Below are 108,813 nucleotides of genomic sequence, written 5' to 3' on the forward strand. Positions count from 1 at the left end.
CGACATCGACCAAGGTCACCTATGACACTTCGACCTCGCTCTCCGTCTTCGTGGCACACAGAACAGCTCGGGATCCTCCTCGACGCAGGTGGCGCCCCGCCGCCAGTGCGGATCGGGATCGGCACCGTCGCGTTCGATGGCTGCGGACATGATGCCCCTCCGAACGGTTGTGCGGTCATGGGTCACGGCCCGGATCATCGCGGCATCCCACCGGGGTTCGCGGCCTGGCGCAGCCGCTCGCGGGCCAGCCGTTCCACGAGCTCCGGCAGCGCAGGCACCGGCGACCCGGCGAGCTCTCCGCGGGCCCCCACCACCGTCCGCGTGATCAGGGCATGCCGGAACCGTCCGGCGAACTCTGTCGTGAGCCGGGCGATGGCCGACGTGACGGCGGGATCCGGGTGCGGGGGCATCGGCTCTCGATCGGCAATGGCGACGTGCAGAGTCATACCGGGCTCCATGCTGGTCGGGTGCCGGACGGGCCTGCTCCGGGAGGAGCGCCGACGATGTCTGCCACCGGGTCCCACCCGGTAGGGCCGAAAGTCCATCGGTCGAACGGGCCCAGGGCGGTGTCCGAGAGCTCGGGAGGGAACGGATGCGCCGGTCAGGGCGTTCGGGCCGGAACGACGAGCACGGGACGGTGGCGGCGGCGCAGGAGGCCGCGGGAGACCGATCCGCCGATGAGGCGGTCGATGACGGCCCCCGGTCCCTCGCCGTGGCTCCCCACGATGATCATCAGGGCGTCGTGTTCATCGGCGACGCCATCGATCGCAGCGACCGGGTCACCGCGCCCCGTGTGGTAGGTCCACCTGCCGGCGTACCCGGCGAGTGCCGCCTCGACGCGGTCGTGCTGCTCGTCGAGGACGCGGACGGCCGCCTGCTCCCAATCCGCCGCATCGGGGTCGACGGGGTAGTCCAGCAGGGTGATGCCGTGCACCACGTGCAGGTGGGCGTGCAGCCGCCGGCCCAGGTCCACCGCGACGCCCAGTGCGGCGGCGCCTGCGGGACCGCGGTCGTGGCCCACCACCAGCGCACAGGCGGCCGCGCTCCCCGCCGCAGCGCCCCCGGTCATGGTGGCCTCCTGCTCCGCCGTCGGTTCGTCCACGCGAGCATGGCCCCGGGCGACGGACTCGCGGCAGGGCCGAACGGTAGCCGGTGCCGGCCCCGATGGAGCGTCGATCAGGGCCGATCGGCCCGCCGGTCACCGGCACCCGCGCCCCGCACCCGGGCCCTCCGACCCGGGTGCGGGGCCGGTGCCGGAGCCAGACTCGAGGCGATCAGTCAACTGCGACATCGACAGCGACATCCGAGGAGACCCCATGAGCGGACCCGTGCGTGACGGCCGCAACCGCGAGATCGACCTCAACGGCCCGGTGCACTACGTCGCCTTCGGCGGCCGGCCCGGTACGACCGTCGTGCTCGTGCACGGGTTGGGTGGGTCGCACCTGAACTGGGAGCTGATCGCACCGCTGCTCACCCCGTTCGCGACCGTGCTCGCCATCGACCTGCCCGGATTCGGGCTGAGCGAGCCGGGGCACCGCAACGCCACCGTTCCCGCCAACACCGGGGTCCTCGAGCGCTTCGTGCGCGAGGTCGCCGGAGAGCCGGTGGTGCTGGTCGGCAACTCGATGGGCGGGATGATCTCCATCCTGCTCGCCGAGCGCGCGCCCGAGCTGGTGCGCGGCCTGGTGCTGGTGGATCCAGCCATGCCGCCGCAGGTCCGCCGGCCACGTCAGCTCGCCACCGCGAGCCTGCTCACGCCCATGCTGGTGCCGGGCGTCGGCGAGCAGGTGATGCGGGCCCGCCGCAACCGCGTCGGGGCGCGTGCCATCGTGAACGGGACGCTGCGGCTGTGCGGGATGGATCCCGCACAGGTCCCACCGGACCTGCTCGACCGCTCGGTCGCGCTGGTCGCGAACCACAGGGACGTCGCCGGCATGGACCGGGCCTTCCTGACCGCGATCCGCTCGCTGGCCTGGGTGCTGGCGCAGTCCGGTCGGTACTGGCGGGCGATGGCGGCGCTGAGGATTCCGGTGTTGCTGGTCCACGGCGACCGGGACCGCCTCGTCCCCGTCGCCGCCGCGCGGGAGGCCGCGCGGCGCAACCCGTCGTGGCGCTACGTCGAGCTCGCCGGGGTCGGACACGTGCCGCAGCTGCAGATTCCCGTGGCGCTGGCCGCGCACATCCTCGGCTGGATGCGCACCGAGGTGGAGGCGGCCGGATGAGCGCTGCGAGCCGATCACCGGCCGGCCGCCACCGCGCAACGGCGGCGTCGGTCCTGCGGGTACGGGCCGAACGCCCCTGCACATGACCGGGGGCACCACGGATCGTCGGGTGCACCCGATGGAGGAGCAGCAGCCATGGACGAGCAGCCGGTCGACGGCCACAGCAAGATCATCCATTTGGACGAACCGGTTCACTACGTGGACTTCGGGGGGCGGCCCGACGGGCCCGTCATGGTGCTCGTGCACGGGCTCGGCGGATCGCACCTCAACTGGAACCTGCTGGCGCCCGAGCTCACCCCGCACGGCAGGGTCTTCGCCGTGGATCTGCCCGGCTTCGGCCTGAGCGAGTCCGGTGGGCACCGCACGACGGTGCCGGCCGACGTCGAGGTGCTCGCCAGGTTCATCAGAACGGTCTGCGCCGGCCCCGTCGTGCTGGTCGGCAACTCGATGGGCGGCATGGTCTCCATGCTGCTCGCGGCTCGCTCGCCCGCACTGGTCCGGGGGCTCGTCCTGCTCGACCCGGCACTGCCCGCCCCCACCAGCATCCTGCGATCGCCCGCCACCACCGCGCTGCTGCTCGCGCATGCGGTCCCCGGGGTGGGCGAGCGGCTGCTGCGCTCCCGGCGGGAGCGCCTGGGCGCGCGCGGCACTGTCGCGGCCACGCTCGACTTGTGCGGGATCGATCCCGCGACGCTGCCCGCATCGCTTCTCGAGCGGTTCGTGGCGCTCGCCGAGCACCGGGCCGGCGTCAGCGGCGTCGACCGGGCCTTCCTGTCGACCTCACGGTCGCTGGCCTGGGTGCTCGCCCGCAGGCGCCGCTACCGATCGGCGATGGCCGCGATCGGCGTACCCGTACTGCTGGTGCACGGTGACCGGGACCCGCTCGTCCCGGTCACCGCAGCGCGTGCCACGATCCGCCACCGCCCCGCCTGGCGCTACATCGAGATGCACGGCGTCGGCCACATGCCGCAGCTGCAGGTGCCCGGTGAGCTCGCGATGCACATCCGGCACTGGCTGCGGACCCTGCCCGCGACGGGGGTCCACCCGGCCCCGCAGACACGGCCCAACGGCCCTGCCGGCGGACACCGCCACCCCGCACCATCGCTACATGGCAGCTGATCGGCGATCGCATCACGACCACCCGCGCGCGGCGGTAGGTTCCGCCCCCCGTCAGGCGACGCCGGGTCCCGGGGGCCCCGGCAAGCCCGAGCCCGCGGTTCACGGCAAGCCCGTCGTCGTGGACGTCACGCCCGGCGTTCCGTCCGACGAAGCCGTCGGCTGGGCCGCTCACGAGGCGGCCCGGCGCGGTGTGGACCTACACGTCGTCCTCCCCGACGACCCGCACCGCTCGCTGGCCTGCCACTCCGCGTTCGCCGCAGTGCGCACCCGCGCGCGCCGGATCGCGCCGGGGGTCCGCGTGACGGCTCAGGTGGCGACCGAGTCGCCTGCCCGCGCCGCAGCCCTCGCCTCGGTGGATGCGTGCCTGCTGGTCGTCGGCGAGGCCACGACGGAAACGGACGAGCTCATCCGCACCGCATACTGCCCGGTCGTCGTCGTGCCCCAGCGCCCCGAGCGCCCCGAGCGCCCCTCGACCGTTCCGGCCGGGACGCCGCACCACCCCGCCGACACCGCTCCCGTCGTCGTCGGCGTCGGTCCGGACACGGGCGACGAGGTGCTCGCCTTCGCCTTCGCCGAGGCGGCGTCCCGCCACGCCGGGCTGCTGGTGGTGCGTGCCTGGACCGACCCGCTCATCGATCTGGGCGCGCTGCTGCCCGGGCGCATCGCCCGGTGGGACGCCGCCGACGAGCACGTGCGCCACGCGCTGCACGAGCAGCTGTCGAGGTTCGTCGCGGCCTACCCCGAGGTGCACGTGGACACGGTCGTGGCGAACGATCGGTGCGCCGCGCTGCTGCACGCGCTCGCGCATCGGGCCCGCCTGATGGTGCTCGGACACCCGTCGCACGGAACCGTCCTCAACGGGATCGCTCCGTCCCCGGCGCTCGCGCTCGCCCACCACCTGCCGTGCCCGGTGATCGTGGTTCCCCCGCCGGACCCCGTGCGGCGCACCTGGCTGCCCAGCCGCCCGATCAGCCTGGCGGATCTGCGTGACTGACCAGGAAGTGACCCGCACGTGCCGCACGCGCCGGCTCACCATGATCATCATGGCGGGCGGGGCCTGCGACCCGCATCGGCTCGCCGACGAGATCGTGCGACTCGCCTACGCCAACGGGCTGCCGCTGGCCGCGACCTTCTCCGGCGTCACCGGCTACCGCCTGACGACCGGAATCGAGGAGTACTGCACGACACCCCCGCTGGGCGGAGCACCAGCGATGGTCGTCATCGCCGGGGACGCGGAGGCGATCGACGACTTCGTCACCGGTGTCGCAAGGGCCGTTCCGGACGCGCTCATCCTGCTCGACGACGTCACCGAGATCGTCCGGACCGTCCCGGATCTCGCACACTGATCAGCGACAGAGATCAACGTCGTTGCGGATGGTCATCCGGAACGGTCGGACCGGACCACCGCGACCGGGCAGCCGGCACGGTGCACCAGGACATTGGCCACGGATCCGAGCAGCAACCCCGTCAGGTCGCCGTGCCCGCGCGACCCCACCACCACGAGCTGCGCCGATTCGGAGAGGGCCAGCAGCTTGCGCGCGGGCCGGCTGTGGGTCACGACCCGTTCGACATGGACGTCGGGGTACTTCTCGTTCCATCCGGCCAGGCGCTCGGCGAGCAACTCCTTCGCATCAGCGGCCACGACGTCCCAGTAGACGGCGGTCCTGGCATCGGCGGGCGGGTCTCCCCAGGTGTGGACGGCGACGAGCGGAGCGTGCCGGGCCGAGGCGGCCTCGAACGCGAACGCGATCGCCGCCTCGCTGACCGGCGAGCCGTCCACACCGACCACGACCGGCGCGCGGGCGGCGGTGGCCGGTGTGACGTCCCGCACCACCACGACCGGGCACTTCGCGTGGGTGGCCAACCCGACGGCGACCGAGCCGGTCATCGCCGCCACGATCCGGCTGAGCCCGCGATCCCCCACCACCAGCAGTCGCGCGTGCCGGGACTCCGCCGCGAGCGTCCCGATGGGGAAGCCCACGACGAGCGCGGTCTCGACCTCGACATCGGGCTCGAGCTCGGCGGCGAACGTCGCAGCCGCGCTCAAGGCCTCCTCGGCCTGCTCGAGCAGGATGTCGCGGTACCGCGACCCCACTCCCGGCAGACCGACGAGCCGATCGTCGGCCTGGTCGAAGGCGGTCACCAGGCGCAGCGGTGCGCCGCGACGTGCCGCCTCCGCCGTGGCCCAGCGCACAGCGTCCAACGATCCGGGCGAGCCGTCGACACCGACGACCACGCTCCGACGATTCCCATCCGCACTCATCACGGTTCCCTCCATCGGCAGAGTTCCAGGCTGACCGGTCGGACAGCCGCGGCGCGAGTGGCACACGACCCCTCTCGACCGGGCCATTGGACGTGCGCGGCCCGAGGCGAGCGGCCGCCGCCCGCCTCGGGCGGCAAGCGGGCCGAGTGCCGCCGTCACCCCTGCCGGTCGGCCCTGGTCCGCCCCGTTCCGCGGCGGCACTCTCGGGGGTACCGACCAACGATGGGGAGTTCGTGATGAGAGCCCGTGATGTGATGAGCCGTCCCGTGATGTCGGTCCGACCGCACCAGGCGGTGGCCGCCGCTGCTGAGCTGCTGACGGGCAACGGGTTCGAGGTCGCGCCCGTGGTCACGGCCGAGGGTGCGGTGCTCGGCATCGTGACGCGGGCCGACCTGGCCTCGACACACTCGGCGGACGCAACGGTCGCCGGGGTCATGGTGCCCACTCCGAGCACGCTGGGTCCCGACGCCGACCTGGCCGACGTGGCGGTGTTGCTGTCCGAGGACGGCGGGCGCCCCGTCATGATCGTCGACAACGGTCATCTGGTCGGCATCGTCAGCACCGACGACCTGGGCCACCCCCGGACGTTGACCCGGGCGCTGGCCGGCGCGACCCCCGTCCTGCACCACGGCTGAGTTCCAGCGCCCGCGACGAGGAGTGCGAACCATGCCCGGTGCCAGAACCGTCGAGAACGCACCTACGGTGATCAACAGGCTCTGTTGATCACCGTAGGTGCGTTCTCGACGGATAGGTCCGGCCAAGGGCGTCCGGCCTAGGGGTACGTCACGCCGGCGCCACCTCCTCGCTGCGCACCACCGCGACCGGGCACTCGGCACCGTGCAGGACGGCGTGGCTCACCGAGCCAAGCACGAGGCCGGAAACCCCACCGCGGCCGCGCGAGCCGACCACCAGCAACTGCGCACCCGCTGACTGCTCGACCAGTACGGAGGCCGGCCGATCCCGGGCGATGATCTTGCGGATCTCCACGTCCGGGTACTTGTGTCCCCAGCCGGCAAGACGGCCGTCGAGGATGTCGTGCTGGTGCTGCTCGACGCGCTCCCACTCCCAGGACTGGGCGGTGGCCGGGTGCAGGATCGTGTCGACCCACACGTGGACGGCTACCAGCGCTACGCCTCGGGACCCGGCCTCCTCGAAGGCGAACGCCAACGCCGCCTCGCTCACCGGTGACCCGTCGACACCGACGACGACCGGCCCGCCCGGAGGCACCTCGCCCCTGACCACGACGACCGGGCACGTCGCCCGCGCCGCGAGTCCGAAGGCGACCGAGCCGAGCAGGAGCCCGGTGATCCCGCCGAGGCCCCGGTCGCCGATGACGACGAGCGTGGCCGACCCGGCCTGCTCGAGCAGGCAGCTCACCGGGTTCCCGTCGAGCACGACGTCCTCGACAGCGGTCGCCGCAGCCTCCTCGGCCACGACCGCACGTGCCTCGGTGAGACGGTCGTGCGCGTAGCCCCACATCGACTGCCGGTACTCCGCGCCGAGTCCCGGCTCGCCGACCGGCGTCGGACGGACGGCGCTGACCAGGCGCAACGGCACGTGCCGGCGACCGGCCTCCGCGGCCGCCCAGCGCACGGCCGCCACCGCCGATCCCGACCCGTCCACTCCGACCACGATCGGCCGTCCAGCCTGCTCACCGTTCATGTCAGCTCCTCCTCAGGGTTACCAGCCTCCGAACTCTGACGAGGCCCGGCGGACGGCGGCAGTCCCGCTGGACCCGTCGGCCCGGGACGTTGGGCCCGGATGTGCGCATCCGCGGGGCCCCGGGTCCAACGGACCGGACGTCCCGGCGACGGTGCTCGGCACAACCGCGGCTACCTGACCGGCCGCCCCGCTCCCCCACCGCGCCGACCACGTGGCCACCGCGCCCACGTTTCGGCATCGGCGCGGTGGCCATTGCGTTGGCGCGGCCGGGGACGTCAGACCGGCAGTGTCCGCAGCCACGGGTCGGTGACCCGCGCCGGCTCGAGACGGATCCGCAGATCCACCGCGACGGCGCCCTCGGGCCCGACGACCAAGGGGTTGATCTCGGCCTCCGCCACCTCCGGCAGCTGATCGGCCAGCCAGCCCAACCGTGCTGCCGCATCGCGCAGCGAAGCGCGCAGTGCCGAGCCGTGATCACCGCCGAGCAACCGGGGTGCCGCCCGCAGGCCGTCCACGAGCTCGTCGAGATCGGCGTCGGTCGCCGGGACCAGGCAGTGGCTGCGATCGTCGACGAGGTCTGTCGTGGTGCCACCGAGCCCGACGGTCAGCAGCGGTCCGCAGAGCGCGTCCCCGGTGACACCGACCAGCAGCTCGACCCCGGCCGAGGCCATCGGTTGCACCACGATCCCACGCAGCCGGGCGCCGAACAGGGTGCGGAACCCGCGGACGGCCTCGGCGATCTGCTGCCGAGAGTCGAGCCCGGTGCGGACCGCCCCCTCCCGGCTCTTGTGCAGCACCCCCGGCACGTCGGCCTTCAACGCCACCGGACCGCCGTGGTCGCGCCAGCACCGCAGGGCGGCAGCGACGCTGTGCACCACGGTCGTGGCCGCCAGCGGAAGGCCCGCGGCGGCGGCCAGCTCGGCAGCCTGCTCCGGTTCGAGCCAGCCGCCCTGCGGGGAGGCGACCAGCGCGGTGTCGACCACCTCGCGCGCCCGCGTCGCGTCGACCCGCCGCGGCGGGCGGGACAGTCCGGGTGGGCGGCGCAGCCAGGTGGCGCGTCGAACGGCGCCGTTCAGCGCGCGGGCCGCGGCTGCCGGATCGGCGAACGCCGGCACCGGGACGTCGGTGGCGGCACCGAGGACGGTGAGCCGCTCCACGGTGGCGGCCTGGCCGAGCCGGACTGCCACCACCGGTTTGCCCGGACGGCCGTCGGTAACGGGCACGATGCCCGCCAGTGGGTCCCCGGCGCCCGTCGGCACCGAGATCACGAGCACCGCGTCGACGTCCGGGTCGGCGAGCACGCGCTCGACCACCCGCCCGTAGGCCGCCGCGCTCACCGTCGCGGTCACATCGACCGGGTTGGTGACCACCGCCGTGTCCGGCAGCAGCGCGGCCAGCCCCTCCCGGGTCGCCGGGGACAGGGGTTGCACCACGAGCCCGTAGCGGGCGCACGCGTCCGCGGCCAGCACTCCGGCCCCACCGGCGTTGCTGAGCACGGCCACCCGTGGCCCGGCCGGCAGCGGCTGCCACGACAGCACTGCCAGCACCCCGGAGAGCTCGCCCAGCTCGTCGACGGCCAGCACTCCGGCCTGCGCGAACAGCGCATCCCGCACGACCCGCGGGGTGGCGGTGCCTGCGGTGTGGGACGCGGCGGCCTTGCGGCCGGCGTCGGAGCTGCCCGACCGCAGGGTGAGCACGGGCATGCGCCCGGCCAGCCGCCGGGCGAGGCGAGCGAACTGGCGGGGTCGGCGCAGCGACTCGAGGTAGAGCACGGCGGCCTCGGTGCGCCCGTCCTGTGCCCACCACAGGAGCAGGTCGTCGCCGTTGACATCGACGCTGTCCCCCGTCGACACCGCCGTCGAGACGCCCAGCCCGAGCCGGTCCAGCTCGGCGGTCAGCGCGATGGCCACTCCCCCGGACTGCGCGGCGAGCCCGACCGTTCCCGCACGGGCGGGCCCGCCGAACGTCGCCTGCAACCGCACGGCCGGATCGGTGTTGATCAGGCCGACGCAGTTCGGGCCGACCATGCGCATCCCGTACCGGTCCAGGACCGCCGCCAGCCGGGCAGCGATGTCAGGATCGGTCGTCACACCCGCGGTGATCACCAGCAGTGCCCGGACGCCCTGGCGGCCGCACTGCTCGGCGACGTCCGGAACGGCCGCCGCCGGCACGCACAGCACGGCCGTGTCGATGCCGTGAGGAAGGTCGGCGACGGCTCGACGGCACGGGACGCCTCCGACCGCGGCGGCATGCGGGTTGACGACGTGGACCGGGCCGGTGAACCCGCCCTCGACGATCTGGCGCAGCACGAGCCTGCCGACCGAGTCGGGGCGCCGCCCGGCACCGATCACCACCACCGATCGGGGAGCCATGACGGGTCGCAGGCTCTCCAGGTCGGCGTGGGCGGCCCGGTCCAGCACTGCGTCGGCGTACTCCTCCGACCGCAACCCCGAGCCGGTGATCGGCGGGAGGTACAGCACCATGTGGCGCACGTCGTGCTCGGTGGTGGAGCTGAGCGGGAGACCGCTGTCGCGCAGGACGCGGATCATGGTGTGGTTGGTCGTGAGGACCTCGGCACTCAGGCGCTGCACGCCCGCGTCGCGGGCCGCCGCCACGAGGTGTTCCAGGAGCAGCGATGCGACACCGTGGTGTTGGTCGCCGTGCGCGACCGCGACGGCGACCTCGGGGTCGGTGCCGGCCGGGGCGAGGCGGTAGTGCGCCACACCCAGCAGCCGCCCGTCCCGGAACGCGCCGAACGCCACCACGCCCTCGGCCGCGAACATGGCGGCAAGCGCCTCCGAGCTCATCCTCGACGCGGTGAAGAACCGCAGGTAGTTGTCCGGTGCCGGCAGGTCCCGATGCAGTGCGGCCACGACCGGTCCGTCGTCGGGGCGCAGGCGCCGGACGTGGACGACGGTCCCGTCCGCGAGCAGTGCGCGGCGGCCGGTGGGGGCGGGATCCGTTGTCGGTGCGCTCATGGTCTCAGTCCATCGCCTGCGGCGGCGGGCCGTCAGGGCCGTGGGTCCCGGTCCTCCGGTACCGACGACCCCCCGTTCCCGTCGGCCCCCGTTCCCGTCGGCCCCCGTTCCCGTCGGCTCAGTTCCCCGTCGGCTCAGCGGTGCCAGGTGACCACCGCGGTGACGCCCCTCGCCACCGCGAGCAGCAGCACGGCCACCAGCGCCCATGCCGACATCAGGACCGCGAGCAGCAGCCCGATGACGGCGGTGGCCACCGCCCCGAACTCGGTCACGACGTGGCCCCGGCGACATCGGCACCGGACACGACGACCAGCGATTCCGGGTCCGCTCGCGTGACCACGATCGGGCAGGGCGCGAACTCGACCAGCGCCTGGCTGGTGGATCCCAACAGCATCCCGGCCGGAGGCCGATGCCCGCGCTGGCCGACGACGATCATGCGCGCTCTCCGGGCCGCGGTGAGCAGTGCTCGCAGCGGGGTGTCGCCGACGACGTGGCGCTCAACAGGCAGATCCGGATGCGCCGCGAGCACCGGGGCCAGCTCGGCGATCAGCGTCGCCGACGCCGCGGCTGCCAGCGCCGGAGCGTCCGCGACGCAGCGGCGAGCCGCGCCGTCGGGTCCGGCGACGACGTCCGACCAGGTGTGCACGGCGACCAGGCCGGCTCCGAGGGAGGACGCCAGGTCCGCGGCGAGCGCCAGCGCGGCCCGGCCGGACGGGGATCCGTCGACACCGACGACGACCGGACCGTTGCGGGGTGGTGCGAGCTGCGGCGCGGTACCGCGGACGACGGCGACCGGACACGTGGCCCGGCCCACCAGTGCGAGCGCGACGGAGCCGGCCAGCATGCCCGACCACGCCCCGTCCCCGTAGCTGCCGAGCACCAGCAGCCGGGCCCCACGCGCCCGCTGGGACAGCAGCTCGACGGTGCTGCCCGGCACGACCTCGGGGAGATCGGGATCGGCTCCCGCCCGCCGGGTGGCGACCCGCAACTCGCTCAGCCAGGACGGGATCGGGGTCAGCGGTGCCTCGTCGGAGGCACCCGGCACGACGTTCACCAGGTGCAGGGGTGCTCCCCAGATCGAGCTGATGTCAGCTGCCCACTCCGCCGCCTCGCGCGCAGAGTCCGAGTGGTCGACCCCGACCACGACCGGACGCCGGTCCTTGCTGCTGCCGTTCATCTCGCCGCCTCCGTCCGGGCCGCCAGCCGGCCCTCGGCCCAGGGTCGCCACCCGGCGGCGGCACCGGCAGTGCCTGCGGTCAGCTGTCGAGGGGGTCCAACGGCCTCTCCTGGCCGCATCGGGCCGCCCCGAGGCGCACGGCAGGGCGTCCTGGGGCCCTTCGGCCGTACCGGGCGCGCAGCCGACGCGGCACAGTCACATCCTGTTCGGCCATTCGTGTCGGGCTACCGACCGATGGAGGTGTGTTTGCGTGATGGACAGGATTCCGGCGACCTTCGGCCTCGACGCCGAACAGACAGCAGGCCTGCTCACGACGGCCGCACGAGCCCCGTCGCTGCACAACACGCAGCCCTGGCGCTTCCGCGTGACGCCGACCGTCATCGAGCTGTACTCCGATCCCGACCGGCGGTTACCCGTTGTGGATCCCGACGGGCGCGAGATGCGGATCGCCTGCGGTGCCGCCCTGCTCAACCTGCGGCTCGCGCTGCAGGGCCACGGCATCCGGCCGCTCGTGACGGTGCTCCCCGACGCGGATCGGCCCGATCTGATCGCGACAGTGCGCCACGGCGGCCGGAAGATACCGACCCCTGCCGTGCTGCAGCTGCTGCGTGCAGTCCCACTGCGCCGCACGAACCGCCGTCCCTTCACCGACGTCCCGGTCGAGGCGCAGGACCAGTACGCGCTCAAGAAGGCCGCCCTCGACGAGGGTGCCTGGCTCCAGGTCGTCGAGAACGTCGCCGATCGCTCCCGGCTGCAGCAGCTGGCCGTACAAGCCCACCAGGTCCAGATCGCCGATCCGGCCTTCACCGAGGAGCTGCGCCGCTGGACCGCCGTCTCGCCCGATCGCCGCGACGGGGTGCCGGCCGGCGCAGGCGGCCCCCGGCCCGCCGCGCAGGATCGGTGGACGATGCGGGACTTCGCCGGCGACAGCGCCCCCGCTCGATTGCCGGGAAAGGACTTCGAGAGCGATCCGCTCATCGCGGTGCTCACCTCGCACCTCAGCGGGGAGCGCGCCGAGATCCAGGTGGGGATGGCACTGCAGCGCGTCCTGCTCACGGCGACCGCCCGTGGCCTCGCCGTTTCGTTCCTGTCCCAGGTCGTGGAGGTCACCGGGTTCCGGGAGCAGCTCCGCCGCCTGATCGGCGGGACGCGACCACCCCAGGCGGTGCTGCGCATCGGACGCGGGTGGCCCGTCGCCGCCACACCGCGCCGGGCCGTGGCCGACCTGCTGATGCCGGAGCCCGCCGTGTCGTCGTGACGGGGTCGGTCGGCGCGCGGCTGCGGGTCCTTCGGCCCGGGACACCGCGGCGGTGGTGACTCCACCCTCGACCGGACGGAATCGCACCGGACGGCCCCGTGGAGGAACCGTGACCGAGCCAGCCCCAAAACCACCCCCAGCGAGCCCACCCGCGCCATCGCCCGCACCGGTACGCCGGATGTACCGCAGCAGGCGCGACCGGATGCTCGGCGGGGTGTGCGGCGGCATCGCGCGCTATCTCAACGTCGATCCCGTCCTGCTGCGCATCGCGGCCGTGGCGCTCGCGCTGTCGGGCGGCGTCGGCATCGTGGCCTACATCGTGGCCTGGGTGGTGATCCCCGAGGCCGGCGAGACCGAACCGGAGCGGACGGCCACCGCCGCGAACCGACATTCGGTGGCGATCGCCGTCGGGGCATCACTTGTCGGTCTCGGCGCGCTGCTGCTGATGCACGAGTGGATGCCCTGGTTCGGCGCCGACATCTTCTGGCCGCTCGTCGTGGTGGCGGCAGGCGCACTCCTGCTGATCTCGGCGAAGCGGTGAGCGCGATGACGACCACACCTGCCGTGCCCGATCAGCAACAGCGAGGGGACCGGCCGCCGCCACGGCCCGAGGTCCGATGGAACCGGGTCGTGGTCGGCGTGCTGATCGCGGCGGCCGGGATCGGTCTCCTGCTCGAGCGGACCGGCACAGCCGTGCCGTGGAACCTCGCGCCGTCGGCCGCAGCGATCGTCATCGGGGTGGCGCTGATCGCGAGCCTTGCCGGCGGTGGCGGACGCGGGATGCTGGTCGTGCTCGGCGTCGCGATGCTGATCATCGCCACGGCGATCGGCGTCGGTGCGAGCCGGTTCGCCGGACCGGCCGGTGACGTCGTGGTGACGCCGGGTCCCCGCGAATGGCCCAGCTCCACACGGCTGTCCGCCGGTGAGGTGACGGTCGACCTGACCCGGACGCAGCTGCCGACATCGGGCCGGCTCGACGTCGAGCTGGGAGCAGGCAATGTGGTGGTTCGGGTGCCCAGCGAGGCCGCTGTGCACGTCGCGGCCACCGTCGTGATGGGCACCCTCACCGTCGACGGCGTCGCCGTGCGGCAGGGCGTGGACATCGACTGGGCCGACACGTCGACCGCGCCGGTGTCGGTGGTGCTCGACGTGGGCGCCGGCGACGTGGAGGTGTTCCATGCCCGCACCTGAACATCCCGCGCCCGTGTTGGGCGCCGGCCTCGCCATCTTGCTCGGCGGCGTGGCGCTCCTGCTGCAGGAGCTCGACCTGCTGACGCTGCGCTGGTCGCTCGTCCTGCCGGTGATCCTCGTCGTCGTCGGGCTGGTGGTCGCGCTCGCCGGTGTCGCCGGGACGGCCCGGGGCCGGTGACCATGGCGGCGCCGCGCCACGACCCCGCCCGGCTTCGGCAGGCCCGGTCTCAGCAGGGCAGGAGCTCGACGGTCTCGTCTAGCGGGCGGCGCGGGGTCGCCGGCAGCGACGTGCGATCGACGGCCCAGCCGATCCGCAGCACCAGCTGCGGTGACAGCGTCCCGCCGAGCACCTCGTCCCGCAGGATCATCCGGGTGGCGTCGACCTCGAGCGGCTGGCTGAGCGGGCAGGTCGCCAGCCCCAGCTCGGTGGCATGCAGCAGCACCGCGCTGAGCGCCTCCCCGGCCCGCAGCTGCGACAGCCGATCGTCCGAGGCGGTACCGAGCACGAAGAGGCTCGCGCCATCGGCGCGCGCCCAGCGCTGCTCGATCAGACCCTCGGTGAACTCGCGCGCGGTGCCGTCGCCGGTGCCGGCGGCGTCGCGCAGCAGGTTCGTTGCCGGGATGCCGTCGGCACAGGCGGAGCGCCCGGTCCACAGTGCGGTCTCGGCCCGGTAGCCAGGTGTCGCATCCTGCTCGGCGGCGGCGGCGGCCAGCGCGGCGACGACGACATCGCGGGACCGGCCGTCGCCGATGGGCCGCAGGACCGCACCCTGGGCGGCGGCCCTCGTGACGAGGTTCTCCACGAACCCGGTCGGCACCGGCCAGTCCCCGTAAAGGCGCCGATCTGTTCGCCGCGCCGTGATGGCCGAGGCCAGGCTGAGGTCGGCGTCGGCCGGGATACCGGTGCGCAGCTCGAGGGACGCGATGTGGTATTCCTCGCCAGGGTTGGGCAGCCGGTGCACCCTGGCCGTCACCCCGGACGCGGCCAGCGCCACCCGCAGGTGGTGCAGTGCCGCACCGCAGCTGATGACGAGATCGCGGCCTTCGCTGTCCGTCGCGGGCAGCCAGCGGCGCAGGTCGGCGTAGAGGTGCGCGGTGTGCGGGCCGATCAGCCACCGCCACGGCTGGCTGTTGTGCAGCGACGGCGCGTGGCAGGCCAGCTCGATCGCGCTGCGCAGGGTTCGGCGGTCCACGGTGTGTTCGACGATCATGGCTGACTCCTCGTGATGGCGGGCCGGGTTGGCCTGCGCTCCGGTCCGGTCCTGCCCACCGTCGCCGCTCGGGCGCGCGCAGACCAGCGGCACTGGTCCCGAGCACCACGGGTCCCTCGGCCCCACCGGGGCACCCCGTCGGACCGGTGCGCCCACCGCTCGGGTGCGCGACGGTCGACCCACACCATCCAGGAAATCCATCCGCCGAGAACGGGGACCCGTCATGGACGAGACCAAGCGCTGGACCGTGCAGATCGTCATCGACGAGCACGACGGCAGCACCCGCGCCGTCGCCCAGCTGCACACCCGCGACGGGGCGAGCCTCCGGAGCACCGGGCGGGCCCGGCTCAACCCGACGGATCGGGACGTGCCCGAGATCGGGGACGAGCTCGCCGTGGCACGCGCGCTCTCGGAGCTGAGCCACATGCTGCTGGACGCCACCGCCGATGACATCGCTGCGATCGCCGGGCGGCGCTCCGAGACCCCCTCCCCGACCCCTTCCGAGACACGGACGTGACGCCGTGGACGTGAGCCGCGACGACCTCCTGCGGGCTGTCGCGTACGCCGTGCGGGCTCCGTCGGTGCACAACACACAGCCCTGGCGATGGCTGCTGGGTCCCGATGTCGTCGAGCTCTACGCCGACCGCGACCGGCGGCTGCCGATCACCGATCCGGACGGCCGGGACCTGCTGTTGAGCTGCGGCGCCGCGCTGCACCACCTGGTCGTCACCCTTGCCGGGCACGGGATCGGCGCGACCGTGCACCGGCTGCCCGACCCGGACGACAGCAGCCACCTCGCCACGATCCGGACCGCGGCCCACCACGGCGACGGGATCGACGCGTCACTCGCCGCCATGATCGGACGGCGGCGGACCGACCGGCGGCCGATGAGTCCGGATCCGGTCGGTCCCGGAGTCCTGCACGCACTCGCCTATCAAGCTGCCCGCAAGGGCGCCACGCTGGTGCTGATGCGCGACGAGGCCCAGGTCCGCCGGCTGCTGGGCAACCTCGCCGAGGCGGCCGACCGGCAGCGCCACGAGCCGGGCTACGCGGCCGAGCTGCGCCAATGGACGCACCGGTACCACGCCGCGCGCGACGGGATCCCGGCCGCCAGCATCGCCGTGCCGTCCGGCGCCGGGCCGCTGCGCCGGTTCCCGTCCGCCCAGCAGGACCGTGCGCCGCGGACCCGGTACGCGCTCGACGCCCAGGACGGCGCCGCGCTCACCGTGATCACGACGAAAGGCGACACACCGGTCGACCGCCTGCAGGCCGGGGAGGCCGCCAGTGCCGTGCTGCTCGCCGCCACCCGGTTCGGGCTGGCCACCACGCCGCTCAGCCAGGCCCTGGAGGTCGAGTCCGCCCGCAGGAGCCTGGCCCGGGACGTGCTGCGGGTGCCCGAGGTCCCGCAGCTCGTCATCCGGGTGGGCTGGCCCGTCGCGGGTGCCGCCGAGCTGCCGCCGACACCGCGGCGCGCCCTGCACGACGTGGTCATGCCGAACTTGCAGCACCGAACAGCCTGAATCGGAGACAGCCATGTCCAACCCGCCCCAACCGACCTCGGCGAGCACCCGCGTCCTCGTGGCCTTCGCGACCAGGATGGGAGGTACCGAGGGCATCGCCACGATGATCGGCGACGAGCTGCGGTCCCGGGGCCTGCAGGTCGACGTCCGACCCGCAGGCGAGGTCCGCGATGTCGACCCGTACCAGGTCGTGGTGCTGGGCAGCGCCCTGTATGCGCGCCGCTGGCGGCGCGATGCCGTGCGGTTCCTGCGCCGGCATCGCGGTGCGCTGCAGGGCCGCACCGTGCGGCTGTTCCAGTCCGGCCCGTGCGGGAAGGACGCCGCCCAACCGGATCAGCCGGAGCCGGCGGTCGTGCGCCGCCTGCGCACCACGATCGACGCCGACCCCCCGGTCACCTTCGGCGGCGTGCTCGATCCCGCCACCGCCCGCGGGTTCGTCGCGAAGCGGATGGCGCAGGGAGAGCTCGCAGGCGACTTCCGCGACCCGGCCCGGATCCGGCGCTGGGCCGCGGACCTCGCGTCGACGTGCACGTCGGCCGCACGGACCTGAGCCGGGACATCGGAACCGGCAGGTGGCCCCCGTCCGATCCGGAAGGGGGCCACCTGGCCGAGCGGGGCGGTCAGCAGGGCTGGCGGCTCACCACCGTGCACCGCGTGACACCGATGACCGACTCGGCCACCCGCATCGCCACCCCACGGTCGGCCGGGTCATCGTGGTCGTCGGTGAGCGTCACCGCTCCGTCCCGCACGGTCACGCCCCATTGCCCGATGCCGCCGAAGATGTCGAGGCGCCGCCGGACGTCGGCCTCGATCAGGACGTCGTCACGGGCGAGCGCCCGCACGAGATCGCGGTAGGTGACAACACCGACGACGACGTCGTTCTCGACGACGGGCACCGACCGCACGTCGGCCGACCGCAGGACGGCGACGAGATCGGCGACGGACTCCTGCGGGTCGGCGACGAACACGTGGCGCTGCATCACGTCCGAAACGGCGTCCGCGACGGGACGCGCCGGCCGCTCCAGGATCGGCGTCCTGGGGTCGGGCGGGAACCGGTCGGCCAGCAGGTCCTGCTCGTTCACGACGCCGACGAGGTGTCCGGCGCCGTCCACGACGGGCGCTCCGGTGAAGCCGTGCAGCGCCAGCACCGCTGCTGCTCGCTTCACCGCCAGCTCCGGGGCGAGGACGACGGCCGGGCTGGTCATGATCTCTCGAACCCGCACGGGTTCCTCCTCTGGCTGATCGCTCGCGGTCGTCGTCCTCGGGTCGGGCGACGTGGTGGGTCCCAGCGAACGCCGGAGCACCCGGCCGTCACCAGGGCCCAATGTCCCCTCCCGGCCGGCGAGTGACTCCCGGGCACACCGGCCCCCCAGGTCGGGGCCACCGGCCCTGCCGGGACGGGCGCTCGACACGCGACGCTGATCGGGTCACAGCGAGGAGAGGAACCCGACGTGAACACCAACAGCACCGCGCCTGCCGGGACCGTCGTGGTCGGCACCGACGGCACGGCAACGGCGCTGCACGCCGTCGAGTGGGCGGTGGTGGAGGCCGGGGCCCGTGGGGTGCCGCTGCGGATCGTGCACGCCGCGCCCTACGCGACGGACGCTCCGGGACGGCGGCGGGCCGCCACCCTGCTCGCCAGGGCGTTCACCGTCGCCCACCGCCGCGCACCCGCTGTCGAGACGCACACCGAGTTGATCGTTGATGAGCCGGTCGTCGGACTCGTGCGGGCATCCGAGAACGCCGGGCTGCTGGTGATCGGCATCATCGGTGAGCGAACCGGGGACGTCGTACTGGGTTCGGTCGCGCCCGCTGTCACGGGCGCGGCGCACTGCCCGGTCACCGTGGTGCGCCGCGGCCACCGCACGGACGGCGCTCATGCCATCGTCGTGGTGGGCGTGGAAAGCGCGCCCGCCGACGCTGCCGCGCTGCGGGTCGCCTTCGCCGAGGCCGATGTGCACGACGCCCGTCTGGTCGTCCTGCACACCCGGCCGTTCCCGTCGCCGAGCGGAGCCGATCCGGCCCCGGTCGATCTCGCCGCCCTCGCTCCCTGGAGCTCCCGCCATCCGGGCGTACCCGTCGAGGTCCGCGTCGTGCATGGCACCCCGGCAGAACAGCTCCTGCACGCCGCCCACGAGGCGCAGATGGTCGTGGTCGCACACCGGGGTCGCAGCGCAGCGGCCCGCGCCGTGGCGGGATCGGTCGGCCGCGGCCTGCTGCGCTCCAGTGCCTGCCCGGTCACGGTGGTGCACCGCGATCTCGTGCCGGCCGCCTCGTCGGCTCACCACTCGGCGGACTACGTCGACCCTCATGATCGGACCCAGTTGTGGTGACTCCCCCCGCCGAGGTCCACGAGACCCACATCGGCACCGTGTTCCTCGTGGGTGATCGTGCCTACAAGATGAAGAAGCCCGTCCGCACTGCCTTCCTCGACTTCTCCACCCCGGCGCTGCGGCTGGCCGCCTGCCGTCGCGAGATCGAGCTCAACCGCAGGCTCGCGCCCGATGTCTACCTCGGAACCAGCGATCTGATGCCCGGCTCCGGCGATGTCGGACCCGTCGAGCACTTCGTGGTGATGCGCAGGATGCCCGCGCAGCGCTGCCTGGCGGCGCTGATCGGCGCGGGCGAGCCCGTCGGCGACGCCCTGCGCGCCCTGGCCCGCCAGCTGGCTGTCTTCCACGCCGCGGCCGACCGCGGCCCGGCCGTCGCCGCCGACGGCACGGCCGCCGCGCTGCGCCGCCGCTGGGTGGCCAACCTGGCTGAGCTCGCTCCGTTCGCCGGCACCGTCCTCGACGCGGCGGTCCTGCACGCAATCGAGGTGGCGGCACTGCGCTTCGTCGACGGTCGGGGTCCGCTCCTCGCCGATCGCCTGGCCAGGAGCCGCATCGTCGACGGCCACGGCGACCTCGTCGCCGCCGACGTCTTCTGCCTCGACGACGGTCCGCGGGCGCTTGACTGCCTGGAGTTCGACGACCACCTGCGCCACGTGGACGGCCTCGACGACGTCGCGTTCCTGGCCATGGACCTCGAGCACCTCGGCCGCGCCGACCTCGCCACGCAGTTCCTCGACGACTACGTCGAGTTCTCCGGCGACGACGCGCCGACGGCGCTGCGCCACCACTTCATCGCCTACCGCGCGGTCGTGCGGGCGAAGGTGGCCTGCCTGCGCCACGCACAGGGCGACGCCGGGGCCGCCGAGACCGCCGTCGCGTACGCGGGGCTGGCCCTGCGGCACCTGCAGTGCGGCGCCGTGCGCCTCGCGCTGGTCGGCGGGCTGCCCGGCACCGGCAAGACCACGCTCGGTGGCGCGCTGGCGGACCGGTTCGGTGCGGTGCTGATCTCCAGCGACCGGCTCCGCAAGGAGGTCGCCGGTATCGACCCCGACACCCCGGCGACAGCGGCCTACGGCGAGGGCCTCTACGCGCCGGAGCGGATCGACGCGACCTACGCCGAACTGCTCGACCGCGCTGCGCTGCTGCTCGGCCGCGGCGAGTCCGTCGTGCTCGACGCCTCGTGGACCGCGCAACGCCACCGTGACGCCGCAGTGGAACTCGCCCATCGCACCCACAGCGACCTCGCCCGCCTGCACTGCCGGGCAACCGCGGAGACCGCGGGCCGGCGGATCGCGATGCGCGGTCACACCGCGTCGGATGCCACCACGCCGATCGCACTGGCGATGGCGGAGGTGGCCCAGGCATGGCCGGAGGCCGTCACCGTTCCGACGCGCGGGACGATCACCGAGTCGGTCGAGCTCGCCTCCGCGGTCTGGCGCGCCGCACCGGCCGCCGCACGCCGATGACCGGCTTGCGAATTCGGGACCTTCGACCCTGATCATCGCGGCGGCGACTGCGCATGCTGGCGTGAACAGTCGCGGATGCCGAGGTGAACCCATGCAGTCCAATGAGCTCGTCATGCTCGACAGGGAGCAGTGCATCGCGCTGCTCGGCTCGGCCGTCATCGGCCGCGTGGTCTTCACCGACGGCGCGCTCCCGTCGGCCCAGCCGGTCAACTTCGTGCTCGATGGCGAGGAGGTCGTCTTCCGCACGAGCAACGGGAGCAAGCTGGCCGCCGCCACCCGACACGCCGTCGTCGCGTTCGAGGTCGACGACATCGACCATGCGACCCGCACCGGGTGGAGCGTGCTGGGCGTCGGTCAGGCCTACGAGGTCGTCGAGCCCGCCCGGCTGGCCGAGCTCGCCGAACTCCAGCCCGACCCCTGGGCCCCGGACCGCACAGCACACACCATCTCCATTCCGCTGCAGATGCTCAGCGGCCGCAGGCTCGTCCTGACCGAGCCGGCACTCCTCCCGGTCCCGGGAGCGACGCCCGATGGTCGTGACCTCGCCGATCCACGGGCGGCCGGGAACGACGGCGGTCCGGCAATAGGAAGGGCCTGCCAGACCCCCCCGGCCCGGCCCTCAGCCGGTTCCCATCGGCCGTAGGGGACGCCCGCACCCGCACGCTCTCGGCCGCCGCGCACCGTGTCGGCGACGACGGATCGGCTACACGGCCATGAGGGGACGAGATGACCGTCGGAATCGGGATCAACGGGATGGGCCGGATCGGCCGCGCGGTGGTGCGCAGCATCGTCGAGCGCCCCGGCTCGGGCATCGAGGTCTTGGCGGTCAACGACGTGGCGCCGAACGCCACGCTGGCGCACCTGCTGCAGAACGACTCGACCCATGGACGGTGGTCGGTCGACGTGGCGGCCGGCGACCGGCACATGACCGTGGGCGGCCGGTCCGTTCGCGTCTTCGACGAGGCGACGCCGGCAAAGGTGGACTGGCGCGGGGCCGGCGTCGACATCGTGATCGAGGCGACGGGACGGTTCTGCACCCGCGAACGCGCCGCCGTGCACATCAGGCGCGGCAGTGCCCGCAAGGTCGTGATTGCGGCTCCCGCGACGGACGCCGATGCCACGATCGTGATGGGCTGCAACGAGAGCACCTACGACCCCGCCCGCCACGACATCGTCTCGGGCGCCTGCGGCACCACGCACTGTGCCGTTCCGATGGTCCAGGTGCTCAACGAGTCCTTCGGTCTCACCCGCGGGCTGCTCACCACCGTGCACAGCTACACCGCCGACCAGCGCCTGCTCGACGGGCCGCACCAGGACCTGCGGCTGGCCCGCTCCGCTGCCGCGAACATGGTCCCGACCAGCACGGGCGCGGTACTGGCGGTCCCGCTGGTCCTCCCGGAGCTGGCGGGGCGCATCGGAGGCGCCGCGGTCCGCGTGCCCGTCGAGGACGTGTCGCTGGTGGATCTGACCGCGCAGCTCACCTCCGACGTCTCGGTCGACGAGGTCAACCAGGCCTTCGCCACCGCCGCCGATGGCCGGCTCAAAGCCATCCTCCGGTACACGGACGCGCCGGTCGTCTCCCGCGACGTGCTCGGCGAGCGGAGTTCGTGCGTCCTCGACAGCGGCCTCACCCTCGCGACAGGCAACCTCGTCAAGGTGTTCGGCTGGTTCGACAACGAGTGGGGATATGCGCAGCGAACGATGGAGCTGGCCGAGCTGATCGCCGGCAGCCTTCCGCCGCGCTGACCCTAGAGCCTGTTGACACAGGATGGTCGATGGCCACGCTCCGGGCCGGTGTACGGGACGTACCTGGACGGGCGGCAGCACCGAGGCGCTGCTCGCAGGCTTCGCATCGGCGCCGCCAGGGACGATCTGGGCGCGCGGCCGCGATCAGGACCTTGTCAACGGCGGCCACCTAGCGGTCGCGGGTCACGACCACCGAGTCGTCGGTCAGCGCGGTCCCGCGTCCGAGCCCGGCCCGGGGCAGGTGCAGCTGCTCGCGCACCATCCGCTCGACCAGCACCCCGATGAACGCGTGCACGCTCGCGCCGTTCAGCTCTGCGAGCGCCGCATCGATCGCGCCGTCCACGGCGGCAGCGTCGGTGGCGGTCGCCGCAGCGTCTCCGAGCAGGCTGGCGCGCACGTCGGCGATCTGGGCGGCGACGGACGTGATCGTCTCGATCGACGCGCGGGCGTTCCCGCGATCCCGCACCGCGACCGCGTCGCAGGTGTGCTCGAGCCGGCTCACGATCGCTCCCGCCGGGCTGCCCGCGACCGGAGGACGGCCCGGTAGACCTCGTCGATCCCCCACACGAGCACCGGCATCGGCAGCAGGAGCGCCAGCACCGATCCCGGCAGGGCGGCGGTGCCGAAGAGCGCCTGCAGCGGCGGCAGGTAGATCAGCGCCGCGGCGAACAGCAGCTCGAAGGCGATGCCGCCCAGCAGCAGCGGGTTGGTGAACAGGCCGATGCTGCGCAGCGAGCTGCGCTGGGTCCGGGCGGCGAACGCGGTGCCGATCTGGCAGGCCACGATCGCGGCGAAGCTGGCCGTCGTGGCCTGCAGGTAGGCGAGGTGCAGCGGGGTCCCGGCACCGGTCGGTGCGCCGGGCGTCCACCCCGCACCGAGCAGCACGAGCAGGAACAGCCCCATCGTCAGTGCCGCGGACACCACCCCCATCAGTCCCCACGCCCGCAGCAGCATCGACCGGTCGATCACGTTCTGGCCGGCCCGGCGCGGCCGCCGGGCCATCAAGCCCGGCTCGGCGGGCTCGCGGCCCAGCGCCAGCGCGGGCAGCGTCTCGGTGCCCAGGTCGATCGCGAGGATCTGCAGGACCGTCAGCGGCAGCGGGATCAGGCCACCCGAGAGCGCGAACACCAGGAAGGGAACGACCTCGGGCACGGCGTGGGCGAAGATGTAGAGCACGAACTTGCGCACGTTGTCATAGACCCGCCTGCCCTCCTCCACACCCGCCACCACGGTGGCGAAGTTGTCGTCGGTCAGCACGACGGTGGCCGCCTCACGCGCCACCTCGGTACCGCTGAGCCCCATGGCCACCCCGATGTCGGCGTGGTGCAGCGCCGGAGCGTCGTTGACGCCGTCCCCCGTCATCGCGACGACGTGGCCACGGGAGCGCAGCGCGTCGGCGATGCGTAGCTTCGCCTCCGGCGCCGCGCGCGAGAAGATGATCTCCTCGTCGCTAGCGAGCAGCGTGTCCAGCTCGCTGTCGGGCATGGCGTCGAGCGCGGTACCGTCGACGACGCGGTCGGCACGGATACCCACCTGGCGCGCGATCTCGGTGGCCGTGCGCCCGTTGTCGCCGGTGACGACGTGCACCCGGATGCCCGACGCGTGGCAGTCGGCGACGGCGACGGCCACCTCCGGCCGGGGTGGGTCGAGCAGCCCGACCAGCCCGAGCAGCTCCAGACCGGGCCCCTCGGCGGCGTCGCGGTCCGGAGGCGACGTCGATGTCCAGTCCCGCTGCGCGATCGCCAGCACGCGCAAGGCCCGCGAGGTCATCGCCTCGATGGCCGTCGCGAGCTCCGCGCGCTGTCCGGGGGCCAGCGTGCAGCGGGGCAGCAGCTCCTCGGGCGCGCCCTTCACATGCACACGCTGACCCGATCCGACCCGGTCCAGCGTGGCCATCCGCTTGCGGCGTGGATCGAACCGGTACAGCACCAGCCGGTCCGCGTCGCGGCCTCCCGCAGCCACGTCGACGCCTGCCGCGGCGGCCATGTCGAGTAGCGCCAGCTCGGTCGGGTCACCCGTGCGCGCCGCGGCGTCCGCGGTGGAGCAGCGCGCGACGGCCGCTGCCAGATCCGCACCCGGCACGTTCAGCACGGCACCGCGCCCGTCCCGGATCTCGACGACGTGCATGACCCCCGCGGTGAGCGTGCCGGTCTTGTCGGTGCAGATCACCGTCGTCGAGCCGAGCGTCTCGACCGCGGAGAGCCGCTTGACCAGCGCGCCGCGGCGGGCCATCGCCCGCACACCACCGGCGAGCGCGAGGGTGATCGTGGGGAGCAGCCCTTCCGGGACGTTGGCCACGAGCAGGCCGACGGCGAACACGAACGCCTCCGGCCAGCTCAGCCCGGCGGCGACGCCGAGCGGCAGGAACGCGATCCCGACTGCGACCGCCACCCCGGCGATGAGGTAGGCGACCCGGCGGACCTGGCGCTCCAGCGGGCTGTCCCCCGCCCGGCGCGGCCCGGTCAACGCCGCGATCCGGCCGATCTCGGTGTGGGCGCCGGTGGCGTGCACGACCGCCTCCGCGGTGCCGGCCACGCACCCGGTACCGCTCCAGACGAGCACGGGCGAGTCGAGCCGGCGCGTGGCGTCGTCCACCGCAGTGGCCGAGCGGTCCACGGCTGCGGACTCCCCGCTCAGCGCCGAGGCGTCGATCTCGAGGTCTCCGACCAGCAGGCGGGCGTCGGCGGGGATCCGGTCGCCCTCGGCGAGGACGAGCACGTCTCCCGGCACGAGGTCGGAAGCCGCCACGGAGCCCACGATGCCGTCCCGGCGGACGGAAGCGTGGGGCGGCAGGTACCGGCCGAGCGCCTCGACGGCCCGTCCGGCCTGGTGCTCCTGCACGAACGCGAACACGGCGTTGAGCACGACCACCGCGAGGATCGCCCAGGCCAGCGCGGGCGTGCCGGCAACCACCGCGAGCACCGCGGCCAGCAGCAGCAGCAGCGCCAGCGGGTGGGTGAACTGGCGGGCCAGCGCCCGCGGCCAGGTCCGGCCGCCGCGCACCCGCAGCGTGTTGGGGCCGTAGCGCTCCAACCTCCGGGCCGCTTCCCGGGCGGAGAGCCCGTCCGGAGCGGAGCGCAGATCACGCAGCAGCCGAGCGATCGGCTCGCGCGGATCCGGCGGCTGCGTGGCTGCTGGCTCGGGCGCGAGCGGGCGGATGGTCGGTGCGGACACGGTTCCTCCAGGGCGGGTGCACTCCCGCCCCACCCTGCGCAGGGCCCGATCCCCCCGGCCAGAGCCGAAGGTCCGCGGTGCCCGGGACCCTGGCCGCCGGGCCGTGAGCGACATCGGCTCGTTGCGTTGGTCCCGGTCACGTGGGACCACCGGCCCTTCCGGGTCGCGCCCCGGCTGCCGGACCCTGCCGGTAGCTGATCGACGCCTGCGGAGGAGCCATGGACACCGACATCGCGCCTCGCCGCAGTGGGGCGGGAACCGTGCCGGCGGCGGTCGTCGTCGAGACCGCGGCGCCGCCGGACTGGGTGCCGCGGTGGTGCCGCGCCACCGGACGCTCGTTGTGGGTCCGATCCCAGCAGCTCGCTCCCGTCCACGCGCTGGCGCTGGCCCGCGCCGAGCCCCTCCACGCCCGGTCGCCGCTGGTCGTGGCCGGGTTGCTGGGCGTCGATGACGACCTGCTGAGCGTCGCCGCCGAGGTCGCGACGCAGCTCGGCGGGCCGCTCGTGCTGGCGCACGGCGTCCCGCGCTCGTTCGGGGAGCGCAGCGTCGGCATCGACACCGCACTCGAGCAGGGGGAGAGGTTGCTGGCCACGGCACGGCGGCGGCTGCAGCTGCGGCATCCCGGGCTGCCCGTCGAGACCCGGCTGCTGCGGATGTGGCCGCACGAGCTGGTGGGCGGCGGGATCGACGCCGATCTCCTCGTGCTGGGCCGATCCCCTTCCAGCCCGCCCGACCGGTTCGGGCTGGTCATCAGCAACGCGCTGCACCATGCTCCGGCCTCGGTGCTGCTCGTGCCCGCGGCCGAGCGCGCACTGGTTCGGGTTGGATCATGAGCCAGTGGGCGGTCGGCGGCCTCGGCCGCGGCGTCAGCGCCGCAGGCGCAGCGCCAGCGTCGGGCAGGCCGCGACGGCGGCGCGCGCGTCGGCCCGCGAGGCCCGCGGCACCGCGGTCTCGCTGATGATCGGGTAACCCCACTCGTCGAGCTCGACGATCTCGGGCAGGAGCTCGGCGCACAGCCCGTGGCCGCGACAGGCGATCGGGTCGACCGACAGCTGGTGCCGTTCGTGCCCGCTCACCACCGCCGCCGTTGCGGGGGCACGGCGGACGACCGCGGTGCTGCCGCCGGGCCCGCCCAGCGGCAGGGGCGACCGGCGGCGTGCTCTGCGGCATCGGCGGCGAAGACGTCCAGGGCGCTCGCCGTCATCCGTACGGAACCGTCGGGATGGGCGCACGCACCCCGGCCGGGGATCACCGCCAGTCGCCGGTGCAGCCGGTCCAGCAGCCCGGTCTGCGGGGTCGCTGCGACGGCGAGCCGAGCCATGTCGTCGGCGACCGCGGGCAGGCCGAACATGCACGGGCCGCACTGGCGCGCCGACGCCTCGGCGAGCCGGCGCAGGATGCGGGCGGATTCGACGATGCCGCAGGCCCGCTCGGGCAGGGCCCCGACCACCGCCACCCCGAACGAGGCACCGGCCGCTCGGCAGTCCTCGTGGGTGAGCGGCAGGTCGGCAGCGTCGTCCGCGGGCAACCAGCTGCCGCTCAGCCCGCCGATGAGCACCGCCTGCAACGGATCGCTGGGGCCGGCGGCGCGCGCCAGCACCTGCCCGATCGTGGTGCCCAGCGCGATCTCGTAGACGCCCGGATCGGTCACCGCCCCACCCAGCGTGATGAGCGTGGTGCCGGGTGAGGCAGCCGTGCCCGCGGTGCGGAACCAGCCGGCGCCGAAGCGGGCGATCAGCGCGAGGTGGGCGAGGGTCTCGACGTTGTCCACGAGTGTCGGACCGCCGCGCACGCCGCGCTGAGCCGGGCGCGGCGGGGTCACGGTGGGCCGCGCGTCGCCGGTGTTGAGGAAGTTCACGAGCGCGGACTCCTCGCTCGCGACGTAGTGCCCCGGCACCGGTACGACGGTGATCCCGACCGGGTCCCCGTCCCGCTCGCGCACCGCGGCAGACAGCCGCTGCGCACCGGCGCCGCCGTGCACGCAGAGGACGGCGTCGGTCGCGCCGACGGCGTGCGCGGCGAGGACGATCCCGTCCAGCACGAGATGCGGCGCCAGCTCGAGCAGGACCTGGTCCTTCGTGCTGGACGGATCGCCCTCGCAGCCGTTGGCCACGACCGTGCGCCGGCCCCGCCCCGTGGCCACGGCAACGAGCTTGCGCGCGGTCGCGAAGCCGCCCCCGCCGCGACCGCGGAGCCCGGCGGCGGCAACCGTCTCGATCAGCCGGTCGGCCCCGGCCGCACCGCGGAAAGCGGTCAGCGGCACCGGCCCGTAGCGGGCCAGATGCGCACGGGCTCCCGCGCTGGAGCCGGTGTCGGCCCAACCGGCGAGCAACCGCAGCTCGGTGCCGGGTGGGGACGGCCGGTCGACACCGCGCGCGGTGTCGGCCGTGGTCATCTGTGCACCTGCTCCGCCGGCCGTCGCGCCTCCCGGTCGGGGTCGCGGACGAACAACCGCCGCGCGACCGCGACGCCGACGGCCAGCACGCAGGCCGCGTCGAACGCCAGCACCCAGCCCAGCCCGCTGTCGGAGCCACCGATCCCGAAGCCGTGCGCCACGGCGACCGGCCACAGCGCGTAGGTCGCCAGGTGCACCGCCCGCCACGCCCGCAACCCGATCCGGCCACGCACCATGCTGGTGACGACGACCGCGACCAGCAGATCCAGCGCCACCGCCCCGAGTCCCAGCCAGAACGGGTGATAGCCGGAGCCGAACGGCACCACGGCGTCGAGCCACGCGATCCCGGCGTAGGGATCGATGATCGCCGTGCTGACGTGGACGCCGACGAACGCGACCGTCAGCAGGGCGATGTTGCGGTGCACGGCGTGCAGGGCGAAGCGGGGCCAGGCATCCGAGCTCGCCCGGCCCGAGTGCACCGCGCCGAGCACGACGGTGCTCGTGAGCAGCAGCAGCGACACCAGCCCTGTCGCCCGGCTGGTGAACCACAGCGCCTGGTCCACGTCAGGCCTCCCCACCTGAGCCGGGCCAGCCTGCAGTGGTCACGACCTGCCCGTCGTCGCCGACGAGCCGCGCCGGCAACCGGCACTGCTGCAGCCACTGCGGGGCGTGCGCACCCATCACGATGCACGCCGTGCTCGCGGTGTTCGCATCGACGCAGCTGGCCGCCGCGACGCTGACGGTCCGCCAGCACGGCTGCGCGACGTCGCCGGTGCGCGGGTCGACGATGTGGTGCACCGGCCGCCCGTCGCGACGCCATGCCCGGCGGGCCGTCCCCGAGGTCGCCAGCCCACCGGAGGTGATCGACACGGTCACGTCGGGCTCGGTCAGCGCCTCCTCGTGGTCGTCGCCGACCCCGAGCCGCCAGCCGCCCTCCGGTGGCGTGCCGGCGACCCGGACGTCACCGCCGAGGCTCACCAGCACCCCGCACCCGGCACGGGCCGCGGCCCCGACCGCGATCCGATCGGCGGCCATCGCCTTCGCCGTTGCGCCGAGATCGAGCATGATCCCGCGTGGCAGCAGCACCTCGCTCACCGCCGGATCCCAGGCGATCCGCCACCAGCCGGGCGCGGGGACCGCCGCCGGGACGGGTCCCGGCGCATCGGCCGGGACCTCGGCGAAGTCACGGTCGTAGCCCAGCGCTCGCACCGCATGCCCGACGGTCGGATCGACCATGCCGTTGGTCAGCGCGGCCGTGCGCAGTGCCAGCCCGATCGCCTCGGCGAGCAGGGGCCCGACGACAACCGGCTCGCCGGCCTTGTGGTGCAGCTGGGAGATCTCGGAATCGGACCGGAAGCGGCTGCATGCTGCGTCGACCGCCGCGAGCTCGGTCCGCAGGACCTGCTCGGCGGGTGCGAGGCCGTCGGGGTCGGTGACCGCGAGGAAGGCCGTGGTGCCCAGTGCGGGCAGCACGACACGGTGCGTGGTGTCGGTCACGATGCCCCCGACGAGCCGTGCGCGTGCCCGCGCGCGGCGCGCGGCGCCTGCACCGGAGGTGCGAGCTGCTGCGGAACCGGCGTGAGTTGCTGTGGGGCGGGCGCGGCCGGCTCGGCGCGGCTGTGACGGGGCGATGGGACGGCGGGTGCCGGGTCGACGAGCATCGGTCCGGCGTCCGGGGCCGCGGCGGCCGCCCCGCTCCCCTGCAGCTGCTGAGGTGATGGTGCCGGCTGCTCGGCCGCCGCGGGAGCCGCCGCCGACTGGGCGAACACCAGCCCGACGGCGACGGCGAGTGCCGACGCGCCCGCCGCGGTCCACGACGTGGCCAGGCCGACCCGGCGCCGGGCGGTCGCCCGCCTGCGCACCTGCTGGCGCCGGATCCGCACGGCCGAGGATGGATCTTCTCCACGGGTGAACACATCGCCCAGTCTCGGAGCGCGGTCTTGGTGAATCCTCAGAACCGCGCCGCGTTCAGGATCCCCACAGGATCATCGCGCAGGATGGGTCGATGACCACGGCCGGAGTCGTCTCCCCCCGGGTGCTCATCGTCGAGGACGATCCCGAACTGCGAGCCATGCTCACCGCGCTGTTGCAGGAGGACGGGTACGACGTCGAGTCCGCCGCGGACGGGCATCGTGGCCTGCACCTGGGTCTCACCCACCACTACGACGTCCTGCTGCTGGATCGGCGGCTGCCCGCGGTGGACGGCATCGACCTGCTCGGCAGGCTCCGCGGCCGCGGTGTCGTCACGCCGGTGCTCATGCTGTCGGCACTTGCCAACCCGGCCGATCGGGTCCGGGGCCTCGATGCGGGCGCGGAGGACTATCTGGGCAAGCCGTTCGACGTCGAGGAGCTGCTGGCCCGGCTGCGGGCGCTGCGCCGTCGCCACCTCGACACCGCCCGTAGCCTGCCCGTCGGTTCCGCCCGCCTGGACACCGAGGCCAGGCAGGTGATGGGCGACGGCGAGCCCGTGGCGCTGTCGGATCGGGAGTGTTCCCTGCTCGCCACCCTGGCCGCACGCCCGAACCAGGTCTACAGCCGGGCCGATCTGCTGGCCATCGTGTTCCCGGACGCCGGAAGCGAGATCGTGGTGGACACCTACGTCCACTACCTGCGGCGCAAGCTCGGCAGGCGCATCGTCACGACCGTGCGCGGGCGGGGCTTCCGGCTGGGTGCGATGTGAGGATGCGGCGGCCGCGGTCGGGCGCGCCCGTCGGTTCCGACGCCGCGCTCGTCCGGCGGGCCGTGATCCGCCTGGGCCTGCAGGCAGCCGCCGGCACGGCGATCGTGGTGGCGGTACTGGCCGGCGTGATCGCGTTGGTGCTCGTCGGGATGCAGAACGCGGCCGACGACACCATGCTCACCGTCGCGGTCGATCGCGCCGATGACGTCGACGATCCGCCCGCCAACATGTGGCTCGCCATCCGCGCCGGCACCACCCTCCGCACGACCGCCGCCATGCCCGCCGGCCTACCGCTCGTCGCGGTGCTCGACCGGGTCGCCGGTGGTGCCGGTCCGGACGTACGCGCGGCCACCGTCGACGGGCGCGACTTCGTGGTCCGCACCGCGCTGCGCACCCGCCCGGACGGCACCACGGTCGTCGTCCAAGCGGCACTCGACCGCACCAGCGGGCGCAACCAGCTCGCCGGGTTGCTGTGCGCGGTCCTGATCGTGGGGATCGTGGGACTCGTGCTGGCCACGGTCGTCGGCGGCTGGCTCGCCCGGCGGGCCGTCGCCCCGCTGGAGGCGGCGCTGGCCCTGCAGCGCCGCTTCGTCGCGGATGCCAGCCACGAGCTGCGCACCCCGCTCACGCTGCTGAGCACGAGAGCCCAGATGCTGCGCAGGAGGGTGCTGCGCAGCACCGCTGCCCCGGACGTCCGCACGGACGTCGACGGGCTCGTCGACGACGCCGGACGGCTCACCGCGATCCTCGACGACCTGCTGCTCGCCGCCGACCCCCGCGAACCGGCGGCCGCCGAGACCGTCGACGTGACAAGGATCGCCGAGGACGTCGCTGCCGCCGCGATGGGCTCCGCCGCCGCGGCAGGCGTCACGCTCCGCACCGCATCCGATCCCGGACCTGCCCCGGTCATCGGCTCGCCTGCCGCACTGCGCCGAGCCGTCACCGCGCTGGCCGACAACGCCGTCCGCCACGCGACGTCCGAGGTGACGATCACCGCGCGGGTGGTCCATGGCCGGGTCGTGGTCGACGTCACGGACGACGGCCCCGGGATCGACCCGCAGGTGCTGCCGCGGCTGTTCGAGCGGTTCGCCTCCACCGGTGACGGCAGCGGGGTCGGCCCTCGCCGCTACGGGCTCGGGCTGGCGCTGGTCAGCGACGTCGCGACCCGCCACCGGGGCACCGTCACCGCCGTCGCCGGGCCGGCGGCCGGCGGCACCACGCTGCGGCTGGAGCTGCCATGGGCGCCGGACTGACCGGCAGTTCCAAGAAAGCTCCCAGGATCGGTCGAGAGGCTGTGCCCAAACCGGCAGGTGACGCCTGCGGCGCGATCAAGGAGCCCGATGCCGACGTTCATCAACGACCTGCCCCTGCACGTCCTCGTGGTCCACGCGGTGGTGGTGCTGGTCCCGCTGGCCGTGCTGGGTGCGGTCACGGTGGCGGTGTGGCCCGCGGCCCGGCGACGCTACGGCTGGCTGGTGGTCGCGGTCACCGCGGTAGCCACCGTCGCCATCCCCGTGGCGACCTCCAGCGGCGAAGGGCTCGAGCACCGGCTTCCCCGCACCGCCCTGCTCGAGGCGCACACCCGGCTCGGCGATGACCTGCTGGTCTTCGTCGCCGGCCTGCTGGTGGCGCTGACCGCGTTCGTCGTGCTGCACCATCGAGCCACCGTCGTCGGCCGCCGGATCCAGCCGGCCGACCACGGTGGACCCGGCACCGCCGCACGGACCGCCGCGGGGCCGCCCCGCGTGCTCGCCGGTGTGCTCGCCGCGGTGACCGTCGCGCTCGCGGTCGTCGCGGCCGTGCAGGTCTACCGGATCGGTGACTCGGGCGCCCGCGCGGCGTGGGCCGACACCCACTACGTCACCACTGGAACGGGTCGCAGCAGCGGCTGACCGCCAGCGCGTAGCGGGTCATCCGACGACGAGCCACAGCCCGTAGCCGACGATCGCGGCGACGCCGAGCAGGCAGCTCGCCGCCACCGCGGTTCCCACCGCGGGGCTCAGGGCTCCCGACGTCGCGGTGGCGCTCGGCCCACGGGTCCGGGCCGACCATCCCACCAGTGCCAGCCCGGCCAGCACCACGACCGTGACGGCCGCTGCCAGCGACGCCGCTGCCGAGATCAGCAGCGCGCCCCAGTTGTAGGTCATGTCGTGTCTCCCTCGGTCGGGCGTGGTCGGGCATGGTCGGGATCAGGCGGCGAGCCGGGACGGCGACACCGGCTGCCCGGTGTGCGTAGCCCCGATCGGGTTGCGCCGCGACAGGGCGTAGATGCCGGCCGCGAGTCCGGCGCCGACCACGGCGACCAACACGGTGCCGACGAGTCCGGTCGCGGCGAGCCATGACGCGGCCGCTCCCACGATCGCGGCAGCCGGCAGCGTCACCGCCCAGGCCAGCGCCATCCGCTCGGCCATGCTCCAGCGGACGGACGCCAGCTGCCGGCCGGCGCCCGCGCCGAAGATGCCGCCGGTGCAGACCTGCGTCGTCGACAGCGGCAGGCCGAGGTGGGTGGAGGCGAGGATCACGGCGGTGCTGGTCGTCTCGGCCGCGAAGCCCTGGATCGGCTCGATCTGGCTCACGCGCGTGCCGAGCGTCCGGATGATCCGCCAGCCGCCCATGTAGGTGCCTGCCGCGATCGCCAGTCCGGCGAGCAGCACCACCCAGAACGGCGGCGCCGAGCCCGGCGCCAACGCACCCGCCGCGATGAGCGCCAGGGTGATCACACCCATGGTCTTCTGCGCGTCGTTCGTGCCGTGGGCGAGCGCGACCATCGACGCGGAGACCACCTGACCGGCCCGGAACCCGCGTCGCACGGCCCGGCGATCCCCGCGGACCGTCACCTTGTAGCCGAGGTAGGTCGCCGTCAGTGCGACGACACCGGCCAGCACGGGAGAGATCAACGCGGGCAGCACCACCTTGCCGACCACCGCCCCGAAGCGCACGGCATCGGCACCGGCCGCCACCCAGACGGCGCCGATGAGGCCACCGAACAGCGCGTGCGACGAGCTCGACGGCATGCCCAGCAGCCACGTCAGCAGGTTCCACACGATGGCCCCGACCAGCCCGGCGAAGATGACCACCGGCGTGATCCGGGCATCGTCGACGAGCCCTCCGGAGATCGTCCTCGCGACCTGGACGGACAGGAAGGCCCCGGCGAGGTTGAGCACGGCCGCGATGCCGACGGCCACCTTCGGCCGCAGCGCGCCCGTGGCGATGGAGGTGGCCATGGCGTTCGCGGTGTCGTGGAAGCCGTTGGTGAAGTCGAAGATCAGTGCCGTCATCACGACGACCACCACGATCACGGACGGGTCCATGGGTGCCTCCCGGTCAGCCGATGGGTTCGCTCGAGTGCGGGCACGCGGCTGGATCAGCTGCACCTCCGCTCGTTGGACCCAGGATGGAGCCGCCAGGCCGGCAGTCCGCAGGGTCATGGGTCCCCCCCGGCCCGGTCGAGGGTCCCGAGTACCGATCCGCGCCGCGGTTCGGGACCTTCGCCCCTGCACCAGGGCCTGGGCCCGCTCCTACCGTCAGCGCATGACCACCGACACCCCCATCGAGATCGCCGACCCGCCCAAGCTCCTGCGCCTGGGCAGCATGATCAAGCAGACACTCGACGAGATCCACGCGATGCCGCTCGACGACCGTGGCAGGCTCCGGCTGGCGGGTCTCTACGACCGCGCGGTCAGCGAGCTCGAGTCCGCTCTCCCCGCATCGCTGCGCACCGAGTTCATGGCGATCGCACCCAGCCTGCACACCGGCGCAGCGGTGTCCGATGCGGAGCTGCGCATCGCGCAGGCCCAGCTCGTCGGCTGGCTGGAGGGCCTCTTCCAGGGCGTGCAGTTCGCCCGGGCGATCCACGAGGGCAGCCTGCGCCCACCGATCGCCCCGTAGCACGCGACGAACCCGACGAGATCGCGGATCGTCGTCGGCCTCGACGCGTCCCGCGGTGGCCGCGCGGCCTCGTCGTTCGCGCTGCGGGACGGTCGAACCGCCTCGGAGGGCGGCTGATCTCGTGCAGCGGAGTACACCCGAAGTCCCCTCCACAGGTGCCGTTCGACCCTGCAACCCGCGTTGCCGCGCTCCTAACGTCGCGGATGTGACCACCTCCGACGCCGGACCCGTTCGTCCCGGAACCGATGCCTACCTGCTGTGGATCGCCGACCGCGCAACCGGGCTCGCCGCGGCGGCCCGCGCACTGCCGCCCGGCGCCGCCGGTCGACAGCGGCTCGAAGGCATCGTCGCCGAGGAGCTCGCCCTGCTCCGGGCCGGGCTTCCGGATCCGGTCTGCGTGACCTGCATCGGCTTGGCCCCGCACGTCCGGCTCGACCGCGACCTCAGCGAGGACACGTTCTGCTACGCCGCGATCCGGACCAGGGAATGGCTCGAAACGGTGCGGCAGCACATCCTGATGGTCGTCGGCGTGCGGAACTCCACCCGGCCGCGTGCGATGCGCGGGATCCCGACGGCCTGACACAGGTGGCCACCACCGATGCGGTGAGCCGGTCGGACTGCCTTCCGACCGGCGCCCGGCGGTCCCTGCCGGTCAGATCGGTGCCGGTTTTCCTCGTGATCGGGAGGTTCTGATGCAGGCGAGTGCACCGGACGGGCAGCGGCACTGGTCCCCGCACGCGCTCGGGCGGTGGATCCCAGGACGCGAGGCGTTGCTGCTGGTCCTGACCGCGGTGGCGCTGGGCACCGGGCTGATCGCTGCGGCCGCCGGTGCTGTGGCGCTCGCGCACGTGGCATGGGCGGCGGGTGCCGTCGCGGCGCTGGTGCCGAGCGTGGCCTGGGTGGTGAGCGGGCTGCGCTCCGGTCGGGCCGGCGTCGATCTGCTCGCGGTGCTGGCGCTCGTGGGCACGCTGCTCGTCGGGGAGTACGTCGCCGGCGCCTTGATCGCTGTCATGGTGGCGACCGGGAGAACGCTGGAGCAGGCGGCACAGCGCCGAGCCTCGCGAGACCTGCGTGCGCTGCTCGAACACGCGCCCCGCTCGGCGCGCCGCCGGACCGGCGACCACGTCGAGAGCGTGCCGGTCGCAGCGATCGGGCAGGCGGACCTGCTGGTCATCGGCCCCGGAGAGGTGGTGCCGGTCGACGGGCGGGTGGTGGACGGGCTTGCCGTCCTGGACGAAGCCGTGTTGACGGGTGAGTCGCAGCTGGTCGAGCGCGCGGTCGGGGACCCGGTGCGCAGTGGCGTGGTCAACGCCGGTTCGGCGTTCGAGCTGCGGGCCGAGGCCACTGCGGAGCAGAGCACCTATGCGGGGATCGTGCGGCTGGCGCAGGAGGCGGGCGCGGCGACCGCGCCGGTGGTGCGGCTCGCCGACCGGTACGCGACATGGTTCCTCCCACTCGCGCTCCTGATGGCCGCAGGAGCATGGGCGCTCAGCGGGTCGGCGGTGCGCGCCGTCGCGGTGCTCGTCGTCGCCACCCCGTGTCCCCTGCTGCTGGCAGCGCCGGTGGCGATCGTGTCCGGTCTCTCCCGGGCCTCCCGGCTCGGGGTGGTGATCCGCAGCGGCGGTGCGCTGGAGAACCTGGGTCGGGCCCGCACGCTGGTGATGGACAAGACGGGCACGCTGACCACCGGCAGGCCGGCGATGGTGGAGATGGTCACCGCACCCGACCGCCGTGCGGCTGACGTGCTCGCGCTGGCAGCATCCGCCGACCTGTACTCGCCCCACGTGCTGGCCGCGTCCATCGTCACGGCGGCCCGACGGCAGGGCCTCCCGTTGGTGCTGCCCCGTGACGTCGTCGAGCAGCCCGGTTACGGGGTCACCGCACGGGTCGGTGAGCGTCTCGTCGAGGTCGGGCGCCGGGCCGGTCCACCCCCGCAGGCCGCCTGGGCCCGGACCGTGCACAACCGGGCCGCACTCGACGGCGCCGCCATCGCCTGGGTGACGGTCGACGGGCAGGTCTGCGGCGCCGCGCTGCTGCGCGACCCACCGCGCCGGGACGCGGCGCGCACCCTGCGCCGGCTGCGGGCTGCGGGCCTGCATCGGTTGGTGCTGCTGACCGGGGACCGGCCCGAGCCGGCCCGCCAGATCGCGACGATGCTGGGCCTCGACGACGTCCGAGCCGAGCAGTCACCGGCGGACAAGGTCGCTGCGGTGCGCGCCGAGCGGGAGCGGGACATCACCGTCATGGTCGGCGACGGGGTCAACGACGCGCCGGCACTGGCGGCCGCCACCGTAGGGGTCGCCATGGGTGCGCGCGGGGCGACAGCGGCGTCGGAGTCCGCCGACATCGTGCTCACCGTCGACCGGCTCGATGCACTCGCCGACGCCATGGAGATCGCCCGCCGGGCCCGGCGGATCGCGGTGCAGAGCGCCGCGGCCGGGATGGGGCTGTCGCTGATCGCCATGGCGTTCGCGGTTGCGGGCCTGCTGCCACCGGCCATGGGTGCGCTGCTGCAGGAGGGCATCGACGTCGCGGTCATCCTCAACGCGCTCCGTTCGCTCGGCGCCGGGCGGGCGGGAGCCCGGAGGGTGAACCCGGCGACCGAGTTCCTGCTGCGGCGCTTCTCCGCCGAGCACGAGACGCTCTCGGCCGCCCTCCCACTGCTGCGCGACACGGCCGACCTGATCGCGTCCCGGGCCACGCCGGCGGCGATCGAGCCGCTGCGCCGGGTCCACCGGCTCCTCACCGACGAGGTCCTCCCCCACGAGCACGCCGAGGAGGCACAGCTCTACCCGGCGCTGGCGGCACCACTGGGCGGACCGGGGGCCACTGCGACGATGAGCCGCACGCACGCGGAGATCGATCGGCTCGCCGCCCGGTTGGGCGTGCACCTTCGGCTCGCCGATGCCGCCGGGAAGATCGACGACGACCAGGTCGAGGACGTGCTGGCCACCCTCTACGGCCTCCATGCCGTCCTGCGGCTGCACTTCGCACAGGAAGAGGAGAACTACTTCACCCTCGCCCGTGACGGCGCCCCGGTGGAGCCCCCGGACGCTGTTCGCGAGTCGGGCTGACCGCCCGCGGCAGACGTCCGCCCCGGCCCACTGTGGCCGGGGCGGACGTGAGCAGTCCCGCAGCTGCTGTGGCGGATCGATCACACGGGCTGCGGTGCCGGGACCTGCGCCCCGGCCTCCTCGGCGACTGCCTCACCGACGCCACCCCGCCGGACGACGGTGACCGCGCACGGGGCGTGCAGCACGCAGTGCAGCCCCACCGAGCCGAGCAGCACGCTGGTGACCGCGGCCCGGTCGCGGTGCCCGACGATCAGCATCGCCGCGCCGCGGGCCGCGTCGACCAGAACGGGCCCGGCCCGGCCCGGCACCGCCGCCACATCGAACGAGACGCCCGAGAGCACCCCGTCGCGCTCGGCGATCACACCCTGGACGAGCTCCCGGGTGGCTCCCTCGATGCGGGCGGTCATCTCGGCGAGCGTGGGAACGGCGGTTCCCCAGGCGTCCACCTCCGATGCGGTCGGGGTGCGGAACGCCCGCACGACCGCCAGCCGCGCGTGTCGTCGCACCGCATCCTCCAGCGCGAACCTCAGCACGCCCTTCGACTCCGCGGAGCCGTCGATCCCCACCACGATCCGTTGGCTTTCCTGCATGTCCTGACCTTCCTGTGTGCCCGAGCGGGTTGTCCGGTGCGCTGGTTCAGGCGTGTGCGGCCGTGGCCTCGGGGACCTCGTGGGACGCCGCGCCGGGCGCGGGTCGCACGACGGTGACCGGGCACGCCGCGTGCAGTACGCAGGCCAGGCCGACCGAGCCCAGCACGGTGCTGGCCACCGCGCCGCGGCCACGATGACCGACCACGAGCACGTCCGCCTTCGCGGACTCCTCGACGAGCAGGTCGCCCGGGTGGCCCGGGCGCACGGCGACCTCGACGGGCACACCGGTGGCTGCGAGGTCCGTGCGGGCCTGCCGAACCTCGTCGAGCATCCGCTCGACCTCGCCTCGCACATCGGCCGCGATCTCCTCGCGAGTCGGCATCGCGATCATGGCGTAGTTGCCCCATCCGTACGCCGGTGCGTAGTACTCGGGCGGGCGGAATCCGGCGACGACACGCAGTCGAGCATGCCGCCGACCGGCCTCGGCCCACGCGTACTCGAGCGCTGCCCGCGACTCGGGCGAGCCGTCGACCCCCACCAGAACCATGCCGGTGTCAGCCATGTCGTCCTCTCCAGCCCTCGATCGATACCGGCGTTCACTGCCGCTGCCGTCGAGCCTGCGGGCGCCGGCCCCGCCCCCGCGACAGGACGAAGTCCCGTTGCGGGGGACCGGTGGTCCCGACCTCGGCGACGGCGGTGCCCCTCATGCGTGCGACAGTGCAGCCGGCCCGATCACAGCGACCGGGCAGCGCGCCCGACGGGTGAGCGCCTTGCTGACCGATCCCGCCACGACCCCGGCGAGCGCGCCGCACCCACGGCTGCCCACCACGATCAGCTGGGCGTCCCCCGACAGCTCCAGCAGCTCCTGCACCGGCCGGTCCGGGCTGCTGATCCGCTGCAGTTCCACGCCCGGGTACCGCTCCGTCCATCGAGCGAACCGATCGTTCGCCGGCGCGTGTCCGGCGCGCGTGCGGACGGCGCCGAAGCGTCGACCGTGCGCCTGCACACCGATCAGGGAAGCCCCCCGCACAGCAGCCGCCTCGAAAGCGAACGCGATCGCGGCATCACCGTCGGGGCCGCCGTCGACACCGACCACGACGGGCGCGGTCTCGGCCCCGGCACGGTCGGCACCGTGCCACACCACGACCGGACAGCGCGCGTGCGTCACCACCGAGCGGATCGAGGCGGGGGCCGCGACCACCACCAACCGCGCGCGGCGCGATTCGGAGACAAGTGCCGCGGCCAGGGTGCCCACAGCGAGGTGCTGTTCGACCTCGAGATCCGGTGCGCTGCACCGCGCTGCCGCCGTGGCCACGTCCAGGAGCGCCCGGGCCCGCCGCATCAGCACATCCCGGGTCGCCGCGCCGGGCTTGGGACGGGCGACGACGTGGCTACCCGGCCAGTCGAAGGCCGACACCAACCGCAGCGGGATCCGGTGATGCACCGCCTCGGCGGCCGCCCACCGCACGGCCGCCGGTGCTTCGGGCGATCCGTCGACACCGACCACCACCCTGCACCCGTCGCCTTGTGCCCGCATCGGAACCCTCCTCCTCATCGGTAGCGGGAGTGTGACCGTCGCGCTGCCGGCCCGACAGCGGCCCTGGTCCCCCTCCTCCTGGGCCGATGGGCACGGCGCAACTCGCTGCCCGCGCCGGCGGCGAGCAGGACCTTCGGCCTGGGCGCACGCGCCGTCCCGCCCTGTCGGTCAGCACCGCCGACCGGCAGCGTGGGTGCCGTCATCCGCCGTCCGCGGCAGGCAGCGCAGTCGCTGCCGATGACCCACGAGACGAGAGAAGAGATCGCCATGGACGCAGGAGTTCTGGTCGAGCAGATCGAGGACGCCCTCCGGATCAACAAGGTGTTCGGTGAGCCGGTGACCGTCGACGGAACGACGCTGATCCCCGCCGCGCGGGTGGGCGGTGGTGCCGGTGGTGGTGGCGGGCGGGACCAGGCCAAGGGCGGGGACGGGCTCGGGGGCGGCCTGGGCTGGACCGGGCGGCCCTACGGCGCGTTCGTGCTGCGCGACGGCGCCGTGCGCTGGCAGCCGGCCGTCGACGTCAACCGGCTGATCACGGCCGTCGCCGCGGTGGCCGTCTGCGCCCTGCTCACCGGCCGGACGATCGTGAAGGTCCAGGCGGCCTCCCGGGCCCGCGGGGCGCGGTCATGACCGCGCCGACGCGGCCGGCGACGGGCTCGTTCGCCCTGCGCTACGCGGCCCCGCTCCGCCCGCTGATGGTGGGACTCGGCATGGGACCCGCGCACTCGGCGGTCGACGTCTCGCCCGAACAGCTCCGGGTGCGCATGGGCTGGGCGTTCCGCGCCACCATCCCGCTGGGGCAGGTTCGGCACGCCGAGCACTGCGTGCGGCCGCTCGTCCTCGGTTGGGGCGTGCACGGCTGGGGCGGGCGGTGGCTGGTCAACGCCTCCTCGGAGGGGATCGTGCGGATCGACCTCGATCCGCCGGTCCGGGTGGTCGCGGCCGGTGTGCCGGTCCGGCTGACCACCCTGCTGGTGGGGCTCGCCGACCCCGATGCGTTCCTGGCCACCCTCGGTGAGGCCCGCGCCGCGGGCCACGGCTGAGCCCCGACGACCGACCGGATGAGGACCACCACGATGAGGAACACCATGGCCCCGAAACGGGCGGCGCGCGGGGGTCCATGGTGTCTCCTCGCCGTGATGTTCACGGCGCTGGTCGCGTGCAGCAACCCGCAGCCGAGCGCACCGTCGGGCGCGCCACCCGCGAGCCCGGCACCGACGACCGCGGCAACCACGAGCACGGCAACCACGAGCACGGCACCCCCGAGCGCGGCACCGGCGCCGTCGAGCGGCACGCCGGCCACTCCCGCAGCGCCCGCGCCCGCCACCTGTGCCGAGACGCGTGGCTGGACGACCGCCGCGGACGCTGCGCCCGGCTCGACGACCGACGAGCTCTACGCCGTCCGCGTCGGCAGGCACGCCTGCTACGACCGCGTCGTCTTCGACATCAACGGACCCGCTCCGGTCGGGTTCGACGTCCGCTACGTCCCGGTCGTGTCGAGCGATCCGAAGGGTGATCCGTTGCCCGTCGCAGGCGGGGCAACGCTGCAGGTCGTGGTGCGGGCGCCGGAGCAGGGCGCGGGCGGCGGTGGCCACCAGCCCGGGCGGGTGCTCGCCGGCACCGGTGACGACGTCTTCACCGCATCCCGACTGGCGGGCTGGCCGAGCCTGCGCGAGGTGCGCTTCGCCGGGTTCTTCGAGGGCCAGTGCACCTTCGCCATCGGCGTGCGGGCCGCGCTCCCGTTCCGTGCCTTCACCCTGCTGGGCCCGGACGACCAGGTCCGCCGGGTCGTCGTCGACGTCGCCCGCGGCTGACGGCGATGTCGCATCACGAGGTGGCACCGCATGCCGCCGCCGGCACCGTGCGGTTCCCGCACGTCGACAACCTCCGGACCGTGCTGGTGGCCTGGGTCATCGGAGGGCACGCGTTGCTGGGGTACTCGGCCGCCGGTGGCTGGTCCTACGACGAGATCCACGAGGTGACCTTCACCCCGGGCTCGGAGCTCCTCCTGACCGCGGTCGTGGGACCGACCGGCTTGTTCGTGATCGGGCTGTTCTTCTTCCTCTCCGGTCTGCTGACCGAGCACGCGATCGACCATCACGGCCCGCGCGACTATGTCCAGGACCGGACGCTGCGCCTGGGACTTCCCTGGCTCGCGTCCGCGCTGCTCGTCTGGCCCGTCTCGCTCTGGCTGGCCTACCGTGCCGCCGGTCGTGACGTCTCGCCGTGGTGGGTGTTCACCCACCGCGATCCCCTTCTGGACTCCGGATCGCTGTGGTTCGCGCTGGTGCTGCTGATCTTCTCGGTGACCTTCGCGCTGTGGCGGTCACGGGCCGGTGCTGTATCCGGTGACCGGAACCGCCCGCCGCTGACCGGCGTGCATCTCGCGATCGCGGTGGTCGCGGTCGCGCTGGTCTCCTTCGTCGTCCGACTGTGGTTCCCGGCCCGCAGCGCCCAGGTGGGTGACCTGCACCTGTGGCAGTGGCCGCAGTGCGCCGGGATGTTCGCGCTGGGCGTGATCGCCGCCCGCCGCGGCTGGACGCGCCACGTCCCGGACCGGATCCGCCGCAGCTGCGGCATCGCCGCGATCACCACGCTCCTGCTGCTCCCGGTACTCGCATTCGCCAGCGGGCTGCGTGACGTGGTCCACGGCATCGCGCCCTACCTCGGCGGGTGGCACTGGGAAGCGCTGGCAACGGCAACGGCAGAGGGCATCCTCGTGGTCGCCGGCTCCGTGTGGCTGCTCGGTGTCGCCGAGCACCGGCTGACCGGGGCCGGGCCGCGCGCGTCGCGCTGGGCGCGCAGCGCCTTCGCCGCGTTCGTCCTGCAGGGTCCGGTCCTGCTCGGCCTTTCCGTCGCGGTCCGATCCATCGACCTGCCGGCCGAGGTCAAGGCCCCTGCCGTCGGGGTGGCGGCGATCATGGCCTGTTTCTGGCTCGGCCGTCACGTCCCGTTCCTCGGCGCCGCCGCGTGGCCGGGACGGCCGCACCAGCACGGTGCCGCCGGGCGGCACCGTGCCGGATCCTGAGGTGGTAGGCCACCGCGGCGGCGCCCCGGTGGCAGGTCAGTAGAGCGGCCCGACCGATGCGTCGGCCACCCGCTCGTCCACCCTCCAGCGCAGGTGGTCGATGACGGCGATGACGCCTTCGACCTGCTCCGTGAGCCGGGCGGCAAGGACCGCGTCGGCGTGGGTGTCGAGCTCGCCGGTCAGGGTGACGACGCCGTCGGCGACCTCGACCAGCACCCCCGCGGGGTCCGCGAGCACGGACCGGCGCAGCACGTCCTCGACGATCTCGGCGCGGATCGCGTCGTCCTCGCGGAAGAACACCAGCAGCAGGTCCGAGCGCCCGAGCACCCCGAGCACCCGGCGACGGGCGTCGACGACCGGCAGCCAGCTCAGCCCGTTCACCCGCATCAGGGCGGCCGCCTTGGCCACCGTCGCGTCCGGCCCGATCGTGACCACGTCGGTCGTCATCAGCTCGCGAGCCGTCGTGGCCCCGGCCTTCCCGGTCGGTGCGGTGCGGTGCGTGTGGCGCGGCCGGTACCGCCACCGGCGCGTCGCCGCGCCGGAGGGATCGGCCCGTTCCGCCGTCCTGAGGACATCAGCCTCGGAGATGACGCCGAGCAGCGTGCGGTCGGTGTCGACGACGGGCAACGCCCGTACCGACGCGATGTAGAGCGTGTCCGCGATGTCGATGAACCCGGCGTTCTCGTCGACCGACAGCACCGTCTTCGTCATGACATCGGCAACCTTCGTGTGTCGCATCGATGAAGTCCCTTCAGCCCGGGCCGGCGTGGTGCCGGCGCTCGATTCGCGATGTGCGTCCACCCGAGTCGGTGGTGGTCAGGTGGTCCAGACACCGATCGCGTCCCCGCCGGGGTGCGGCCACCGCTGCGCCGGTTCGATGCGGGCGTCCGACGGCGGCAGCACGATCGAGTCCTCGTCGTCGCCGAGCCACCGCACCAGCAGGTAGAACCGCCCGCCTGCGCGCTCGGAGCCGGTGATACGCCCCCAGCGCCACTGGTGCTGGGTGGGTGGGGACGGGACCACGAGCCAGTCCCCGATCCTCGCCTTCTCCGGGTCGGTCTCGGTGATCTGCTCCGTTGCCGGGTCGGACATGTCGGCACCTCCGTCGTGGTCGTCTCGCACCACTCTCGGCCGCTCGCTCCCGCTGCGGTACCGAGCACCGGACCCGGATCGAGGGGCCGTGCGACCCCTTCGTCGCGGGACCAGTGCCGGCCTTGCGGAGCGCCGGCCGGTTCCGGCCATCCGACCCCGTCGCACGGGCCCAACGACCCTGCACGTCGCGGCGCACCCGCGGCACCGTCGAGGTGCCGCTGACACCGGTGGCACCACCCAAGCAAGGAGCGCACCATGAGCACACTGGCTCGCCGTGACCGCGGAGCCGACCTCGTGAGCCGGTTCGGCCGGATGGACCGCATCTTCGACGAATGGATGCGCTCGCTGCCGATGCGCAGGCCGTTCGGGCTCGGCTGGGACTGGCCGGGCGAGGACCTCATCCGGGTCGACGAGTACCGCGACGGCGCGACCGAGGTCATCCGGGCGGAGCTGCCCGGGATCGACCCCGACGAGGATGTCGAGCTGAGCGTGACCGACGGTGTCCTGCGCATCACCGCGGAGCGCCGGATCGAGGACAAGACCGAGGACAAGGGGTACCTGCGCCACGAGCTGCGCTACGGCAGCCTCACCCGCAGCCTGCCGCTCCCCGAGGGGGTGTCGGACTCCGACATCAGCGCGACCTACAAGGACGGCATCCTCGAGATCCGCATCCCGATCCCGGAGCAGACCGGGGCCGCCGAGCCGACGAAGATCGCCATCACGAAGGGCTGACCGCTACGTAGGGCCGGGGCAGCACCATCAGCCGGGCCGGCATCTCGCCGGCCCGGCGGCGCTGCGCGGTTCCGGTGCCGGCCCGGTTCAGGTGACCAGCACGGCCGCACCGGTGATCCGGTCCGCGGCCAGGTCCTCGAGTGCACGGTCGGCCTCCGCGAGCGGCCTGGCCGAGGTGGTCGGGCGGACCCGCAACGCCGCGGCGAGCCGGAGGAACTCCTCGCCGTCGGCGCGGGTGTTCGCGGTGACGCTGCGCACCTGCTTCTCCCGGAACAGCTCGTCGGCGTAGACGATCCGCGGCACGTCGCTGAGGTGGATACCGGCCACGGCAAGGGTTCCGCCCTGATCGAGCGCCCGCATCGCGACCGGCACCAGCTCACCCGCCGGAGCGAACAGCACCGCCGAGTCCAGCGGCTCCGGCGGCAGCCCGTCGGCAGGCCCGGCCGACGCCGCACCCAGCGCCAGCGCCAGCTCACGGGCCTCCGGCGAGCGGGTCAAGACGTGCACGACGGCACCCTGCGCGATCGCCACCTGCGCGACGACGTGCGCGGACGCCCCGAACCCGTAGATGCCCAGCCGGCCACCGGGCGGCAGCTCGGACCGCCGCAGCGCGCGGTAGCCGACGATGCCGGCGCACAGCAACGGCGCCGCCTCGACATCGCTCAGGGCCGCGGGCAACCGGTAGGCGTAGGCCTCGCCGACGACGGCCAGCGGCGCGTACCCGCCGTCGGCGTCCCACCCGGTGAAGGCCGCCTCCGGGCAGAGGTTCTCGCGGCCGCTGCGACACCATCGACAGCGCCCGCAGGTCGCGCGCAGCCACGCGATGCCGATCCGGTCCCCCACCGCGAACCGCGACGCCCCGGGCCCGAGCCCGTCGACGGTGCCCACCACCTCGTGGCCCGGAACCGTCGCGCCGCGGCGGGGGGCGAGATCGCCTTCGGCGAGGTGCAGGTCGGTGCGGCAGACGCCGCAGGCGCTGACGCGGATCCGGACCTCCCCGGTGCCGGGTTCCGGGTCCGGTAGGTCGACGCAGCTCAGCGGCCCGTCGGTGATCGGTCCCGGCTTCTCGACAACCCACGCTCGCATGCGCTCCAGCGTGCGCATCGGGCCCCCCGACCGCCAGTGCCGTTGGACCCGGCCGCGCCAGGGTGTCGACCGTGGCAGCGCCGGCCGCCCAGTCCGCGGCGACCTCAGCGGCCCAACCGGTCGCCGCGCGCGCCGAGTCCGACGAGGCGACCGCCCATCGCGGGGCTCACCCCCCGTCCGAAGTCGCCGGTCGGATCACGGCGACCGGGCAGGCGGCGCGGTGCACCAGCACGTTGCTGACCGAACCGAGTACGATCCCGGCGAACTCGGCATGGCCGCGGGAACCGACCACGACGAGCTGCGCCGACGCCGAGAGGTCCAGCAGCCTCCGGACGGCTCCGGAGCGGCTGACGACCCGGTCGACGTGGACGTCGGGGTACTTCTCCGACCAGCCGGCGAGCCGCTCGGCCAGCAGCTCCTCATGTTCCTCCGCCATGGCGTCCCAGTCGACGATCGCGGCGTACTCCACGTCGGCGATGACGCCCGACCAGGCGTGCACCGCGATCAGCGGCACGCCCCGTGCGGACGCGGCGGCGAAGGCGAAGGGGATGGCCGCCTCGCTCGCCGGGGTCCCGTCGACGCCCACGACCACCGGCATCGTGGCGAGCGCAGGTGACTCGGCGCCGCGCACCACCACCACCGGGCACGACGCGTGCGCGGCCATCGCGACGGCCACCGAACCGGCCACCAGCGACCCGATCCGGCTCAGCCCGCGGTCGCCGACCACGAGCAGCCGGGCGTGGCGGGACTCGTCCACCAGCACCCCGATGGGGTGGCCGAGGACCAGGTCCGGCTCCACTGTCAGACCCGGGTGGCGCTGCGTGGCCAGCTCGGCGGCCGCCTCGAGACCGGCGCGGGCCTGGCGCAGCAGGATCTCGCGGTAGTGATCGCCCAGGCCTTGATGGCCCGCGACGACCTCGTCGGTCCAGCCGAACACCCGTACCAGGCGCAGCGGCACGCACAGCCGAGCCGCCTCCACACCCGCCCACCGGACGGCCTGCATCGACTCCTGCGAACCGTCGACGCCGACGACGACCCGATCGCTGCGTGGTGCGTTCATCACGATCCTTCCTCCGGACGGGAGGCGAACGCTCCAGGACGGTGCCCCTGACCGGAAGCGGCACAAGGCCCGGACGAGCCGGGTCCTTGGTCTCCACGGCCGCGATCCGCGCGGCAGCTCCCTCGGGCCCGACACGGTGGTGCGCACGGCAGCCAGGTGGCCGGACGGCCCTGTCGCAGCACGGGCGAACGGCCCTCCCCGACACCCGGGACCGCGGGCACCGTCGACAGCGACATCCGCCGTTTCGTCCCGCCCGAGAGGATCCATGATGCCGACCCGCCCCGATCTCACCGAGCTCGGCCTCACCACCGGCAAGAAGGCCCGGCTGCACCGCATCCTGCATCAGCACGGGCTGCGCAACGGCACGGGCCTGTTCCTGCCCTACGACCAGGGTCTCGAGCACGGGCCGCGGGACTTCCGCGCCAACCCGGCCGCGAGCGATCCCCGCTACATCACGCAGCTCGCGGTCGAGGGCAACTTCAACGGCGTCGTCGTGCAGGTCGGCCTTGCCGAGAAGTTCTTCTGGGAGTTTGCCGGTGAGGTCCCGCTCGTGCTCAAGCTCAACGGGAAGACCGACATCCCCTCCGACTCCGAGGCGTTCTCCCCGCTGCACGCCTCGGTCGCGGACGCGGTCCGGCTGGGTGCCGACGCGGTCGGGTACACCCTCTACGTCGGATCGCCTGCGCAGGCAGCGGACTTCGACCAGTACCGGCAGGTCCGCTCCGACGCCCACCTGCTGGGCATGCCGCTGATCGTGTGGGCCTACCCGCGCGGCGCCGCGATCATCGCGAAGGGCGGCACCGACAGCTTCTACGCCGTGGACTACGCCGCCCGGGTGGCCAGCGAGCTCGGCGCCGACATCGTCAAGGTCAACTTCCCGCATCCGGAGAAGCGCTCCGGAGTCCCCGCCGCCTACGACGCCGAGTACACGAGCCAGGAGGCCATCGACGCGGTCGTCCGCTCGGCGAACCGCACCCTGCTGCTCGTCTCCGGCGGCGGGTGGGCCGATGACGCGGCCATGCTGGAGAAGGCCCGCGAATCCATGGAAGCGGGCGCCACCGGCCTGATCTTCGGCCGCAACGTGTGGCAGCGCGAGCACGCCGAGTCGCTGCGGTTCGTTGCGCAGCTGCAGGACATCCTCGTGAAGCACCCCAGCTCGTGAGGCGGTTGCTGCCACTCGGGGTGCTGCTCGCCGCTGCCGTGCTGCTGGCGGCCTGCGCCGCCGGCCCCGACCCGCTGGTCGGCGCGGCGGGACCGGGCGTCGCTGGGTTCTGGCCGGGGCTGTGGCACGGAGTCATCAGCCCGATCACGCTCATCGTGTCACTGTTCGATCCGGACGTCGGGATCTACGAGGTGCGCAACAGCGGCGGCTGGTACGACGCCGGGTTCATGATCGGTATCAGCATGGTGTTCTCCGGGCCGCTGTCGGCGCGGCGGGCGGTCAGGCGGCGCGGGCGCGCCGCCTGACCGGGCTCATGCCTGCACACCATCGCGCAGGGCGCTCAGCTCGAGCGCCGCCGCGACACCGCCGATCGTGACGGTCGCGACCGTGCTCCGGCCGTCGACCACGACGGCCAACAGGTCCCCGCCCGCCAGCGGCACCAGGCCCAGCACCCGTTCGAGCGGATCGTCCGGGCCGACGACCCGATCGGCGGGCAGCGGCGACCCGACGTCGGCAACCCGCTTCTCGGTGCGCGTTCCGGGAGCGAGCCGGGACAGGACGCTCAGTGCCAGCACCCCAACAGGGTCGCCGTCCCAGCCGACGACCACGAAGCTCCGGTCGATGGCCGCCGCTCCGCGCCGCACCACCTGATCGGCGAAGGCGGCAGCCGTCCACCAGGCCGGCGCGACCGTGTCGATCGGGCGCATGGCGTCCTTGATCTGCAGCCCCTGCACCCGTGCCGCCGTGGCGGCCACGGCGCGCTCCGCCGCGGCGGAGGACATGACGAACCAACCGATCAGCATCAGCCACAGACCGTCCCAGTATCCGGTCCACAGCAGCACCACCCCCAGCACAGCCAGGGCAGCGCCGATCAGCTGACCGCTCAGCACCGCCGCCCGCCTGCCCTTCGCCCGGTCCGCGGTGGCGGCCCACACGAGGCCGTACAGCACCCGGCCGCCGTCCAGCGGGGCGCCCGGCAGCAGGTTGAACGCGCCGAGCAGCAGGTTCATGGTGGCGAGCCAGCCGATCGCCACGGTCAGCAGCGCGGGCCAGCCGCCCACCGTGCCGACGGCCGCGACGGCGAGCAGCGCACCGCCGGTCAGCAGGCTCAGCAACGGCCCGACGGCAGCGACGACGACCTGCCGCCAGGGTCGGTCCGGCTCGGTGACCAGCTCCGAGGCACCCCCGACGAGCCAGAGCCGGACGCGGCGGACCTCGATGCCGTAATGTCGGGCAACGGCGACGTGGGCCAGCTCGTGCGCCGCCACGGAGGCGACGAGCAGGACCCCGACGACCAGCGCGACAGACCAGTACGCGCCGCCGGGGAGGCCGGGTGCCCCGCCGGGCAGTACCGTCATCGCGAGCACGTTCGCGACCAGCGCCACGATGACCAGCACCGACCAGTGGATCTCGATGGGTACCCCGTCGAACCGACCGATGCGTGTTGCGCCCCGGCTCGCGCTGGTGCGCTCCGAGACGTTCCCGGGACCTGTCATGTCGACCTCGCCTCGTCGTGGTCCCGGCCGGCCGGGCCCGTCTCATCCGACATCGCGGTGCCGGATCCCGCTCAGACCGGCCGCGATCGCCACCAACGCCACCAGCGCCATCCAGACCAGCGGCGTCGCGGTGAAGTCCGGCCCCGGCAGCCTCGGCGTGTGCGTGAACGGGGACAGGTCCATCAGCCACTGTGGTGCCCGCAGGACCGGGCCCAGCTCCCCGATCAGCAGGAACGCGCCGAACATCACCCAGGCTCCGGCGACGGCACGCGGAATGACGCCGAACAGCACCATGACCACGCCCACGAGCACCCAGATCGCCGGCAGCTGGACCAGCGCGGCGCCCGCCAGCCGCAACGCATCGTGGCCCGCCGACCCGGCCGGCAGCCCGCTCGCCCACCCGGCCGCGGCTCCCGCCACGGCCATGAGCGCGGTCGTCCCGGCACCGACCACCACCAGGTGCCCCGCGGCCCAGCGGATCCGTCCCACCGGACCGGCCAGCACCGCCTCGGCGCGCAGCGCCCGCTCCTCGCCGTGCAGCCGCAGCGTCGCCTGCACGGCGTAGGCCGCGGCCAGCATGCCCATCACACCCAGGTCGACCGCGAGGAAGGCATCGGTGAGCGCCTGCTGCCCGCCGAGCGCCACGATGATCTCCCGCAGTTGCGGGTCGTCCAGCAGCCCGCCTGCTCCGGTGGCGACGTTGCCGAGCACGAACCCGAACAGCAGGAAACCGACGGCCCATCCGGCCAGCACGCCGCGCTGCAGCCGCCAGGCCAGCGCGAGCGCGGAACCCAGCCCGCTCGCCGTCGCGGGACCGGCGCGGTCGGGCAGCATCCCGGCGTCGACGTCGCGGCGGCTGTCGAGCAGGTGCGCGGCCGCGGCCAACACGACCGCGAGCCCGACCGGCAGCAGGAGCACCCACCACCGCTCGCCCTGGAACGCCCGGACGAGCTGCACCCAGCCGAACGGGGAGAGCCAGGTCAGCCAGCCCGGACCGGTCGAGTCCCCGACCGCGCGCAGGCCGAACGCGACGACGATCGCCGCGATGCCCAGCCCCCTGGCCGCCCGGGCGCTGCGGGTCAGCTGCGCCACGAGGCCACCGATCGCCGCGAACACCAGGCCGCACCCGGTCCAGGCCGCGCCGAACGCGACGGCCCCGGCGACACCGAGCCCGGTCGGGAGCAGCGCCGCGGCGGTCAGCAGCCCGAGGACCACCGCGGTACCGGCGGCGATGCACAGTGCCGCGGTGAGCTCGGCGCCGCGACCGACGACCGTGGCACCCAGCAGCTCCTGCCGCCCGGACTCCTCCTCGGCGCGGGTGTGCCGGACGACGGTGAACAGGGCGAGCAGCCCGACGATCACCGCCCCCGATCCGGCCGGCTTCCACATCGCCAGCGCGCCGAGGGAGGTGGGGTCGTAGAGCGGCCCGTACAGCGCCAGCAGCGAGGGTGTGGCGTTGAGCGCGGTGGCGGTCTGGGCGAGCGCCCCGGCGGTCGGGTACAGGGCGACGACGGACGCGGCCGAGCCCGCCGCGACCGCGACGAGCGCGGCGATCCACAGCGGCAGCAGGACCCGGTCGCGCCGCAGGCCCAGCCGGATCAGCGCCCCGGTTCCGGTCAGGGAGGCACGAGACGTCCACCCGGTCATCGCGACACCGCCGGCTCGGGCGTGCGCGCGTAGTGCTGCAGGAACAGCTCCTCCAGCGTCGGCGGCCTGCTGATCAGCCCCGTGATGCCGCTGCCGGCCAGCGCGGTGACCACGGCGTCGAGCGCGCCCGCGTCGACGTCGCAGCGGACGTGGCGACCGTGGACGTCCAGGTTGTGCACGCCCGCCAGCCCGGCCAGGTCCGGCGCTGCGGTGGCGAGCTCGGCCACCACCTCCGTCCGGGTCAGGTGCCGCAGCCCCGCCAGCGTCCCGGACTCGACGGTGCGGCCGTCCCGGATGATGCTGACGCGGTCGCACAACGCCTCCACCTCGGCCAGCACGTGGCTCGAGAGCAGCACCGTCGTCCCGTCCCGCCGCTCGCTCGAGATGCACCGCCGGAACTCCTCCTCCATGATCGGGTCCAGGCCTGCGGTCGGCTCGTCGAGCAGCAGCAGCTCGACGTCGGAGGCGAGCGCCGCGATCAGCGCCACCTTCTGCCGGTTGCCCTTCGAGTACGTGCGGCAGCGCCGCGTCGGGTCGAGGGCGAAGCGGTCGATCATCGCCGCCCGGCGGGCGGGGTCCATCCCCCCGCGCAGCCTGCCGAGCAGGTCGATCACCTCACCACCGGTGAGGTTGGGCCACAGCGACACCTCCCCCGGCACGTAGGCGAGCCGCCGGTGCAGCTGCACGGCGTCGCGCCAGGGGTCGCCGCCGAGCAGGCGCACGCTTCCGGCGTCGGCGCGCAGCAGCCCCAGCAGCACCCGCAGGGTGGTCGTCTTGCCCGAGCCGTTCGGGCCGAGGAATCCGTGTACCTCGCCGGTCGCGACCTCGAGATCCAGCCCGTCGAGGGCGCGGACCCGGCCGAACGACTTGGCCAGTCCGGCCACGGCGATCGCTGGTGATGTCATGGGCCGAAGCTAGAAGTGCCTGGTGGGACGGCGCAGGAGGCGAAGGTCCCGCACCGCGGGGCCGCCGGTCACCGGCAGCCGATCCGGCCGCGACCCGAACGGCACCAGCCGACGGCCCGCTCCCGGAAGGGCCCTGGCCCCCGTGAGCGTCGCGGTCGACGACCTGCCCTCAGTTCCGGCGCGGCAGTGCCAGCCCCACCAGCAGGGCGGCACCGACCAGCGCCAACCCGGCGGCGGTGTAGAGGCCGATCCACAGCCACCGCAATCCGGGTGCCGTTGCTCCCACCGTGACCTGCTCGGACACGGGACGGCCACCGTCGGCGTTCATCACGACCACGGCCCACCTGCCCTCGGTCACGGTCCACGTCGCCTGCTGCGTGCCGGGGCCGGCGGCGGCGGCGACCCAGAACTCCTGCTGCGCCGGCGCGGTCGCGGGCGCGTTGCCGGGGACCTGCCGTGGTGTCGGAGCACCGCGATCGGCCGGGTCCATCGGCATCATCTCGGCTCGCGCGACGCCGCCGAGATAGGACTCGACCGCAGCGGCCGGGCCGATCCCGACGAAGGTCGCGCCCGTTCCGGAGGCCCGCACCCGGACGTCGCCGATCACCGCGTTCAAGCCACCGGCGTCGCCACGGATCTCGGCCGCGTCGGCGACGAGTGCGTAGCCGCTCGTGCTGAACGTCCGGGACGGGGTGGTGAGGAAGCCGTCGGCGTCGCGCCCGCCTCGGTCGGCGGCGAGCGCGACGGTCGCGGCCGTCGCGGTTCCCAGCGCGATCAGCACCAGCACGGAGCCGACCACGACCGAGACGATCCGACCGGCCGTCCAGCGTTGCGGCGGGGACGGGGGCAGCTCCTGCGGCACGCCCGGCCGATCCGCCGGATCGCCGACGGCGACCGCGGTGGCCGGATCGGCACCACCGAGATCGAGGCGGAACGGCGGGTAGGCGTCGGTCATGAGCGCGGCGTAGGCCGCCACCCGCAGCACCCAGCGGTGGATCCCGAGCACCAGGTCGAACACCCCGCGCGGATAGCGGCCGGTGAACAGCAGCACCACCGCGGCGATGAGGACCAGCAGCCCGACGAGCCCACCGCCGAGCGTCCAGGAGTCGGGTTGCCCGTTCGCGGCGCGCGACGCGGCGTAGCCGCCACCACCGATGAAGATCGCGACGACGGCGTAGTGGGGCAGCGCCAGCAGCCACCACTTCACCAGCACCAGTCCGCGCGAGAGGTGCTCGGGGTAGGCGATGTCGAGTGTCGCCGGGTAGTCCGGCACCTCGGCCAGTGTGAACGGCGGATACCGGTCGGTGCCCAGCGCGCCGTACGCGTAGTACCCCACCCGCCAGCTCCAGCGCAGCACGCCCACGTTGAACTCGAAGATCGCCCGGGGATACCGCGCGGTGACCAGGATCGCGACGAAGGCGACGACGCTCAGCACGGCGAACGCGATCCACAGGAACCCCAGCACGATGACGTGCGGGAGCACCAGCAGCCACTTGATCAGCCACAACCACCTGCTCAGATGCGGCTCGAGGCGGGCGCGGACCCGCACCGGGTCGGTGCGGAGCGCATCGGCGGGCACGGTTGTCATGCGGTCCTCCTGGTTGTCGGGGTGCCGGGATGCACGACGGCGACGGGGCACCGGGCCTTGTGCACGAGCGTGTTGCCCACCGAACCGAGCAGCAGCCCGGTGAGCTCGCCGGAACCGTGGGTGCCGACCACCACCAGCTGGGCCCGCTGCGACTGCCCCAACAGGACCCGTGCGGCGCGGCCCTCTTCGAGCACCCGCCGCACCGCGACGTCCGGGTACTTCTCGTTCCAGCCCGCCAGCCGTTCGGCGAGCAGCGCGTGCTCGTCACCGGCCGTCCATTCGGTCAACGGCTTGATCGCGGGGTCCACGAACCGCTCCGCCCACGTGTGCACCGCGACGAGCGGTACGCCGCGTGCGGAGGCGGCGTCGAACGCGAACGCGATGGCGGTCTCGCTGATCGGGCTGCCGTCCACGCCGACGACGACCGGCAGCGTGGACTCGTCGGCGGCGGTGTGCTCCACGCCGCGGACGACGACGACCGGGCAGCCCGCGTGCGTGACCAGCGCGACGGGCACCGATCCGGCCAGCATGCCCTCGATGCGCCCGACCCCGCTGGCCCCGACGACGACGATCTCCGCGGCGCGCGACTCGGCAGCGAGGACCTCGACGGGGTGGCCGATGATCAGCTGCTGCTCGACCTCGAGATCGGGTCGAGCCTCCTGGGCCGCCCGCTGCGCAGCCGCCAGCAGTCCGCGCGCCCGGGTGCTCTCCACCTCGCGGGCCCGCCTGCCGAGGTCGGAGGTCTCGGACGGGTGGTCGGACAACCAGTCCAGCGCGTGCACCAGCCGCAGCGCGATGTTGCGGCGTCCGGCCTCGGCGGCGCCCCAGCGCGCGGCGCGCAGGGCGTGCTCGGAGCCGTCGATGCCGACGACGACGGTGCGCCGGCCGTGGTGTGCGGTCATGGCGATCCCTTCTGTTCTGCACGCCCCGATCCGGGGTGCAGCGCCACGCTGCCCGGGTGCGGAGGTCCGGGACACCTGCGCACGACCCCTGCGGCTTGGGACGTTCGTCCCGCAGGCCGAATGACGCAGACCTCGGGGCCAACGCCCCTGCCCGCGGCGCCCGCCGGGTCCGACGCTGGACCGCGCCCGTCCCGGACGGGCGGCGCGACGTCGATCGACGAGAAGACCGGAATGCGCGGGAGCTGGCGATGAATCGACCGACCATCGGGTACGGCACGGTACGGACCGCCGTCGAGATCGGATGCAGGGCACCGTCGGTGCACAACACCCAGCCGTGGTCATGGCGCTGGGACGGCCGGGTCCTGCAGCTGCACGCCGACCGCGCGCGACAGCTCCCCGGCACCGACCCCGACGCCGGCGAACTGCTGCTCAGCTGCGGCGCGGCACTGCACCACGTGCGTGTCGCGTTCGGCGCGCTGGACATCACCACGGTCGTGCACCGGCTGCCCGATGCCACCGATCCCGATCACCTCGCCACGGTGGAGCTGCACCACGACCGGCCCGTGATCGCACCCGACGCGATCACCGCGATCGAGCGGCGACGCACCGACCGGCGGCCGTTCACCGACTGGCCCGTTCCCGAGGAGTTCCTGCACCAGCTGGCCGCTGCGGCCGCCGAGCAGGGAGCCACGATGGTCCCGATCCACGAGGGCCATGCCCGGCTCGCGCTGCTGGACGCGATCGCGCTGGCCGACGACATCGCCGGGGGCGACCCGGCGCAGTCCGTCGAGTCCCAGCTGTGGAGCGGGGTCTTCGCCACCGCCGAGGGCGTGCCCCGCTCGGCGGTGCCGGCGGATCCGGACGGCGTGATCGGTGGCAGCCGGTTCGGCTCCGGCACGCTCACGAGCCCTCACCGCTCCGACGGGGCCCAGCTCGTCGTGCTGGGAACCTCGTCGGACGACCGGCTGAGCCGGCTGCGTGCCGGTGAGGCCTGCAGCGCGGTCCTGCTGCACGCCACGGCGCGCGGGCTCGCGAGCGCTGCGCTGAGCCGGGTGTTGGAGTACCCGGCGACGCGGGCGGCCGTGGCCGAGCAGGTGCTGGACGCGGCACTGTGCCCGCAGCTGGTGGTGCGCATCGGGTGGCCGCAGACCGACGCCGGGATGCTGCGTGCCACCCCGCGCCGCCCGGTGGGCGAGGTGCTGACGACCGCGCTCCCGTGAGCTCCCTGCGGTAGCGGGGTGGCGATCGGCTCTGATCGCCGGTTACCAACGGCACTGGCGCCCCGAGGCCCGGCGCCCGACGCTCGGCGTCCTGCACCGGTCGACGGACGGCCGGCGCAGCATGCCGAGAGGAAGAGTGACCAGGAATGCCCACTCCCCCGAACGCGATCGTCGTCGGCCTCGACGGCGGCCCCGACAGCGCCCGGGCGCTCGCCTGGGCCATCGAGGAGGCGCTGCGCCGGCACGCCTCACTCCATGCCGTGCACGCGCTCCCGGTCGGGTCGGGGGTGCTTCCCCTGATCCCCGCCGACCTGCAGGCACTGCGCGACCATGCCGACCGGTTGCTGGCCGCGGCCCGCGACACCGCGGGCGACCGGGTCCCGATCACCACCGAGGTGCTGGAGCGGTCGGCCGCTCCATCGCTGTTGGATCTCGGGAAGGGCGCGTTGATGATCGTGGTGGGGGCGCGCGGTCACGGGCGGGCACGCGAGCTCCTGCTGGGCTCGGTGAGCGGTCACGTGAGCCGGCACGCCGCCTGCCCCGTCGTGACTGTGCGAGCGCCTGCCGACCCCCGGCAGGACCGGATCATCGTCGGCGTCGACGGGTCCCCGGTCTCCGATGTCGCGATCGGCTTCGCGGTCGAGACCGCAGCGCTGTCCGGAGCCCCGGTCGTGGCCATCCACGGATGGCACGGCTACGATGCGCGGTTCGGCAACACCGACGGCGGCCGGTCGCGGACCGTGGCCCGCGTCGCGGCCGCGGAGCGCATGCTCGAGGAGGCCGTCGCCGGCTGGGCGGTCAAGTTCCCGTCGGTGAACCTGTCGTGCGAGGCCATCCCGCGACACCCGGCGCTCGTGCTCGCCGACGCCTCCGAGCACGCCGCCCTCGTCGTGGTCGGCGCCCGCGGGCACGGCGAGTTCGCCGGGATGCTGCTCGGGTCGGTCAGCCATTCGGTCCTGCAGCACGCGCAGTGCCCGGTCGCCGTGGTGCGCTGACCAGCTCGCGCGATGCCACCCGGCGCAACACGTCGCGAGCGGTCACCACGCCGACGAGGTGCCCGCGATCGAGGACCGGTACCACCCGGACACCGTGATCGAGCAGCAACGCCGCGACGGCGGCCATGTCGTCGTCGGGTGCCACCGCGATCGGGCCGATGGTCATCACGTCCGAGACGGGCGGGTCCGGTGTCGGGTCGACGGCCGCCGCGCCGGCCGGTATCCGGCCCCGCAGGAGGTCGGCCTCGGTCACGATCCCGACGACCACGCCCTCCGCGGTGACAACCGGTGCCGCCGTGAAACCGTGCGTCACGAGGCGAGCCGCTGCGGCGCGCACGGACAGGTGCGGCCGCACGGTGATCGCCGGATGAGACATCGCATCGCGGACTGTCAGCACATCGTCCTCCTCGGGTGTGGTGACACACCCTTCCCGCACCTCGGACCGGTTTCCAGGGCCGGTGTACCGCCTTCCCGCCGGTCCTTCGGCACCTGCACGCCGACGCAGGAGGTCCGAGGACCGTGCACTGGGGGTCCGAGTGCCCTGGGGGCGGCAGCGCCGGACCAGCACCATCTTCCTGAGACCGCTCATCAGGAGGACGACATGCTCAGCGAACGCGACCATCGCATCCTGCGAGACATCGAACGGCACCTCGAGGGTGACGACCCTCGGCTCGTCTCGGCGATGCAGCGCCAGGACACCGCGGAGCGACGGGCCCGCCTGCGCCACGACGTGACCGCCGTGCTCGCCGGCATCGTCGGACTCGCCTGCCTGCTCCTGCCGGGCGCACGCGGCGCCGGGCTCATCGCACTCGGGCTGGCCCTCGTCGCATTCAGTGTCGGGTGGCTGCGCTTCACGGTGCCGGGCGCCCCGTCGCCGGGCCGCCGGGTCACGCGGACGATGCAGCGCTGGGCCCGTCGAGCGGGTTACGGCACGTCGATCTGACCACCTGCGGGCCGTGCGATGCCCGGTCGCCCGGACTCGGACCCCACCGGTCTCAGCCGAGGCGGTGCTGCTTGCGCAGCAGGTCCCGCCGGGTCAGGATGCCGGCCACCCGACCGTGGTCGAGCACCGGCACGACGCGGACCCCCGCCGTGAGCATCCGGTGCGTGACCACGGCCAGATCGGTGTGGGCGGTCACGCTGAGCACGTCGGTGCTCATCACGCCCGCCACGGTCGACGAGGTGGGGCCGGGCCTGCTGGTCATCGGGTCGAGGACGACGTCGGCCTCGCTGACGATGCCGACCAGCCGATCGTCGTCGTCGACCACCGGCATCGCGGTGAACCCGTGTCGGGCGAGAGCGGCGGCGGCATCCTCGACCCGCCAGCTCACCTTCGCCACCAGTACCGGGCTGCTCATGACATCACGCGCTCGCATGAGGCACGGTAGGCCGCCGATATCCGCGCGCGCCCGGGCCGGAAGGCCCGGTCCCGCGCTGCGGAGGTCCCGCGACCACGCCCGCACCGGCACGACGGCTCGCCCGCCTGCATCCGGGTGTGGCCACCCGGATCCGCTCGGGGACACGGGCGAACGGGCAGGCGCAGAGCGGTATTCCTCGGGCTGGCCCCTCGACATGGGGTGCAATTTGCGCCTACGGTCGCGCACCCGCCGCTGACATGAATGACACCCGAGCGAGGAGGCGAAAGCGATGGGCTACAGGCGTTCACGCGGTCCCGGAACCCGGCGGCTGCCGTCGAGGTCATGACAGACCCGAGCGGGCCCGGCCGCGGTAACGATCCGCATCAGCTCGCCGAGCTGGCGTTCCCGGACGTCCCGCGACTGGAACTCGATCAGTTGCTCGAGCAGCTGATGGACCGCGCCCACGAGGTGCAGCTGGCCCAGGGCAGGCTTCGGGGCCTGTTGCGGGCCACCCAGATGATCGTCAACGACCTGGACCTGCCCTCGGTGCTGCGCCGCGTCGTGGAGTCGGCCCGCGAGCTCGTCGGCGCCCGCTACGCGGCGCTCGGCGTCATCGCCGCGGACGGGCACCTGGCGCAGTTCGTGCACACCGGCATGCCCGCCGACGCCGTGGACCTGATCGGGCACCTGCCCGAGGGCAAGGGCCTGCTCGGCGCTCTGATCGACGACCCGCACCCGATCCGGCTCGCCCGTATCGGCAGCGACGTCCGATCCACCGGCTTCCCGCCAGGGCACCCACCGATGGACAGCTTCCTCGGCGTCCCCATCCGCGTGCGGGACACGGTCTTCGGCAACCTCTACCTCTCGGAGAGCACCCGGGGCGAGTTCACCGCAGAGGACGAGGAACTCGCCAAGTCCCTCGCCGCCGGCGCCGGCGCCGCGATCGACAACGCGCGCCTCTACGAGGCCGCGGGGCTACGCCAGGACTGGCTCCGGGCCTCCGCCACGATCACGCATCGGCTGCTGTCCACCGATTCGGGCAATCCGCTGCAACTCATCGCCGACACCACCCGCGAGATCGCCGACGCCGACCTCGTCACCGTCGTCCTGCCCACTGCCGACGGACCGGACGGCTACCCGCTCGCCGTCGCCGTCGCCGACGGCCCCGAGGCGACGAAGGTGCGTGGCGTGCGCCTGTCGTTGGGCGGATCGTTGTCGGGACGGGTGTTCACCAGCGGGGAACCCCTGCTGGTGACCCGGCCCGACGAGCGAACCGGACTCGACACCAGTGCCTCGGTCGAGATGGACATCGGCCCCATGCTCTTCGTACCGCTCCTGGGCACCGACCGGATCCGCGGCGTGCTCACCGCGGGCCGGCGACCCGACCGCCACCCGTTCTCCGCCGACGACCTGACCATGGCCGCCGGGTTCGCCAACCAGGCGTCCATCGCCATCGAGCTGGCCGAGGCCCGCACCGAACAGCAACGCCTCGCCCTGCTCGACGACCGCGACCGGATCGCCACCGAGCTGCACGACAACGTCATCCAACGCCTCTTCGCCATCGGCCTGTCACTCCAGGGCGTCGCCGCGACACTGGGCCCGCACCCGGCCAACCGCCGCCTTGCCCAGGCCACCACCGACCTCGACGACACCATCCGGGAGATCCGCACCAGCATCTTCGAGCTGCAGCAACCGCCGAAGGCGGCGGGTAACGGCTGCCGCGCCCGATTGCTCGAGCTCGCCACCGAACACGCCACGGGACTGGGATCCACCCCGTCCCTGCGGTTCAGCGGCCGGCTCGACGCGCTGCCGTCGGACCTCGTCGACGATCTCGCCACGGTGGCGGTGGGGGCCCTCGCCGCGGTGGCGCGCGACGCGGCCCCGGCCGCGGTCGACATCGACGTCAGCGCCGGGCCCGACCAGGTCACCATCGAGATCACCGCAGCGGGAGTATGGGGGATCCCCGGCGGCGAGCTCGCGGAGCTGCGCCACCGCGCCGAGGCCCGATCCGGAACGCTGACGGTGCTCGCCGCTGCGGCGGGCGGCAACAGGATGTGCTGGTCGGTGCCGATCCTGTGAGCCCGGCCGGTGTCGGCGGGGCTCGAACCGATCACCCGGCGAGCAGGACGGGGCAGGGGGCGTAGTGCAGGACCGCGTGGCTCACCGAACCCAGCGGGGCATCGCCGGATCGGGCCCGGCCGTGCCGCCCGACCACGATCAGCGCCGCGCCGACCGCCTGCTCCAGCAGTGCCACGACCGGCCGATCGACGGTCACCACCTCGTGCACCGACACCTCCGGATGCGCGCGGCGCTGCGCTGCCAGCTCCGCTGCGAGCACGGCCGAACCGTCGGCGTTCGCGCGCTCCCCCGCGACGAGCGGATCCATGCCCAGCACTTCCAGGGGCAGGTCCGACCAGGCGTGGACGGCCACCACCGGGTGGCCGTGCCGGGCCGCGACGGCGAATCCGTCGTGCAGGACGCGAGCGCAGGCTGCAGAGCCGTCGATACCGATCACGACACTGCGCCCGCCCCGAGACACCGCGGGCACGTCGCGGATCACCGCCACCGGCGTCAGAACACTCCGCGCCAGCTCGGCCGCGCTGGATCCGAGCAGCACCTGCGGGCACGCCGTCTGGCCGGAGGAACCCAGCACGAGCAGCTGTGCGCCCATGGCCACCTCGACCAACAGGCCGACAGTGTTCCCGGTCAGCACCTCGCCCTGCACGTCGACCCCGGGAGCCAGCAGCCGGCAGCGATCCGTCGCGGCCGCCACCGTGTCCGTCGCCGCCTGCCGGACGCGGGTGATGTCCAAGTCGGCCCCGGGCGGGCCCAGGTCGTCGAGCTCGGGCAGCGGCCAGCGCAGCACGTGAACGAGTCGCAACGGGCACCCGGCACCCGCTGCCTGGGAGGCGGCCCACTCGGCCGCGGTCCACGATGACGGTGCTCCGTCGAAGGCCACGACGATCGGCTTCCGGTACATGCTCCCGACCGTGGCCACCCGTCTCGACCTGCGGGGGAGCCAGACGGCCCCCTGCGGGGCGCCGGAAGGCCTGATCCGCCCGCGCGGATCACCGCTCCCGACGGTCTGTTCCACCGGAGGCCCGGCCGAGGGGACCTCTGCGCCATCGCGACCGGGACCTTCGCCCCTCGCTCCGACAGCGGCCGACTCCTAGGTTGTGTCACAAGGGACGGTCGATGGCCTTCGTGATCCAGATCGTCGCTGGCAAGGCGCCGCTCCGGTCCGGTGTACGGGACGTACCTGGACGGGGCGGCAACACCGAAGCGCTGCTCAACTGCTACCACCACGATGCCGGGTGAACTGCACGTCGAGACGATCGAGGAGCGAACATGCACGCACGGATCGGAGACTGGCTGGTCGTCGAGGGCAACACGCCCGACGAGCACCGCAGGCAGGGCGAGATCGTCCGGTTGGCACACGCCGACGGAACTCCCCCGTACTGGGTGCGATGGGTCGAGGACGAGCACGAGTCGCTGGTCTTTCCCGGCCCGAGCGCGCGGATCGAGTCCCACCCGGTGGCCCCGTCGGTCGGGTTCCGGCACTGACCACCCGGATCGGCACCCTCGGTGACGCGTCGAAGGACGGGGTCCAAGGGCACTGGCCGCGCATCCGATGCCGCTGCACGCTGGGGTCACACCGGCCGATCGCGCAGGCCCGGCCGGACACAACATTCCGTGGAGGAAACCATGCACGCAGCCATTGGCGACCACATCGTCGTCGAGTCCGCCACGATCGACTCCCGGCCTCGCCGGGGGCAGGTGGTCGAGGTCATCGGTGTGGACGAGGCCGAGCACTACCGGGTGCGCTGGCAGGACGGGCACGAGTCGCTGTACTTCCCCGGCGGGGATGCCCATGTCGTCACCGACGACCGGCCGGAGTGAGCGTCCTGCTGTCATGACCGTTCGACCGGCTCAAGCGCGGGGTTCCCCCAGCGGGTGCGCAGCGGGGACGCTGCCGAGCTGGGCGTCCTCGCCCATGTCGAACTCGACCGTGGTTCCCGGGTGGAGCTCGCGCAGCGCGGTACCGCAGCCGACCATGATCGTTCCGCGGCCGCCTCCGGAGGCGACGCTGACCTGCCGGCCGCTCACCGCGACGGTCAGCGGCCGCCCGCGGTAGAGCACCTCGAACTCCAACCGGCCGAACCGGCGCGGCCAGTGCGGGTTGAACCACAGCGCATCCCCGCGCGTCTCCAGCCCGGCGAAGCAACGCTGCAGCAGGTCGACGCAGCCGGCCATGGCGCCCAGGTGCACACCCTCCGCGGTGGTGCCGCCCTGGATGTCGGCGACGTCGCTGCGCAGTGCCTGCTCGAAGAGCTCCAGTGCCTGCTCGCGGTGGGATCTGGCCAGCACCCACGCGTGGACGAGCGCGCTGAGCGTGGAGCCGTGCGCCGTGCGGGCGAGGTAGTACTCGATCGTACTGGGGATCTGGCCGGGTTCGAGCGGATAGCCCAGCCTGCCGAACAGGTCGCGCAGCTCGTCGGCCGACAGGAGGAAGAACAGCATGAGGACATCGGCCTGCTTGGACACCTGGTAGTCATCGACCGATCGGCCCTCCGACTCCAGGATGCGGTCGAGCCGCTGGATGTCGCCGTAGCGACGCCGGTAGTCGGGCCAGTCCAGCTCGGCCAGGTCCCGGTAGCCGTCGAACTGGCTGATCACCCCGTCCGCGGCGATCGGCACGAACATCCGCCTGCTGACATCCTCCCAGTGCAGCAGCTCCGCCGGTCCGAGGTCGAGCGATTCGATCAGCTCGGTCCGCCGCACTGCCGGCAGCGCTGCGAGGACGTCCTGCGCGCGGCACAGCAGCCACACCGTCATGACGTTGGTGTAGGCGTTGTCGTCGATGCCGGGCTCCGGCGCGTTCGGGTAACGCGTGCTGTACTCGTCGGGGCCCATCACACCGCGGATCCGGTAGCGGTCGGTCGCGGGATCGAGGCGCGCCAGCCCGGCGAAGAACCGCGCGATCTCCAGGAGCACCTCCGCACCGTGATCGGCGAGGAACTCGAGGTCGCCGGTCGCCTGGAAGTACTGCCAGACGCTGTAGGCGATCGCCAGCCCGACGTGCCGCTGGAGTCGGCTCGGGTCCGGCACCCACCGGCCCGACCGCGGGTTCAGATGCGCGCGCTGGCTCTCCTCACGCCCGTCGCTGCCCGACTGCCATGGATACATCGCGCCGGTGTGCCCCGCCGCGGCGGCGGCCCGGCGAGCCGCGTCCAGCCGGCGAACGCGGTATTGCAGCAGGCCACGGGCGAGCGCGGGGCTGCGCAGCGTCAACATGGGGAACACGAACAGCTCGTCCCAGAACACGTGGCCGCGGTAGGCCTCGCCGTGCAGCCCGCGGGCCGGCACGCCGGCGTCCAGGTCGATCGCCCGCGCGGACACCGACTGCAGCACGTGGAACGTGCACAGGCGCAGCGTCCGCAGCGTGTCGTCGCCGACGCCACCGCGCCCGTCGGTCAGGTCCAGACGGAACCGGCGCCAGAGCTGGTACCAGGCCAGCTCGTGGCTCCCCACCAGCGCCTCGAAGCCACCGGCCGCGTCGAGTTCGGACATTGCCGCCACGGCGGGCTCGGAGACGGCGACATCGTGCGCCGTCACGATGGCCACGATCTTCTCGACGGTGACCGCGCGTCCCTGCTCGAGGTCGAGGTCGATCTCGTGCGCGATCCGGTCGCGCTGCCGGTCGACGCGGCGCGCGCGCTCGGCGACGCCGCCTTCGACCCGGGTTCTCGCCGCGACCGCGATCCGCACCCGTGACTGGGTGGTCTGGGCGACGAGCAGCAGGCGCTCCCGGTCCGCCGGTTCGGCCGAGAGCACCTCGAGATGCCGCGACGCCATGTCCCGGTAACGGGCGACGCCGGAGTTGGTCACCGAGCCGTCGATGCCGGAGGCGACCCGCAGCCGACCGGACCAGTTGTCGGCGGTGATCACAGTCTGCAGCCCGGCCAGATGTGGTCGCGACATGTGCACGAACCGGCGCTGCCGCACCGTGGTCCGCCGGCCGATGGGGTCGGCGAAGGTCCGGACCCGGCTGAGCAGCCCGCGCCGCATGTCGAGGGTGACGCGGTGCTCGATGAGCTCGCCGTCCGGCATCCCGACCCAGCCGCCGTCCGCGACCGCGAAGCGGAGATCGAGCCAGTTGGGGAGGTTGACCAGGCTCTCGGTCTCGATGTCCATCTCGCCGATCCGGTCGACGAGCCGGTTGTAACAGCCCGCAGCATAGGTGCCCGGATGATGGACGTCATCGGCCGCGCCGGCCTCCGGCAGTGCCCCACGCGTGGCGAACTGGCCGTTGCCCAGGGTCAGGAGTGCCTCTCGACGACCCTCGTCGGCCGGGTCCCAGCCCTTGAACACGAGCGTCCAGGCATCGGTCATCGCCACTTCCTCGCCGTCGGCGGGTCAGCGGTTCCGCGCAACGCAGCACGGCGCCGGGCGAACTCCTCCTCGTCGATCTCGCCCCGGGCGAAGCGCTCGGCAAGCACCTCCTCGGCGGATCCGGTGGCCGCGCTCCGCCGGCGCGTCCCGCGGGCCAGCACCACACCCACCGTCACCAGTGCGGCCAGCAGCACGAGCAGGACGAACCCGCCTCCGGCGACCCCGAACCAACCGGGCCAGTTGCCCCACCACATCATCGCGGTCTCCTCCAGCTCGTCCGGTGTTCGAGTACTCAGCGTGCACCCGGGCCGGGCACAGCGGCGCGGGCCGAACGACCTGCGCTCCCGGGACAGCAGGCACCCCTTCCACGCCCCGTGCGATGGACCGGTCTCAGGTCCTACGCCTCTGCCGCGGACCCAGCGCGCCACCGATCCTGGGGGGCGCTCGATCCCGGACAACCCCGAGGAGTCCCATGCACCCGACCGTGGAGTCGAGAGTCCCTGAGATCGCGGCCGCCGTCGCGCGCGCGTTGCGCGCACCGTCGGTGCACAACACCCAGCCGTGGCGCTGGCGGATCGACCCCGCGGCGATCGAGCTGCATGCCGACTGGGACCGGCACCTGGCGGCCACCGACCCGGACCGCCGCGATCTCGTGATCAGCTGTGGGGCCGCCCTGCACCATCTCGCCGTGGCGCTGGCCGCGATCGACCGGTCCGTCACGATCGACCGGATGCCGGATCCCGAGGACGCGGGTCACCTCGCCACCATCCACCTGGGATCGGGTCCTGGTGACGCCGAGGACGCGGCCCTGTATGCGGCCATCGACGAGCGACGCACCGAGCGCCGCCGGATGAGCCACCTGCCGGTGCCCGCGACGGCCGTCGACGACCTCGTCCGAGAGGCCGCACGCCTCGGCGTGCTGCTCGTGCCCGTCTCGGGTGACGCGATGCGCGCCCGGCTCAGCGACGCGCTCGTCCGCGCCGCGCGGGAGCAGGCCGCCACCCCGGGCTACCTGGCCGAGCTGCGGCTGTGGACCGAGCGGTATCCCGGTTCGCACGACGGCGTCCCGGCGGCCGCCGTCGCCCCCGTTCCGCCCGGCCTGCCGACCCCGTCGCCGCTGCGGCGGTTCCCGCACGCTCGCCTCCAGCAGCCCCGCCAGCTGACCGGGCACGGCCGCCCCGACGACGCAGCGGAGTTCCTGGTCGTCGTGACCCCCACGGACGGGATCGTCGACCGGCTGCGCGCCGGGGAGGCCACGAGTGCCGTCCTGCTCGCCGCCACCCGCGGGGGACTGGCCACGACGCCGCTGAGCCAGGGGATGGAGATCGAGGCGACCCGGCACGCGATCCGCACCGAGGTGCTGCACGTGCCGGAGCATCCCCAGTTGCTGCTGCGCGTCGGATGGCCGGCCACCGAGAGCGAGGCGCTGCCACCGACCCCGCGCCGCGACATCCGATCGGTGCTCGTCTCCTGAGCGCTCGGCGAGCGCCGGACCGAGCCCGGGCCCGACCTACCGGCTCAGCCAACCGACGTTGCGCCGGTGGCGCAACCCCTTCCCCACCGTGGGCACCTCGGACTCGGCCTGCGCAGCTCGGACGGCCTCGGCCCCGTGCAGCAGCCCGTAGGTGAACGCGTTGGCACCGTCGAGATGCGCGGCCACAGCCAGCTCCCGTAGCACCGCGCGGGAGACCAGGGTGTCCTGGTGTGCTCCCAGCACGTCCTGCATGCGGGAGAGCGGGCGTTGCAGCTTGCGGGCCGGCCCGCCGATAGCCGGGACCGCCGCTTCCGCGGCGTAGCGCAGCCGCTTGGCCCTCGTGCGTGCCGCGTGCAGGGCCTCGTCGCGCTCCGGACCGGGCTCGGCCCGTTCCGCGTCCGCGATGCGGCGCTCGAGCGTCCGGTAGACGCGCCCGACGCTGCGCGGCAGCTCCCGGCGGGCCGCGCGCTCGGCCCTGGCGGTGAACGGCGGATCGGCCAGCGTCGCATCGACGAGCCGGAGCAGGGCCAGATAGCGATCGCTGTTCAGCGCCGAGAGGGCACGCTTGCGGGCATCGGCCCCGCGGCGGGCGAACGTCGCGGTCGTCGCCGCGCGGACCGGGCCGAGCACCAGGTCCGGCGGCAGCTGCGCCAGCATGGCGGTGATGTGCTCGGCGAGCACCTCACCGTCGCGGGCTGGCGCGAGCTCGCCGGCGAACCAGGCCAGCTCCTCGATCAGCGGGCCGGTGCGGCCCCGGTCGAGGACCCGCCCGAACGCCTGCAGCGCGCTGCGCAGGCGCCGGGCGGAGACCCGCATCTGGTGCACCGCGTCCTCCCGATCCAAGCGCACCAGTGGGTCGTTGCGGCGCAGCTCGTGCGCGTGCGTCCGCAGGTAGGCGACCACCACGCTGCCCGCGTCGCTGCGAGGGCCGGGAACCGACGGGGCGGCCGCCGCGCGCTCATCCCCGTCCAGCGCCCGCCCGAGCTTGGTCGCCGAACCGGATCGGTGCAGGCCCGCGGCCAGCAGGCGCCGCTCCACCTTGTCGAGCAGGCTCCGTGACCCGCTGCCGCCGAGCTCGACCTCGATCTCGCGCCACCGCCTGCTGCCGGCATCCGCGCCGAAGGTTCGTGCGGTCACATCGTCGTCGACCAGTTCGGCCCGCAGCGCACCGTCCCCATCGGGGAGGACCCACCGGCGGCGCCGGGTGGTCAGCTCGGCGACCGGCTCCAGCTCGGCGCCTCGGGCGTAGGCGCGCACGAGCGCCACCAGCGCGGCAGGCGGGCGGCTGCGGGCGCGGGTGAGCGGCACCTGCAGTTCCTCGCGGTGATCGGGCCCGGCCGGGAGCTTGAGATGCCATCCCGCGTCCTTGCCTCCCGTGCGGCGGCGCAGCGTGACCCCGTCGTGCAGGAGGAGCAGGTCCGGCGTGTCGAAGTAGACGGCCTCCAGGAGGTCGTCGACAGGCGCGGGCACGGCTCCCGCGCCCAGCAGTTCTGCCGGATCGGGGAGGGTGAGATCGGCGGTGGTGTCGTACTTGCGCTCGATCTCCTGCGTCGCCGTGACGCCATCACCAGTCATGGAGACGGTCTACCGGATCGGACGGACCGGCACACCGGCCATCCGGCCCGGCCTGCCAGGACATTTGTCCTGGGCAGGACGGGATGAGCCCATCGGGGCCTGGCGACACCACAGGTCGGGTCGATCGGCACTGCCCGGTCGGTGGCGGGCGGCGCGACGCTCATGTTCTGCCGAGGATGGGAGACGACGATGAGCATGGCGGAACATCCGGATCAGATGCGCGACATCTGCTGCCCGACGTGCTGGGGATACGACGAGGGACACCCCTGCATCTGTTCCGGATCGGTGGAGCCGGGCACGTCCTCGACGGACTGATCAGCGTCGGTTCGTTGGCACTCTGACCCGCGGGTGCGGGTCCGTTGGGCCCTGATGCGCAAGGAGGCGGAGGGCAGACCGGCCGATCTCACCGTGGAGCGCGGCATGGACTTCACCGGCGCGGCGCCGGCTCACGAGCTGTGACCGCTCGGCGCGACGTAGCGCCGCACGTCCGCGAGCTGCAGTGCCGTGCCCAGCACGATCAGCACGGACTGTGCCTCGATCGGTGTGTCGACCGGCGGGTCGGGGAGGAAGAGCCCACCCGGACGGCGCAGCGCCAGCAGCAGCGCACCGGTCTCCGCGCGCAGCGCCTCGCGCCGCAGTGGCCGGTCCAGCAGCACCGAACCGGGCCCGATCTCGACCTGCTCCATCCTGAGGTCGAGCGTCTCGTCGTGCATCACGACGTCGAAGAACTCGGCGACGTGCGGTTGCAGGGCGAACGCGGCCATCCGGCGCCCACCGATCAGCTGTGGGTTCACCACCCGGTCGGCGCCCGCCCGCATCAGCGTGGCGACCGACGACTCGCTGCGGGCCCGCGCGATGATCACCAGATCGGGGCGGCGGGCGCGCGCCGACAACGTGAGGTACACGTTGTCGGCGTCGGTGTCGACCGCGGCGACCAGCGCCCTGGCCCGGTCGAGACCGGCAGCGACGAGCACGGCGTCGTCGGTCACGTCGCCCAGCACGACCGGGTGCTCGACGCCCTCGAGCTGGGCCGGATCGCGGTCGACGACCACGATCCGCTGGCCGACGCCGCTGAAGTAGGACTCGCTCGACTTCCCGACCCGGCCCCACCCGCAGACGATGACGTGGCCGCTCATCCGATTGATCACGCGATCCATCCGGCGCCTCCCGACGTGCGCGCGCAGCTCCCCCTCCACGATCCCCTCGAGCAGGACGCCGAACGTGTAGAGGGCGGTGCCCACTCCGGCGAGGATCAGGACGATCGTGAACACCTGGCCGGCGGCGCCGAAGGGATGCACCTCGCGGAACCCGACAGTGGTGATGGTCGTGACCGTCTGGTAGACGGCCTCGAGCAACCCGAATCCCAGCCCGACGTAGCCGAGCGTGCCGACGACCAGTACGACGCACAGCGCCGCCAGCGCCAGCCGGATGCGCCGCAGCCGATCCATGATCTGATGGTTCACACCCGACCCGCGCGGGGATGCGGCCGAAGGCCCCGTCCGCGGGGTCCCAAGGACCCGCAGAGGCGCCCGTCCGCCCGTTCCCGCGGACTGTCGGGCGACGCCGTTCACGCACTCGTCGCCCTGCCGACGCCGGGTTCGCCCGCGGCCCCCTCCCCGGGGGAGGCGATGGCGGCGAAGCGACGAAGGACCGACCGCCCGGTCGGCTCCGCGGCCGGCCGCCAGGCGAGGTTGTGCACGTGTGCGTTCGCGGTGCTGCCGTCCCAGGCGATCTCGGCGTCCTTGTCGAACTGGTCGATCAGCCCGAACGTGGGCCCGTTGGTGGTCTGGACGTCGGCGGTGAACTCGCTGATGCCGAGCTCGGCGGCTCGCTGCGCGAGAGCCGTCAGCAGCGCGGTGGCAACGCCACGGCGCTGCCAGGCATCGGCCACCACGACGGCGAGCTCGGCGGCGTCGACCCGCTGCTTGTCGCGGACGAACCGGGCCACCCCGATCAGCTCCGCCGATCCCGGGGTGATCGCGACCATCGCCTCGTGGTCGTGATGGTCGATCGCGGTCAGGTAGTCCACCATCGCGTGGGTCAGGTGCGGAAGGCCCGTGTGAAAGCGACGGTAGCGCGATTCGGCGCTCAACCCGTCGACCATCGCCACCAGGCCGGGACCGTCACGGCGACGCAGCGGGCGGATGGTCACCCGGTCTCCCGAGGACAGCAGCACGGGATCTCCTGCTCCGGTGGGCCACCCACCATCGACGTCCTCGCTCATCGATACCGCCCTCCACAATCGCAGCGACGACCGCCGGCGATGATGATCCGGCCACGAGACTGGTCACGGCGGCGATGGTTCAAGGTCCGGTGGACGCATCCGACGAGGACGAACGACCGCTCTCGCACGGCTCCGGCGGGCTCCGCGACCGGCGCGATCACCCGACAGCACCACCGATGAGGTGCCCGATGCCGTAGGTGACCGCCAGCCCCAGCGCCCCGCCGACCACGACCCGCAGGACGGCGCGGTGGACGGCGCTGCCGCCGATGCGGGCACTGACGGCGCCGGCGAGGGCGAGCGCCACCAGCACCACGGCTACCGTGACGGGTACCCGCCACCCTGTTGGTGGGAGCAGGATCGCGATCAGCGGCAGGAGCGCGCCGAGCGTGAAGGCCAGCGCGGAGGCCCCGGCGGCCTGCAGCGGGCTCGTCAGCTCGTCCGGGTCGATCTTGAGCTCGGCCTCGACGTGCGCCGCGAACGCGTTGTGGGCCGTCAACTCCATCGCCACCGTGTGCGCGGTGGCCGTGGACAGCCCCTTGGCCCGGTAGATCGCGGCGAGCTCGGCGAGCTCGTCCTCGGGGGTCTCGGCCAGCTCGCGCCGCTCGGTGGCGAGCTGGGCGAGCTCGGTGTCGCGCTGGCTGCTGACCGAGACGTACTCGCCCAGTGCCATCGACACCGCCCCCGCCACCAGCCCGGCCACCCCCGCGGTGAGGACGGGAATCCGCTCGACCGTTGCGCCGGCGACCCCGACGACCAGGCCGGCCACCGACACGATGCCGTCGTTGGCTCCGAGCACGCCCGCTCGTAGCCAGTTCAGCCGGGAACCCAGCCCTGCCGCATGGGGCTCGCGGCCATGGGCGGCAGGCTCGGGCGCGGTCATGGGACCTCCTTCGCTAGGGTCAGCACTCCCACCACCCAACCCCGCGCGGCTCGTCGCGATCAAGTGCCGAAGGACCCCGGCGGTCGGGCTCCGGACCGAACAGGACCGCGGCACAGGTCCATCGGCGGCTCGGCGGGAGCGGTCGGCCCTGTCCGGGCTCCGCCCGTCCGGTGCAGGGTGGCCGTCTCGACACGAGGAGTGCACGATGTCCGGAGCGCTCGGTTCGAGCAACCGGTCCGGGATGGGGATGGTGCCCCCCTGGCCCGAGCTCGTCCATCCCTGGCGCAGGCCCGGGGCAGTCCGCTACGGGCTCGCGCGGCTGTGGTCGATCCTCCGGCCACCGATCACGATCCACCAGCCCGCACCCGGCACGCTGCACGTCGAGCGCGACGTGGCGGCAGTGGTGCGCGACGGCACGGTGCTGCGTGTGAACGTCCACCGGCCGCCCGGGCCGGGCCCGTTCCCGGTGATCCTCTCGGCGCACCCGTACGGCAAGGACAGCGTGCCGGCCCGCTCTTCGCGTGGCCACCGGCTGCCGGTGCAGTACCGGCTCATGCGCCAACCGACCCCGATCGCGACGTCGAGCCTGACCGGCTGGGAGGCGCCAGATCCCGTCTGGTGGGTGGCGCAGGGCTACGCCGTCGTCAACGCCGATCTGCGGGGAGCCGGGACGTCCGGGGGGACGGGCACGCTGCTCTCGGACCGGGAGGGCGAGGACGTCCACGACCTCGTCGAGTGGGCGGCTCGGCAGCCGTGGAGCAGCGGCGGGGTCGGCCTGCTGGGGGTGTCCTACCTGGCGCTGTCGCAGTACAAGGCGGCGGCCCTGCACCCGCCGGGGCTGCGCGCGATCTGCCCGTGGGAGGGCTTCACGGACGCCTACCGCGACCTGTTCACGCCCGGTGGCGTCTACGAGAACGGGTTCGCGAGCCTGTGGAGCCGGATCATCACCCGGAGCGTGCGCCTCACCGTCGCGCTGCCACGGCAACGACGGCGCCACCCGCTGCGGGACGGCTGGTGGCAGTCCCTCGTCCCCGAACTCGCCGCGATCGAGGTGCCGATGCTGGTCTGCGCGAGCTTCTCGGACAACTGCGTGCACAGCCGCGGCTCGTTCCGGGCCTTCGAGCAGGTCGGGTCCAGCGACCGCTTCGCCTACACCCACCGCGGCGGCAAGTGGGACACCTTCTACGGTGCCCCGGCGCGGCAGGCCCAGCTGGCGTTCTTCGAGCGCTACGTCCGCGGGGTCGACGTCGCGGCGCCGCCCCGCGTGCGGCTGGAGGTGCGCGAGGACCGCGACCGGATCGTCGAGGTACGGGAGGAGTCCGCGTGGCCGCTCGCGAGCACCCGCTGGACGCGGCTGCACCTCGCCTCCGGCGGTGCGCTCACCCTGGCGGCGCCGCACCGAGCAGGCACCCTCACCTTCGATCCCCGCAGACAGGCGGCGGCCTTCACGTGGAGGGTGGCTGCGGACGTGGAGCTGACCGGGCCGATGGCGGCCACCGTATGGGTCGAGACGCACGGCGCGCCCGACGCCGACCTCGTCATCGGAGTCGAGAAGTGGCGTTCCGGGCGCTACGTACCCTTCGAGGGCTCCTACGGATGGGGCCGCGACCGCGTCTGCACGGGCTGGCAGAAGGTGTCGCTGCGGAGGCTCGACACCGCGGGGTCGACGCCGTACGCCCCGGTCCCCACGCTCCGCCACCCGCAACCCGTCGGACCGGGCGAGGTCGTCGCGGTGGCGGTCGCGCTGGGCCCGTCGGCCACCCGGTTCCGCGCCGGTGAGTGCTTGCGCCTGGTCGTGGCCGGGCGGTGGCTCTCGACCCGCAACCCGTTCACCGGTCAGTTCCCCGGCCACTACCGCACCCGCTCCCCCCGGCGGCTCACGCTGCACTGGGGTCCTGACCGGCCTGCGCACCTGCTCGTGCCCGACGTCCCCATCGGCGCCGGTTCCTGATCACCATGGACGGCGTCCAGCCCGCGCTCGGTGATCAGGTCGACTACGACTTCACCCGACTCGACACCCCATTGATAGGCGAGGACGCTCAAGAGCGCGCCATTCGGCATTCACGAAGCTCTCAGAAACCGCAGGTAGAACGCCCCGAAGATGAGCACGATCCCGAGGTTCACCAGCAGCCGGCCCCAGAACTCGTTCCTGAAGAACAGGACATCCACGCCGACCACCACCGCGATCAGCAGTAATATGTAGAGCACGAGAATTGCCCGACTTCCCATCATTTCTCCACTACGCGCGATGGAACAACCGGGGCGGGGCCTGATTCCACGAAGGTCTGATGCTGTCGGACTCGGATCTGGCGAGAACCCACCCCCGCGTCCCGAAGCCTATCGGTCCTGACCGGCGCGCCAGCACCAGAACGCACACCACTCCCAACGGCCAGGATCATCGACGGGCATGACGGTCCGGCGCCGGGATGTCGAGTCGGAGCGAGAGGTAGCTCAGCAGGCCGGCGGGAACGGGCAGCCAGAAGCTCACCACCCGCCACCCGAGCACGGCGACGAGTGCCGGTGCGGCGGGCACCCCGAACGCGACCAGCGCCGGCACCAGCACCCCCTCCACGACGCCGATCCCGCCCGGTGTGATCGGCAGCACCCCGAGCGTGCTGGCCAGCCCGAACCCGACGAGAACACCGACCGGATCGACCGGCTGCCCGAGCGCGAGCAGGAACACCTCCAGCGCGGCGGCATCCAGCAGCCAGTTGAGCCCCGCCCAGGTCGTGGCCAGTGCGAGCCGCCGGCGATCGCGCCCGATCCGGCGCACCTGCTCGACGACGTCACGCGACTGCCGCTCGAGCTGGCGCACCCACGTTGCGTGGATCCGCGCGGCGACGCGCCGCAGCGCCGGCCCGACCCGGCCCAGCCCGCGGGGCGCGACGACCGTCACGAGCAGCACGTCCGCGGCGGCGACCAGGCCGATGACCACCGCGAGCTCGACGAGCCGGATGCCGCCGTGCAGGGGGATCGCGATCAGCAGCGCGGCCCAGAGGATCACGTGCAGGATCATGGCGGACACGACGCCCTGGACACCCGCGAGCAGGACGGCGTCGGACCGGCCCACCCCGGCGTCGGTCAGCAGCCGGTAGCGCAGCGCGGCCGTCCCCGCGGGCCCGCCCGGCAGGACGTGACCCGCGCCCCAGGTGGTCAGATCGATTCGCACCACACGCGACAGTGGCGGTCGGCCCGCCCGCCCCAGCAGCGCCCGGGTGTAGAGGCCGTAGGCCAGTATCGACAGCGCCTCCAGGGCAACCCCCGGCACGAACCACCATGCCTGCACCCCCCGCACGGCCTCCCGGACCGAGTCGACGTCGGCGAGAAGGGGCACGATCCCGTACTCGATCACGATGAGCAGCACGACGAGGCCGACGCCGCGGCGAACCCACCGGCGGCCGGGCGAGCGCGACGGGGGGCCCGGCACGTCCGGTTCGTCGCCTGTGGGTCGCGCGCCCGGGTCCGAGCCGGCCGGCACCGTGCCTGAGGTCGTCACGACCCCAGTGCAGCGGAGATCAGGCAGACCCGGCAGGGCCGACGGTCCCGTTCTCGCGCGCGAAACGGGCCGGCTGCTCGCCGTGCGGGGAGTGACCGGATCCGTCGAAGACCTCGAGTCGGCTGTTCGGGAGCCAACCTCCGCAACACGACGCCGATCGTCGTTCTGCGAGTGGGCACTGCGGCGGCGCTGCCGGCCGGTCGGCCGGTCGGCCGGTGGAAAGGTGATGGCCATCCTCCGGCCGTTCGGCCCGTACGTTCCCGGCTCGGGCGGGACCGAGCGGGCAGACCGTGATCAGGGCCGTTCGACCCTGTCCCCCGGCACCGAGCGGCGACTAGACACCACGATGTGGACACTGCGGTGGGCGTGCAACTGCCGCCGGTAGCCGCGCGCATGACGGCCGCCGACGCAGCCGCGCGCGGCGCCACGGATGTCCTGACGGCGCTCGCGACCGGGCCGACCGGCCTGAGCACCACGGACGTCACAGCGCGGCGGGCGGCCGTCGGCCCCAACGCGGTGCGCAGCCACCACGCCCGCCCGCTCGCGGTGCTGGGCAGGCAATTGCGCAGCGCGCTGCTGGTCCTGCTGCTCGTCACCGCCGCCGTCTCGTACCTCCTCGGGGAGCGCACGGACGCAGTGATCATCGGCGTGATCCTCGCGGCGAGCGTGGGGCTGGGCTTCGTCAACGAGTACCGCGCCGAGCGCGCGGCGGAGGCACTGCACACCGCGGTCCGGTACCGAGTCGTCGTACTCCGCGATGCGGTGCCGGTCGAGGTGGCCGTCACCGACCTCGTGCCCGGTGACGTCGTCCGGCTGGCGATGGGTGAGGTCGTTCCCGCGGACCTGCGCCTGCTGGAGACCACCGGTCTGGAGTGCAACGAGAGCGTGCTGACCGGCGAGACCGCGGCGGCGGCGAAGGACCCCGCACCGGTCGCTCCCGGTGCCGAGCTCGCGGAGCTGAGCTCGTGCGCCCTGATGGGCACGGTGGTGCAGGCCGGTAGCGGGACCGGCGTCGTGGTCGCCACCGGCGCCCGCACCGCGTTCGGGCGGATCGCCGTCGGGTTGGGTGAGCGCCAGCCAGAGACCGAGTTCCAGGTCGGGTTGCGCCGCTACTCGATGCTGTTGCTCTACGTCGCACTGGTGCTCAGCGCGTTCATCCTGGCCACCAATGTGCTGCTCGCCCGCCCGTTGCTGGATGCCCTGCTGTTCTCACTCGCCATCGCCGTGGGGATCACCCCGCAGCTGCTCCCCGCGGTGGTCAGCATGAGCCTGGCGACCGGGTCCCGACGCCTCGCACGGCACAAGGTGCTGGTGAAGCGCTTGGTGTGCATCGAGGACCTGGGCGACATGGATGTGCTTGTCACCGACAAGACCGGCACCCTCACCGAGGGCAGCGTCAGCTTCAGCGCCGCGCTCGACGCCGCGGGTGCCCCGTCCGACGAGGTGTTCCGCAAGGGCCTGCTCGCGACGGAGTCCGAAGGCGTCGGCGGGAATCCGCTCGACGCGGCGCTCTGGGCTGCGGCCGCCACCCCGGCGCCCGCCGGACGCCGGATCGGCACGCTCCCGTTCGATCACGACCGGCGCATGGTGTCGGTACTGATCGACGAGCCGAGCGGCGGCCCACTGCTGGTGGTCAAGGGTGCCCCCGAGACCGTGCTCGCACGCTGCACCGAGGTGCCACCGGCCGCCGCCGCGACGCTGCGGTCGCTGTTCGCCGACGGAAGCCGGGTGATCGCCGTCGCCAGCAGGTCCCTTCCCGCCACGCGCTCCCCAGCACCCGACGACGAGCACGACCTGACCCTCGACGGGTTCCTCGTGTTCCTCGACCGGCCGAAGGCCGACGCCGGTGACGCGCTGCGGCGGCTGGCGGCACTCGGCATCGCGGTCAAGGTCGCGACCGGCGACAACGCTCTGGTGGCCGAGAAGGTCTGCGCGGAACTGGGCCTCGTGTCCGGCGGCACGCTGGTGGGCACCGACATCGAGGCGATGGACGACGAGCACCTCACCGCTGCCGCCGAGACGGCGACGATCTTCGCTCGCGTCGCGCCGGAGCAGAAGGCCAGGATCATCCGGCTGCTGCGCACCCGGGGCCGCGACGTCGGGTTCCTCGGCGACGGGGTGAACGACGCGCTCGCGCTGCATGCCGCCGACATCGGGATCTCGGTCGACACCGCCACCGACGTCGCCAAGGACGCTGCCGACGTCCTGCTCCTGGAGAAGGACCTCGGCGTGCTGGCCGGCGGCGTCGCCGAGGGACGGCGGACCTTCGCCAACACCATCAAGTACGTGCTGATGGGAACCTCGAGCAACTTCGGCAACATGTTCAGCGCCGCCGGGGCGGCCGCGATCCTGCCGTTCCTGCCGATGCTGCCCTCGCAGATCCTGCTCACCAACCTCCTCTACGACGCCGGCCAGCTCAGCATCCCCACCGACAACGTCGACGACGCCCAGATGCGCGCGCCGTCGCACTGGGACCTGCACATGATCCGGCGGTTCATGCTGTTCTTCGGGCCGGTGAGCTCGCTGTTCGACTTCCTGACCTTCGGGATCATGCTGGGAGCGCTGCACGCAGGCCCGGACCTGTTCCGCTCCGGATGGTTCGTCGAATCGCTCGCCACCCAGACGCTGGTGATCTTCGCCATTCGCACCCGGCGGGTTCCGTTCCTGCGGAGCCGCCCGAGCACGCCGCTCACCTGCGCCACCCTCGCTGTCGTCGCGGTCGGGGTGGCGCTGCCGTTCACCCCGCTGGCCGGCGTGCTGGGCTTCCAGCCCCTGCCGCCGGCCTTCCTCGCGGTGCTCGCCGGGCTGATCGTCGTCTACCTGATCCTCATCGAGGTCGCCAAGACGCTGTTCTACAGCGAGCGGGTCGCACCCGTGCCGGATCGACGCCGACGCGACACGACGCACCGCATCCACCGGCGCGCGAGCCGGTTCAGCCACCGCGGACCGCTGGCCGACCGCTGACCTCGGCCCGTCCGTCGGTGGCGATCGCTGTCACGCGGTGGGCACGAGCTGGCTACCGAGCAGCGCACCCCATGCCCGCGCCCGCTCGGGCTCCCCCATCAGCAGCGGCCCCTTCGTACCGAGCACGCGGAACGTCTCCGGATCGGCGATCATGCGATAGCCGCGCCTGCGCAGCCGCTTGACCGCGCCGCCCGCTGCCGAGCCCGGCAGCCGGGGGTGATCGGTCCGGGTGTCGAAGGCCGCCGCGAGCGCGCTCCCTCCCGGAAGGTCGTCGAGCCAGTCGCGTAGTCCGATCGCCGCGGCCACGACGGCACCACCGGACTGCTCGGCCGCCGACTCCCGCGTCGAGTGCCTCGTCAGCCCGAAGACGTGCGTCGGTCCGCCGACGACGAGCAGGTCGATCCCCGCGGTCGACGCCGGGGCCGCGGACACGTCGAGAACCCGCACGTTCATGGTCTTCGCCAGGCCTTCGGCAATCGCCTCCGCGACCGCCCTGGTGTTGCCGAACACCGATTCCACCACCACCACTGCCTGCATGTGACTGTCCTTCTCTCGATCCGCTGCCGCGCCGGTGGCGACGGCCACGCGCCCAGCATCACCACGGCACCGCCCCGGGCACAGGGGCCGGAACTCCCGGCACCGCAGGCCCTTCGCCCTCGTCGCGGGCAGTTCCCGGTCAGCTCGCCGTACCGTCACCGATCACGGCAGCCAGGCGCAGCGCCGACCGGTAGGGCTCGTCGTCCAGGGATCCACCCGCATCGACCGCTGCGACCAGCGTGCCCGCCAGCGCATCGAGCAGCGCTGCCAACGATGCGGCCACGGACGGACCGATGCTGCCCCCGGCCCCCGGGTGGGCACCTCGCCGCACCGGCGGTCCGGGAGCATCGCCTGCGATCGCACGGTCGAGGGCGTCCATGGGCTCGCGGCCCGATGACCCGGGATCCGGGCGAGCAGCTGTCCGCGGGAAGGCCGTCAGGTCCTTCATGCTCGTCGGCCGGCCGATCCGCTCGGCCGCACCCGCATCGGGGTCGGGATCAGACCATCGCCACGGACCACGGGCACGACCCGCGACCGCGCGCCTGAGCGTCTCGGCCGCGCGGTGCAACTGCTCGTCGGCGTGGCGTGGATCGGTCATCGGGCCGCCTCCTCAAGGCAGGGCGGAGCCGTGGTCGCCGGGTGGCTCCGGCGACCACGGCTCCAGTTCTGTCAGACGTGCTCACGCACGTGCCCGGTCGCCCTCACGGGCGGCAGGGCGCGGGTGTGGATCAGGGTGCCGAGCCCCCACGTGACGACGATCGCGATCACGAACGGCGCCAGCAGGTACTCGTACGCGGTCCACGCCGCGGCGACACCGAGGCCGAGCGCGATCACGCCCGTCACGAGTGCCGTCCGGTTCAGCGCCCCGGGGTCGAACGCGGCACGCCCGGCGAGCACGGCTGCGACCAGACCGAGAACCAGTCCGGTGGCGGCCATGCCGCGGGGGTCCTGAATGAAGGGCATCTCGCCCCACACCAGGTAGCCGACGTACGTGACCACGATAGCCACGACCAGGATCGCAGCTGCCGTGTCCTTCCAGGTGAACCTCATCTCCACCTCCTTCGCTGACGAGATCGAGCCTGCCGGCTCGCCACGGACTCGGGCAGGACCACAAGCCACCGAACCCGCAGGTCTTTCGGCCCCGAGCGATCCGGTGCACCGGGGAACGCGGGCTGCGGAGCCAGCCGTACCCAGCCCGTCCACCGGCGCAATTGGTCATTCGCCCCCGAACGAGGGCCGTTGGCCCCTGCACCGGCGGCCGAACGCTCCGCATCGTGGATCGATGACCCGATCCACTCCCGCGTCCCGCGGCCCAACCGCGGCCCCCGCAGCCCGCTCGATCCTCGATGGCCGCCGGCCCGGGCCCGGTGCGCCATGACGGCGGAGGTGATGGTTCCCGCCGGCGCCGAGCCGCTCCCGACCGCAGTGGCCGTTCCAGCTGGGGTCGGCCCGTGGCCCGGGGTCGTCGTGCTCCACGACGTGCTCGGGATGAGCAGTGACCTGCGTGCCCAGGCCGACTGGCTCGCCGGGGCCGGCTACCTCGCCGCTGCGCCCGACCTCTACCGGGCCGGTCGCAAGCCGGGCTGTCTCGTGCGGATGATCCGGGACGCCCGGGCCCGGCGCGGCCGGACCTTCGACGACATCGAGGCCGTGCGGGCCTGGCTGAGTGCACGCGCCGACTGCACGGGCCGGATCGGCGTCATCGGCTTCTGCATGGGCGGTGGATTCGCACTGCTACTGGCGCCCGGCCACGGGTTCGACGCGGCGAGCGTCAACTACGGCACCGCGTCCAAGGACGTCTACACCGAATCGGTACTCGCGGGCTCCTGCCCGATCGTCGGCAGCTTCGGCGCTGAGGACCGAGCCAACCGCGGCACCGGGGAGCGACTCGAGAAGGTCCTCACGGCCGTCGGGGTCGAGCACGACATCACGACGTACCCGCAGGCCGGGCATGGGTTCCTCAACGACCACGACCCGTCCGAGGTGCCGGCGGTGCTTGCCGTGCTCGGCCGCCTGACCGGGCCGGACTCCTATGACCAGGCCACAGCCACGGCCGCACGGCACCGCATCCTCGAGTTCTTCGGCAAGCACCTCGTCGCGCCGGCGGCGCGACCCGCACCGGAGGACGCGAGCGGGCAGCGGACGGACACGTGAGCGACGCGGCCGCCGGCAGGTGGGGCTCGATCGCGGGCCTGGCGGCGCTGACCGTCGGCGGGGCTGCGACGGTGTTCGAGCGTGGATCGCCGCCAGCTGGCGCGTCCGCCGTCGAGGTGGCGGCGTTCTTCACCACCAACGCCACCGTGCTCCGGACGCAGAGCCTGCTGTTCCTGATCAGCTCCGCGTTCATGCTGTGGTTCCTCGCGACCCTGCGCGCTCACCTGTCCGCTGCGTCCGATCGATCCGCACGCCATGGCGCGCTCGTGTTCGGTGCCGGTGTCGCCTACGTCGTGCTGAGCATCGTCGCCCAGGGCGGGCAGGTAGCGGTGGCGGTGGTCGCCGCGCGCACCCCTGCACCGGAACTGGTCGTGGCGATGGCGGCGACGGGATCGGCCCTCTTCACGGTGGCGGCCGTACCGGCCGCGGTCATGCTGGTGGCGTTCGCGGTGTCGGCAGGCACGGGCCGAGCGGTGCCGGGCTGGCTGGGCCTGATCGCCGCGGTCGCGGCGGCCACGCAACTCGGCCTGCTGGCCGGCGTCGTCGTCGACACCGGACCGATGGCTGCTTCGGGGTGGTACGCGTTCGTTCCCTACCCCTGCTACGTCGGCTGGCTCGTCGCCACCGCGATCGTCCTGTACCGCAGGTCAGGCCGGTCAGCAGCGCCCTCCGGCCCACCACCGGATCAGCAGGACCTCGACCTGGCCGGATCGATGGCGCAGGGCGGTCCTGAGCGTGTCGGCGAACGTCATGACCCGAAGCCGGGACGGCCGGGCGAACAGCTCGAGCACCGCGAATCCTGACGCCAGCACGATGTACATCGTGCTGGCGATGTCGGGACCGGAAGAGGCCGACCGGGGCGCGGTGGATCCGACCGGACCGGCGACCCCGGTGCACCACCACGCCGAACCCGGGCAGTCGCGCGGCGATCGGCGTGGTGATGCGGTTGAGCCCGACCTCGTTGAGGCGGGCCACCGTGCGCGGTCATCGTCTCGATCCCGTCAGACCACCAGTTCCGCGCCGGCGACGGCACCGTTGACGGCAGGGTGCTCGGTCGCAGCCGCCGACCGGGTCGAGGCGGCCGGTGCGGCGGAGGCGCTGGCAGCGGCGGCCTCGCGCGCCAGGAAGGTGCCGAGCTCGCCGATGGTGCTCATCAACGGGGCCGGGAACACGACCGTGCTGTTCTTGTCGACCGCGATCTCGACCAGGCTCTGCAGGTTGCGCAGCTGCAGTGCGAGCGGGTGCGCCATCATCACGTCGGCCGCGTCGCCGAGCGCCTTGGCCGCCAGCGACTCGCCCTCGGCGTTGATGATCTTCGCGCGCTTCTCGCGCTCCGCCTCGGCCTGCCGCGCCATCGCGCGCTTCATGCTCTCCGGCAGCTGGATGTCCTTGAGCTCCACCAGCGTCACCTCCACACCCCAGTCGAGCGTGGTCACATCCAGGATCTCGCGGATGTCGGAGTTGATGCGGTCGGTCTCGGCAAGCGTCTCGTCGAGCGTGTGCTTGCCCACCACCTTCCGCAGCGTGGTCTGTGCGATCTGGTCGATGGCCGCCCGCACGTTCTCGATCGCCACCACGGACTTCTCCGCGTCGACGATGCGGTAGTAGGCCACAGCGGAGACATCGACGCTCACGTTGTCGCGCGTGATGATGCCCTGGGACTGGATCGGCATGGTCACGATCCGCATCGACACCCGACGCATCACGTCCACGATCGGGATGATCAGCCGGAAGCCGGGCTCTCGCACGCCGATCACCCGGCCGAACCGCAACAGCACACCCTTCTCGTACTGCTTGACGATCCGGATGGCGGATCCGAACACCACGAGCAGGCCGACGAGAACGATGACGTACGTGCTGAGGTTCATGAGTAGCTCCCTAGATGGGCGGTGTGCCCACTGCAGCTTGCAACCCGGGCCGTTCCGAGCGGCAGGGCCCAACGACTCCTCGTGGCATCACGGAAGACCTCGTGGCCTCGGGCCGGACGAGCTCCCGCTCACGCAGGCCCCGGCTGCGGGGCGGCTGGGGAGACGCGGGGGTCAGGGCTCCCGGTTCGGGAGGCCTGACCCCCGCTCGCGCCACTCGCCCGCTCCCCAGCGACAGAGTGGAAGTCTGTGGTGACGGAACTGATACTGCCCGCTCGCAGCCTCCCGCGCCGAGGGTATTTCGGCCCTTTCGGCGCCGACCAAGGGCCTTTCGTGGACCCGCGGCCACCGTCACGTCCACCGCTGGTGCCGGGCAGGGTCCGAAGGCGGCACCAGTCACGGCTTTGGGCCCTGGCTCCGGGGTGCGCTGCTCCGGTCGACTGAACCGATGGACGCTGCCGGGCACGCCACCGCGTCCTGCTGGCTGCCTCCCTCGGCAGCGTGCCGTGCGCTACCTCCTGCAGCCTGCCGCAATCACCGGAAAGGCCCCGATGGTTACCACTCTGACCGCGATCGGGCTGGCGACGGTCGCGGCCGTGCTGTTCGCGCTCGGCGTCCGCCTCCAGCACGATGCCGTCACCACCACCGCCGCCGCTACCCCGGACCGGCTACCGGCGGCGGCGCTGGGTCGGGCCGTGCGTTCGCGTGGCTGGCTGGGCGGTGCCGGCCTGTCCCTGCTGGCCACCTCGATGCACGTTGTCGCGCTGTCGCTCGCCCCTCTTGCGATCGTGCAACCCGTCGGTGTGCTGAGCCTCGTTGCGGCCGTCCTGCTCGGCACGCCGTCTCGGCGCAGCCCGTTGCCGATGCGCGCGCGCATCGCGATCGGGCTGGTGTGTGCGGGGATCGCCGGCTTCGTGACGCTGACCGCGCTGACCGTGACCGCCGGAGCGGCCCTGCCCTCCGCCGGGATGCAGCTCGTCGTGGTGGCGGTGCTGGTGGTCGCCCTGTTCGGACTGCGGACCAGCGGCCGCGTCCGCTGCATGGCGCTCGCCGGGAGCGCCGCGGTCGTGTTCGGCCTCGGGTCGACGCTGATCCGGGCGGCATCGCAGGCGGTGCTGGTCCTGGGTGACGTCCCGGCCGGTGCCGGGTTCGCCGCCGAGGCCGTCCTGCTCGCAGGATGCGGGACGTGGCTGATCCAGCAGGCCTACGCGTCGGGACCGACCGCGGTCACGGTCGCGGCCACCACCGTGCTCGACCCGCTGACCGCGGTGGTCGTGGGCATCGCGTTCTGCGGGGAGTCGATGGCGACGCAGCCGGTCACGGCGGCCGCGCAGATCGCGCTGGCGCTCATCGCCGTTGCCGGGGTCCTGGTGCTGGCCCGGGCAGCCCCCGATGAGGGCCGGGTTCCGCGCACCACGGCGCCGCGGCCCTTTCCACCGCCCGGAGCCCCGATGCGGTGCTGATCGGCGCCGGCATCTACACCCCGGCGTGACGGTCCACCGGGTGGCCTCGATCGGCACGCCGTGGCACCCCACGCTGCGCATCAGCCTGCCCTGGACGGCTTCCAGCAGGACCGGCCGATGGCCGCACAGCAGCCCGACAGGGTGCACGCGCAGTCGCACTTCCCGATCGGGCGTGCGGTCCTGCGCGGGTCACGCCCTGGCTTCGGCAACACCGAAGAGGCTGCGTGTGCGCTCCGCGGATCGTGGCCCTCGGCGAGCGAACGGCGAGCGAAGGGTCTACGGGGTTGGGATCGCGACGCCGACCGGACGGCGCGGTTCGCGCCGTCCCTCCTCACGCCAGGGCGGCGGGCTGCGCGGCGATCCGGTTTCCGATGATCGCGTCGAGGGTGCTGCCGTCGATGGTCTCGCGTTCCATCAGCACCGCGGTGAGCCGGTCGAGTGCGTCCCGGTGGCCCTGCAGGATCGCACCGGCCCGGTCCTCGGCTTCGCGCAACAGGCGAGCCACCTCCCGGTCGACGGTGCGCTGGGTCTGTTCCGCGTAGGGCCGGGCACCGAGCGGGTTGTCGTGGGTGGCGCCGTCCGGTCCGTAGCCGACCGGGCCGAGCTGCGGGGACAGTCCCCATTCCCGCACCATGCGGGTGGCCAGCTCGGTCGCCGAGGACAGGTCGTTGGCCGCACCGGTGGACGCCTCGCCGAGCACGACCAGCTCCGCGGCGCGGCCGCCGAGGTGCACCGCGAGGGAATCGGTCAGGTAGCTCAGCGGGTACAGGTGCCGTTCCGCCACGGGCAGCTGCTCGGTGACACCCAGTGCCGAGCCCCGCGGCAGGATCGTGATCTTCGCGACGGGGTCGGCGTGCGGGGACAGCGCGGCGACGAGCGCGTGCCCCGCCTCGTGCACGGCCACCGACCGCTTCTCCCCCGGTAGCAACGCGTTGGAGGTGTCGCGCCGCCCCAGCAGCAGGCGGTCGCGCGCGGCGTCGAGGTCGGCAGCCGTCACGACGTCCCGGTCGGCGCGCACCGCGTTGATCGCCGCCTCGTTGACGAGGTTGGCCAGATCGGCTCCGGAGAACCCCGGGGTGCCGCGGGACACGGCACCGAGATCGACATCGGCGCCCAGCCGCTTCCCCCGGCCGTGGATGGCCAGGATCGCCGCCCGCTCCTGCTGGTTGGGCAGCGGGATCTCCACCGTCCGGTCGAACCGGCCGGGCCGCAACAGGGCCGCGTCGAGCGAGTCCGCGCGGTTGGTCGCCGCGATCACGACCACGCCGCTGCCCGCCTCGAACCCGTCCATCTCCGACAGCAGCTGGTTGAGGGTCTGCTCGCGCTCGTCGTTGGCCCCGAAACCCCCACCCGACCCGCGGCGGCCACCGATCGCATCGATCTCGTCGATGAAGATGATCGAGGGTGCACGCTTGCGCGCGTCCTCGAACAGCGACCGCACGCGCGAAGCGCCGACGCCGACGAACATCTCGACGAAGCCGGAGCCGCTGATCGAGAAGAACGGCACCGCCGCCTCACCGGCCACCGCCCGCGCGAGCAGTGTCTTGCCGGTGCCGGGCGGACCGACCATCAGGACCCCCTTGGGCCCCTTCGCCCCTGCTCGGCGGTAGCGCTCGGGATTCTTGAGGAAGTCCACGACCTCCATGACCTCGGTCTTGCACCCGTCGTAGCCCGCGATGTCGGCGAACCGCACGCCGGGCTTCGACTCGTCGTAGATCTTGGCCTTGGAGGCGCCGACGCCCATCATCCCGCCGAGCCGACCACCGCCTGCCTGCGTGCTGCCGCGCCGCAGGAACCACAGGGCCACGCCGATCATCAAGGCATACGGCAGCAACGACAACAGGACGCTGACCAGCGACCCGGCGTCGGGGTTGGTCGCCGTGACCGCCACGTCGTGAGACGCCAGCAGCGGGAGCAGGCTCGGGTCGGCCAGCGCGGTCGGGAGCTGCGACGTGTAGGCCGCACCCCCGACGAGGTTGCCCCTGATCGCCCCGCTGCCGCTGATCGTCGCGGTGGCCACCTTGTTCGTCGTCACCTGTGCGACGAACTCCGTGTAGGTCAGCTCCTGCTGCGAGGGGATCAGCAGGACGGGAAGCACCCACATGGCGATCATCCCGAGGATCCACAGCACCGGGAGCCACCAGCGCCGCCGTGGGGTCTGCCCGGTGGGAGCAGACGATCTGCCCGGGTCGGGGTTGGGGCGGTGCCAGGTGCTCATCGGTGAGCCCCTGCTCGGGGATACCGGTGGAGACGTCGGACGGACACGGCAGCGCCTTCGGGTGGTCGGGAGTGGAGCGGAGTCCGATCGTCACTGGTCACGGTGCCGCTCAGCGTTCCTCGGGTTGCATCGTGATCGCGCCGGCAGGGCATTCCGCCACGCAGATCCCGCATCCCTTGCAGTAGTCGTAGTCGATGGCGAACCGCAGCCCGGGCCCGAGCTTCGTGATCGCGTTGTCCGGGCACATGCCGTAGCAGTTGTCGCACTCGAAACAGGTGCCGCACGACATGCAGCGACGGGCCTCGAACTGCGCCGTGTCCGCGTCGAGGCCGGCCTCCACCTCGTCGAACGTGCTCACCCGGCGGGCGAGCTCGAGTCGGCTGCGCACGGTGGCCGGTGCGTCGCTGTAGTAGACGGGGTTGAGCAGGTCGAACGTCGCCGGCAGCGGCTTCGGCGGCGGCTGGTAGGCCGTCGCGCGCAGGTACGCGTCGATGTGCCGCGCCGCTTGTGCGCCGTGCCCGATCGCGGCGGTCACGGTGCGTTCACCCGCCACGGCGTCGCCCCCGGCGAACACGCCGGGCACCGTGGTCGCGAAGTCCGGACCGGTCCGCAGCAGCCCATGGGCGTCCACGATCCCGGGCACGCCGGTCAGCGCCGACGAGTCGACGTCCTGGCCGAGCGCGAGCACGAGGGTGTCGGCGGCGAGCTCGTCGAACTCGCCCGTCGGCTGCGGGAAGCCGGTGTCGTCGAGCTCCATCCGCTCGACGGTGACCGTCTCCGCATCGGTGTGCGTCACGGTGGACAGCCAGCGCACCGTCACGCCTTCCTCGATCGCCTGCGCGAGCTCGGCGTCGTGGGCCGGCATCCGGTCGCGGGTGCGCCGGTAGACCACGAGCGGGTCGGTGGCGCCGAGGCGCCGTGCGCTGCGGGCGGCGTCGAACGCGGTGTTGCCGCCGCCGTATACGACCACCCGCCTGCCGAGCGCGGGGGGCTCCCCCGCGGCGACGTCGTGCAAGAGGGCGAGCGCGTCGAGGACCCGGGCGCCGTCACCCGCCGGGATGGTGGTGCGATGGCCGAGCTGCGCCCCGACGGCGAGGTACACGGCGTCGAACTCCCGCGCGGCGGCAGCGACGTCGTCGACGGTGGTTCCCGTCTCCAGGGCGATGCCCTGGGCGAGCAGCCGCGCGATCTCGCCGTCGAGCACGGCGCGGGGCAGGCGGTAGGCCGGGATGCCGTAGCGCATCATGCCGCCCGGCAGCGGTTGCGCGTCGCGGACGGTGACGGCGTGCCCGCGGCGGGCGAGCTGGTGGGCAGCCGAGAGCCCGGACGGGCCGGCCCCGACGACGAGCACACGCCTTCCGGTCGGGGCGGCGACGGGATCCGGGACCCATCCGACCCGCACGGCCTCGTCGCCGAGGAAGCGTTCCACGGACTGGATGCCGACCACCGTGTCGAGCTCGCCGCGGTTGCAGGCGCTCTCGCACGGGTGGTAGCAGACCCGGCCCGTGATGGCGGGAAACGGGTTCGCCGCCATGATCATGCGCCACGCGGACTCGTAGCCGCCGTCCTCGGCGTCGTAGAGCCAGCGCTGCACGACCTCCCCGGCTGGGCACGCTGCGGTGCAGGGTGGCGTCCGGTCGAGGTAGACGGGTCGCTCGGTGCGCCAGGTCCCGGTGTGGTTGGCCAGGCTGGACCCCACGTCGAGGGTGATCGCGAAGGGCTCGTCCATCAGTGCTCCTCCAGCAGGCCGTAGCGGCGGACATTGCGGTCGGCGAGTGCCTGGATGGCGGCCACGAGATCGGGGCGGCCCGGGTCGCCGAACAGGTGCGCGTAGCGGCCCTGCGGCTGCAGGTACTCCTGTACCGGGCGCTGCTCGCGCAGGCGCGACACGTCGACGACCTCGCCGCGCTCCGCCGCGAACACCGGGAACAGCGCGGTGTCGCGAGCGAGGCGGGCCAGTCGGATCGTGTCGCGCGAGGCGCTGCCCCAGCCCGGCGGGCAGGGCACCAGCACGTGCAGGTACCGCGCACCGTGGAACTCCATCGCGCGCGCCACCTTGGCCTCGAGATCGCGCAGGTCGGCGACCGTCGCCGTCGCCACGTAGGGGATCTCGTGGGCCATCGCCAGCCGCGGCAGGTCCTTGCCCTGCCCGAACGGAGCCCCCGGTGCGGGGCCGACCGCGGGGGTGGTCGTGGTGGCGGCGGCAGGCGGCGTCGCCCCGGAACGCTGCACGCCGGTGTTCATGTAGGCCTCGTTGTCGTAGCAGACGAACAGGACGTCGTCACCACGCTCGAACATGCCCGACAGGGCACCGAAGCCGATGTCGACGGTGCCGCCGTCGCCGGCCTGGCCCACAACGCGGACATCCGCGCGCCCCTGCGCCTTCAGTGCCGCGGCCACCCCGGTGGCCACGGCGGGTGCGTTGCCGAACAGCGAGTGCAGCCACGGCAGCCGCCACGCCGTCTCGGGGTAGGGCGTGGAGAAGACCTCGAGACAGCCAGTCGCATTGATCGCGACGATCTTCCCGCCGGTGGCGCGCATCGCGGCGTCGAGCACGTAGCGCGCACCCAGCGCCTCGCCGCAGCCCTGGCAGGCCCGGTGTCCGGAGGTCAGGGAGTTGGCGCGGTGCTCGTCGGCCTGCACCGAGCGCTGACCGGGTTCGAGCAGGCGGTTGCCCACCACGTGGGTCCCGGTCTGGTAGAAGCGGATCGGCTGCGCAGCCACCGTCACCACCGGCCCTTCGGGGAGGCGGTTCGGGCGAGCTCCCGGTCCACTCGTGCGACGTCGAGGTCGAGGAACGAGAGCGGCTCCAACTCGTCCCGCTCGGCGTGCAGCAACATCGCCCCCAGCGACGACCGGGTGATCGACCGCCCGCCGAGCCCGGCGACCACGGTGGACACCGGTACCGGCACCCCGGTCAGCGCCGTCCGGACGTCGGCGGCGAGGATCCCACCGGTTCCCGGGGCGAGCGCCCGGTCGATCACCACCACGCGGTCTGCCGTCCGCAGCGCGGCACGGACAGCCGCGAACGGGAACGGCCGGTAGGAGGTGACGCCCAGGACACCGGCCCGCACGCCCCCGTGCCGCAGCTCGTCGACGGTGTCCGCGAGCGTCCCGAGCACCGATCCGAGCGCGACGACGACCGTCGTCGCGTCATCGCAGCGGTAGGGGTGCAGGAGCCCTCCGGAGTCGCGGCCGAACAGGGCCGCGAACTCCGCCGCCACCCGCGGGACGACCTCCAGGGTCCGCAGGTGCGCGACATGGGCGAGGTAGCGCACTTCGGTGAAGGCCTCGGGCCCGACCATCGCGCCGATCGACACCGGATGGTCGGGATCGAGCACCTGACGGGGCCGGAAGTCCGGGAGGAACGCCGCCACCCGCTCCCGGTCCGGCACGTCGACCGGCTCGTAGCAATGGGTGAGCACGAACCCGTCCAAGCAGACCATGACCGGCAGCGAGACCTCCTCGGCCAGCCGGAACGCCTGCACGTGCAGGTCCGCGGCCTCTTGAACCGTCCGGGCGTAGAGCTGGACCCACCCGGCGTCGCGCTGGCTCATCGCGTCGCTGTGGTCGTTCCAGATGTTGATCGGCGCGCCGATCGCCCGGTTGGCCACGGTCATGACGATCGGCAGGCCCAACCCGGCGGCGTTGTGCACGGCCTCGGCCATGAACAGCAGCCCCTGGCTCGCCGTGGCGGTGTACGCGCGGGAGCCGGTCGCCGAGGCACCGATGGTCACCGACATCGCGGCGAACTCCGACTCGACGTTGACGAACTGGCACGCGCCGAGCGCGCCGAGGCGCACGAGGGTGCTCAGCTGCTCCACGATGTGCGTCTGCGGCGAGATGGGATAGGCCGAGATCACCTCGGGCCGGCAGGCGGCCACCGCCTCGGCCACCGCGCGCGATCCCTCGATCTGCCTCAGCATGATGTCCTGCTCCTCGCCCCGGGATCTGTCGTCACGGTTTCTGGCGTCACGGCGTCGAATGCGGCCCGCGCGGCAGCGGCGTTCCCCGCTGCGACCGGCCCGATGAACTGCTCGTGGACGGCCACGATGACGCTGCCGAGCGTGACCTGGCCGGTCAGGGCCGCGAAGGCCCCCAGCAACGCGGCGCCAGGCAAGGCCCTGCCGAGGTGCTCGGTCGCGATCCGCGACGCCGGCACGATCAGGACCCGCCCGGCAGCCAGCCGGTCGGCGATGCGACCGATGCCCAGCTGAGCCACGGAGCGGGAGGAGTTGACCAGCACGTACCCGTCGGGGCGCAGCCCCGCGAAGACATCGACGTGGTGCAGCAGCGTGGCGTCCTGCACGATGAGCGCGTCGGGCGCGAACACCAGCTCCCGCGACCGGATCGGATCGTCGGCCAGCCGGCAGAACGCGACCACCGGCGCACCGGTGCGCTCCGAGCCGAAGCTCGGGAACGCCTGGGCCTGCCTGCCGTCCCGGAACCCCGCGATCGACAGCAGCGCCGCAGTCGTGACCACACCCTGGCCGCCTCGGCCATGCACCCGCACCTCGAACATGACACGACGTTAGGAGCCCTCGCAGCCCTCGCGGCAGGGCCGAGCGACGCGGCCCGGCGGGACCTACGGTTGCGGACCCGCGACATTGGTCCCTGCCCGTCGGAGCCGATGTCCCGGTCACGGGACCGGCGCTCCCCAGAGCGGAAACCAGCGACCGAGATCGGGCTCGATCGGCAGGGCACTCCCGAGCAGGGCTCGCACCTGCAGCTCCAACGCCGTATCGCGCTGCCGACCAGCGGTCGGGGCAAAGGGGTAGACCGTTCCCCGCGAGAACAGGTGGACCAGGCCGAGGCGCCGCTGCGCGCCGTCGACCGGATTGCTGACGAAGCCGGTCACGGTGCACAGCAACGACGTCCCCAACCCCGCCTCGTCCAGCGTGGTGTTCACGCCGTGCAGCTGGGTCGTGAGCGTCGTGAGGTCCCCGTCGTCGCGATGGCAACTGACCCAGGTGCACCCGAACTCGTCCGCCACGAACCGCACGTCGGTTCCGGGATCGAGACGCAGGAGGTCACGGATGTCGGTCCAGGCCCGCTCGGCTGCTGCGCCCTCGGCCGCCCGGACGCACACCGCACCGGTGCCGGTGGGGGCGAAACCGGTGGCCTCGCGCAGCGTCATCGCCGCACCCGGGATCCGGAACAGCACGGGCAGGTCCGGCACCGGTGACCGCGTCCGTCCGAGCAGGACGTCGAGGAAGCCCACCGGGTCCTACATCTGCACGGCGAGCGCCGCGAGCTGGTCGAGGCGCTGCTGCAGCGGCGGATGGGTCGAGAGCAGCCCGGCCAGCCCGATCCCGGTGCCGAGTGCCGGAGCGAAGAGGAAAGCGTTGAACGGCTGCACGGTTCGCAGGTCCCGCGTCGGGATGCGGGCGATGTCATCGGACACCTTGATCAGCGCCGATGCCAGCACTGACGGCTGTCCCGTCAGCATCGCGGCGGCCCGGTCGGCCGCGAGTTCGCGGTAGCGCGACAGCGCCCGCGTGAGCAGGAAGCTGATCCCGTAGACGGCGCCGGACACGACCAGCACCGACAGCACGACGACGGCGGTGTTGTCGCGGCGGCCCCGCCCACCGACCAGCGACGAGAAGAACCCCATGCGCATCACCAGCCCGGCCAGCACGCCGAGGAAGGACGCCACCGTCATCACCGCGACATCGCGATGCGCGACATGGGACAGCTCGTGAGCGAGCACGCCCTCGAGCTCCTCGGTGTCGAGCCTGCGCAACAGCCCGTCGGTCACGCACAGCACGGCATGCCGGGAGCTGCGGCCCGTCGCGAACGCGTTGGGCAGGTCGGTGGCGGCGACGGCGATCGCGGGCTTCTCCATGGCCGCCGTCGCGCACAACCGGTCGACCAGGCCGTGCAACCGCGGCTCCTGTTCCGGCGTCACGACCGTGGCGTGCATCGCGTAGAGCGCGATCCGGTCGGAGAACCAGAACTGGACCAGCAGGAAGCCGCCGGCGATGAGCAGCACCAGCACGACGGATCCGGTCAGGGCGACGAGGGCGTAGACGAACGCCGCGTACACCACGACAAGCAGCACGACAGTGATCAGCATGCGGGCGGTCAGCCCGTGGTCGGGCCGGAATCGGGTAGCCACGGCGATCGCCTCCGTTCGGTCAGCGACCGTCGCGTCGAATCCGGCCGGTCTGTGGCTCCCGATGGTCCGCGGGCACTCCCCTCACGGACAGGGACCTCCGTCGGTAGCCCGCCGGCGGAGGTCCCGCGAGCCGCACACCCCCGGGAACCGGCACCGACATCGAGCTGTCCCTCCCAACCGATCCGCGCCACCCGGACCAGGTCCGCGAGCAGCGCGCGGACGGTGCTGAGCCGCCGCAGGGAGGTCGATGAATCGGGTGCTGGCCATGGCCAGCACCGCGGCACCCGCCGGCCCGTCGGTGACGGCAGCCACAGGTGACTGCTGCCGGCCCGGGTCAGGACCAATGGCCTCTGGGACAGCCCGGCCGGAGCCGCGCAGACTCTGACGAGAACGGGAGGAGCCGACATGATCGTGCGAGACATCATGACCAGGTCCGTGGTGACGGTTCGACCGCAGACCCCGATCCACGACGCGCTCGTGCTGCTGGCGGAGCACGGGTTCACCGCGATGCCGGTGGTGGATGACGACGACGCGCTGTGTGGCCTGCTGAGCGAGGGCGACGCGATGAGCGAGATCGTTCATCACGACGCGCACTCGCGGGAGCTGCACGACGAACTCGCTGCCCCACCGCCGCCGCGCCGGGTATCAGAGGTGATGACCGCCGAGGTCACCACCGTCGACCCGTGGACCGACGTCGCGGAACTGGTGCAGCTGATGCGCCGCCGCGGCATCCGCTCGGTCCCGGTCGTCGAGCCGGACGCCGGGCTCGTCGGCATCGTCTCCCGGCGTGACATCCTGCGCCGGTTCACCCGACCGGACAGCGACATCGCCGCTGACGTTCGTCGGTCGCTGGCGGAGTTCGCCGGTCGCGGACGCTGGGACGTGTCGGTCAGCCACGGCGTCGTAGAGCTGGGCGACCCGTATGAGGACGTCGACGAGCAGCATCCGGCCAAGGTCGTCGCAGCAGCCGTCCCCGGCGTTGTGGACGTTCGTGTCGTACCGGCCGGATGACCAGGACCAACGACTCACCACGGTGGTCGCTCCAGCCCATCTCGACCCTATCGGCCCCGTCCGAGGAGTAGGGCGCGCAACAGGGCCGGTCGCGCATCTGCGCCCGGCCCGCCGGCAGGCGCCCAGGGGCGGACCGGTAGCCCGCCACCGGTGACGGTGGGCGGGGCTACCGGCTCCGGCGCGCGGGTCAGAACCACACTTTTCGCCCACCGACCGGACGACCCACGTTTCCGAGGACCAGGAAGATGATGCCGACTATCAGCAGGATCCCGCCGATGTAGTACAGCAGGCTCAGACCGGTGAAATAGCCGATGACGAGAAGGATGAGACCCAGGACGATCATGAAGATCCTTTCGATGTGCGGACGCTCAGGTTCACGCAGTCCACATGGACGTGATTGCTTGATGGTGGCCGACTTCACGAATTGCGCAAACGGAGATGGGCCGAACGCGCTCTCACCGCAGGAGCTGTGTCCAATTCGTTACCGGTGCCGATCGCGACACGTGGGTCGACCCCCGGGGAGGATCGTCAGTCACCGGCGCCATGACCCTTGCCTTTCCCCTTGCCGTTTCCCTTCTGCTCCGCACCGTCGCCCTGTTCCTTGACACCAGACTGGCCGTGTTCCGACGGGACATCGGATGCCTCGACGACCGGGCCATCGGCGACGGAAGCATCAGGAGCGGGAACGGCGATGTCGACGACCGATCGGGCGTCCGCTGCCGCGTTGCTTCTGCCCGAACCGGCTGACGCGTCCGGGATCGGCACCGGGCCAAGAGGCTGCGCGTCGCCGGTGCCGGTGCCGGCGCTGACGACCGGAACCGCCGGTACCGCCGGGTCCGTCGGGGGCGTTGCGGCCTGCGGTGCGGCTTCGTGCCGATCGACCGGCTGATCGACGGTCGCCGGGACCCCTGCCCCGGCACGCAGGTCGGTGAGATCCGTTTGCAGGAGCACGCCGATCCCGAGGACCGCCGCAACCCCTGCGGCAGCAACATCACGGACGTGTCGACGCAGCCAGGGAACCTGCCGTCCGGTCGACGCGGCCGTCCGGTCGAGCATCGCTCCCAGCACGCTCGCACCGTCATGCGGCAACACGCGCCGCCCGGTGGTGGCGACGACGTCGGTCACGACCAGGGGCGGGTTGTCGGCGATCAGATGCAAGCGCGTCGCCACCTCGCCGGCAGCGGGTCGGAGCGCCGGATCGCGGTCGGTCATCGCCATCAGCAGGGACCGCAGAGCCGCCGGAACATCGCCCGGTACCACGGGTGCCCGGTGCAGCCGCGCCACGGCCGACTCCACTGGGCTCCCCGGGTACTCACGTGTTCCGGTGAGACCCTCCACCAGCACCAGGCCCAAGGCGTACACGTCGACGGCCGGTCCGACCCGCTGACCCAGCACCTGCTCCGGCGCGAGGTACGCCGGGGTCCCGACGATGACTCCGGTCGCCGTAGCACGTGTCGCGTCCACGAAGCGCGCGATGCCGAAGTCCGCGAGGTAGGGCTGACGATCCAGATCCAGGAGTACGTTCGCGGGTTTCACATCGCGGTGGATCACACCGTGCCGGTGCACGTGTGCCAGCGCGGCGGCCACGCCCTCACCGGTCGTCACCGCCTCCGCGCAGGGCAGCGGGCCGCGGCCGATCCGCTGCGACAACGGCTCCCCCTCGATCAACTGCATCACCAGGAACGGACGTCCGCCCTCCGTCCCGACGTCGTAGAGCGACACCAGACCCGGGTGACGCAGCCCGGCCAGTATCCGCACCTCCGGACCAGTCGCGACCTGGTGGTCGGACCTGCCGGAGGTGAAGATCTTGACAGCGACCGATCGATCGAGGCGGCGATCGCGCGCCCGGTAGACGGTGCTGGTTCCGCCCATGCCGATCAGCTCACCGAGTTCGTAACGGGCCGCCAGACCGGGTCCCGGCTCCGCATCCACGCCTGACGCACCCATGAAGGAAAGGTTCCCCGTTCCCGGCCTCCCGAACCTCGACAGGAGGACCGAATCCCATGGTCAAGCAACGTCGCCGTGCGTGACGCCGACAATTCTCAGCGTCAACCAAGGGCGCCGGTTTGCCGCAGATGGCGCAGTCCGACAGCCGTTCAACCGTTCTTCGGTATGGATTGCCGCACAGGGCGGCTACGGATGACCGGCAAGGGCCACCGCCCCTGTCGCCGGACTCGGACTGGAGCGTTCAACCGGCAGCCAGCGGGTGGTCGACGGCCGCACCCGGCGCGTCTACCGCGCCACACCCGCAGGCCGCTCGAGCTAGGGCGTGCCCCATAGACCGCCATGCCTCGGCCGAACTCGCCCACGACTACTCGACCCGAGCCGTCGGCAAGCAGCCGACCGACCTTCTCCCACAACCCCGCACGGTCAGTAGCGCGCGGGCAAGAAAGCGTTGGGTGCCACCGAACCAGCTCGGATGCATCGAGTGCGTCCGGCGCCGCGCACCATTCACAGCGCGGCAGCGATTGAGGCGCCGCGGCGAAATCTGCTCACCCGGTGCGCAATTGCGTCGAAGTTCTCCGAAAACACCGGCACATGCGGATTTCGGCGGCGATCACGAGGACCCGGTCACCCCTCGACGGGCCGGCCGTCCCAACCAGCAGGAAACGATGTGGCAGCGGCATCGGGTGCGAGGCATCGACAGCCGGAACGCCAGGAACCCTCTGAGCTCGCCATCATGACGACGATTCTGAGCCGAATGGCCCACCCGTGCCGCCATTCGGAGGGACTCATGCGACAAATAAGTCGGGCGTCGTAGAGTTCGACCGGTGAGCGATTCCACGGATGAAAACCTGCTGATCGCCGGACTGCAGGTCACCGTCAGCAGCGCCAATGACGCCGCGATCGTCGCAGCGGTCGGCGAGGTGGACATGATGACCGTCAGCAGGCTGCGCGAGGCGTTGTTCGGCGTGCTCGATGCCGATACGGTTCCCCCACTGGTGGCTGTGGATCTGCGCGAGGTCGGTTTCCTCAGCTCGGCGGGCCTCGGCCTGCTGGTCGACCTCGCCAACACCGCAAACGCGAGGGAGGTGGCCCTTCGGATCGTGGCAATCCCGTCACCGGTGCTCCGCGCGATCGAAGTGACCGGTCTGGACACCCGATTCAGCGTCTACAACACCCTCGTCGAGGCCCTCGCCGCACCCCACAGCTGACCTCGAAGCCGCACCGAGCAGTACCGGTGCGTGAGCGCGGAGATCGCCGCCGCAACGAGGTGGCGATTGTCTCGGGGTGCGCCGCCGCGAGAAGCGCCCGCTGGTTGGCGGAGTGGCGGTACGCGTGGGGCCGCGACAGTCCGGCCGCGGCGCCGCCTCCTCGACGGTCGGGGACACGCCGCAGGACACGCTCCTGCACTACCTCGGCGCCCGCTGCCTGCACCTTGTCGAACGTGGTGTCGAGGTCACCGGGGGCCAGCATGATCCATCCGTACGTGCCATGGCCGACAGGAGCCCCGTTGCGTCCGGCCCTCGATGTACCCGACGACCTGGCACGGCTGCCGAGCGTGTGCGATTCAGGTCCCGAACAGGTCGTACTGGACGTGGTACGACCCGAGTGTGGCTGTCATCCGGACTGGGCGCGCCTGGGATCAGCGCGATGTTCCGCGCTGATCCGCTCAGCGAGGAGCGGCTTCCCGGGCCCGATCAGCTCGGTGAGGGATTCGCGGCGGCCTGCGATGGCCATCAGCACAGCTTCGGCAGGCCCCTCGATGACCGGTCCGGTGCCGGTGCCGGTGCTCCAGTCGAGGTCCGTCGTGGTGAAGCTGAGGCCGTCGATGCGTCTGCGTGCTCCCAGCGGGCGCGCGGTGCAGGCGAACGGCAACGCGCAGAGCAGGCGCTCGGCCGGGATCTCCCGGGGCAGACCCAGTGGACGACGGATGTCCTGCTGATGGACCATCCCGTCGGTCAGGGCGATGCGGCCGCCGAACTTCGCCGTGAGCCCGCTGGGGTCCAGGTATTGCCGTACCCGCTCAAGGAGATCGTCGGTGGAGTGGTTGGCGAAACGGGCCACGGCCGCGGCGTTCATGCGGTCGGCATTGAGGCCACCGGCGACGAAGCGCCCGATCAGTGCCCCCATGCCGACATCCTCGTAGCTGAACATGTGCGCGACCACATCCCGCACTCGCCACTCCGAGCACAGCGTTGGCGCGTTCCACTGCTCCGGAGTCAGGCCGCCCAGGAGTTCGGCGAGCTCGGCACGCTCGTCGTGGGCGAACGCTGTCGCATCGACGGCTGCGGTCACGACTGGTCGGCCACGGACTTGGCGAAGCCGTCGAGCAGCAGCTCGCTCCAGTACCACTTCAGCAACCTCGGCCGCTCCGATGTGGAACTGGTGCGGCCACCACGAGTTGATCGAGCTGGTGAACACCTCGAACGCCGTGTCGAGGGATACGGCGACGGTCACGGTTCCCGTGATCGGCGGGATGGGCGCGGTGGAAGTCATGCGGTTTCCCCTTCGAGATCGAGGTGCGCGGGTCCAGACGCGTTGGCGGCCGCCTCGACCACCTTGTGAAAACCCGTCAGTGCGTCGGCCCAGACCCCGTCGAGCCAGGTCCGCAGCGCGGTGACACCGTCGGGATTGAGCCGATAGATCCGGCGGTTGCCCTCGGCGTGACTTGACGACCAACCCGCCGTCCTTGAGCACCTCGAGGTGCTGTGACACCGCCGGGCGGCTGACCGGAAGCCGATCCGCCAACTCCTGCACCGAGCACGGCCGGCGAGCGAGCAACTCGAAAATGGCACGCCGGGTCGGATCCCCCAGCAGACCCAACCCGCCATCTTCGTAAGCCGACACGAACGGTAAGGCTAGACGCACATTGGGGTCCGGGCACCCAGTCCGGCAGCTGACCAGCAGGCCAGTGCATCGCGTGCACTCGCCAATGCGATGGTCGCGCCGAACCTCGGCGATGCCTGTCGGAGGGCTTGATGGCCAGTCGGGCTGGCCCGGGTAGCGGACGTCTCGTCAGCGGAAGTCGTGTTGCAATGTGATATCGTTGGCCGATATCGAGTTCCGATGCCACGCTGGGCTCCCCGCTGGCTGACGCCGAGGAGGTGCCGTCGTGGACATGGCGAGCGTGCGCTACATCGTCGATGACGTCGCTGCGGCGATGGCGTTCTACACCGAGCACCTCGGGTTCGACGTCGCCATCGACGCTGCTCCAGGGTTCGCGGCACTGACACGGGGACCGTTGCGACTGCTGCTCAATCGGGTCGGCGGGGTGGGTGGGGCCGCACAGGCGATGCCCGATGGGCAGGTGCCGGCGCCGGGTGGGTGGAACCGCATCCAGCTCAGCGTCACGGATCTGACCGCGGAGGTGGCGCGGTTGCACACCGCGGGTCTGCGGTTTCGCAACGAGGTGGTCGTGGGCATCGGCGGATCCCAGATCCTGCTGGAGGATCCCGCCGGCAATCTGGTCGAGCTCTTCCAACCCGCGGGGTGAACAACGAAGCGCCGTCGATCGCCGAGACGCGCCTGACACGCCGGTTGGGCACGACCGACGCGGTCGTGCTGGGACTGGGCTCGATGCTCGGTGCGGGCGTGTTCGCCGTGTTCGGGCCGGCAGCCTCGGTCGCCGGCGCCGGCCTGCTGATCGCACTCGGCGTCGCTGCGGTCATCGCCTACGCCAACGCCACCGCCTCCGCCCAATTGGCAGCTCGCTACCCAGCCTCCGGCGGCACCTACGTCTACGGGCGGCGCCGGCTGGGCCCGGCCTGGGGCTTCCTGGCCGGGTGGGGATTCGTGGTCGGCAAGACCGCCAGCTGCGCCGCGATGGCCCTGACCTTCGGCGCATACACCTGGCCCGCCCACCCCACACTCCCGGCGATCGCCGCAGTCGTGGTGCTGACCATCGTCAACTGCTGCGGTATCACGAAAACCGCAAGGCTCACCCGGGTACTGGTCGCACTCACCCTTCTCGTGCTCATCGCCGTGATCGTCGCCGCGCTCGTCGGTGGCAGCGCCGATCCGGCCCGACTGACCGGCTGGGCCGGTCACGGACCGCTCGCGGTCCTGCAGGCAGCCGGGCTGCTGTTCTTCGCCTTCGCCGGATACGCCAGGATCGCCACGCTCGGCGAGGAGGTCCGCGATCCCACGCGCGCCATCCCTCGCACGATCCCCGTCGCACTCGGCATCGTGGTCGTCACCTACGCCCTGGTCGCAATCGCGGCACTGCTCGCGGTCGGGCCCGACACCCTTGCTGCAACGACCGCACCGCTAGCCACGGTGACCGATTCCGGCAGCCTGCGCTGGCTCACCCCGCTGGTGAGTGTCGGTGGCGCCGTGGCGTCAGCCGGCGTGCTGCTGTCGCTGATGGCGGGGATCGGGCGCACCACCCTGGCCATGGCCCGTGATCACGAACTTCCGCATCTCCTCGCCGCCGTGCACCGCCGCTTCCGGGTTCCCCACCGTGCCGAACTGCTGCTCGGAGCGCTCGTGGTGGGGATCGTGGCCACCGTTGACCCGCGCGGCGCGATCGGGTTCTCCAGCGTCACGATCCTGACCTACTACGCCATCACCAACGTCGCGGCCTTCACCCTCCCCGGCGAGCAACGCCGTTGGCTCCGCCCGCTCGCCGTCTTCGGGGCCAGCGGTTGCGCGCTGCTCGCACTGACCCTGCCCATCAACTCCGTTCTCGCCGGTGTCGCCGTGCTGAGCCTCGGGCTCCTCGGCCGCACCGCCGCGACCGTCTGGACACGCCATCACCCTCCGCCACGGCCAAGCGGGCAGGGATCACGCTGAGATAGAGTGCCGGTTCCGATATCGGATCCGACACTGATGCGAGAACGCGGCCGGACGGGGGTGCCGATGCGAGACTTCCAACGCGGCGCGGTGCGCCTGCACATCCTGCACCACGCCGCCGAGCAGGAGATCCACGGCGCGTGGATGACCCGCGAACTGGCCGAGCATGGCTACGACATCAGCCCCGGCACCCTGTACCCGACCCTGCACCGCATGGAAACCGACGGGCTCCTGACCTCCGAGCAACAGGTCGTCGACGGCCGCACCCGCCGCGTCTACCGAGCCACACCCGCCGGCCGTGCCGCGCTCGAACAGGACCGGCACTCACTGGCGGAACTGGCCCGTGAGGTACTCGGACAGCACCCAGCGCCGCCGTCCGGCTGAGCAACCCCCCACCACACCTGACGAGATGATGAAGCCGCGCCTACGACCAGTTGGGGAACCGACAACCTCCCGGCAGCGATCGGTAGCGAGGATCGCGGGCGGGGGCAGCGGCTCGTCACGCTCCACAACCGCCCGGGACTGCCGTGCCATCGCCAGGCTGCCGATCAACCCGACCGCACCGACCACGGTAAGGATCCAACTGAAGCACTCCGGGTACAGCGGAGGCTGGGTGTCAGTCACCCGCGGGGCCCGACCGAACGGCTGACCAGCAGCACCTCGGTATCCGGTAGAGCCCGATCCGCCCATCGGATGGCAACGTGGTCCACCAACCCGGACAGCTCCGCGATGGCAGCGACGGTCTCCCGACGAGTCGGTGCAGCGCCGCCGTCGCAGACGTGCAACCGGACCCGTCGCCGCCGGTGCGAGAGCGTCTCCACCGCTCCCACGACCCGCAGCAACGCCGTTCTCGTCCTCGAGTGCCGAGCACGCCCCGCTGCACCATCGGCTGCTTCACCGACGGCATCCAGGATCTGCGCTGCCGGCATCCCGGCCGGCCAGCCCAGCTCGTCGAGCCAGCATCCGACGCGCTCCCGCACCGCCTCCGGCGCCGTCGACGCCGCGGGCACGGCGAAGACCAGCTCCACCGCCGATGTGCACGCGCAGGAGCCGATCGCATCGCCGGACTGCAACACCTTCTTCGCACCCACGACGCATCCTGGCCCGACAGCCAGGACCGGCGTGGCGATTTCGCCGGATGCGGCAGAGATTTTACCCTCTCCTCACCTGTGCCCGCTGCTGCCCGCCCGCACGAACCACGACCGGCGGCGGATCACAGCGACCCCACCGTGGCCGCCAGGTAAGGGGACGGCCAAACCTTCGCCCCTGTTCGGCCAACGGGCGCAACGCTTCCCGGTCCGGCACCGTCTGAGTCCAGGTGAGTGATCTGACATGGCTCGAAGCGATCGTCATCGGCGGGCTCCAGGGCGTGGCCGAGCTCTTCCCGGTGTCCAGCCTGGGACACAGCGTCCTGCTGCCCGCCGTCGTGGGCGGCAGCTGGGCCCGCGACCTCGACGTCGGTGCACCCGAATCCCCGTACCTGGCGTTCATCGTCGGGCTGCACGTGGCCACCGCGATCGCGCTGGTGATCTACTTCTGGCGGGACTGGGTGCGGATCGTTCGTGGGCTGGTCACCAGCATCGTCCGCCGCGAGGTGGCCGACCCCGACCAGCGACTCGCCTGGCTGCTCGTGCTGGCCACCATCCCGGTCGGCATCGCCGGACTCGCCCTGGAACACACCTTCCGCACCGTGCTGAGCAAGCCGATCCCGACCGCTGCCTTCCTCGTGCTCAACGGCGTGCTGCTGCTGGTCGGGGACCACCTGCGCCGCCGAGCAACCGGGACGCAGGCCCCGACGACCGCGTCGCCACCCGTCCCGGCCACCGCCACGACCGTCGACCGGGAGACCGACAAGGCCATCGACCGACGGCTCGCCGCCTTGCCCGTAGGGCGTGCCGTGCTCATCGGGGCCGCGCAGATCGCCGCGCTCGCCCCCGGGGTCAGCCGCTCCGGTGCCGCGATGGTCGCCGGTCTCGCCCGTGGCCTCGACCACGCCGAGGCAGCACGCTTCAGCTTCCTGCTCGCCACGCCGGTGATCCTCGCCGCCGGGGTGCTGAAGATCGGTGATCTCACCGGCCCGCTGGGAGACGGGATCCGCCCGCAGATCCTCGTCGGCAGCCTCCTCTCCGGCATCGGCGCCTACCTGTCGGTGCGCTTCCTGACCCGCTACTTCCAGACCCGCTCGCTGCGCCCGTTCGGGATCTACTGCATCGTCGCCGGCACGGCCTGCCTCGCCTGGTTCACCCTCTCGTAGGCCCACAGACCGCCCAGGCACACCACCAGCCACGCCCCGCCCAGCAGCCAGCCGGTCACGACGTCGGTGAACCAGTGCACACCGAGGTAGAGCCGGCTGATCCCGATCACGGCCACCACCACCGCAGCCACGACCACCGCAGTCACGGCCAGCAGCTGCCGCGACCCGCTGCGCCATCGCAGCACGCAGATCCCCGCCAGCACACCGATCACCACGACCGAGACCAGCGCGTGGCCGGACGGCAGGGCGAAGGTGTCCTGTGGGGTGAGCTGATCAGCCAGCGGCGGCCGCGCCCGACCGTAGAGCCGTTTGAATCCGGCGTTCAGCACGAACGCTGCGACCGCTGCGACCACGACAACACCGGCGTCGACCCAGTGTCGACGCCACGCCAGCACCACAACACCCCCCGCGGCCAGCACAGCCATGGCACCGGTGCCTCCTGCCGCGCTGACCGCAGTCATCAGCGCCGTCGCCACACCACTGCGATGCCCGAGGAACCAGTCGAGAACCGGGAGGTCCCACTGCGCGATCGAATACTGGTCCGCCACGGTGTCCACGACGGTCATCGAGCCGGCCAGCAGCACCGTGGCCATCCCCGAGCTCGCCACGATCACACCCGACACTGCCGGTCGCATCGTCGTGCGCGCGGTGGCGAACGACGCTGCGACCGCGACGGCCCACAACCCGAGCACCACGCCGGCTGTGACCAGCCCGATGTCAGCAGCCTGTACGAACGAGGACGACATGATCGCGACGGTAGGAGCCGACCCGTTACCGCTCGGACCACAACAGGCAAACGGACGGCAAACCGCACCCTGACCGTCCGGTCACCGGAGCCTGCGCCATGCTGGACGCCCGGGGACCGCAACTGCCGGCACGGCAGGCAGGAGGCACCGTGCGCGTACGGATCGTCGGCCTCACCGTGCTCGCGGCGATTCTGGCCATCGCACTGTTCGGGCTGCCACTCGCCGCGATCGTCGCGAAGTACCTCATCGATGACGAGCGCTCCGAGCTGGAGCGCAAGGCCGATGTCGCCGCGCTCGCCCTGTCCGCCGAACTGACCAGCGGGCTGACCCCGACCGATCTTCCCGCCGTCGGAACCGGATCGGTCATCGCCCTCTACGACCCGACCGGCCGGCTCCTGCTCGGCACCGGCCCACCGGCGCTGGACGCCTCCCTGCGGCGCGTGCTCGGCGGCGAGATCCGCGCCGGTGACGCGGGTCCGGACTTCGTCGTCGCCGTGCCGATCAGCAAGGACGGCGCCGTCACCGGGGTCATCCGCGCTGCGACCGGCCGGTTCGCGATCTACCTGCAGATCGGAGGCGCGTGGCTGCTCATGGCCGCCCTGGCTGTCGTGGCACTGGGCGGGGCATGGCTCATGGCCCGCCGGCAGGCAGCCCGGCTGTCCCGACCGCTGGAGCAGCTCTCCGACACCGCCGGGCGCCTCGGTGACGGCGACCTCACCGCCCGCGTGCCGCCGTCAGCGATCCCGGAGATCGACGCCGTCGGCACCGCCCTCAACCGCACCGCCGGACGGCTCGGTGACCAACTGGCCCGGGAACGAGCCTTCTCCGCCGACGCCTCCCACCAGCTGCGGACCCCGCTCGCCGGGCTCCGACTGACACTCGAGACCGCTCTGGAGGCCGCACCCGAGTCAATCCACTCCGAGACAGGCGACTCCGAGACAGGCGACTCCGACCGGGACCTGCGCCGCGCCATCACCACCGCGATCAGTTCAGCCGATCGCCTGGAACGCACCGTCGAGGACCTGCTCGCGCTCGCCCGCGACACCACCCGCGGTACCGAGACACTCCACGTCGCACCGCTGCTCGACGAGCTCGCCCAGCGTTGGCGGGAGGCGCTGGCCGGCGGCGGACGAACCCTGCGCATCGCACTGCCCCCCGACATCCCGACCGCGGCCGCATCGACCGCGGCGATCCGCGAGACCCTCGACGTGCTGCTGTCCAACGCGGTCCGCCACGGCGCCGGCACCGTGACCGTCACCGCCCGAGATGCCGGAGACGCCATGGCCATCGACGTCTCCGACGCAGGTGCCGTCGAGGAGACCGCAACCCTGTTCGAACGACGAGCACCCGGCGCCGCCGGCCACGGCATCGGGCTGGCGATGGCCCGCAGCCTCGTCGAGGCCGAAGGCGGCCGACTGGTCCTGACCGCGACCACACCGACCACCTTCACGGCACTCCTGCCGGTGCAGCGAGATACGGCGCCTACCCTGAGTCGATGAGCCGGCTGCTGATCGTGGAGGACGACGAGACGATCGGCAGCGCCCTGACCACCAGCCTCCGCGCCCACGGTCACGAGGTGATGTGGCACCGAACCGGGCTCGGCGCCCTGCAGCACTGGGAGCGCAGCACGACGGCAGTGCCGGTGGATCTGGTGCTGCTCGACCTCGGCCTGCCCGATCTCGACGGCGTCGAGGTCTGCCGCCGCATGCGCACGGCCCAGCCCGCTGCCGTCATCGTCATCCTCACCGCCCGTACCGACGAGATGGACGTGGTCGTCGGCCTGGAAGCCGGCGCCGACGACTACCTCACCAAACCCGTTCGCCTCACCGAGCTGCACGCCAGGGTCCGCGCCCACCTCCGCCGCGCCGTCCCCTCCGCCGCGCCCACCACCATCGCCATCGGCGACCTCGTCGTCGACACCGCCGGGCGCCGCGCCGCCGTCCACGAGCACGAGATTCCGTTGCGCGCCAAGGAGTTCGACCTCCTCGCTCGCCTCACCGCCGAACCCGGCGTCGCCATCAGCCGCGCCACCCTCATGACCGACGTCTGGGACGAGCACTGGTTCGGCTCCACCAAGACCCTCGACGTCCACGTCGCAGCGCTGCGCAAACACCTGGCGGCGCATGCCGAGCACGGAGATGTCCCACAGATCGTCACGCTCCGGGGCCACGGCTACCGGATCGAGACCCGGACCGGCTGACCGAGGGGTCCTGCCGGCTCAACCCGACGGGCTGCGCGACCGCGGCCTCGTGGACACCGCAGGCGGGTTCACCGTCGCCGGCCGGGAGAGGACGGTCGATCGGTGGAGATCGCGAACCTGGCCGCGAAGTCAACGTTCCCGTTGGCAGAACTCCGATTGATCGGTCGAACGTCGCCTCGGTCCGGGGACTGCGGCGCTCTTCGACCCGTGTCGGCCCGGATCACCGGCGCGGTCAGGGCCGTGAGCAACCGTCGGGCCAGCTCGCTGGGGAAGCGGGTCCGGCTCGACATAGCCGGCACGATCACGTCGCTGCTCGGCCTGGTTGGGGTGCTGACCTACGCCCGATACTGCGACGGGAGGCAGTCGTACCGTGCCCTGAATGCGCGGTTCAGGTGTGACAGGTCGCAGAATCCCCACTGCGCCGCGATCTCGGTCAGCGACCGCGGCGAGCCGGCCGCGAGTTCCTGCGCGCATCCGTCGAGGCGGAAGCCAATCACGGTCTGCGCGAACGATCGGTCCGAGTCCGCGTAGAGCCGGTGGAGCGTGCGGGTCGAGATCCCGAACCGGCGCGCCACCCGGACGGCGGAGAGGTCCCCGTGACGGATGTTGGCCATCGCGTAGCGATTGATCGATGCGCGCAGAGCCGCGTCGAGTTCGCCCCGGCAGGCGTCGCGCAACCGGTCCCCGCCGCCCGCAGCGGCAGCGAGCAGCGCGGTGATTGCCGTGTCGGCGGCCGACGCCTGCGGTCCGTCGAGAGTGTCTGCCGTGCGCCAGATGGCGGCCATTGTCGACGCGACCAGGGCCGCCGCTCCTCCCGCGTTCGCATCGTGGGTCACCGCTGCGAACGCGAGCGGGTCGGCAACGAGCGGTACGAGTTGGGATCGCGGGACGCGGAAGGACAGGACGTGCCATTCCTGGGTCGCCGGCTCGCCGACGAACTCCAGCCGGTACTCGCTCGTGGTGTCGAACATCGCGAACGCGCCCGCAGGGATGACACAGGTCCGGTCACCCTGCGCCGCGATGCAGTGCCCGCGCAGTTGCAGGTTGACGAACACCTGGTCGGATTCGGTGCGCCGCACCTCCGCTTCGCCGTGCGAGATGAGCTGGGTGGCGGACACGACCTCGGCGCAGTTGATCGCGGTGAGCGGTGTGGACCGGACCCAGCTGGTGATCCCGGACTGGCGGGGGCCTGCGGGGCGGTGAGCTGAGCGGCGCTCCGTCGCAAGGGGCGTGAACGCCTCACAGATGACCTCCCGCCAGTAGCTGAACTGCTCGGTCGGCGGGCGGTTCATGGTCGTCCAGTAGGGCACCGCTCTGCCTCCTCGCCTCGATGTGCGAGAGCCCGACCTGTCGGCCGGGCGTTCGGAGGTGTCGAACAGTACCGCAGCGCGCGTCCTCCCGAAGGGTCCGAACTCAGTTCCGACGGGCCCGCGCGATGACCCCCACCTGCCAGGACGCGGGATACTCCCGGCGAGAGGCACTCCTTCGACACGGAGTCACAGGTGGTCGCCGGACCGTCACGGCGACCACCTGCGGACTACGCAGGTCAGGACGTCGAGAGGCGGTTCTCGGCCGCTCCGGCCGGGTCGTACGTGGGGTCCTGGAACATCTCGTGCAGCTGGCGTCGCCGGACGCCCATGTTGCCGCCGTCGTAGACCGGGAAGCACAGGACGTCCTGCATGATGCCCGCGATCGGAGTCAGGTCTGTGTAGGCATCGACGCCGACCAGGCGCATGGCGTCGTAGACGACCTGCACCGACGTCTCCGAGGCGAAGACCTTCGTGATGTTCGCCAGCTCGCGGTCCTTGCCGCCGGTTTTGTCGAAGTGGTCCGCGGCCTTCCAGGTCAGGTAACGAGCCGCTTCGATGCGGATCTTCAGGTCGGCGAGCATGTAGCCGGCGTTCTGGTACTCGATGACGGGGTGGGGGCCGGACCGGTTGTCGGTCCGGGCGAACTCGTAGGCGTAGTCGAACGCCGCGCGCATCCGGCCCACGCAGGCCGCGCCGATCGGGGCGCAGGTCCAGGAGAACGCCGTCTTGACGATCTCCATGCCGTCGCCGGGCCGGCCGAGGATATTGCCCGCCGGTACCCGCACGTCGGTGAACTCGAGTCGCGGCGAGATCGTCGCGCGATGCCCGATCGTGTCGATGATCCCGGTGATCTCCACCCCCGGGGTGCCCTTCTCGACCACGATCACCGCGAGCGACTCCTGCGGCGGCTTGTCCGGGTCGGTGCGGCACACCAGCGTGATCACATCGGGCAGCTCGCGATTCCAGCCGCTGCCGTTGGTCGTGTAGTGCTTCGCGCCGTTGATGACCCACTCGTCGCCGTCGAGCTCGGCGAACGTCTGTACGCCGACCTTCGGGTCGACGGAGTCGAAGTTCGCTCCGCCGGTCACCTCGGTGAAACCGAACGCGGCCAACCGTGGCTCGTCGTCGGTGAAGGGGCGCAGGAACCGCTCCTTCTGCTCGGGGGTGCCGAAGTGGATGATCGGCTGCAGCCCCAGACCGGTGGCCAGGACCGCGGTCGGCGTGTTGATGTCGACCCGTGCGAGCTCCTCGGCGGCGAGCACGAACGACAGCGACGAGAACTTGTTGCCGCCATACTCGTCGGGGATCAGCGCCTTCAGGAAACCCGCGTCAACCATCTGCTGGTAGAAGGGCCTGATCGCGTAGAAGCGCTCCTCCGGCCCCGGGATATCGGCGAGCGCCGCCGCGACGCCGGTGAGCACCGTGTCGGCGAACTGCCGGGCGCCGGCGCGCAGCCCCAGCTGGTCCTGGTCGAGGCTGAAGTCGAGTGCCATTCTCGTCCCTCCGTGCTCAGGCCCGGCCGGACGGCCGGAACCTGAGCGAGTGTGCGGCGCGAGGGCGGGTCGGCACTTGGACGAGAACGACGTGCGGCTGGAACATTCGTGCCAGCCGCAGCCTCACGCCATCAACTCACGCTCGTCCACCCGCGCGACAACCCGCGGGTCCGATGAACACAGGACGGGATCGCGATCATGAGCAGGAGGCCGCGTCCACCTCCGCTGCGCCTGCCGTGACGCCTACAGCAACAACTCGGAGCCCACTGCCCACAGCTGATCACCAACCGCTGCCAGTTGGACGGGCACCAGTGGATCTCCGAGTGTCGTGCGGTCGACGTCGCACGGGCGACCGCGGTACTACCCCAGGCCGAGCCGGGCGTCGTCAGCGGGCTCGGGCGCCGCTGGCTTCGATGACGGCGGCGCGCTCATCGACCGACATCCCACCCCATACCCCGTACGGTTCCTGCACCGTGACGGCGTAGCGGCGGCAAGCATCGATGACCGGGCAGGCCCGACAGACCCGCTTCGCGCGCGCCTCCCGATCGAACCGGGCGATCCCGCGCTCCCCCTCCGGATGGAAGAAGACCGCGTTGTCCAACTCCCGACACGCGGCGCGCATCTGCCACGTCCAGTTGTCGGCCACCGGTCTGGGCAGCCTTCGGATGTCAGCCACGGTCGGTTCCGGCGGCGCGAGCGGCAGCCGGCGTCGGGAAGACCGCGCACCACTCACCGGCCGAGGTGATCTCCATCAGGCGCAGCACCGGCCTGTGGTCGGCCACCACCGCGAGCCGGACGCCCGCGGCGCTCGCCCGGGCGGACGCGATGGCGAGGGCGTCGAGTCCCCGGGTGCTCATGAATCCCACCTCACGCAGGTCCACGAGAACGGTTCGGCAACTCGGGTGTGCCAGTGCGCCGTCCAGGCAGGCCAGCAGTTCAGCCGCGGTGACCATGTCGACCTCACCGACCGCGACGACGTGCATCTCGCCCAGCGGGCCGGTCAGTGTCGACAGCGTGAGCGAGGTGCCACGCGCGCCGCAACCATCGGTCCGGACGGGCTCAGGGACTTCGGTCGGGGGATTGCTCGTCGAGGCCACAGCCACCATCTCCTCCGCGCACGGCGGACTTCTGTGCGGTGCCGCCGCGGGGTCCGGGGCGGGGTGCCCTGCACGCTGCGGCGGAGTTCGCAGCGCACGTCGCGTCGGTGCACTGCTGCCACCACCACACAAACGGCAGGCACGACCACGACGAGCAAACCGTTTCATAACCGTCGCGGATGCGCCAGTGGGGACGCGGCTACGAACGTGGGTCAACCCATTCGCCGAACCCGGACGCCCCGTCTGCTACCCCGGCGTCGGCCCAGGGCCTGCTCGCCGGGTGACGGCGCCCGACCGCGCCGCGCGGTGGTGCCAGGAGGCGGCGACGGGAGCAGCGCCATGCCGCACTACAGCCCGGCTTCGGTGGCGGCGCGGCTCGGCGTGACTGCGGCGACCCTGCGGACGTGGCACCACCGCTGCGAATTGGGGCCCACCGGCCGCACGGCGGGCGGTCACCGCCGCTTCAGCGAGGCAGATCTCGAGCGGCTCGACATGATGCGCGACCTGACCACCAGTGGGATCGGGGTCGCCGAGGCCGCCCGGTCGTCTCACCAGGCACCCCACCGGACAGCACCACCCCACAGCCGGCCCCTCGATACGAGTGGCCTTGGCCAGGCTCGTCGAGGCCGACGGGCCCGGACACCGGTGGTGTCCCGATCGGGCTGATCGCGTTGACCTGCAACGAGACCGCGCACTTGTTCAACCGGCTGGTCATCGACCCCGCACGGCGCACCCTCGACACCATTGCCAAGGTTCCCGAGCTGGACGAACTGGCGATGCCGGCACCAACGCCGAGCCCGAACCAGCCACTACGATGCCCGGCCCAACACATGATCACGATCTGGAACTGT

Annotated in this window: 114 protein-coding genes and 1 pseudogene (1 of these 115 only partly in view); 53 read left to right on the forward strand and 62 right to left on the reverse strand. The window is 72.8% G+C overall.

What is annotated here, in order from left to right:
- Positions 1 to 194 precede the first annotated feature (194 nt).
- Positions 195 to 446 (reverse strand): three-helix bundle dimerization domain-containing protein, encoded by a 252-nt coding sequence (locus tag ACFPFQ_RS15615; protein ID WP_379619286.1) that lies wholly within the window; start codon positions 444 to 446, stop codon positions 195 to 197.
- Between the two features lie 155 nt (positions 447 to 601).
- Positions 602 to 1,102, reverse strand: a complete 501-nt coding sequence (locus ACFPFQ_RS15620) for a universal stress protein (protein ID WP_379619288.1) — start codon at positions 1,100 to 1,102, stop codon at positions 602 to 604.
- Between the two features lie 214 nt (positions 1,103 to 1,316).
- Between ACFPFQ_RS15620 and ACFPFQ_RS15625 the strand changes: the two genes are divergently transcribed.
- The 4 genes from ACFPFQ_RS15625 (at position 1,317) to ACFPFQ_RS15640 (ending at position 4,687) form a co-directional block, all read left to right on the forward strand.
- Positions 1,317 to 2,222 carry an alpha/beta fold hydrolase gene (locus ACFPFQ_RS15625; protein WP_379619290.1) on the forward strand — a complete coding sequence of 302 codons (906 nt, stop codon included), beginning with the start codon at positions 1,317 to 1,319 and terminating at the stop codon, positions 2,220 to 2,222.
- Between the two features lie 135 nt (positions 2,223 to 2,357).
- Positions 2,358 to 3,341, forward strand: coding sequence for an alpha/beta fold hydrolase (locus ACFPFQ_RS15630; RefSeq protein WP_379619292.1), 984 nt, complete (start codon positions 2,358 to 2,360; stop codon positions 3,339 to 3,341).
- A gap of 118 nt (positions 3,342 to 3,459) precedes the next feature.
- A complete protein-coding gene (locus tag ACFPFQ_RS15635; protein ID WP_379619294.1) occupies positions 3,460 to 4,335 on the forward strand; it encodes a universal stress protein in 876 nt (291 codons plus the stop codon).
- Entirely contained in the window at positions 4,328 to 4,687 is a 360-nt protein-coding gene (locus ACFPFQ_RS15640) for a DUF190 domain-containing protein (RefSeq protein ID WP_379619296.1), read from the forward strand. The genes ACFPFQ_RS15635 and ACFPFQ_RS15640 overlap by 8 nt, the downstream gene beginning before the upstream one ends.
- A gap of 32 nt (positions 4,688 to 4,719) precedes the next feature.
- Here ACFPFQ_RS15640 and ACFPFQ_RS15645 read toward each other — a convergent pair whose 3' ends face one another.
- Positions 4,720 to 5,577, reverse strand: coding sequence for a universal stress protein (locus ACFPFQ_RS15645; protein WP_379619298.1), 858 nt, complete (start codon positions 5,575 to 5,577; stop codon positions 4,720 to 4,722).
- Between the two features lie 263 nt (positions 5,578 to 5,840).
- Between ACFPFQ_RS15645 and ACFPFQ_RS15650 the strand changes: the two genes are divergently transcribed.
- Positions 5,841 to 6,239 carry an HPP family protein gene (locus ACFPFQ_RS15650; protein WP_379619300.1) on the forward strand — a complete coding sequence of 133 codons (399 nt, stop codon included), beginning with the start codon at positions 5,841 to 5,843 and terminating at the stop codon, positions 6,237 to 6,239.
- A gap of 148 nt (positions 6,240 to 6,387) precedes the next feature.
- Here ACFPFQ_RS15650 and ACFPFQ_RS15655 read toward each other — a convergent pair whose 3' ends face one another.
- The 4 genes from ACFPFQ_RS15655 to ACFPFQ_RS15670 form a co-directional block, all read right to left on the reverse strand.
- On the reverse strand, positions 6,388 to 7,266 hold the full coding sequence (locus tag ACFPFQ_RS15655) for a universal stress protein (RefSeq protein ID WP_379619302.1): 879 nt from the start codon (positions 7,264 to 7,266) through the stop codon (positions 6,388 to 6,390).
- A gap of 275 nt (positions 7,267 to 7,541) precedes the next feature.
- On the reverse strand, positions 7,542 to 10,244 hold the full coding sequence (locus ACFPFQ_RS15660; RefSeq protein ID WP_379619304.1) for a GNAT family N-acetyltransferase: 2,703 nt from the start codon (positions 10,242 to 10,244) through the stop codon (positions 7,542 to 7,544).
- 134 nt (positions 10,245 to 10,378) lie between these two features.
- On the reverse strand, positions 10,379 to 10,516 hold the full coding sequence (locus ACFPFQ_RS15665; protein WP_379619306.1) for a hypothetical protein: 138 nt from the start codon (positions 10,514 to 10,516) through the stop codon (positions 10,379 to 10,381).
- A complete protein-coding gene (locus ACFPFQ_RS15670) occupies positions 10,513 to 11,421 on the reverse strand; it encodes a universal stress protein (RefSeq protein WP_379619308.1) in 909 nt (302 codons plus the stop codon). Before ACFPFQ_RS15670 ends, ACFPFQ_RS15665 begins: the two co-directional genes overlap by 4 nt.
- A 253-nt stretch (positions 11,422 to 11,674) precedes the next feature.
- Between ACFPFQ_RS15670 and ACFPFQ_RS15675 the strand changes: the two genes are divergently transcribed.
- The 4 genes from ACFPFQ_RS15675 (at position 11,675) to ACFPFQ_RS15690 (ending at position 14,048) form a co-directional block, all read left to right on the forward strand.
- Positions 11,675 to 12,679 carry an Acg family FMN-binding oxidoreductase gene (locus ACFPFQ_RS15675; protein ID WP_379619310.1) on the forward strand — a complete coding sequence of 335 codons (1,005 nt, stop codon included), beginning with the start codon at positions 11,675 to 11,677 and terminating at the stop codon, positions 12,677 to 12,679.
- A 109-nt stretch (positions 12,680 to 12,788) separates the two neighbouring features.
- Positions 12,789 to 13,220: a PspC domain-containing protein gene (locus ACFPFQ_RS15680; RefSeq protein ID WP_379619312.1), complete on the forward strand. Its 432-nt coding sequence runs from the start codon at positions 12,789 to 12,791 to the stop codon at positions 13,218 to 13,220.
- A 5-nt stretch (positions 13,221 to 13,225) separates the two neighbouring features.
- Positions 13,226 to 13,870: a hypothetical protein gene (locus ACFPFQ_RS15685; protein WP_379619314.1), complete on the forward strand. Its 645-nt coding sequence runs from the start codon at positions 13,226 to 13,228 to the stop codon at positions 13,868 to 13,870.
- Positions 13,857 to 14,048 (forward strand): hypothetical protein, encoded by a 192-nt coding sequence (locus ACFPFQ_RS15690; protein ID WP_379619316.1) that lies wholly within the window; start codon positions 13,857 to 13,859, stop codon positions 14,046 to 14,048. Before ACFPFQ_RS15685 ends, ACFPFQ_RS15690 begins: the two co-directional genes overlap by 14 nt.
- Before the next feature lie 49 nt (positions 14,049 to 14,097).
- Here the strand turns inward: ACFPFQ_RS15690 and ACFPFQ_RS15695 are convergent, their stop codons facing one another.
- Positions 14,098 to 15,081, reverse strand: coding sequence for an Acg family FMN-binding oxidoreductase (locus ACFPFQ_RS15695; protein ID WP_379619318.1), 984 nt, complete (start codon positions 15,079 to 15,081; stop codon positions 14,098 to 14,100).
- Positions 15,082 to 15,304: 223 nt separating this feature from the next.
- Here ACFPFQ_RS15695 and ACFPFQ_RS15700 point away from each other — a divergent pair, with 223 nt between their 5' ends.
- The 3 genes from ACFPFQ_RS15700 to ACFPFQ_RS15710 are packed head-to-tail and all read left to right on the forward strand — an operon-like array spanning position 15,305 to position 17,151.
- On the forward strand, positions 15,305 to 15,598 hold the full coding sequence (locus ACFPFQ_RS15700; RefSeq protein ID WP_379619320.1) for a DUF1876 domain-containing protein: 294 nt from the start codon (positions 15,305 to 15,307) through the stop codon (positions 15,596 to 15,598).
- A gap of 4 nt (positions 15,599 to 15,602) precedes the next feature.
- Positions 15,603 to 16,601: an Acg family FMN-binding oxidoreductase gene (locus ACFPFQ_RS15705; RefSeq protein ID WP_379619322.1), complete on the forward strand. Its 999-nt coding sequence runs from the start codon at positions 15,603 to 15,605 to the stop codon at positions 16,599 to 16,601.
- 13 nt (positions 16,602 to 16,614) lie between these two features.
- Positions 16,615 to 17,151: a flavodoxin domain-containing protein gene (locus ACFPFQ_RS15710; RefSeq protein WP_379619324.1), complete on the forward strand. Its 537-nt coding sequence runs from the start codon at positions 16,615 to 16,617 to the stop codon at positions 17,149 to 17,151.
- A gap of 70 nt (positions 17,152 to 17,221) precedes the next feature.
- Here ACFPFQ_RS15710 and ACFPFQ_RS15715 read toward each other — a convergent pair whose 3' ends face one another.
- Positions 17,222 to 17,824, reverse strand: coding sequence for an HPP family protein (locus ACFPFQ_RS15715; RefSeq protein ID WP_379619326.1), 603 nt, complete (start codon positions 17,822 to 17,824; stop codon positions 17,222 to 17,224).
- A gap of 228 nt (positions 17,825 to 18,052) precedes the next feature.
- Between ACFPFQ_RS15715 and ACFPFQ_RS15720 the strand changes: the two genes are divergently transcribed.
- The 4 genes from ACFPFQ_RS15720 (at position 18,053) to ACFPFQ_RS15735 (ending at position 22,146) form a co-directional block, all read left to right on the forward strand.
- A complete protein-coding gene (locus ACFPFQ_RS15720) occupies positions 18,053 to 18,934 on the forward strand; it encodes a universal stress protein (RefSeq protein ID WP_379619328.1) in 882 nt (293 codons plus the stop codon).
- Positions 18,931 to 20,400: an AAA family ATPase gene (locus tag ACFPFQ_RS15725; RefSeq protein WP_379619330.1), complete on the forward strand. Its 1,470-nt coding sequence runs from the start codon at positions 18,931 to 18,933 to the stop codon at positions 20,398 to 20,400. Before ACFPFQ_RS15720 ends, ACFPFQ_RS15725 begins: the two co-directional genes overlap by 4 nt.
- 91 nt (positions 20,401 to 20,491) lie before the next feature.
- Positions 20,492 to 21,043, forward strand: a complete 552-nt coding sequence (locus ACFPFQ_RS15730) for a pyridoxamine 5'-phosphate oxidase family protein (protein WP_379619332.1) — start codon at positions 20,492 to 20,494, stop codon at positions 21,041 to 21,043.
- Positions 21,044 to 21,126: 83 nt separating this feature from the next.
- Entirely contained in the window at positions 21,127 to 22,146 is a 1,020-nt protein-coding gene (locus ACFPFQ_RS15735; protein WP_379619334.1) for a type I glyceraldehyde-3-phosphate dehydrogenase, read from the forward strand.
- 169 nt (positions 22,147 to 22,315) lie between these two features.
- Here ACFPFQ_RS15735 and ACFPFQ_RS15740 read toward each other — a convergent pair whose 3' ends face one another.
- Together ACFPFQ_RS15740 and ACFPFQ_RS15745 are read right to left on the reverse strand one after the other, a co-directional pair.
- Entirely contained in the window at positions 22,316 to 22,648 is a 333-nt protein-coding gene (locus ACFPFQ_RS15740; RefSeq protein ID WP_379619336.1) for a three-helix bundle dimerization domain-containing protein, read from the reverse strand.
- Positions 22,645 to 25,320 carry a cation-translocating P-type ATPase gene (locus tag ACFPFQ_RS15745; protein WP_379619338.1) on the reverse strand — a complete coding sequence of 892 codons (2,676 nt, stop codon included), beginning with the start codon at positions 25,318 to 25,320 and terminating at the stop codon, positions 22,645 to 22,647. Before ACFPFQ_RS15745 ends, ACFPFQ_RS15740 begins: the two co-directional genes overlap by 4 nt.
- 218 nt (positions 25,321 to 25,538) lie before the next feature.
- Here ACFPFQ_RS15745 and ACFPFQ_RS15750 point away from each other — a divergent pair, with 218 nt between their 5' ends.
- Positions 25,539 to 26,153: a universal stress protein gene (locus ACFPFQ_RS15750; RefSeq protein WP_379619340.1), complete on the forward strand. Its 615-nt coding sequence runs from the start codon at positions 25,539 to 25,541 to the stop codon at positions 26,151 to 26,153.
- A gap of 33 nt (positions 26,154 to 26,186) precedes the next feature.
- Here ACFPFQ_RS15750 and ACFPFQ_RS15755 read toward each other — a convergent pair whose 3' ends face one another.
- Genes ACFPFQ_RS15755 through ACFPFQ_RS15775 form a run of 5 tightly spaced genes read right to left on the reverse strand, consistent with a single transcriptional unit; the run spans position 26,187 to position 29,598 of the window.
- Positions 26,187 to 26,396: a ferredoxin gene (locus ACFPFQ_RS15755; protein WP_379619342.1), complete on the reverse strand. Its 210-nt coding sequence runs from the start codon at positions 26,394 to 26,396 to the stop codon at positions 26,187 to 26,189.
- Entirely contained in the window at positions 26,393 to 27,715 is a 1,323-nt protein-coding gene (locus ACFPFQ_RS15760; RefSeq protein WP_379619344.1) for an NADH-ubiquinone oxidoreductase-F iron-sulfur binding region domain-containing protein, read from the reverse strand. Before ACFPFQ_RS15760 ends, ACFPFQ_RS15755 begins: the two co-directional genes overlap by 4 nt.
- Complete coding sequence (locus ACFPFQ_RS15765) at positions 27,712 to 28,278, reverse strand: ferric reductase-like transmembrane domain-containing protein (RefSeq protein WP_379619346.1); 567 nt, start codon at positions 28,276 to 28,278, stop codon at positions 27,712 to 27,714. Before ACFPFQ_RS15765 ends, ACFPFQ_RS15760 begins: the two co-directional genes overlap by 4 nt.
- Position 28,279: 1 nt before the next feature.
- The gene (locus tag ACFPFQ_RS15770; protein ID WP_379619748.1) at positions 28,280 to 29,215 is read right to left on the reverse strand and encodes an FAD:protein FMN transferase; all 936 of its coding nucleotides are present in this window, start codon (positions 29,213 to 29,215) and stop codon (positions 28,280 to 28,282) included.
- Positions 29,209 to 29,598, reverse strand: coding sequence for a hypothetical protein (locus ACFPFQ_RS15775; protein ID WP_379619776.1), 390 nt, complete (start codon positions 29,596 to 29,598; stop codon positions 29,209 to 29,211). The genes ACFPFQ_RS15770 and ACFPFQ_RS15775 overlap by 7 nt, the downstream gene beginning before the upstream one ends.
- 122 nt (positions 29,599 to 29,720) lie before the next feature.
- Here ACFPFQ_RS15775 and ACFPFQ_RS15780 point away from each other — a divergent pair, with 122 nt between their 5' ends.
- The 3 genes from ACFPFQ_RS15780 to ACFPFQ_RS15790 all read left to right on the forward strand — a co-directional run bounded on the left by ACFPFQ_RS15780 (position 29,721) and on the right by ACFPFQ_RS15790 (position 32,287).
- Entirely contained in the window at positions 29,721 to 30,395 is a 675-nt protein-coding gene (locus ACFPFQ_RS15780; protein ID WP_379619348.1) for a response regulator transcription factor, read from the forward strand.
- A 2-nt stretch (positions 30,396 to 30,397) separates the two neighbouring features.
- Positions 30,398 to 31,648 carry a sensor histidine kinase gene (locus tag ACFPFQ_RS15785; protein ID WP_379619350.1) on the forward strand — a complete coding sequence of 417 codons (1,251 nt, stop codon included), beginning with the start codon at positions 30,398 to 30,400 and terminating at the stop codon, positions 31,646 to 31,648.
- Positions 31,649 to 31,735: 87 nt separating this feature from the next.
- Complete coding sequence (locus ACFPFQ_RS15790; RefSeq protein ID WP_379619352.1) at positions 31,736 to 32,287, forward strand: DUF2231 domain-containing protein; 552 nt, start codon at positions 31,736 to 31,738, stop codon at positions 32,285 to 32,287.
- An 18-nt stretch (positions 32,288 to 32,305) separates the two neighbouring features.
- Here the strand turns inward: ACFPFQ_RS15790 and ACFPFQ_RS15795 are convergent, their stop codons facing one another.
- Both ACFPFQ_RS15795 and ACFPFQ_RS15800 read right to left on the reverse strand, forming a co-directional pair.
- Entirely contained in the window at positions 32,306 to 32,542 is a 237-nt protein-coding gene (locus ACFPFQ_RS15795; RefSeq protein WP_379619354.1) for a hypothetical protein, read from the reverse strand.
- A 42-nt stretch (positions 32,543 to 32,584) separates the two neighbouring features.
- The gene (locus ACFPFQ_RS15800) at positions 32,585 to 33,706 is read right to left on the reverse strand and encodes an inorganic phosphate transporter (RefSeq protein WP_379619356.1); all 1,122 of its coding nucleotides are present in this window, start codon (positions 33,704 to 33,706) and stop codon (positions 32,585 to 32,587) included.
- A gap of 220 nt (positions 33,707 to 33,926) precedes the next feature.
- Between ACFPFQ_RS15800 and ACFPFQ_RS15805 the strand changes: the two genes are divergently transcribed.
- The 3 genes from ACFPFQ_RS15805 to ACFPFQ_RS15815 all read left to right on the forward strand — a co-directional run bounded on the left by ACFPFQ_RS15805 (position 33,927) and on the right by ACFPFQ_RS15815 (position 37,357).
- Complete coding sequence (locus ACFPFQ_RS15805) at positions 33,927 to 34,283, forward strand: proteasome activator (RefSeq protein ID WP_379619358.1); 357 nt, start codon at positions 33,927 to 33,929, stop codon at positions 34,281 to 34,283.
- A 205-nt stretch (positions 34,284 to 34,488) separates the two neighbouring features.
- Positions 34,489 to 34,863: a hypothetical protein gene (locus tag ACFPFQ_RS15810; protein ID WP_379619360.1), complete on the forward strand. Its 375-nt coding sequence runs from the start codon at positions 34,489 to 34,491 to the stop codon at positions 34,861 to 34,863.
- Between the two features lie 112 nt (positions 34,864 to 34,975).
- On the forward strand, positions 34,976 to 37,357 hold the full coding sequence (locus tag ACFPFQ_RS15815; RefSeq protein WP_379619362.1) for a heavy metal translocating P-type ATPase: 2,382 nt from the start codon (positions 34,976 to 34,978) through the stop codon (positions 37,355 to 37,357).
- An 80-nt stretch (positions 37,358 to 37,437) separates the two neighbouring features.
- Here ACFPFQ_RS15815 and ACFPFQ_RS15820 read toward each other — a convergent pair whose 3' ends face one another.
- From ACFPFQ_RS15820 to ACFPFQ_RS15830, 3 genes are all read right to left on the reverse strand, one after another.
- On the reverse strand, positions 37,438 to 37,947 hold the full coding sequence (locus tag ACFPFQ_RS15820) for a universal stress protein (RefSeq protein ID WP_379619364.1): 510 nt from the start codon (positions 37,945 to 37,947) through the stop codon (positions 37,438 to 37,440).
- A gap of 46 nt (positions 37,948 to 37,993) precedes the next feature.
- Entirely contained in the window at positions 37,994 to 38,509 is a 516-nt protein-coding gene (locus ACFPFQ_RS15825) for a universal stress protein (RefSeq protein ID WP_379619366.1), read from the reverse strand.
- Between the two features lie 141 nt (positions 38,510 to 38,650).
- Positions 38,651 to 39,484, reverse strand: coding sequence for a universal stress protein (locus tag ACFPFQ_RS15830; protein WP_379619368.1), 834 nt, complete (start codon positions 39,482 to 39,484; stop codon positions 38,651 to 38,653).
- 267 nt (positions 39,485 to 39,751) lie between these two features.
- Between ACFPFQ_RS15830 and ACFPFQ_RS15835 the strand changes: the two genes are divergently transcribed.
- The 4 genes from ACFPFQ_RS15835 to ACFPFQ_RS15850 are packed head-to-tail and all read left to right on the forward strand — an operon-like array spanning position 39,752 to position 42,512.
- Positions 39,752 to 40,114, forward strand: coding sequence for a spore germination protein GerW family protein (locus ACFPFQ_RS15835; protein WP_379619370.1), 363 nt, complete (start codon positions 39,752 to 39,754; stop codon positions 40,112 to 40,114).
- Positions 40,111 to 40,527, forward strand: coding sequence for a hypothetical protein (locus ACFPFQ_RS15840; protein WP_379619372.1), 417 nt, complete (start codon positions 40,111 to 40,113; stop codon positions 40,525 to 40,527). Before ACFPFQ_RS15835 ends, ACFPFQ_RS15840 begins: the two co-directional genes overlap by 4 nt.
- A gap of 33 nt (positions 40,528 to 40,560) precedes the next feature.
- Entirely contained in the window at positions 40,561 to 41,298 is a 738-nt protein-coding gene (locus ACFPFQ_RS15845; protein ID WP_379619374.1) for an AMIN-like domain-containing (lipo)protein, read from the forward strand.
- Between the two features lie 5 nt (positions 41,299 to 41,303).
- The gene (locus ACFPFQ_RS15850; RefSeq protein WP_379619375.1) at positions 41,304 to 42,512 is read left to right on the forward strand and encodes an acyltransferase family protein; all 1,209 of its coding nucleotides are present in this window, start codon (positions 41,304 to 41,306) and stop codon (positions 42,510 to 42,512) included.
- A 36-nt stretch (positions 42,513 to 42,548) separates the two neighbouring features.
- Here the strand turns inward: ACFPFQ_RS15850 and ACFPFQ_RS15855 are convergent, their stop codons facing one another.
- Positions 42,549 to 43,223 carry a CBS domain-containing protein gene (locus tag ACFPFQ_RS15855; RefSeq protein ID WP_379619377.1) on the reverse strand — a complete coding sequence of 225 codons (675 nt, stop codon included), beginning with the start codon at positions 43,221 to 43,223 and terminating at the stop codon, positions 42,549 to 42,551.
- Positions 43,224 to 43,328: 105 nt separating this feature from the next.
- The gene (locus tag ACFPFQ_RS15860; RefSeq protein WP_379619379.1) at positions 43,329 to 43,604 is read right to left on the reverse strand and encodes a DUF1918 domain-containing protein; all 276 of its coding nucleotides are present in this window, start codon (positions 43,602 to 43,604) and stop codon (positions 43,329 to 43,331) included.
- Positions 43,605 to 43,859: 255 nt separating this feature from the next.
- Here ACFPFQ_RS15860 and ACFPFQ_RS15865 point away from each other — a divergent pair, with 255 nt between their 5' ends.
- Positions 43,860 to 44,336, forward strand: a complete 477-nt coding sequence (locus tag ACFPFQ_RS15865) for an Hsp20/alpha crystallin family protein (protein ID WP_379619381.1) — start codon at positions 43,860 to 43,862, stop codon at positions 44,334 to 44,336.
- Between the two features lie 87 nt (positions 44,337 to 44,423).
- Here the strand turns inward: ACFPFQ_RS15865 and ACFPFQ_RS15870 are convergent, their stop codons facing one another.
- Both ACFPFQ_RS15870 and ACFPFQ_RS15875 read right to left on the reverse strand, forming a co-directional pair.
- Entirely contained in the window at positions 44,424 to 45,422 is a 999-nt protein-coding gene (locus ACFPFQ_RS15870) for a zinc-dependent alcohol dehydrogenase family protein (protein ID WP_379619383.1), read from the reverse strand.
- A 166-nt stretch (positions 45,423 to 45,588) separates the two neighbouring features.
- Positions 45,589 to 46,482, reverse strand: a complete 894-nt coding sequence (locus ACFPFQ_RS15875; RefSeq protein ID WP_379619385.1) for a universal stress protein — start codon at positions 46,480 to 46,482, stop codon at positions 45,589 to 45,591.
- A 268-nt stretch (positions 46,483 to 46,750) separates the two neighbouring features.
- Between ACFPFQ_RS15875 and ACFPFQ_RS15880 the strand changes: the two genes are divergently transcribed.
- Together ACFPFQ_RS15880 and ACFPFQ_RS15885 are read left to right on the forward strand one after the other, a co-directional pair.
- On the forward strand, positions 46,751 to 47,644 hold the full coding sequence (locus tag ACFPFQ_RS15880) for a class I fructose-bisphosphate aldolase (protein ID WP_379619387.1): 894 nt from the start codon (positions 46,751 to 46,753) through the stop codon (positions 47,642 to 47,644).
- Positions 47,641 to 47,949 (forward strand): hypothetical protein, encoded by a 309-nt coding sequence (locus ACFPFQ_RS15885; RefSeq protein ID WP_379619389.1) that lies wholly within the window; start codon positions 47,641 to 47,643, stop codon positions 47,947 to 47,949. Before ACFPFQ_RS15880 ends, ACFPFQ_RS15885 begins: the two co-directional genes overlap by 4 nt.
- A gap of 6 nt (positions 47,950 to 47,955) precedes the next feature.
- Here ACFPFQ_RS15885 and ACFPFQ_RS15890 read toward each other — a convergent pair whose 3' ends face one another.
- The 5 genes from ACFPFQ_RS15890 to ACFPFQ_RS15910 all read right to left on the reverse strand — a co-directional run bounded on the left by ACFPFQ_RS15890 (position 47,956) and on the right by ACFPFQ_RS15910 (position 54,182).
- Positions 47,956 to 49,140 carry a site-2 protease family protein gene (locus tag ACFPFQ_RS15890; RefSeq protein ID WP_379619391.1) on the reverse strand — a complete coding sequence of 395 codons (1,185 nt, stop codon included), beginning with the start codon at positions 49,138 to 49,140 and terminating at the stop codon, positions 47,956 to 47,958.
- 42 nt (positions 49,141 to 49,182) lie between these two features.
- Positions 49,183 to 50,787 carry an ABC transporter permease gene (locus ACFPFQ_RS15895; RefSeq protein ID WP_379619393.1) on the reverse strand — a complete coding sequence of 535 codons (1,605 nt, stop codon included), beginning with the start codon at positions 50,785 to 50,787 and terminating at the stop codon, positions 49,183 to 49,185.
- Positions 50,784 to 51,692: an ABC transporter ATP-binding protein gene (locus tag ACFPFQ_RS15900; protein ID WP_379619395.1), complete on the reverse strand. Its 909-nt coding sequence runs from the start codon at positions 51,690 to 51,692 to the stop codon at positions 50,784 to 50,786. The genes ACFPFQ_RS15895 and ACFPFQ_RS15900 overlap by 4 nt, the downstream gene beginning before the upstream one ends.
- Positions 51,693 to 51,861: 169 nt before the next feature.
- Entirely contained in the window at positions 51,862 to 53,280 is a 1,419-nt protein-coding gene (locus ACFPFQ_RS15905; RefSeq protein ID WP_379619397.1) for a DUF4389 domain-containing protein, read from the reverse strand.
- Positions 53,277 to 54,182, reverse strand: a complete 906-nt coding sequence (locus tag ACFPFQ_RS15910; protein WP_379619399.1) for a universal stress protein — start codon at positions 54,180 to 54,182, stop codon at positions 53,277 to 53,279. Before ACFPFQ_RS15910 ends, ACFPFQ_RS15905 begins: the two co-directional genes overlap by 4 nt.
- 248 nt (positions 54,183 to 54,430) lie before the next feature.
- Between ACFPFQ_RS15910 and ACFPFQ_RS15915 the strand changes: the two genes are divergently transcribed.
- A complete protein-coding gene (locus tag ACFPFQ_RS15915; RefSeq protein WP_379619401.1) occupies positions 54,431 to 55,402 on the forward strand; it encodes an Acg family FMN-binding oxidoreductase in 972 nt (323 codons plus the stop codon).
- 146 nt (positions 55,403 to 55,548) lie between these two features.
- Positions 55,549 to 56,397: a universal stress protein gene (locus ACFPFQ_RS15920; RefSeq protein WP_379619403.1), complete on the forward strand. Its 849-nt coding sequence runs from the start codon at positions 55,549 to 55,551 to the stop codon at positions 56,395 to 56,397.
- Here the strand turns inward: ACFPFQ_RS15920 and ACFPFQ_RS15925 are convergent.
- On the reverse strand, positions 56,345 to 56,794 hold the full coding sequence (locus ACFPFQ_RS15925; RefSeq protein ID WP_379619404.1) for an HPP family protein: 450 nt from the start codon (positions 56,792 to 56,794) through the stop codon (positions 56,345 to 56,347). The genes ACFPFQ_RS15920 and ACFPFQ_RS15925 overlap by 53 nt on opposite strands.
- A 204-nt stretch (positions 56,795 to 56,998) precedes the next feature.
- On the opposite strand from ACFPFQ_RS15925, the gene ACFPFQ_RS15930 reads away from it, so the two are divergent.
- Complete coding sequence (locus ACFPFQ_RS15930) at positions 56,999 to 57,340, forward strand: DUF3040 domain-containing protein (protein WP_379619406.1); 342 nt, start codon at positions 56,999 to 57,001, stop codon at positions 57,338 to 57,340.
- Between the two features lie 52 nt (positions 57,341 to 57,392).
- On the opposite strand, the gene ACFPFQ_RS15935 is transcribed toward ACFPFQ_RS15930, so the two are convergent.
- Positions 57,393 to 57,773, reverse strand: coding sequence for an HPP family protein (locus ACFPFQ_RS15935; RefSeq protein WP_379619408.1), 381 nt, complete (start codon positions 57,771 to 57,773; stop codon positions 57,393 to 57,395).
- Between the two features lie 324 nt (positions 57,774 to 58,097).
- On the opposite strand from ACFPFQ_RS15935, the gene ACFPFQ_RS15940 reads away from it, so the two are divergent.
- Positions 58,098 to 59,834 (forward strand): GAF domain-containing sensor histidine kinase, encoded by a 1,737-nt coding sequence (locus tag ACFPFQ_RS15940; protein WP_379619410.1) that lies wholly within the window; start codon positions 58,098 to 58,100, stop codon positions 59,832 to 59,834.
- Between the two features lie 31 nt (positions 59,835 to 59,865).
- On the opposite strand, the gene ACFPFQ_RS15945 is transcribed toward ACFPFQ_RS15940, so the two are convergent.
- Positions 59,866 to 60,735 (reverse strand): universal stress protein, encoded by an 870-nt coding sequence (locus ACFPFQ_RS15945; protein WP_379619412.1) that lies wholly within the window; start codon positions 60,733 to 60,735, stop codon positions 59,866 to 59,868.
- A gap of 215 nt (positions 60,736 to 60,950) precedes the next feature.
- On the opposite strand from ACFPFQ_RS15945, the gene ACFPFQ_RS15950 reads away from it, so the two are divergent.
- The 3 genes from ACFPFQ_RS15950 (at position 60,951) to ACFPFQ_RS15960 (ending at position 61,655) form a co-directional block, all read left to right on the forward strand.
- The gene (locus ACFPFQ_RS15950) at positions 60,951 to 61,073 is read left to right on the forward strand and encodes a hypothetical protein (protein WP_379619414.1); all 123 of its coding nucleotides are present in this window, start codon (positions 60,951 to 60,953) and stop codon (positions 61,071 to 61,073) included.
- A gap of 30 nt (positions 61,074 to 61,103) precedes the next feature.
- Complete coding sequence (locus ACFPFQ_RS15955; RefSeq protein WP_379619416.1) at positions 61,104 to 61,319, forward strand: DUF1918 domain-containing protein; 216 nt, start codon at positions 61,104 to 61,106, stop codon at positions 61,317 to 61,319.
- Positions 61,320 to 61,460: 141 nt separating this feature from the next.
- A complete protein-coding gene (locus ACFPFQ_RS15960; protein WP_379619418.1) occupies positions 61,461 to 61,655 on the forward strand; it encodes a DUF1918 domain-containing protein in 195 nt (64 codons plus the stop codon).
- 30 nt (positions 61,656 to 61,685) lie between these two features.
- Here ACFPFQ_RS15960 and ACFPFQ_RS15965 read toward each other — a convergent pair whose 3' ends face one another.
- Positions 61,686 to 64,148: a glycoside hydrolase family 65 protein gene (locus ACFPFQ_RS15965; RefSeq protein ID WP_379619420.1), complete on the reverse strand. Its 2,463-nt coding sequence runs from the start codon at positions 64,146 to 64,148 to the stop codon at positions 61,686 to 61,688.
- Positions 64,145 to 64,405, reverse strand: coding sequence for an SHOCT domain-containing protein (locus tag ACFPFQ_RS15970; protein WP_379619422.1), 261 nt, complete (start codon positions 64,403 to 64,405; stop codon positions 64,145 to 64,147). Before ACFPFQ_RS15970 ends, ACFPFQ_RS15965 begins: the two co-directional genes overlap by 4 nt.
- A gap of 215 nt (positions 64,406 to 64,620) precedes the next feature.
- Here ACFPFQ_RS15970 and ACFPFQ_RS15975 point away from each other — a divergent pair, with 215 nt between their 5' ends.
- Positions 64,621 to 65,622, forward strand: a complete 1,002-nt coding sequence (locus ACFPFQ_RS15975; RefSeq protein ID WP_379619424.1) for an Acg family FMN-binding oxidoreductase — start codon at positions 64,621 to 64,623, stop codon at positions 65,620 to 65,622.
- A gap of 36 nt (positions 65,623 to 65,658) precedes the next feature.
- On the opposite strand, the gene ACFPFQ_RS15980 is transcribed toward ACFPFQ_RS15975, so the two are convergent.
- The 4 genes from ACFPFQ_RS15980 to ACFPFQ_RS15995 all read right to left on the reverse strand — a co-directional run bounded on the left by ACFPFQ_RS15980 (position 65,659) and on the right by ACFPFQ_RS15995 (position 70,301).
- On the reverse strand, positions 65,659 to 67,197 hold the full coding sequence (locus ACFPFQ_RS15980) for a CHAD domain-containing protein (protein WP_379619426.1): 1,539 nt from the start codon (positions 67,195 to 67,197) through the stop codon (positions 65,659 to 65,661).
- A 446-nt stretch (positions 67,198 to 67,643) separates the two neighbouring features.
- Entirely contained in the window at positions 67,644 to 68,645 is a 1,002-nt protein-coding gene (locus ACFPFQ_RS15985; RefSeq protein ID WP_379619428.1) for a potassium channel family protein, read from the reverse strand.
- A 119-nt stretch (positions 68,646 to 68,764) separates the two neighbouring features.
- Positions 68,765 to 69,421 carry a GNAT family N-acetyltransferase gene (locus ACFPFQ_RS15990; RefSeq protein ID WP_379619430.1) on the reverse strand — a complete coding sequence of 219 codons (657 nt, stop codon included), beginning with the start codon at positions 69,419 to 69,421 and terminating at the stop codon, positions 68,765 to 68,767.
- Between the two features lie 157 nt (positions 69,422 to 69,578).
- Entirely contained in the window at positions 69,579 to 70,301 is a 723-nt protein-coding gene (locus ACFPFQ_RS15995; protein WP_379619432.1) for a VIT1/CCC1 transporter family protein, read from the reverse strand.
- 205 nt (positions 70,302 to 70,506) lie between these two features.
- Between ACFPFQ_RS15995 and ACFPFQ_RS16000 the strand changes: the two genes are divergently transcribed.
- Both ACFPFQ_RS16000 and ACFPFQ_RS16005 read left to right on the forward strand, forming a co-directional pair.
- Positions 70,507 to 72,252, forward strand: a complete 1,746-nt coding sequence (locus ACFPFQ_RS16000) for a CocE/NonD family hydrolase (protein ID WP_379619433.1) — start codon at positions 70,507 to 70,509, stop codon at positions 72,250 to 72,252.
- A 5-nt stretch (positions 72,253 to 72,257) separates the two neighbouring features.
- The gene (locus tag ACFPFQ_RS16005; protein ID WP_379619435.1) at positions 72,258 to 72,497 is read left to right on the forward strand and encodes a hypothetical protein; all 240 of its coding nucleotides are present in this window, start codon (positions 72,258 to 72,260) and stop codon (positions 72,495 to 72,497) included.
- A gap of 199 nt (positions 72,498 to 72,696) precedes the next feature.
- On the opposite strand, the gene ACFPFQ_RS16010 is transcribed toward ACFPFQ_RS16005, so the two are convergent.
- Positions 72,697 to 73,797, reverse strand: coding sequence for a lysylphosphatidylglycerol synthase transmembrane domain-containing protein (locus ACFPFQ_RS16010; RefSeq protein WP_379619437.1), 1,101 nt, complete (start codon positions 73,795 to 73,797; stop codon positions 72,697 to 72,699).
- Between the two features lie 348 nt (positions 73,798 to 74,145).
- On the opposite strand from ACFPFQ_RS16010, the gene mgtA reads away from it, so the two are divergent.
- Positions 74,146 to 76,761: a magnesium-translocating P-type ATPase gene (mgtA, locus tag ACFPFQ_RS16015; RefSeq protein ID WP_379619439.1), complete on the forward strand. Its 2,616-nt coding sequence runs from the start codon at positions 74,146 to 74,148 to the stop codon at positions 76,759 to 76,761.
- Between the two features lie 30 nt (positions 76,762 to 76,791).
- Here mgtA and ACFPFQ_RS16020 read toward each other — a convergent pair whose 3' ends face one another.
- The 3 genes from ACFPFQ_RS16020 to ACFPFQ_RS16030 form a co-directional block, all read right to left on the reverse strand.
- A complete protein-coding gene (locus ACFPFQ_RS16020) occupies positions 76,792 to 77,298 on the reverse strand; it encodes a flavodoxin family protein (protein WP_379619441.1) in 507 nt (168 codons plus the stop codon).
- Positions 77,299 to 77,437: 139 nt separating this feature from the next.
- Positions 77,438 to 77,896: a hypothetical protein gene (locus ACFPFQ_RS16025; RefSeq protein ID WP_379619442.1), complete on the reverse strand. Its 459-nt coding sequence runs from the start codon at positions 77,894 to 77,896 to the stop codon at positions 77,438 to 77,440.
- Between the two features lie 71 nt (positions 77,897 to 77,967).
- Positions 77,968 to 78,348: a hypothetical protein gene (locus ACFPFQ_RS16030; RefSeq protein WP_379619444.1), complete on the reverse strand. Its 381-nt coding sequence runs from the start codon at positions 78,346 to 78,348 to the stop codon at positions 77,968 to 77,970.
- A 324-nt stretch (positions 78,349 to 78,672) separates the two neighbouring features.
- Here ACFPFQ_RS16030 and ACFPFQ_RS16035 point away from each other — a divergent pair, with 324 nt between their 5' ends.
- Positions 78,673 to 79,452, forward strand: a complete 780-nt coding sequence (locus ACFPFQ_RS16035) for a dienelactone hydrolase family protein (RefSeq protein ID WP_379619446.1) — start codon at positions 78,673 to 78,675, stop codon at positions 79,450 to 79,452.
- Positions 79,449 to 80,255: a hypothetical protein gene (locus tag ACFPFQ_RS16040; RefSeq protein ID WP_379619448.1), complete on the forward strand. Its 807-nt coding sequence runs from the start codon at positions 79,449 to 79,451 to the stop codon at positions 80,253 to 80,255. Before ACFPFQ_RS16035 ends, ACFPFQ_RS16040 begins: the two co-directional genes overlap by 4 nt.
- Positions 80,256 to 80,453: 198 nt before the next feature.
- On the opposite strand, the gene ACFPFQ_RS16045 is transcribed toward ACFPFQ_RS16040, so the two are convergent.
- Complete coding sequence (locus ACFPFQ_RS16045; protein ID WP_379619450.1) at positions 80,454 to 81,320, reverse strand: slipin family protein; 867 nt, start codon at positions 81,318 to 81,320, stop codon at positions 80,454 to 80,456.
- 548 nt (positions 81,321 to 81,868) lie between these two features.
- Here ACFPFQ_RS16045 and ACFPFQ_RS16050 point away from each other — a divergent pair.
- The gene (locus ACFPFQ_RS16050; protein WP_379619451.1) at positions 81,869 to 82,780 is read left to right on the forward strand and encodes a hypothetical protein; all 912 of its coding nucleotides are present in this window, start codon (positions 81,869 to 81,871) and stop codon (positions 82,778 to 82,780) included.
- Between the two features lie 331 nt (positions 82,781 to 83,111).
- On the opposite strand, the gene ftsH is transcribed toward ACFPFQ_RS16050, so the two are convergent.
- From ftsH to htpX, 7 genes are all read right to left on the reverse strand, one after another.
- A complete protein-coding gene (gene ftsH, locus ACFPFQ_RS16055; protein ID WP_379619453.1) occupies positions 83,112 to 84,998 on the reverse strand; it encodes an ATP-dependent zinc metalloprotease FtsH in 1,887 nt (628 codons plus the stop codon).
- 109 nt (positions 84,999 to 85,107) lie between these two features.
- Complete coding sequence (locus ACFPFQ_RS16060; RefSeq protein ID WP_379619455.1) at positions 85,108 to 86,727, reverse strand: NAD(P)-binding protein; 1,620 nt, start codon at positions 86,725 to 86,727, stop codon at positions 85,108 to 85,110.
- The gene (locus ACFPFQ_RS16065) at positions 86,727 to 87,722 is read right to left on the reverse strand and encodes a thiamine pyrophosphate-dependent enzyme (protein WP_379619457.1); all 996 of its coding nucleotides are present in this window, start codon (positions 87,720 to 87,722) and stop codon (positions 86,727 to 86,729) included. Before ACFPFQ_RS16065 ends, ACFPFQ_RS16060 begins: the two co-directional genes overlap by 1 nt.
- A 2-nt stretch (positions 87,723 to 87,724) precedes the next feature.
- On the reverse strand, positions 87,725 to 88,924 hold the full coding sequence (locus tag ACFPFQ_RS16070) for a hypothetical protein (protein WP_379619459.1): 1,200 nt from the start codon (positions 88,922 to 88,924) through the stop codon (positions 87,725 to 87,727).
- The gene (locus tag ACFPFQ_RS16075) at positions 88,918 to 89,520 is read right to left on the reverse strand and encodes a 2-oxoacid:acceptor oxidoreductase family protein (RefSeq protein WP_379619461.1); all 603 of its coding nucleotides are present in this window, start codon (positions 89,518 to 89,520) and stop codon (positions 88,918 to 88,920) included. The genes ACFPFQ_RS16070 and ACFPFQ_RS16075 overlap by 7 nt, the downstream gene beginning before the upstream one ends.
- A 117-nt stretch (positions 89,521 to 89,637) precedes the next feature.
- Positions 89,638 to 90,219 (reverse strand): PspA-associated protein PspAB, encoded by a 582-nt coding sequence (gene pspAB, locus ACFPFQ_RS16080; RefSeq protein ID WP_379619463.1) that lies wholly within the window; start codon positions 90,217 to 90,219, stop codon positions 89,638 to 89,640.
- A gap of 6 nt (positions 90,220 to 90,225) precedes the next feature.
- Entirely contained in the window at positions 90,226 to 91,116 is an 891-nt protein-coding gene (htpX, locus tag ACFPFQ_RS16085; protein ID WP_379619465.1) for a zinc metalloprotease HtpX, read from the reverse strand.
- A 405-nt stretch (positions 91,117 to 91,521) separates the two neighbouring features.
- On the opposite strand from htpX, the gene ACFPFQ_RS16090 reads away from it, so the two are divergent.
- Positions 91,522 to 92,127 carry an HPP family protein gene (locus ACFPFQ_RS16090; protein ID WP_379619467.1) on the forward strand — a complete coding sequence of 202 codons (606 nt, stop codon included), beginning with the start codon at positions 91,522 to 91,524 and terminating at the stop codon, positions 92,125 to 92,127.
- A 187-nt stretch (positions 92,128 to 92,314) separates the two neighbouring features.
- Here ACFPFQ_RS16090 and ACFPFQ_RS16095 read toward each other — a convergent pair whose 3' ends face one another.
- Together ACFPFQ_RS16095 and ACFPFQ_RS16100 are read right to left on the reverse strand one after the other, a co-directional pair.
- Positions 92,315 to 92,470, reverse strand: coding sequence for a hypothetical protein (locus tag ACFPFQ_RS16095; RefSeq protein ID WP_379619469.1), 156 nt, complete (start codon positions 92,468 to 92,470; stop codon positions 92,315 to 92,317).
- A gap of 185 nt (positions 92,471 to 92,655) precedes the next feature.
- Complete coding sequence (locus ACFPFQ_RS16100; RefSeq protein WP_379619471.1) at positions 92,656 to 94,074, reverse strand: serine/threonine-protein kinase; 1,419 nt, start codon at positions 94,072 to 94,074, stop codon at positions 92,656 to 92,658.
- An 824-nt stretch (positions 94,075 to 94,898) separates the two neighbouring features.
- On the opposite strand from ACFPFQ_RS16100, the gene ACFPFQ_RS16105 reads away from it, so the two are divergent.
- Positions 94,899 to 95,282 carry an STAS domain-containing protein gene (locus tag ACFPFQ_RS16105; protein WP_379619473.1) on the forward strand — a complete coding sequence of 128 codons (384 nt, stop codon included), beginning with the start codon at positions 94,899 to 94,901 and terminating at the stop codon, positions 95,280 to 95,282.
- Between the two features lie 406 nt (positions 95,283 to 95,688).
- Here ACFPFQ_RS16105 and ACFPFQ_RS16110 read toward each other — a convergent pair whose 3' ends face one another.
- Together ACFPFQ_RS16110 and ACFPFQ_RS16115 are read right to left on the reverse strand one after the other, a co-directional pair.
- A complete protein-coding gene (locus ACFPFQ_RS16110) occupies positions 95,689 to 96,366 on the reverse strand; it encodes a maleylpyruvate isomerase family mycothiol-dependent enzyme (protein ID WP_379619750.1) in 678 nt (225 codons plus the stop codon).
- Positions 96,367 to 96,783: 417 nt separating this feature from the next.
- Positions 96,784 to 96,939: pseudogene (locus ACFPFQ_RS16115) on the reverse strand (ArsR/SmtB family transcription factor); the annotation flags it as partial.
- Positions 96,940 to 97,189: 250 nt separating this feature from the next.
- On the opposite strand from ACFPFQ_RS16115, the gene ACFPFQ_RS16120 reads away from it, so the two are divergent.
- The 3 genes from ACFPFQ_RS16120 to ACFPFQ_RS16130 all read left to right on the forward strand — a co-directional run bounded on the left by ACFPFQ_RS16120 (position 97,190) and on the right by ACFPFQ_RS16130 (position 99,246).
- Positions 97,190 to 97,564, forward strand: coding sequence for a VOC family protein (locus tag ACFPFQ_RS16120; protein ID WP_379619752.1), 375 nt, complete (start codon positions 97,190 to 97,192; stop codon positions 97,562 to 97,564).
- Complete coding sequence (locus tag ACFPFQ_RS16125; protein ID WP_379619475.1) at positions 97,561 to 98,862, forward strand: APC family permease; 1,302 nt, start codon at positions 97,561 to 97,563, stop codon at positions 98,860 to 98,862. Before ACFPFQ_RS16120 ends, ACFPFQ_RS16125 begins: the two co-directional genes overlap by 4 nt.
- A gap of 66 nt (positions 98,863 to 98,928) precedes the next feature.
- Positions 98,929 to 99,246 (forward strand): PadR family transcriptional regulator, encoded by a 318-nt coding sequence (locus ACFPFQ_RS16130; RefSeq protein WP_379619477.1) that lies wholly within the window; start codon positions 98,929 to 98,931, stop codon positions 99,244 to 99,246.
- A gap of 236 nt (positions 99,247 to 99,482) precedes the next feature.
- Here ACFPFQ_RS16130 and ACFPFQ_RS16135 read toward each other — a convergent pair whose 3' ends face one another.
- Positions 99,483 to 99,953, reverse strand: a complete 471-nt coding sequence (locus ACFPFQ_RS16135) for a hypothetical protein (RefSeq protein ID WP_379619479.1) — start codon at positions 99,951 to 99,953, stop codon at positions 99,483 to 99,485.
- Positions 99,954 to 100,180: 227 nt separating this feature from the next.
- On the opposite strand from ACFPFQ_RS16135, the gene ACFPFQ_RS16140 reads away from it, so the two are divergent.
- Entirely contained in the window at positions 100,181 to 101,116 is a 936-nt protein-coding gene (locus tag ACFPFQ_RS16140; protein WP_379619481.1) for an undecaprenyl-diphosphate phosphatase, read from the forward strand.
- On the opposite strand, the gene ACFPFQ_RS16145 is transcribed toward ACFPFQ_RS16140, so the two are convergent.
- Positions 101,065 to 101,862 (reverse strand): phosphatase PAP2 family protein, encoded by a 798-nt coding sequence (locus ACFPFQ_RS16145; protein WP_379619483.1) that lies wholly within the window; start codon positions 101,860 to 101,862, stop codon positions 101,065 to 101,067. The two genes, ACFPFQ_RS16140 and ACFPFQ_RS16145, sit on opposite strands and share 52 nt — an antisense overlap.
- A gap of 149 nt (positions 101,863 to 102,011) precedes the next feature.
- Between ACFPFQ_RS16145 and ACFPFQ_RS16150 the strand changes: the two genes are divergently transcribed.
- Together ACFPFQ_RS16150 and ACFPFQ_RS16155 are read left to right on the forward strand one after the other, a co-directional pair.
- Positions 102,012 to 103,361 (forward strand): HAMP domain-containing sensor histidine kinase, encoded by a 1,350-nt coding sequence (locus ACFPFQ_RS16150; protein WP_379619485.1) that lies wholly within the window; start codon positions 102,012 to 102,014, stop codon positions 103,359 to 103,361.
- Complete coding sequence (locus ACFPFQ_RS16155) at positions 103,358 to 104,062, forward strand: response regulator transcription factor (RefSeq protein WP_379619487.1); 705 nt, start codon at positions 103,358 to 103,360, stop codon at positions 104,060 to 104,062. Before ACFPFQ_RS16150 ends, ACFPFQ_RS16155 begins: the two co-directional genes overlap by 4 nt.
- A gap of 335 nt (positions 104,063 to 104,397) precedes the next feature.
- Here ACFPFQ_RS16155 and ACFPFQ_RS16160 read toward each other — a convergent pair whose 3' ends face one another.
- The 4 genes from ACFPFQ_RS16160 to ACFPFQ_RS16175 form a co-directional block, all read right to left on the reverse strand.
- Complete coding sequence (locus ACFPFQ_RS16160) at positions 104,398 to 105,354, reverse strand: helix-turn-helix domain-containing protein (protein ID WP_379619754.1); 957 nt, start codon at positions 105,352 to 105,354, stop codon at positions 104,398 to 104,400.
- 254 nt (positions 105,355 to 105,608) lie between these two features.
- Complete coding sequence (locus ACFPFQ_RS16165; protein ID WP_379619489.1) at positions 105,609 to 106,865, reverse strand: acyl-CoA dehydrogenase family protein; 1,257 nt, start codon at positions 106,863 to 106,865, stop codon at positions 105,609 to 105,611.
- A gap of 385 nt (positions 106,866 to 107,250) precedes the next feature.
- Positions 107,251 to 107,541, reverse strand: coding sequence for a WhiB family transcriptional regulator (locus ACFPFQ_RS16170; RefSeq protein ID WP_379619491.1), 291 nt, complete (start codon positions 107,539 to 107,541; stop codon positions 107,251 to 107,253).
- Complete coding sequence (locus ACFPFQ_RS16175) at positions 107,534 to 107,962, reverse strand: STAS domain-containing protein (RefSeq protein WP_379619493.1); 429 nt, start codon at positions 107,960 to 107,962, stop codon at positions 107,534 to 107,536. The genes ACFPFQ_RS16170 and ACFPFQ_RS16175 overlap by 8 nt, the downstream gene beginning before the upstream one ends.
- Before the next feature lie 339 nt (positions 107,963 to 108,301).
- On the opposite strand from ACFPFQ_RS16175, the gene ACFPFQ_RS16180 reads away from it, so the two are divergent.
- Positions 108,302 to 108,628 (forward strand): MerR family transcriptional regulator, encoded by a 327-nt coding sequence (locus tag ACFPFQ_RS16180; protein WP_379619495.1) that lies wholly within the window; start codon positions 108,302 to 108,304, stop codon positions 108,626 to 108,628.
- A 168-nt stretch (positions 108,629 to 108,796) separates the two neighbouring features.
- Here the strand turns inward: ACFPFQ_RS16180 and ACFPFQ_RS16185 are convergent, their stop codons facing one another.
- On the reverse strand, positions 108,797 to 108,813 hold the 3' end of the coding sequence (locus ACFPFQ_RS16185) for a hypothetical protein (RefSeq protein ID WP_379619497.1). Its footprint extends 298 nt past the window's final position; only the last 17 of its 315 coding nucleotides appear in the window; its start codon lies off the right edge, out of view; its stop codon occupies positions 108,797 to 108,799.

This window comes from Pseudonocardia sp. GCM10023141 (assembly GCF_042653605.1).

Excerpts from the sequence above, each read along its gene's own strand:
- ACFPFQ_RS15615 (WP_379619286.1), bottom strand. The coding sequence starts at position 446 with ATGACTCTGCACGTCGCCATTGCCGATCGAGAGCCGATGCCCCCGCAC.
- ACFPFQ_RS15625 (WP_379619290.1), top strand. The coding sequence starts at position 1,317 with ATGAGCGGACCCGTGCGTGACGGCCGCAACCGCGAGATCGACCTCAAC.
- ACFPFQ_RS15630 (WP_379619292.1), top strand. The coding sequence starts at position 2,358 with ATGGACGAGCAGCCGGTCGACGGCCACAGCAAGATCATCCATTTGGAC.
- ACFPFQ_RS15650 (WP_379619300.1), top strand. The coding sequence starts at position 5,841 with ATGAGAGCCCGTGATGTGATGAGCCGTCCCGTGATGTCGGTCCGACCG.
- ACFPFQ_RS15655 (WP_379619302.1), bottom strand. The coding sequence starts at position 7,266 with ATGAACGGTGAGCAGGCTGGACGGCCGATCGTGGTCGGAGTGGACGGG.
- ACFPFQ_RS15660 (WP_379619304.1), bottom strand. The coding sequence starts at position 10,244 with ATGAGCGCACCGACAACGGATCCCGCCCCCACCGGCCGCCGCGCACTG.
- ACFPFQ_RS15670 (WP_379619308.1), bottom strand. The coding sequence starts at position 11,421 with ATGAACGGCAGCAGCAAGGACCGGCGTCCGGTCGTGGTCGGGGTCGAC.
- ACFPFQ_RS15675 (WP_379619310.1), top strand. The coding sequence starts at position 11,675 with ATGGACAGGATTCCGGCGACCTTCGGCCTCGACGCCGAACAGACAGCA.
- ACFPFQ_RS15685 (WP_379619314.1), top strand. The coding sequence starts at position 13,226 with ATGACGACCACACCTGCCGTGCCCGATCAGCAACAGCGAGGGGACCGG.
- ACFPFQ_RS15690 (WP_379619316.1), top strand. The coding sequence starts at position 13,857 with ATGCCCGCACCTGAACATCCCGCGCCCGTGTTGGGCGCCGGCCTCGCC.
- ACFPFQ_RS15695 (WP_379619318.1), bottom strand. The coding sequence starts at position 15,081 with ATGATCGTCGAACACACCGTGGACCGCCGAACCCTGCGCAGCGCGATC.
- ACFPFQ_RS15700 (WP_379619320.1), top strand. The coding sequence starts at position 15,305 with ATGGACGAGACCAAGCGCTGGACCGTGCAGATCGTCATCGACGAGCAC.
- ACFPFQ_RS15710 (WP_379619324.1), top strand. The coding sequence starts at position 16,615 with ATGTCCAACCCGCCCCAACCGACCTCGGCGAGCACCCGCGTCCTCGTG.
- ACFPFQ_RS15730 (WP_379619332.1), top strand. The coding sequence starts at position 20,492 with ATGCAGTCCAATGAGCTCGTCATGCTCGACAGGGAGCAGTGCATCGCG.
- ACFPFQ_RS15735 (WP_379619334.1), top strand. The coding sequence starts at position 21,127 with ATGACCGTCGGAATCGGGATCAACGGGATGGGCCGGATCGGCCGCGCG.
- ACFPFQ_RS15750 (WP_379619340.1), top strand. The coding sequence starts at position 25,539 with ATGGACACCGACATCGCGCCTCGCCGCAGTGGGGCGGGAACCGTGCCG.
- ACFPFQ_RS15760 (WP_379619344.1), bottom strand. The coding sequence starts at position 27,715 with ATGACCACGGCCGACACCGCGCGCGGTGTCGACCGGCCGTCCCCACCC.
- ACFPFQ_RS15780 (WP_379619348.1), top strand. The coding sequence starts at position 29,721 with ATGACCACGGCCGGAGTCGTCTCCCCCCGGGTGCTCATCGTCGAGGAC.
- ACFPFQ_RS15785 (WP_379619350.1), top strand. The coding sequence starts at position 30,398 with ATGCGGCGGCCGCGGTCGGGCGCGCCCGTCGGTTCCGACGCCGCGCTC.
- ACFPFQ_RS15790 (WP_379619352.1), top strand. The coding sequence starts at position 31,736 with ATGCCGACGTTCATCAACGACCTGCCCCTGCACGTCCTCGTGGTCCAC.
- ACFPFQ_RS15795 (WP_379619354.1), bottom strand. The coding sequence starts at position 32,542 with ATGACCTACAACTGGGGCGCGCTGCTGATCTCGGCAGCGGCGTCGCTG.
- ACFPFQ_RS15800 (WP_379619356.1), bottom strand. The coding sequence starts at position 33,706 with ATGGACCCGTCCGTGATCGTGGTGGTCGTCGTGATGACGGCACTGATC.
- ACFPFQ_RS15805 (WP_379619358.1), top strand. The coding sequence starts at position 33,927 with ATGACCACCGACACCCCCATCGAGATCGCCGACCCGCCCAAGCTCCTG.
- ACFPFQ_RS15815 (WP_379619362.1), top strand. The coding sequence starts at position 34,976 with ATGCAGGCGAGTGCACCGGACGGGCAGCGGCACTGGTCCCCGCACGCG.
- ACFPFQ_RS15820 (WP_379619364.1), bottom strand. The coding sequence starts at position 37,947 with ATGCAGGAAAGCCAACGGATCGTGGTGGGGATCGACGGCTCCGCGGAG.
- ACFPFQ_RS15825 (WP_379619366.1), bottom strand. The coding sequence starts at position 38,509 with ATGGCTGACACCGGCATGGTTCTGGTGGGGGTCGACGGCTCGCCCGAG.
- ACFPFQ_RS15830 (WP_379619368.1), bottom strand. The coding sequence starts at position 39,484 with ATGCGGGCACAAGGCGACGGGTGCAGGGTGGTGGTCGGTGTCGACGGA.
- ACFPFQ_RS15835 (WP_379619370.1), top strand. The coding sequence starts at position 39,752 with ATGGACGCAGGAGTTCTGGTCGAGCAGATCGAGGACGCCCTCCGGATC.
- ACFPFQ_RS15840 (WP_379619372.1), top strand. The coding sequence starts at position 40,111 with ATGACCGCGCCGACGCGGCCGGCGACGGGCTCGTTCGCCCTGCGCTAC.
- ACFPFQ_RS15845 (WP_379619374.1), top strand. The coding sequence starts at position 40,561 with ATGAGGAACACCATGGCCCCGAAACGGGCGGCGCGCGGGGGTCCATGG.
- ACFPFQ_RS15850 (WP_379619375.1), top strand. The coding sequence starts at position 41,304 with ATGTCGCATCACGAGGTGGCACCGCATGCCGCCGCCGGCACCGTGCGG.
- ACFPFQ_RS15855 (WP_379619377.1), bottom strand. The coding sequence starts at position 43,223 with ATGACGAAGACGGTGCTGTCGGTCGACGAGAACGCCGGGTTCATCGAC.
- ACFPFQ_RS15860 (WP_379619379.1), bottom strand. The coding sequence starts at position 43,604 with ATGTCCGACCCGGCAACGGAGCAGATCACCGAGACCGACCCGGAGAAG.
- ACFPFQ_RS15865 (WP_379619381.1), top strand. The coding sequence starts at position 43,860 with ATGAGCACACTGGCTCGCCGTGACCGCGGAGCCGACCTCGTGAGCCGG.
- ACFPFQ_RS15870 (WP_379619383.1), bottom strand. The coding sequence starts at position 45,422 with ATGCGAGCGTGGGTTGTCGAGAAGCCGGGACCGATCACCGACGGGCCG.
- ACFPFQ_RS15875 (WP_379619385.1), bottom strand. The coding sequence starts at position 46,482 with ATGAACGCACCACGCAGCGATCGGGTCGTCGTCGGCGTCGACGGTTCG.
- ACFPFQ_RS15880 (WP_379619387.1), top strand. The coding sequence starts at position 46,751 with ATGCCGACCCGCCCCGATCTCACCGAGCTCGGCCTCACCACCGGCAAG.
- ACFPFQ_RS15890 (WP_379619391.1), bottom strand. The coding sequence starts at position 49,140 with ATGACAGGTCCCGGGAACGTCTCGGAGCGCACCAGCGCGAGCCGGGGC.
- ACFPFQ_RS15895 (WP_379619393.1), bottom strand. The coding sequence starts at position 50,787 with ATGACCGGGTGGACGTCTCGTGCCTCCCTGACCGGAACCGGGGCGCTG.
- ACFPFQ_RS15900 (WP_379619395.1), bottom strand. The coding sequence starts at position 51,692 with ATGACATCACCAGCGATCGCCGTGGCCGGACTGGCCAAGTCGTTCGGC.
- ACFPFQ_RS15905 (WP_379619397.1), bottom strand. The coding sequence starts at position 53,280 with ATGACAACCGTGCCCGCCGATGCGCTCCGCACCGACCCGGTGCGGGTC.
- ACFPFQ_RS15910 (WP_379619399.1), bottom strand. The coding sequence starts at position 54,182 with ATGACCGCACACCACGGCCGGCGCACCGTCGTCGTCGGCATCGACGGC.
- ACFPFQ_RS15915 (WP_379619401.1), top strand. The coding sequence starts at position 54,431 with ATGAATCGACCGACCATCGGGTACGGCACGGTACGGACCGCCGTCGAG.
- ACFPFQ_RS15920 (WP_379619403.1), top strand. The coding sequence starts at position 55,549 with ATGCCCACTCCCCCGAACGCGATCGTCGTCGGCCTCGACGGCGGCCCC.
- ACFPFQ_RS15930 (WP_379619406.1), top strand. The coding sequence starts at position 56,999 with ATGCTCAGCGAACGCGACCATCGCATCCTGCGAGACATCGAACGGCAC.
- ACFPFQ_RS15935 (WP_379619408.1), bottom strand. The coding sequence starts at position 57,773 with ATGCGAGCGCGTGATGTCATGAGCAGCCCGGTACTGGTGGCGAAGGTG.
- ACFPFQ_RS15940 (WP_379619410.1), top strand. The coding sequence starts at position 58,098 with ATGACAGACCCGAGCGGGCCCGGCCGCGGTAACGATCCGCATCAGCTC.
- ACFPFQ_RS15945 (WP_379619412.1), bottom strand. The coding sequence starts at position 60,735 with ATGTACCGGAAGCCGATCGTCGTGGCCTTCGACGGAGCACCGTCATCG.
- ACFPFQ_RS15950 (WP_379619414.1), top strand. The coding sequence starts at position 60,951 with ATGGCCTTCGTGATCCAGATCGTCGCTGGCAAGGCGCCGCTCCGGTCC.
- ACFPFQ_RS15955 (WP_379619416.1), top strand. The coding sequence starts at position 61,104 with ATGCACGCACGGATCGGAGACTGGCTGGTCGTCGAGGGCAACACGCCC.
- ACFPFQ_RS15960 (WP_379619418.1), top strand. The coding sequence starts at position 61,461 with ATGCACGCAGCCATTGGCGACCACATCGTCGTCGAGTCCGCCACGATC.
- ACFPFQ_RS15965 (WP_379619420.1), bottom strand. The coding sequence starts at position 64,148 with ATGACCGATGCCTGGACGCTCGTGTTCAAGGGCTGGGACCCGGCCGAC.
- ACFPFQ_RS15970 (WP_379619422.1), bottom strand. The coding sequence starts at position 64,405 with ATGATGTGGTGGGGCAACTGGCCCGGTTGGTTCGGGGTCGCCGGAGGC.
- ACFPFQ_RS15975 (WP_379619424.1), top strand. The coding sequence starts at position 64,621 with ATGCACCCGACCGTGGAGTCGAGAGTCCCTGAGATCGCGGCCGCCGTC.
- ACFPFQ_RS15980 (WP_379619426.1), bottom strand. The coding sequence starts at position 67,197 with ATGACTGGTGATGGCGTCACGGCGACGCAGGAGATCGAGCGCAAGTAC.
- ACFPFQ_RS15985 (WP_379619428.1), bottom strand. The coding sequence starts at position 68,645 with ATGGATCGGCTGCGGCGCATCCGGCTGGCGCTGGCGGCGCTGTGCGTC.
- ACFPFQ_RS15990 (WP_379619430.1), bottom strand. The coding sequence starts at position 69,421 with ATGAGCGAGGACGTCGATGGTGGGTGGCCCACCGGAGCAGGAGATCCC.
- ACFPFQ_RS15995 (WP_379619432.1), bottom strand. The coding sequence starts at position 70,301 with ATGACCGCGCCCGAGCCTGCCGCCCATGGCCGCGAGCCCCATGCGGCA.
- ACFPFQ_RS16000 (WP_379619433.1), top strand. The coding sequence starts at position 70,507 with ATGTCCGGAGCGCTCGGTTCGAGCAACCGGTCCGGGATGGGGATGGTG.
- ACFPFQ_RS16005 (WP_379619435.1), top strand. The coding sequence starts at position 72,258 with ATGGACGGCGTCCAGCCCGCGCTCGGTGATCAGGTCGACTACGACTTC.
- ACFPFQ_RS16020 (WP_379619441.1), bottom strand. The coding sequence starts at position 77,298 with ATGCAGGCAGTGGTGGTGGTGGAATCGGTGTTCGGCAACACCAGGGCG.
- ACFPFQ_RS16025 (WP_379619442.1), bottom strand. The coding sequence starts at position 77,896 with ATGACCGATCCACGCCACGCCGACGAGCAGTTGCACCGCGCGGCCGAG.
- ACFPFQ_RS16030 (WP_379619444.1), bottom strand. The coding sequence starts at position 78,348 with ATGAGGTTCACCTGGAAGGACACGGCAGCTGCGATCCTGGTCGTGGCT.
- ACFPFQ_RS16035 (WP_379619446.1), top strand. The coding sequence starts at position 78,673 with ATGACGGCGGAGGTGATGGTTCCCGCCGGCGCCGAGCCGCTCCCGACC.
- ACFPFQ_RS16045 (WP_379619450.1), bottom strand. The coding sequence starts at position 81,320 with ATGAACCTCAGCACGTACGTCATCGTTCTCGTCGGCCTGCTCGTGGTG.
- ACFPFQ_RS16050 (WP_379619451.1), top strand. The coding sequence starts at position 81,869 with ATGGTTACCACTCTGACCGCGATCGGGCTGGCGACGGTCGCGGCCGTG.
- ftsH (WP_379619453.1), bottom strand. The coding sequence starts at position 84,998 with ATGAGCACCTGGCACCGCCCCAACCCCGACCCGGGCAGATCGTCTGCT.
- ACFPFQ_RS16060 (WP_379619455.1), bottom strand. The coding sequence starts at position 86,727 with ATGGACGAGCCCTTCGCGATCACCCTCGACGTGGGGTCCAGCCTGGCC.
- ACFPFQ_RS16070 (WP_379619459.1), bottom strand. The coding sequence starts at position 88,924 with ATGCTGAGGCAGATCGAGGGATCGCGCGCGGTGGCCGAGGCGGTGGCC.
- ACFPFQ_RS16075 (WP_379619461.1), bottom strand. The coding sequence starts at position 89,520 with ATGTTCGAGGTGCGGGTGCATGGCCGAGGCGGCCAGGGTGTGGTCACG.
- ACFPFQ_RS16090 (WP_379619467.1), top strand. The coding sequence starts at position 91,522 with ATGATCGTGCGAGACATCATGACCAGGTCCGTGGTGACGGTTCGACCG.
- ACFPFQ_RS16095 (WP_379619469.1), bottom strand. The coding sequence starts at position 92,470 with ATGATCGTCCTGGGTCTCATCCTTCTCGTCATCGGCTATTTCACCGGT.
- ACFPFQ_RS16100 (WP_379619471.1), bottom strand. The coding sequence starts at position 94,074 with ATGGGTGCGTCAGGCGTGGATGCGGAGCCGGGACCCGGTCTGGCGGCC.
- ACFPFQ_RS16120 (WP_379619752.1), top strand. The coding sequence starts at position 97,190 with ATGGCGAGCGTGCGCTACATCGTCGATGACGTCGCTGCGGCGATGGCG.
- ACFPFQ_RS16130 (WP_379619477.1), top strand. The coding sequence starts at position 98,929 with ATGCGAGACTTCCAACGCGGCGCGGTGCGCCTGCACATCCTGCACCAC.
- ACFPFQ_RS16145 (WP_379619483.1), bottom strand. The coding sequence starts at position 101,862 with ATGTCGTCCTCGTTCGTACAGGCTGCTGACATCGGGCTGGTCACAGCC.
- ACFPFQ_RS16155 (WP_379619487.1), top strand. The coding sequence starts at position 103,358 with ATGAGCCGGCTGCTGATCGTGGAGGACGACGAGACGATCGGCAGCGCC.
- ACFPFQ_RS16160 (WP_379619754.1), bottom strand. The coding sequence starts at position 105,354 with ATGAACCGCCCGCCGACCGAGCAGTTCAGCTACTGGCGGGAGGTCATC.
- ACFPFQ_RS16165 (WP_379619489.1), bottom strand. The coding sequence starts at position 106,865 with ATGGCACTCGACTTCAGCCTCGACCAGGACCAGCTGGGGCTGCGCGCC.
- ACFPFQ_RS16180 (WP_379619495.1), top strand. The coding sequence starts at position 108,302 with ATGCCGCACTACAGCCCGGCTTCGGTGGCGGCGCGGCTCGGCGTGACT.